Genomic DNA, 115,343 nt, shown 5'->3' on the forward strand with positions numbered 1-115,343 from the left:
GGAGCCAATCACCAGCATGAACACGCCGATGTCAAAAATCAGTGCGCTGGAAGTATGCACATTGCCAACCAGGGGCAGGTGCAGATCCCAGCTTTGGGCCGATAGAAAGGGCTTGTTAAAGGCCCAGACCAGCATGGCGGCCACACCGGCGGTCAACAGACCCAAGCCAATCCAGGTTTGAGGTTGAATCAGTGGGCGGGATTCCATCCACACCACGCCGCTGACCATGTACTGCAAGATAATGCCGGTTGCCATGATCAGGCCTCCCACGAAACCACCACCAGGCAGGTTGTGCCCGCGCAGCAGGAAGTACAAGGCGATCAGCGTAGAGATAGGCAGTAGCAAGCGCAGCAAGACGGCAGGGATCTGCATGATGCCTTCGGGCAGGGCAGTCTTGGGGTCGGGCTCCACAAAGACAGCTTCGCGGCTGTCCTTGACGTTCTGGCGACGGGCCAGCGGCTGGGCAATGGCTTCAATGGGGGGGCGGAAACGACGCAGCAAGGCGAAGACCGTCAAGGCAACAATAGCCAGCACCACGATTTCACCAAAGGTATCAAAGCCACGGAAGTCGACCAGAATCACGTTCACTACGTTGGCCCCGCCGCCCAGAGGCAGCGCTTTCTCGACAAAGAAGGGGGAGATACCGCTGGGGTGAGGGCGCGTCATCATGGCGTAGGCCAGCACAGCAATACCGCAACCGGCCAGAATGGCAATGATCAAATCGCGGCTACGGCGTAGCAGGGCGCGAGCACTCTTGTCCTGATTGCCGGGTATATCACTGACCCGTTGTGGCAACCAGCGCAGGCCCAGCAAAATCAGCACCACGGTGACTACTTCTACGGCCAATTGAGTCAGTGCCAGGTCAGGGGCCGATAGCCAGGCAAAGGTCAGGCTGGTAACCAGACCGGCACCTCCGGATAGCAACAAGGAGGCCGGACGGTGGAACTTAGCTTGACGGGCAGCACCAATCGCGCAGGCAATTCCCACTGCCCACATCAGGACAAAGAATGGGTCAATGGGTGTAGAAATGGTGGATTTGAACCAGTTTCCACGGGCCAGAGGCAGGGAGGCAACGCAGAGTGTTGCCACAATGATCAGCAGCATCTGACGTTGCAGGCGTGGCGAGTACAGTTTGCCTACCGCCCAGTTTGCGGCCACTTCCAGATATTCCATGGCCAGCTCAAAGAAGCGCCTGCCATCGGCACGGGTCAGCAAAGGCGTGCGGCCTTGGCGGTTTTTGTAGAAACGGTTGATGATCAGAACGAAGATCACGCCCATGCCGGTGGCAAGCAGGCTCATGATCAAGGGCAGGTTGAAACCATGCCAGACGGCCAGGTTGTATTGGGGCATTTCAGCGCCCAGAATGGCGTTGGCCGCAGTATGCAGGAAGGGGCCAAACGTCAGGCTAGGAATAATACCGACCAACAAACAGGTCAGCACCAAAATGGCACTGGGGATCAACATGCGGCGAGGCGGCTCATGCGGCTGTCGTGGCAAGTCGGTGGCGACAGGACCAAAGAAGACCTGGGCGATAAAGCGTAGGGAATAGGCCACGCTAAAGGCCCCGGCGATGACCGCCACAACGGGCAGGGCGTACTCCCAGATATTGCCGTTACCGGCCAGAATGGTCTCGGCAAAGAACATTTCTTTGGAGATAAAGCCGTTCAACAGGGGCACGCCGGCCATGGCGGCTGCCGCGACAGTTGCCAGAGTGGCTGTCAAGGGCATGGCGTGGCGCAGACCGGATAGCCGATTCAGGTTACGGGTTCCCGTTTCGTGGTCCACGATACCGGCTGCCATGAACAAGGAAGCCTTGAAGGTGGCATGGTTCATCATGTGAAACAGCGCCGCGACCAGAGCAAGCGGGCTGTTCAGCCCCAGCAGCAAGGTAATCAGACCCAGATGACTAATGGTGGAGTAGGCCAGCACGCCTTTCATATCGCGCTGGAACATGGCTACGTAGGCTCCCAGTGTCAGAGAGCACAGACCGGCGCCACCAATAATGACAGCCCATTCTGTCGTGCCCGACAGTGCAGGCCACAGGCGTGCCAACAGGAATACGCCCGCCTTGACCATGGTGGCCGAGTGTAAATACGCCGACACGGGAGTGGGGGCGGCCATGGCATGGGGTAGCCAGATATGAAAGGGGAACTGGGCACTTTTAGTGAGCGCGCCCAAGGCAATCAGGATCAGCATCCCGGTATACCAAGGGTGGTTGCGAATCTGCTCGCCCGACTCCAATACCACGCTCAGGTCATAGCTGCCAGCGGCCTGGCCCAGCATGAGCACACCTGCCAGTAAACAGAACCCCCCGGTGCCGGTGATGATCAGCGACATACGCGCACCCCGGCGCGCATCCATGCGGTGATACCAGTAGGCGATCAGCATGAAGGAGGAGATGCTCGTCAGCTCCCAGAACACCACCAACTGGATCAGGTTGCCCGACAGCACCACGCCGAGCATCGAACCCATAAAGGCTTGTAGAAAGGAGAAGAAACGTCGGACTGGATCTTGGGCTGACAGGTAATAATGCGCATAAAGGGCAATCAAGGCCCCCATGGCAGTAATGATGACACTGAACAGCCAGGCATAGCCGTCCATGCGCAGCTTGAAGGTCAAGCCATGAGCGGGAATCCAGGAACGGGATGACTCCAACACCTCTCCGCGAGCAATGTCTGGATAGGCGTAGAGAGTCAGTAGGGTGCAGGTAATGGCAACAGCGCCTGCAAGAGATGCTTGGAGTTTGCGAGAGTTCGCGGGCATCAGGGAAGATAGCAAACTACCGATGAACGGCAGTGCTAGGATCACGAGCAAATACATCTGACTCCAACAGGCGGTGATTTAGGCGGCTAGCGCTTAATAATACGATATATGCGGCTAATTTCAGTCCAACTGCGAGAAAAAAAGCGTTTTTTTAGTTCTTGCGGGCTTGATGCAGGTCAAGCGCATACGTGAGGTTTTCTCTCACAATAAATGCTTGACTAGAAGAAACCGGTCTTTTTCAGGAGGCCCCTGTATGCCGCAAACTTTGGAAGCATCGGATACCAGTGCTCCGACCGCGCAAGATATTGAAATCTCAGAAGCCCTGATCCGGCGCTTTGATCGTTCTGGACCACGTTATACCTCCTATCCCACCGCAGACCGTTTTTTTCAGGACTTCCCCGCCCAGCCCTATATTCACGAGCTATCGCGACGGGCCTTGAGCAGCAGCAATCCCCCTTTGTCGGTGTACCTGCATATTCCGTTTTGCCAGTCGCTTTGCTACTTTTGTGCCTGCAATAAAATTATTACGCAGGACCGTAGCAAGAGCGAGCAGTACCTGGATTACCTGCTGCGCGAAATTGACATGGTTACCCAATACATGGATGCGGACAGGCGCACCGAACAATTGCATTTGGGCGGCGGCTCGCCCACGTTCCTGGATAACGAGCAACTGGCTCGTCTGATGGCCAAGCTTAACGAGCAGTTTGCGTTTACGGACGATGCGGAGTTGGGCATCGAAATCGACCCACGTACCTTGGCGCAAGGCACTCTCCAGAACCTGGCGGCTCTGGGCTTTAACCGTACCAGTTTTGGGGTGCAAGACTTTGACCCCAACGTGCAAAAGGCGATTAATCGTATTCAGCCCTTCGAGATGGTCAAACGCGCCATCGAAGAAAGCCGGGCGGCCGGTTTTCAATCCATCAATACGGATCTGATCTACGGTTTGCCTTTGCAGACTCTAGAAAGCTTTGCCATCACGATTGACTCGCTGGTGCAATTGCGTCCAGATCGCATCGCTCTTTATAACTACGCGCACTTGCCCACGCGCTTTAAGGCTCAGCGCCTGATTAACGAAGAAGAATTGCCTGACGCCGACCAGCGTCTGCAACTGTTCCTGATGTCTTCGCAGCGTCTGTTGGACGCCGGCTATGTTTACATTGGTCTGGATCACTTTGCCCTGCCTACCGATGAACTGAATCTGGCCCGTCTGGACGGGAGCTTGCACCGCAACTTTCAGGGTTACACCACCCGTGCAGCCTGTGATCTGGTCTCTTTCGGTGTGTCGTCTATCGGTCAAGTGGGGACCATGCATGTGCAAAATGCCCGCAGCCTGCGCAATTACTACGCCGATATAGATCAGGGGCGTCTACCGATCGAGCGCGGCATTGTGATGCAGCAAGACGATCGCCTGCGGGCGGAAGTGATCATGCATTTGATGTGCAGCATGCCTGTGCCTATTGCGCGTCTGGAAGCGCGTTATGGTATTGATTTTGCTAGCTATTTTTCTTCTGAGCTGCAAGAGCTCCACAGCTATGCCCAAGCCGGCTTGCTGACGGTCGATTCCCAGTCTATCCAGGTGTTGCCCAAAGGTCGCCTGTTTGTGCGCGCCTACAGCATGGTGTTCGACAAATATTTGAGCCAGGAAAGCGGTGCACGCTATTCCCGCCTGATTTAACACAGTGGCCGTCTTTGCAGACGGCCACGATTCTATTGCCCTGTTTCGGGTCCCGACGTGGCCGGCAGGTTCTTGCATCAACCTAAGGTATTAACATCGTGCTAAAGACGGATTTACGTCTCATGTCCCTGAAGGGAAAACTGCTTTTGCCTATTGTTCAAGGCGGCATGGGAGTCGGTATTTCGGCGTCCCGGCTGGCGGGTACAGTGGCCGCATTGGGAGGGCTGGGGACGATCTCCAGCGTGGATTTACGACGCCATCACGAAGATCTCATGGACAGCACCGGGGGAGGTGTCGAAAAAGGCGTAGTCGATGCGGCTAATTTGCAGGCGCTGGACCGTGAAATTCATCGGGCTCGAGAGCGATCAGAGGGAAAGGGCGGGATTGCAGTTAATATCATGAAGGCCGTTTCGCAGTATCCCGAATATGTGCGTCAGTCCTGCGAGAGCGGCGCAGACGCGGTGGTGGTAGGCGCTGGCCTGCCCCTGGATTTGCCTGAACTGGTTCAGGATCACCCCAAAGTTGCCCTGATTCCTATCTTGTCGGATGTACGTGGCGTCACCCTGCTGGTCAAGAAATGGCTGCGTCGCAAGCGTCTGCCAGACGCCGTCGTTCTGGAAAACCCCCGTTATGCCGCAGGTCACCTGGGCGCCGCCGACGATCAGTCCTTGAACAAACCTGAATATGCGTTCCAGCGTGTGCTGGAGGGCTGCCGAGCCTTGTTCCGCGAGCTGGGCCTGGAGGCCGAGCGTATTCCCTTGATCGCCGCAGGCGGGATTCACCGCCCTGAACAACTACGTCAATTAATGGATTGGGGTGCAGACGGTGTGCAAATGGGGACAGCGTTTGCGGTCACTGAAGAAGGTGATGCGCATGAGAACTTCAAGCGCGTCTTGCTGGATGCGGAGCCCAAGGACATCGTGACATTCATGAGTGTGGCCGGCTTGCCCGCTCGCGCGGTTCGTACGCCTTGGCTGGATGCCTATTTGCACAAAGAGCAAAAACTGCAATCGGTGGCGCGTGAGCGTGCTTGCACGGAAGGCTTTGATTGCCTGGCCCATTGTGGTTTGCGCGATGGTGTGCAGCGTCATGGTCAGTTTTGCATTGACCGTCAGCTAGCCTACGCCTTGAAAGGGGATGTGGAGCGTGGTCTGTTCTTTCGCAGCTCCGAAGCCCTGCCTTTTGGCAAGGCGATGAAGTCGGTGCGCGAGCTGATGGACTATATGTTGAATGGCCGTAGTAAAACGCCTGGGGTGGTTCCTGCTGGCTAAAATGAGCAGTATGACGAGGGGGCGGGTTAATGACCCGTCGCTTTGTCACACTTCGTCAGCTTGCTCACTGCGTCCAGCTTATCTGAGCTATTCAAAGAGCGATCTTGACAAGAGCCAAAGCATCGACAGGGTTTTAGCCCTTGATTTCACGTATCAGGCCTTGCTCACCGCCATCGATCGTATGTACCGCTTCATGTCGTTGCGTTTCCAGCGCCAGGCGTCGCGCAATTTCATAGCATTCTTCAATATGCTGGTTGCCCACTTTACGCAGCACGACAAAGCTGATGGATGCCGAGATGGCACTACCAATCAAGGGGACATATTTGGCGCCGTATTTGCCGGCCAGTTTTTTGGCCCCCAGGCGCACCAGAATATTGATGACACGGTCCGTTGTCAGAACCCGTCCCACCATGCCCAGCCCCATGCTGGTTCCACCGACGACTACCAGTTTTTTAAGCTCCGGGCTTAGGGCGTCCACATCGTTGGCGGTCAGCCCAAAGCGGGCATTGATGATGGGAATGACCTTCATCAAAATAGCCACATCTGCGCCCACATCCACACCGGGGATGGGGACCACGGCAGCAGCCGCTGATAGCAGGGCGCGTCGACTGATTAATTGGCGACATTCTTCGCGGGTTTTATCCAGTTCCTGCAGTGTCATCGAGCTCATGTGTCTGTCCTGAAATCAAGGCGGAGGGATCTGTGCAAGCCTTAACACATATGGGGCGGGTAGGCCGGGTTTCCAGTAAGGGGTGGCGAAATTGTGCTTCTAATCGTAGTTGATATCGCCTGTTTTAGGAAAAAAAGCGGGGTATTGGTCGCATATGAAATTTTTACTTTCAAATGCCATCAGAGTTTGCCTTAAGTGAGATTGCAGGCTTTTAAATCAGCGTGTCTTTTTTTGTTGCACTTGGTGGTGTTCTTTATGTCCTTTTGAGGTCTCTCATTCATGCTCAGAGGCGCTGATTTCCATTAAACTGGCGCCGAAAATAGCATATTCCATAGGGGAAGAACGATGCATCGCCAGTCTTTGCTGGGTTTGGTGTTCTTGCTGAGCGTCAGTAGCGCTCAAGCCATTACGATAAGCAGTTTTTCGCCTCAGGGGGCGACATCAGATTTAAGGGACGTCAAAGTTACTTTTGCCAAACCCGCTGTCCATTTTGGGGATTCGCAATTACCTGCGCCCGTGCTGGTGCAGTGTGATGATCCCGCTGTGGTTGGCCAGGGCCGCTGGCTCGATTCCCGTCGTTGGATTTATGAGTTTGACGAGCGCCCAGGGCCAGGGTTGAGTTGTACGGCGGTCGTGTCCAAAAGCTTTCGCAGCATCAACAATGAAGCGATCAGCGGGCCGGCTCAGTATCGTTTTAATTCTGGCGGTGCCATTTTGGAAAGCAACCGCCCGTATTACAACATTATTGATGAAGACCAGGTTTTTCTATTCAGTTTCAATGCGCCTGTTAATACCGGCTCTTTAATCAAGAACGGCTATTGCCGGGTAGAGGGTATTGGCGAGCGCATTGGCCTGAAAGCGGTTGAAGGTGCCCAGCGAGATGCGATGGTTCGCTCTGAGTTCTATGTGGATGAGGTAGACGAGCGTTACCAAGCCGTGCAGTGTGCGCGGCCCTTACCAGCCGATGCCGCCGTGTCGGTGGTGCTGGAGCCGGGCATCATGACCCAGATCGAAAATCGCAAGGGTGTCCCTAATACGGATCGTTACACCTACGATTTCAATGTGCGTCCTGAATTTACGGCCTCGCTCTCTTGCATGCGAGAGCGCGCCGAAGCACCTTGCACGCCAGTTGGCAGCTTCGGTGTTCAGTTCTCCGCGCCCGTCGCGTACGAGTACTTGAGCCAGATCCGTTTGGAAGCGGGCCAACAAGTTTGGGAGCCTGTGTCTGATAGTGATGAGGCATGGCAGGATCGTGGCCCCAGCCAATACCTGCGTTTCCAGGGCCCTTTCCCTGAAAACGCTAAGCTGACGGTCAAAATTCCGGACGGCCTGACTGACGACGCTGGCCGCAGTCTTAAGAACCCGCAGGTTCTGAGTAATGGGATGAGCACCACAACGTATCCGCCGCTGGTGAAGTTTGCCGTGGAGCCTTTTGGGATTGTGGAGCGTTTCGGCCATGCCGATCGCGAGGGTTCGGATGATTCTGATCCCCCGGCCATTGGCTTGAGCCTGCGTAATGTCGAGCCGGATCTCACGACTGAGCAAATGCTGGTGTCGGCCGGTCAGGTGGGGGCCTTGGCCGTAAAGGATGATAGAGAGGTCCTGGCCTGGTATTCCCGTCTGCGTCAGCTGGATTATTCCTGGAGGGTCAGTGCGGAACGACTGCGTGACATTATGGGTGGCGATTTCCATATTACCGCTCCGATTGATCAGTACGGTCAACTGGACCTACGTGCTCAGCCTTTGCTGGTCGGCAAAGAGGTCAAGAAGCTGGACCTGCCTGGCATGGATCAAAAAGATGAACGTCCTTTTGAGCTAATTGGTGTGCCGCTCAAAGAGCCAGGTTTTCATGTGCTGGAAGTCGCTTCCCCACGTTTGGGCGCGTCTTTGCTGGAATCGGCAGGCACCATGTACGTGCGCAGCTCTGTGCTGGTGACTAATCTGGGTGTACACATCAAGAAAGGGGGGGACGACTTGCTGGTTTGGGTGACCACCTTGGATGATGCCAAGGTGGTGCCGGGCGCCAAGATCCGTGTCATGAACTGCCGTGGCGAGGAACTGGTGCAGGGCGAGACGGACAAAGACGGGATGTTCCACCATCCGCAGTCAGTGGGCAGCGCCGACTACTGCCAGGAAACAGGTCTTTCCGGCTTGTTTGTGACAGCGCGCATCGACAAAAACAACCCCATGGCACGCGGTAAAGCTGATTTCAGCTTCGCCTTGAGCGAGTGGAATTCGGGTATCGAGCCCTGGCGCTTTAATGTCCCCTACAACTGGGGCGGTCGCGACGACCCTGTGGCCCACACCGTCATGGATCGCAGCCTGTTTCGTGCTGGTGAAGTGGTGCACATGAAGCACTACGTGCGCGAACGCGTACGTGACGGTTTCAAGGCTCCCGATCGTTATCCCGAGGCGATGATTGTCGAGCACGATGGCAGCGGCAAGCGAATTGAGTTGCCTTTGAAGTGGCAAAAGACCGCCGCTGGCAGTGTATTTGCTTTGAATGACTGGAAGATCCCCAAGGATGCCGAGCTGGGTGTTTACCGTTTGCGTACCGAAGGTGAAAACCAGTACTTCAATTTTGGCGAGTTCCGCGTTGAACAGTTCAAGTTGCCTGTTTTGGGCGGCAGCATCAAGTTGGGTGATGGCCAGGATCGTCCTTATCTGGTTAGCCCCAAACAGATGCAGGCGGATTTGCAACTGCACTATCTGTCAGGTGGTCCTGCGGACTTCTTACCAGTGCAGTTGTCGGCGGTGGTGCGTACCCAGTCGCCTTCATTTAGCGCGTATGACGACTATAGCTTTGCTCCTCCCCAGACGGTTGAACAATCTGACGCCTCGAACGCGCGCGTTTTTCTGAACAAGCAGCGCTTCCAGTTGGATGCTCAAGGAGGTTTGCGTGCCAAGCTGGATGATCTGCCTGTGGTGGATCGACCTTCCGAATTTCTGGTGGAAGCGACCTTTGCCGATCCTAACGGTGAAATTCAGACCCTGACCCAAACGGTGTCTGTATGGCCTGCCGATGTAGTGGCTGGTCTGCGTGCGGGTAGCTGGTTGGCCGCCGGTTCGTCCACCAAGCTCTCGGCCATTGCGGTGAGCCCTGACGGCAAGCCTCTGAAAAACGTGCCCGTGCGGATTGAAGCTGCCAATGTGCAGCGCTTCTCGATTCGCAAGCGCATGGTGGGTGGCTTCTACAGCTACGACAATCAGGAGCAGCGCGAAGACCTGGGCACGATCTGCGAGGGCCGCAGTGACGATCAAGGCCTGGTGCAGTGTGATGTGAAACTGGACAAGGGCGGTCAGGTCGAGCTGCGTGCGATTGCGCGTGATGGCGAAGGCCGTGAGTCGGTCTCCGCCAGCAGTGTTTGGGTCAGCGGTTCGGGCGATATGTGGTTTGGTGGTCAGAACGATGACCGTATCGACGTGATTCCTGCGAAAAAGACCTGGGCTCCTGGCGAGACAGCCGAGTTTCAGGTGCGCATGCCTTTTCGCGAAGCCACGGCCCTGGTGTCAGTGGAGCGTGAAGGAGTCTTGCAGGCTCAAGTGGTTCAGTTGGAGGGCGATAGCCCGAACGTCAGTGTAGAGATCAAGCCTGAGTGGGGGCCGAACGTCTATGTGTCTGTGCTGGTGCTGCGTGGCCGACTGCGTGAAGTGCCTTGGTACTCCTTCTTTAGCTGGGGTTGGAGTCAGCCTTTGAACTGGTACAAGGCCTACTCGGAAGGCGGTGGCGAATTTGTGGCCCCGACGACCACCGTGGACTTGTCCAAGCCTAGCTATCGTTTTGGTTTGGCCAGCATTGAAGTCGGCAGCCAGCAAGATGCGCTGGATGTGAAAGTGACGACAGACCGCAGTCAGTACGCGATTCGCGAACAGGCCAAAGTTGATATTCAGGTTCTGAAGTCCGATGGCACACCGGCAGCCGGTGCGTCTGTGGCCTTGGCCGCGGTGGATCAGGCCCTGCTGGAGCTGAGCCCGAACAATAGCTGGAACTTGCTTAACGCCATGCGCGCCTTGCGTGGCTACAACGTGCAGACCGCCACGGCGCAGTCTGAAATCGTGGGGCGTCGTCATTATGGTCGCAAGGCCGTAGCGGCCGGTGGTGGCGGTGGCAAAAGCCCCACTCGCGAGCTGCTGGATACCTTGCTGCTGTGGAACGGTAATGTGGAGCTGGACGCACAGGGTCGCGCAACGGTGACTGTCCCGCTGAAAGACTCCCTGACCCAGTACCGCATCGTGGCTGTGGCTGATCTGGCGGGTGATCGCTTTGGTAGCGGTTCGGCCCAGATCGTCACCACGCAAGACCTGCAAATCATTTCCGGTTTGCCTGCCATTGCCCGTGAAGGCGATGACTATCAGGCCCAGGTGACGCTGCGTAATAGCAGCCCACGTGCCATGACCGTGAAAGTGCAGGCGAAGTACCGTGGTAAAGGCTTGCCATCGGCAGAGTTGCCTGAGCAAACCGTTGAGCTGGCTTCCGGCTCGGCCAAAGTGCTTGTTTGGCCTATGTCGGTTCCACTGTCCAGTGGATCGGCCGATTCGCACCAAATGGAGTGGACGGTTGATGCACAGGAAGTTCAGCAGTCCGGTGTCACGGGCAAAGCAGCCAAAGACAGCCTGACAATTAAGCAGGAGGTCTTTACTGCCACCCCCATCACCGTTCAGCAGGGAACACTGGTTGCTGTGGGTATTGATGCCCCCCTGAACATGTCGGTGCAGGCACCGGCTGGTGCCTTGAAGAACGAGCAAGGGGTGGTTCAAGGAGGGCTGCAGATGCTGTTCCGCTCTTCTTTGGGCGGCGGTATGGAAGGGGTGCGTGCCTGGTTTGAACGCTATCCTTACAGTTGCTTTGAGCAGCAAGCCTCGCGCTTCATGGGCCTGCGTTCCGAACAGGCTTGGGCTGGTCTGATGCAGCGCATGCCTTCGTATATGGACCAGAATGGTTTGCTGCGTTACTTCCCAAGCAACTACGGTTGGGGCAGTCGTGTGCTGACCAGCTACATCCTGGATATCAGCTATATTGCCGAATCCATTGGCTTGAACTTCTCCATTCCGGATGGCTTGCGCAACGAGATGCTGCAGGGCCTGGAGAACGTGGTCAATGGTCGAATCCCGACTATGCAAACGGTGTCTCGTCAAGAGCGCGATATCGAGGTAATTCGTGCTGCGGCTGTGTTGGCCAAGTACGACCGCGCTCGCGTCAATATGCTGGATTCGGTGGAGCTGAACCTGCAAAGCTGGCCAACCGAAATTCTGCTGGCCTGGGTTGATCTGACTCAGCGTTTGCCAGGCATCAAAAAAGCCGAGCAGACGCGTAAAGAAGCCATGGGTCTGATTCAGGCACGCCTGATCAGTCGTGGTACCCGTCTGGTCTTTGGTGAGGATGCGCTTAACGGCAGCCCATGGGCCATGACCAGCCGTGTGACCAACCAGGCTCGCCTGATGTTGCTGGCCAATCAGATGCCGGACTGGACCGAGGATATGCCTCGCCTGGCCCAAGGTCTGTTGGCAGAACAGCAACGGGGTGCATGGCGCATGACCACTGAAAACCTTCTGGGTAGCTTGGCCATTGAGCAGTTCAGCCGTCATCATGAACAGCAACCTAGCGGCCAGTCCATGGTGATTCTGGGCTCGGAAACGGCCCAAGTGGTGGACTGGGACATGCTCAAGCCTGACGGCCAGGGTGTGCGTTCCGCCAAGATTGACGTGCCTTGGCGGGGTGATCAGGTCGATAACCTGAGCGTTGAGCAAATGGGCGAAGGCAAGGCCTGGATCGACGTCCGTTCCCTGGCGGCGGTGCCTGTGACCAAACCTATCTCTGCTGGCTTGAGCCTGGAGCGTCATATTGAGGCTGTGGAGCAGGCCAAGCCTGGCGTGTGGAGTCGTGGCGACATCATGCGCGTGAAGATCAAGGTCAAGGCCCAAGGTCAGGCAAGCTGGGTCGTTGTGTCTGATCCAGTTCCTGCCGGAGCCACGATCTTGGGCAGTGGCCTGGGTCGCGACTCTGCCATGGCAACAGCCGGTGAAGAACAATCCGGCCAGTGGCCCAGCTTCGTCGAGCGTCGCTTTGATGGTTACCGTGCTTACTACGAGCGCTTTGAAGAAGGCACGACCGAGGTCAGCTATACGGTGCGTTTGAACACTGTGGGCCAGTTTGTGTTGCCAGCCAGTCGTGCTGAGGCCCTGTACGAGCCTGATGTATTTGCCGTCTGGCCTAACGAGCAAGTTCTGGAAGTTGTGGATGCACCCGTCAAGTAAAGCAGGACTGCTGGTGCTGGGACTGGCCCTGTGGGCCAGTCCTGGGCAGGCTACCCCCAGCTACGAGGACGTTCGGCAAGCGTACCGCTCTTCCGATGTACAGGTTCTGGATCGCCAGGGCCAGCTTATCCAACGAGTTCGTCTGGACTTTCATCAACGACGCGGCGACTGGGTCGCGCTGGAGCAAATTTCTCCGGCTTTGCAAATGGCGGTCCTGATGTCTGAGGACCGCCGTTTTGAGTCTCATGGTGGGGTGGATTGGTTATCCGTCGGCTCTGCGGCCTGGGATGGTCTGTTTGCCGGACGGAGTCGCGGTGCCTCGACCATTACCATGCAGCTAGCCGGTCTGATGGACCAGGATCTGCTTGGTGGTCGTGGTGGGCGCTCGGTCTGGCAAAAGCTGGATCAGGTGGTGGCGGCCCAATCGTTGGAAGATACCTGGAGCAAACCCGAAATTTTGGAAACCTATCTGAATCAGGTGGCTTTCCGGGGTGAGCTGATCGGGGTGGATGCGATGGCGCGCACCCTGTTTCAAAAGCAGGCCGCAGCATTGGACGTGCGTGAGTCGGCCATTGCCGCTGTGTTGTTGCGCGGCCCGAATGCCTCGGCCTTGACGGTTGAACGCCGGGCGTGTTTGACCTTGCAGGAAATGGGGCGCGCCGAGCAATGTCGAGCGTTGAGTAATCTGGTGCCGGTGGCTTTGCGCCGGGCCGGACAAGCCCCCTTGGGGCAGGCTCAACGGGCGCCGCATTTTGCCCGTTGGGTCTTGGATCAGAATCCGCAAATCAAAGCGGGTGATAGTGTCCACACAAGCTTGGACACGCGATTGCAAATGCAGGTGCAGGCCAGTATGCGGCGACACTTGCTCGATCTCAGTACCGCGCGTGTGCAGGATGCTGCCGTTGTGGTGCTGGACAATCACAGCGGGCAGGTTCTGGCCTACGTCGGTTCCAGTGGTGACCTGTCCGAGGCGGCCGAGGTGGATCATGCTCGCGCTTTGCGGCAGGCCGGCTCTACGCTCAAGCCTTTTCTGTATGAGATGGCGATTGAAAAGCGACTGTTGACAGCGGCGTCTTTGCTGGAGGATTCCCCGCTGAATTTGTCCACCGGTAATGGCCTGTATATCCCGCAAAACTATGACAAGCAGTTTGTGGGTTGGGTCAGTGCGCGCAATGCCCTGGCCTCTTCGTTGAATATCCCCGCTGTGCGGGTGTTGACCATGCTGGGGCCTGCCAATCTGGTGGATCGCTTGCGTGCGTTAGGCATGAATCTGCGCCAGGATGGTGATTTCTATGGGTATAGCTTGGCCTTGGGCAGTGCGGATGTCAGCTTGTTGGAGTTGACCAATGCCTACCGTGCTCTGGCCAATTTAGGCCAGACTCAAGCCGTGCAAACACGTATGGACCAGCAAAGCGCTGCCTTTCATCCTGTGATGGATGCAGGCGCTAGCTGGATTGTGGGCGACATATTGTCGGACCGTCAGGCGCGGGTGCTGACCTTTGGTTTGGACAGTGCCTTGAGTACACCGTTTTGGAGTGCGGTTAAAACCGGAACCAGTAAAGATATGCGTGATAACTGGGCCCTGGGGTGGACAGAGCACTTTACCGTCGGTGTTTGGGTGGGAAATAGTGCCGGTCAAAGTATGCAAGATGTATCAGGCGTTAGCGGTGCGGCACCGATCTGGCACGAGGTGATTTCGATCCTGCAGCAGCGTCGCCCCGGCCGCCAAACGGCTATGCCTGCTCAGGTGCAGAGGCGGCAGATTGAGTTTTTGCCTGCCATGGAACCTAGCCGTGAGGAATTTTTTGTCGAAGGCACGCAGACTGATCGCGTGATGTTAAGTGATGTGGAACAGGCCTATGCTGGCCCGGCCCGTATTCGCGAGCCAGTCAATGGCACTATTTTCGCGCTGGATCCGGATATTCCACCACAAAACCAGCAACTGCGATTGCTGGCCCAAGGACAGATTACCGAGCCCTTGGTGTGGTGGGTGCAGGGAGTAGAAGCGGGGAAGGGGGCACAGTTGCGAATTCCGCTGGTGCCTGGAACGCTGCGAATTGAATTGAAAACGGAACACGGTCGCTTAATGGATGAAGTCAGCGTACAAATTAGAGGTGCACAAATGACAAGCTTTAACAAAGATTAACCGCTTGCACTTTTACATGGCTGATACACTGCTATCCTTATTGATTCTTCGTAAAGAGAGAGGGAAACTTCATTATGATGACTTTACGCGCGCTCGCTCGAATTTTGGCTCCTGTTGGCTTGGTCGCACTGGCCGCTTGTCAGACCGTTCAAGAAAAACCGAGCGATACCGCTGGTGCTTCCAGCACCGCAACGCAAACAACTCCCTCCACGCCAGCAACTGGCGCTCAGCAGCCTCAAGCACAGGCAGGTGCCCAGCAGCAAGCCGCACCGGTACAGATTTTCCTGGCTGACACGCAGGAGCAAGCGGGTTGGGCTCGCGTCGATGTCCAGCCCAATGGTGTTCTATTTGTGAATCCGCGTGCCGTGGTGGTACGTCAGGATCTGGTTGGCGTACAGGCCGGTACTAACGACAGCAAGGAAGGCTTGTTGGCGTTGGATTTAACGCCAGAGGCGGCTCAACGTTTGCTGCAAGTGACCACTCAGTTCCCCAAAAAGCGCTTGGCGTTGGTCGTGGGTGACACGATGTTGGCTGCTCCCGCTTACGGTTCGCCCGTTAAAGATGGCCGCCTGATTTTCATGGTGGGCACTGAAGCTAACGCCTTGGCTGCTGCGCGTGCCATTGCCGGTCAAGAAGCGACACAAACCAACGGCAAGAAGTAAGCCCTGCTTACGACCTTAATGCCACCCTGGTCTTGGGTTCATCCATGCCTGGCTTGTTGAAAAATGCGGTGGGTGTCCACACCCACCCCTCTTGTTAAAAACAGGAAAGTCGGTATGGTGACCCCGCCCAGCAGTTTTACTTTTTATATCCTTTCTTTTCGGGTTCTGATCAGCCTTCATGGGGCCGCGCTCTTATTCATCATGTTGATGGGCACTGGAGCGATCGGATCCGTTTTTGTCCCCGCTTTTTTACGTCTGCCCCTGTTCGTCTTTCTGATGGGGCTGGTCTCGGCGTTTCTGGCCTTGTGCTGGAGCCATTGGACCCTGGCGTGGCACAGCTCCAAAGCAGGGCGTCGCTGGGCCTGGATTCCCGGTTTCTGTTCGGCCTTCTTTCTGGCCTTGAGCCTGGCGCTTTTTGTGATCGGCGTCTGGGGCACCTTGGGCCTGGCTGATTTTGCCTACCAGCATAGCGAGTGGCTTACCTCCGGTCAGTAAGATTACAAGGGCCTCATGGCGCCCAATGATGATCAGGCCGCACCTTCTACCACGCCGTATCGGCAGCATCCCTAATTGTTGTCTTGCTTTGCTCCGTGCGCGTAGCGAGTAGCGGCTCTGAGCGGCTGCGTAGATTGTCGTTGTATTTTCTGCAGTGGGTTCAATTCTTTCTCGCTTTTTGATCAATTGCAGTCTTAAAATATACGCATTGCGTATGTTTTAGAAGCGAGAGCTGATATGGCCGTCTCCCAACAAGTTTTTTTGCGTGATGCAATGCGTCGCCTGAACCTGACTCGTGACGTTTTTGCGGCACGTATTGGGGTCAAGCGCCGTGCATTGGATACCTGGCTGCTGCCTGAAGGCTCTTTGGAGTCGCGGGCCATGCCTGAAGTGGTGCAGCGTTTTGTCACGGAAATCGTGGAAAACGAAGCATTGCTGAGCAAATATGCGCAAAGCGCACAGTCCGGTCCCTTGCGTGATCGCATTGCCACCGGCGGCAAACATCAGCTCTTGTCCGTAGATCAGTTCACCCGTGAAACCGTGGAAGAGCTGTGCAGCCTGGCCGACATCATGCAGCCTATCGCCCGCCGTCAAAAAGTATCGCGCGTGCTGGAAGGTGCTGTGCTGGGTAACCTGTTTTTTGAAGCCTCCACCCGTACTCGCGTCAGCTTCGGCTCGGCCTTTTGCCGCCTGGGTGGTTCGGTATGTGACACCACCGGCTTTACCTTTTCCTCCATGGCCAAAGGCGAGTCCATTTACGACACCAGCCGCGTCATGAGCGGCTATGTGGATGCCATGGTGATCCGTCACCCTGAGCAAGGCTCGGTCGCGGAATTTGCACGTGCCACCAATATTCCTGTGGTGAACGGTGGTGATGGTGCGGGCGAACACCCCAGCCAGGCCTTGCTGGATCTGTACACCATCAGTACGGAGTTTTCGCGTCTGGGCAAGTTGCTGGATGGCGCACATATCGCTCTGGTAGGGGATCTGAAATATGGCCGTACCGTGCACTCCCTGATCAAGCTGCTGGGCATGTACCGTGGCCTGAAATTCACCCTGATTTCGCCCCCCGGCCTGGAAATGCCTGAACACATTGTGGAGCAGGTTGCCAAGCAAGGTAAGCATGTCATTGAACAGACCAGTTCCTTGGAAAAAGGTCTGCCCGGCGTGGATGTGATTTACGCCACGCGAGTGCAAAAAGAGCGTTTTGAAGAAGGGCAGGATGGCAGCTTTACGGCTGACTTCCAGGTTAACAAAGCCATTATCGACCGCTGCTGCGGCCCTGATGTGATTGTGATGCACCCACTGCCACGCGATAGCCGCGAAGGTGCCCATGATCTAAGTGTGGACCTGAACCACGACCCGCGCCTGGCTATCTTCCGTCAGGCTGACAACGGTATTCCCGTACGTATGGCGATCTTTGCTGTGCTGCTGGGTGTGGAGACGCTGGTGCAGCATTCCATGCGTGATGTGACCTGGGACCCGCCATCGCACGTCGGTCCTGATGATGCGGTTTTCCATGGCATGTACTAAGTTGAGTAGATGCTAGCGCTAATCCTGCGCCAGCATTAAAAAAACCGGGGCTCTGAATCAGAGCCCCGGTTTTTGTCTTTTATCACAGCGCTTTTAAAATCGGCTGGGTGAGCAGATTGATAGCGGTGACATGCCACGCTGAATCGTCGCTTGCAGGCGAAAATTCAGCCCAGAAAATCCATTTTTATTTGGATGTAGGCATGGCAAATTCTGCACCCTTGGAGATGCTCTCAGGCCAGCGTTGCATGATGGATTTCTGGCGTGTGTAAAAGCGCACGCCTTCTTCACCGTAGGCGTGCATGTCGCCAAACAGGCTCTTTTTCCAGCCACCAAAACCGTGCCAGGCCATAGGGACAGGAATAGGGACGTTGATACCGACCATACCCACGTGGATACGGCGGCCAAATTCACGGGCCACGTTCCCGTCACTGGTAAAGCAAGCGACACCGTTGCCGAACTGGTGCTTGTTGATCAGCTCAATGGCACTGGCCAGGTCCGGTACGCGTACGCAGCACAGCACAGGGCCAAAGATTTCATCCTGATAGACGCTCATGTCGGGAGTGACGTGATCGAATAATGTGCCGCCCATCCAGAAGCCGTCCTTGCAGCCTTCACCGGCTTTGGCACCGTCAAAGTTACGACCGTCTACCAGCAGTTTGGCGCCTTCTTGTACACCTTTGTCGATGCAGCTGCTGATACGCTCGCGTGCTTGCGCAGTCACGATGGGACCCATTTCTGCCGCCGCATTGGTGCCGTTCAGAATCTTCAGGCTGCGCGTACGTTCTTCCAGCGCTGGCAAGATGCGCTCGGCAGAGTCACCCACCAGTACAGCGACCGAGATGGCCATGCAACGCTCGCCTGCCGAACCGTAGGCGGCACCGATCAGGGCGTCCACGGTCAGGTCGATGTCGGCGTCAGGCATGACGACCAGGTGGTTCTTGGCGCCACCCAGTGCCTGGACGCGCTTGCCGCCGATGGCGCCCATTTCATAAATACGGTTGGCAATTGGGGTGGAGCCCACAAAGGATACGGCTTGCACGTCCTGATGATTGACCAGGGCCTCAACCGCGTCTTTATCGCCTTGCACCACGTTGAACACACCATCGGGCAGGCCAGCCTGCTTCAGCAGCTCGGCAATAAACAGGCTGGGGCTGGGGTCGATAGGGCTGGGTTTGAGCACAAAGGTGTTGCCCGCAGCAATCGCTACAGGGAACATCCACATGGGCACCATGACCGGAAAGTTGAAAGGGGTGATACCCGCGACCACCCCCAGGGGCTGGCGCATGGTCCAGTTGTCGATATTGGTGCTGACCTGTTCGGTGAAATCGCCTTTGAGCAGTTGAGGAATGCCGCAAGCAAACTCCACAATTTCAATGCCGCGAGTGACTTCGCCCATTGCATCGGACAGAACCTTGCCATGCTCGGCCGTAATCATGGCGGCCAGCTTTTCCTTGTTCTCGTTGAGCAAGGCCAAAAAATTGAACAGGACACGGGCGCGGCGAAGTGGTGGGGTGTCGGCCCAGGCGGGGAAAGCGGCCTGGGCACTGGCCACCGCAGCGTCAATATCTTGCTGGCTACCCAGTCTGACTTTGGCGCTAACCTGGCCGGTGGCCGGGTTGTATACCGGTTGAGTACGGGTACCGGCGCCAGCCTGCTGGCCACCTCCGATGTAGTGAGCAATTTCGGGGGTGTTTAACTCTGTCATGGTGATGCTCCTGCTGGGATGAATTAAAACAAGGGGCGGTAACCTGATTGGGCTGGGCTACCGCCAGCGTACCAGGGACCTAGTGAGACACAGCGGCAATACCAACTGCGGTTTCAGCGCGGACTTGCTGGGCGTCAAACCCATCACGGTCTTGGCTGGCGCGACGGCTGTTGTCCAGTTTTGATACAAAGTAGATCATGAAAAATGCCAAAGGCATGGAAATCAGGGTGGGGAAGTCATACGGGAATACTGCCTCGGAAAAGCCCAGAATGCGTACCCACACGGCTGGAGACAGAATCACCAGGCCCAGCGCCACGAGCAGGCCGCTCAAACCGCCATAGATAACGCCTCGGGTGGTGACACCGCGCCAGTACATGGACATCAGCAAGACCGGGAAGTTAGCCGAGGCGGCAATACTGAAGGCCAGGGCAACCAGGAAAGCCACGTTTTGGCCACGGAACAGCAGGCCCAGAAAAATGGCGACGAACCCAATACCGATTGATGCCAGGCGGTTGACGCGCATGGCTTGCGATGGCGTGACGTCGTCACGGCGGATGACTTTGGCGTACAGATCGTGAGCGACCGCTGATGCTCCTGCCAAGGTCAGGCCACTGACCACGGCCAGAATCGTGGCAAAGGACACGGCGGCCAGCAAACCAAACAGCAGATTGCCGCCCAAGGCCGTTGCCAGATGCATGATAGGCATGTTCGAGCCGCCCAACACCATGCCCCCAACCTTGCCATCCACATAGAACTCGGGGTGGTTGGGCAAGATGGCCATGGCAGCCAGACCCAGAAAGCAGATCACCACAAAGAACACGCCCATCAGCCCGGTTGCCACGAATACCGATTTACGGGCTGCGCGTGCATCAGGTACGGTGAAAAAACGCATCATGATGTGGGGCAGACCTGCAATGCCAAACACCAGGGAAACGGCCAGGGACAGACCCGAGAACGGATCGGCCATCAGCTTCCAGGGGCCCTTCATGGCTTGGCCTGCCTGATGATGATCGGCAGCAGCGCTGACCATGGCAGAAAAGTCAAAGTTGAAATACCACATGGCCAGGGCAGCCATCAAAAAGCCATTACCCATCATCAAAATCGCCTTGATGATCTGTACCCAGGTGGTTGCCACCATGCCGCCCACCACGACGTACACCATCATGAGCAAGCCCACGGCCACCACGGCATAGGTGTAGTCGATGCCAAACAGCAGTTGCACCAGTTGCCCTGCGCCGACCATTTGCACGATCAGGTAAAACAGCACTACCGTCAGCGAGCTGATCGCAGTAAAGATGCGCGTGCTGCGTTCATCCAGCCGGTATGAGACGATGTCGCTCAAGGTGTAGCGGCCCAGGTTGCGCAGGCGCTCGGCAATCAGAAACATGATGATCGGCCAGCCCATGAAGGCGCAAACCGCATACAGCAGCGAGTCAAAGCCGTTGGTAAAAGCCAGGGACGAAATGCCCAGCAAGGTTGCAGCGGACATGTAGTCGCCCACAATGGCCAGGCCATTTTGCGTGCCGGTAATGCCGCCTCCTGCCGTGTAAAAGTCCGAGCTGGAACGTGTGCGCGACGAGGCCCAGTAGGTAATGCCCAGGGTAACCAGGACAAAAGCCGCAAAGATCAGAATGGCTTGTGTATTCATGGGCGTACCTTTGCCAGTACTCGCTCGCACAGCGGGTCAAAGCGGGTGTTGGCGATATGGATATACACGCCGGTTAATAACCAGGACACAAAAATCAGTCCTATTCCGTACACCATGCCACTGTTGACAGCTCCTCCACTGCCCAGCTCATGGGTTAGAACGCCGGGCCAAAAAATGGCCGTTACGATGAGCAGGCCCGTCAGCCCCAGGCAGAGGCCGGCGCAGGCAAATGCCAGACGCCGCCGCTGCGACTTGAGTTGCTCATATTCCTGTAGTCCGGCTAGTTTCCGGCTTAACTCTTGATGCGACAGCATGGTTTTGTCTCCGTATTGTTGTGATTACTGCCCATGTTCGCCTGGCCGATGTTATTTGGTCGGCTTCACTTTATGAGCTTTCTTATTAACAAACTCCCCCAAGCGGTCTTGCACATCTCGCCCGGTTTGTACTACGGCTGCCATCAAGCCCTCGGCAAAGAGGCCATCGGTGGCAGACATATCGGCAATGCGGCTGATCGAGCTGACAATGGCGTAGTTCGACAAGATGGCATTGCCTGCAATGCGCTGGGCCAGTTCCAGGCTCAGCTCATAAGCAGTTTTAGGGTTGGCTTCGTTATTGCATACGTAATGCGCCAAGCCCAATCGTTCTCCCTCCACGGCATCAAGTACGCGGCCTGTCAGCATCAGTTCGATCATGCGGTTGGGGGAGATGATTTTGGCGGTACGCACGGTAGCGCCACCACCGGTAAAGATGCCGCGTGTGCCTTCAGGCAGGGCAAAAAAGGTGCTGCTGTCTGCGACACGAATGTGCGCCGCACTGGCCAGTTCCAGACCACCGCCCACGACGGCGCCCTGCAAGCAGGCGATGACGGGGATGCCACCATGTTCGATCTTGTCGAACGCACGGTGCCAGCTTTGGCAAACGCGCAAAAAATCCACCGCGCCGCGTTCTTTGTCGTGGTGTTCTTTCAGGTCCAGGCCCGCGCAGAAATGGTCGCCTTCTGCCTTCATCAGAATGACCCGGATGTGCTCGGGAATAGTGGAGAAGTACGCATCAATTTCAGCAATGGCATCTTCATCCAGGGCGTTGCGCTTGTGCGCCTTGTTCAGCGTGACAATTCCGATGTTGTCCAACTCGGTGGTCAGCAGGAAAGGGGCGGCCATAAAAAACTCCTTGTGTTACGTAATCGCGAGGGCGGCAGTGCACGTCAGCTGGGATTGGTTTGATCGGCCAGCATTTTTCGCAGCGCCATTTTTTGGATCTTGCCAGTTGCCGTCATGGGCATCTGGTCGATGAAAATTACTTTGTCGGGTACCGACCAGCGGGTGACACGATCCTGATAGCGGCGCAGCATCTGGGTCTCGTCCAGATCAGCCCCTTCGCGTGGCACCACGAACAGCACAGGGCGTTCCCCCCACTTGTCGTCCGCTTGGGCGATGCAGGCTGCCAGCTCGACCAAGGGTTCTTCCATGGCGATGTTCTCGATCTCGATCGAGGAAATCCATTCGCCACCGGACTTGATCACATCTTTACTGCGGTCGGTAATGTAGACGTAGCCATCGGCGTCGATGGCGCCTACGTCACCTGTGCGGAACCAGCCGTTTTCACTGGCCAGATCAGGTTTGCCGTAATAGCGGTCCATGATCCAGTTGCCCTGGATCAGCAGGTGGCCGCTGCTCTTGCCATCGCGTGGCAAGGTATTGCCTTGGTCGTCGACGGTTTTCAGGCGCACGCCGAACAGGGCTCGGCCTTGCGAGGCCAGCACGTGTTGTTTCTGCGCTTCGGGCAGATTGCTGTGCTTGGGGAGCAATTGGCATACCGTGCCCAGCGGCGAGGTTTCCGTCATCCCCCAGGCGTGGCGAACGGTAATGCCGTAGCTGGCCCAGGTGGCAATCATATTGGGGGGGCAAGCCGAGCCGCCAATCAGAATTCGGCTCAAGGTGCTGAACGGTTTGTCAGTCGCTTTGGCGTAGTCCAGCACGGTTTTCCAGATGGTGGGTACACCCGCAGACAGAGTGACACCCGCCTGTTCACATAAGGAATAAATACGTTCACCTTGCAGGTTCGCACCGGGCAGCACCAGCTTGGCGCCGGACAGCAAGCCTGAATACGGCAGGCCCCAGGCGTTGACATGAAACATGGGCACCAAAGGCATGATGGTATCGCTGCTGGCGATGCTCAGGGCATTGGGGTGGGACGAGGCGTAGGCATGCAAGAGCGTGGAGCGGTGGGTATACAGCACGCCTTTGGGCTCACCCGTGGTCCCGGAGGTGTAGCACAGGCCGCTGGCCGTGTTCTCGTCAAACACGGGCCATGTAAAGCCGGTGGTGTCATTGCCCAGCCAGCTTTCGTATTCGTCAGCCAACGGGCCGTGGGCCTGGCTGCCCATGCGCACCCACTGCGTGACGGTGGGGCATTGGCCGCGCAGATAGTTGACCATTTCTTCGAAATGTTCGTCGTAGAACATCACCGTGTCTTGGGCATCATTGATGATGAAGGCAATTTGCTCGTACGTCAGACGGGGATTGACGGTGTGACAGATCAGACCGATGCCCGAGGTGGCGTAGTAAATTTCCAGGTGGCGGTAGGTATTCCATGCCAAAGTCGCCACGCGCTCGCCGGGCTGCAGACCTGCACGGTGCAGTCCCAGGGCCAGATCCTGAACTCGGTGGGCAAATTCAAGATAGCGGTAGCGATGTAGCTCGCCATTATCCAAAGCGGTAACAATTTCCTGCTCAGGGTTATTCTCTAGGGCGTGGGTGAGAATTGAACTGATGAGCAAGGGCATGTGCATCATATTTCCAGTGCCTAACATGGTGATGTCTCCTTGTATTATGTGTGTCAGCATAGGATGGTTTAGCACCTTACCCAATAGCGAATACTGACGCCGAGTATGCAAAAAGTGACAATCTTAGAGGGGATGACAAAATGAATGGTGCACCCGGCGCGCTTCCCGTGCCTATCGATGCCGCACGTACTGCCACGGTGGCGCTGGATCTGGTGCAAGACTGGTTTCACAGCCTGCGCACCAGTTATTCGGAAGAGGTTCTGGATCAGTGCTTGAAGCAGGCGGGCATTGTGAAGGGCTTTATTGATCGGCCCGGTGCCCGGCTGACGCGGGATCAGTTAGTGCGCTTGTATCAGGAAAGCGCCAAGAAAACAGGTGATGAAATGATGGGTTTTTGGACACGTCCGATTCGTTCAGGGGCCTTGAAGTACATTGTGCGCACCGTGCGAGATGCGCCTTCCATCAATGTGGCCTTGTATCGTTTTACCCAGTTTTGGAATCTGCTGCTGGACGATTTCAGCTTGAACCTGATCCGCACTGACAAGGAGTTAGGCATTGAATTGGTGCCGCGTTATTCCACGGCCGTTGTACATCGCTTCGGTCATGCGCTCATGTTGAAATTCACGCACGGCATTGTCTCCTGGCTGGTGGGACGTGAAGTGCCGGTGCAACAGGTTGCGTTTGCATTTGCTCGACCGGCCTTTGCGGCGGACTATTCTGTATTGTTTCCCGCTTCAGTCTGTTTTGATGTGCCCTGTTCGCATATTTTGTTTCAGGTGGAGTTGGGGCAGGTGCGCCCGCAACGAACGCAGGTCGAGGCACGGGCCTTTTTGGAGCGCGCCCCGCGTGACTGGATTTTTACCTCCTATCGCGAACACGCCTTACGCCTGAAGGTACGGGAAATTCTGCATGCCGACTTGGGCCATACCCTAGAGGATGTGTCGGGAAAACTGCACATGTCCGCACGCACCTTGATCCGCAGGCTGCAAGAAGAGGGCCTGTCGTTTCAGGGGATCAAGGATGAATTGCGCCGAGACTTGGCAATTTTCAAATTGCTGCGCAAAGATATGTCGCTGGCTGAAATTGCTTATGCATTGAAGTTCAGTTCGCCAGCGACCTTTCACCGGGCCTTTCGCCATTGGACGGGAATGACGCCTGGTGTGTATCGCGCCGCCCAACAGGAACTGACCTGAAGGGCGGTTCCTGTTGGGCTATGTGGACGGGCTTTACTTGCGTTCGCCGCCCAGCACTTCGACCAGATCGCTGATCATCTTGGCCAGCTCGGAGGTCATCAAGGTCATGTCGGCATCAAAAATTTCGTCATCGTTGACGGCCGTCACGTCTTGTTTTTCAGTCAGGATATCCAGCGGGGCCACGCGTTTGACGTCCAGCGCGTCGGTCAGCACAAAGCTGATGCGATCCGCCCAGGTCATGGCCAAACGGGTGCACTGCTTGCCAGCCTCCACGTGCTTGCGCACTTCGGCTATATCCGCGCTTTGCTTGACGTAGCGCACGGCAGCACCGCTGTCGCCAGTAGAGCGCAACTCGGTGTCCTGGTCGACGGTGAAGTTGGCCAGTTGCTCTTCATCCACCAGCCAGGAGGTCATGGCTGCAGCGGGCGATTGCTCGGTGTACAGGGGCTGCACGGGGAAGGGCTCTATGCTCTTGGCCAGCAGTCCCAGCACTTCGTCGCTCTTGGCGGTGGCAGCGGCATCGATAGCCAGCCAGTGGTTGCGGGTGTCGATCCACACACGGGTGTCGCGTGAGACGGCGAAGGCGCGAGGCATCAAGTCCACAATGACTTGTTCCTTGATTTCCTTCATTTGCTTTCGGCCGGGTTTGTAGCCTTGTTGCTCTTCGATATCACGAGCCTTTTCACGAGCGACTTGATTGATCACGGTGGTGGGCAGCAGCTTCTTTTCGGCACGCAAAGCGATCAGGTACTGGCCGTTGACTTCATGTACCAGGGCATTGTTCTCGCGGGGGCTGACCCAGCCCAGGCTCAACGGCTCCTGGCTGGAGCCAGGGGTGAAGCTGTGTTTGGACAGAGCTTCTTCCAGCTCTTGGGCGGAACATACCCAGTCGGGGGAGAGACGATAGATGCGTAGATTCTTAAACCACATGGATACGAAGATAATTAAACAGATAAAGGAAGCGGGCACCATGCCCGAGGCAATGTTCGATTGTACGCGCAGATCTTCTTGTGTCGCCCGGCCATTTACGGACCCTTGCATTTGCCTGAGAGGGGGCGCGCAATGGCAGGCGAAAAGCGTTCTGATGCAGGGCGTTGCTAACGATTTATGTCGTTGTGGCGGGTTTCCCGCACAAAGGGAGCGCCAATTGCAACGGTTACCAGACAGATCAAGATCGGATACCACAAACCATCATATATATTGCCGGTGACGGCAATGATGGCAAAGGACAGGGTGGGTAAAAATCCCCCGAACCAGCCGTTGCCGATGTGATAGGGCAGGCTCATGGACGTGTAGCGGATGCGAATCGGGAACATTTCCACCAGCATGGCCGCGATAGGGCCATAGACCGCCGTGACCAGACCCACCAGGTACGTCAGCAGGAGCACCAGCATGACTTTATTGGTCTGGGCCGGATCAGCACCGTTCGGGTAGCCATACTGGCGCATGGTCTGGGTCAGTTCATTTTTTAGTTCTTGCGAGTGGCGAGCAAAATCGGCTCGGCTCAGATCCCCGCCTTCAAAGCCGTCAATAACATGATCGCCAATACGCACCTGGGCCACCTGGCCGGGTGAGCCCGTGACGTTGTTGTAGCTGACAGCGTGGCTGGCCATATAGGACTTCACGATATCGCAAGAGCTGGTGAAGGTATGGCTGCCCACCGGATTGAATTGGAAAGAACAACTGGCCGGGTCGGTGATGACCGTCACGGGGGCGTTGCGCTGCGCCTGGACCAAAGCGGGATTGGCAAAATAGGCCAGGCCCTGGAAGGCCGGGTAATAGGTCAGGGCAGCGAGCAAGCAGCCCGTCAGGATGATGGGTTTGCGCCCGATTTGATCTGAGAGCCAGCCAAAAAAGATAAACAGCGGAGTGGCCAGTAACAGAGAAATCACCATCAAGGTTTGCGCCAGGGTGGGGTGCAAACCCAGCATGTGGGTGATGAAAAACAAGGCGTAAAACTGCCCCGTGTACCACACCACGCCTTGGCCTGCGGTCAGCCCAAACAAGGCCAGCAAGGCAATACGCAGATTCGCCCAACGGCCAAAAGACTCGGTAATAGGCGAGGTCGATAGCGTGCCTTCTTCCTTGATGTGCTGAAAGGCCGGGGACTCTTTTAGATTCATCCGTATCCACACGGAGATGGCCAGCAACAGAACGGAAATCAGAAATGGAATGCGCCAGCCCCACACGACAAAAGCGTCTTCGCCGACCAGGCTGCGTATGCCCATGATGACCAGCAGGGACAGCAGCAAACCGACTGACGCGGTGGTCTGAATCCAGCTAGTGTAAAAGCCGCGTCGGTGCTGGGGTGCGTATTCAGCCACATAGGTGGCGGCACCGCCATATTCGCCGCCCATGGCCAGCCCCTGCAGCAGGCGCAGAACGATCAGCATGATGGGGGCGGCAATTCCGATGGCCTCATAGCTGGGCAGCACACCCACCAGAAAGGTGGACAGACCCATGAGCAAGATGGTGATCAGAAAGGTGTACTTACGGCCCACACGGTCGCCGATTCGACCAAAGAGCAGGGCGCCAAAAGGGCGCACTGCAAAACCGGCGGCAAAGGCCAGTAAGGCGAAGATGAAGCCGGCCGTCGGGTTCACGGCGGAAAAGAAGTGTTGCGCCAGAATGGCGGCCATGGAGCCGTAGAGGTAAAAGTCGTACCACTCGAACATGGTGCCCAGGGCGGAGGCAAAAATAACTTTGCGGCCTTGGCTATCCAGTTTGTTCTTGGTTTTCGGAAGGGCAGCACTGGTGATTGTCTGGGGCATGGGTTCAGGCTCTCCAAGGCAAAGACAGTGGGAAACTGACTCGCAAGCGCAGGCCACTTTCCTGGCCCCCAGTCAGTGGCATAAAGTCGATAGAGGCGCCGTGAATCTCGGCGATTTCCCGCACAATGGCCAGCCCCAGACCACTACCGTCCGCCTGGTTGCCCATGATGCGATAAAAACGATCAAAAATCCGTGCTTGATGTTCAGTGGGAATGCCGGGTCCGTTGTCCTCAATTTCCAGCCACGCTTTGCCTGGGGCCTGGCCGGTACGCATGGTGACCCACCCGCCCTTCGGGGTGTAGATCAGGGCGTTGTCCAGCAGATTGTTGATCAGTTCATCGAGCAGGACCGGATCGGCTTGCAAAAGGATGGCTTTGGTATGGTTTTCCAGGCCCAGGTCCAGTCCAAGCTCTAGGGCATCGGGTACACGTTGGCCTACGTGCAATTCGGTTAGCGTATTCAGGTCCAGGGTTTGCTGGGTGGAGGCGTACAGGGTGTCGCTGCTCTCGGCGCGGGCCAAGGCCAGCATTTGGGTAACCAGACGCGTGGCGCGGTCGGTGCCGCGTACCAGTTGTTGCAGGCTGGCTTCGGTCTGCTTTGGGTCACGTTCGCGCAAGGCCAGTTCGGCCTGGGTGCGTATCCCGGCAAGCGGAGTTTTCAGTTGATGAGCAGCATTGGCGACAAACTGGCGTTGAGTTGCTGAAAACTGTGCTTGCTGGGCCAGTAGCCCATTCATGGCATCAATCAGTGGCACGATTTCGGCAGGCGCTTGTTCCTGATCCACGGGTGACAAATCGCCCGGCGCACGGGCGCGCAAGCGCGCTTGCAGCAGGTTCAGCGGCTCCAGGCCATGAGTGAGTCCCAGGCCCGCCAGCATGGCTGCCAGCGGCACCAGAATAAATTGCGGTGTCAGCATCCCGATCAGAATTTCTCTGTGTAGAACCGCTCTATGTTCATTGGTTTCGGCGGCAACCGCCAGAAAGGGCGTGTTGTTCTTGTCCTTGCCGCCCCAGACATAGGCCAGTCGCAGACTTTGATCGTTCAGAGTGACGTCTCGGTAGCGCAGCAAGTCGGTGTCGTAGCTCCAGCTATCGGGAACCGGCAAACTGGCATTCCCAGCGAGCGGCTGGCCATTGGCATCGCGGATTTGCCATAACGTGGGTGTCGGGCTTTCCTGCCGCAAAATCGTCTGCGCGCCATGTGACAAATGAATGGCTTGGCTCAGGTCCTGACGGCTGATTTCTACTCGCAGCAAGTCCAGGTGATCGCGCAAGGTGCGGTCATAGGGTGAGTTGGCAATGTGCTGGGCGATGAAATAAGTAATGACAATGCCCACTGTCCACAGCAAGAACAAAGGCCCGAAAATCCAGATCATGATCTTGTGGATGAGCGGGCGCGGAGCCACGCGCTTGTCTTTTGCGCGTGCGTCGGTATTTTTTGGGGGCGGGCTGGCGTGCTGCATGGACGATCCCTTAGGCTGGAGCGTCTTCTCGCAGTTTTTCTGGTTCCAGACAGTATCCCAAACCCCGCACAGTCAGGATGCGTACACCACTAGGCTCCAACTTCTTGCGCAGGCGGTGGATGTAGACCTCGATGGCATTCGGGGTGACTTCCTCGCCCCACTCGCAGAGCAGGTCCACAAACTGGTTCTTGCTGATCATGCGACCGCTGCGCGACAGGAAAATCTCCAGCAAACTGGTTTCGCGTGCCGACAGCTCCAAAGGCTGATTATCTATATAAGCCATACGCCCTTTCAGATCGAAGCTCAGCCGTTTGTGATGCAGCAAAGCGCTGCTGGTGCCCGTGCTGCGACGCGTCAAGGCACGTACACGGGCTTCGAGCTCGGTCAGGGCAAAGGGTTTGGACATATAGTCGTCCGCGCCCAGGTCCAGACCGCGTACGCGCTGTTCTACGGTGTCGCTGGCGGTCAGAATCAGAACGGGCAAGGTGTCCTGGCGCTGGCGGATTGACTGCAGCACCGACAGGCCGTTTTTTTTGGGCAGATCCAGATCCAGGATCAGAAGGTCGAAGCTTTGCAGCTGCAAGGCGGAGTCTGCGCTATCGCCATCGTGCACGACATCGACTGCATAGCCTTCGTAGCGTAAGGAACGAGAAAGTCCATCCGCGAGAATACTGTCGTCTTCGGCTATGAGTATGCGCATGACCCTACACAAACAAATGATTGAATGGCTGTTCGGCATTGTTGCATAAGCTCGACAGGCCGGTCAGTAGGGGATAACGATGGCGCTTGGTGAATATATTTGAATATCTGTGTATATATACAGTATAATTTGATGCAATAATTAGGTTTGATTTTTAATTGCCGTGCCCGTCCGTTGGGGCGCCATTCCACAGTCAAGGATTTTTCATGGACGATAAAAACAGTAAAGCAGTGGCCTCGGAACGTTCCAAAGCGCTGGCCGCCGCTCTGTCGCAAATCGAAAAGCAGTTCGGCAAGGGCTCGATCATGCGTTATGGCGACGACAACGTCGAGCATGACATCCAGGTGGTCTCTACGGGTTCGCTGGGTCTGGACATTGCTTTGGGCGTCGGTGGCCTGCCACGCGGTCGAGTTATTGAGATTTACGGCCCGGAATCCTCGGGTAAAACCACGTTGACTCTGCAAGTCATTGCAGAAATGCAAAAACTTAAAGGCACGTGTGCCTTTATTGATGCCGAGCACGCGCTGGATGTGCAGTACGCGCAAAAGCTGGGCGTGAACCTGGGTGATCTGCTGATCTCTCAGCCCGATACCGGCGAACAGGCCCTGGAGATTACTGAAGCCCTGGTGCGTTCGGGTTCGGTTGACCTGATCGTTATCGACTCAGTGGCGGCCCTGACTCCCAAGGCTGAAATCGAAGGCGATATGGGCGATTCCCTGCCCGGTCTGCAAGCCCGCCTGATGAGCCAGGCCTTGCGTAAATTGACGGCAACCATCAAGCGCGCCAATTGTATGGTGATCTTCATTAACCAGATTCGCATGAAGATTGGTGTCATGTTCGGCAACCCTGAAACCACCACGGGTGGTAACGCACTGAAGTTTTATTCTTCCGTGCGTCTGGACATTCGCCGTATCGGTTCCATTAAACGTGGCGACGAAATGGTGGGTAACGAAACCCGAGTCAAAGTGGTCAAGAACAAAGTTGCACCGCCTTTCAAGCAAACCGAATTTGACATCATGTACGGCAGCGGTATTTCTCGTGAAGGCGAGATTATCGATCTGGGTGTGCAAACGGGCGTGGTCGATAAGGCGGGCGCTTGGTACAGCTACGACGGCAACCGCATTGGCCAAGGTAAGGACAATGTGCGTGAATTCCTGAAAGAGCGCCCCGAACTGGCCCGTGAAATCGAAAATAAAGTGCGTGAAAAATTGGGCGTTGTCTTGATGGGCGCCGCAACCAGCCGCCCAGTTACGGCCCCTGTGGTTGATCCGGCCCAGGGAGAAGTCTGATTTTCCCCCCAGAGTTCGATGATGAACCCTTTGAGACAGACCCGGAAGAAATCCGGGAACGTAAACAAGCTCAAAGGGAGCGCATTGCTGCGCTTTCTGCCCGACCCACACGGGCGGGCAGAAATGTAGAAAATCGTTCGGGTGATACTGCGCCGGCTACGGAAAATAAAGCCTCGTCCAAACGGCCGGGGCTGTCTCTTAAAGCCAGAGCCTTGAATTTTTTATCCCGACGCGAATACTCGCGCCTGGAATTGGGCCGCCGACTGGCCCCTCATGCAGAAAGTGCTGAAGAAGTGGAAGCCTTGCTCGACGCCTTGGTCGAGCAGAAATGGCTGTCCAACGAGCGCTTTGCGCATAGTGTCGTGAACCGCCGTGCCTCGCGTGTGGGCACCCGGGTCATTCTGCAAGAACTGCGCCAGCATGGCGTGGATGTAGAGCAGACCGAGATCATCAAAGAAGAATTGATGGCGACCGAGCTGGAACGGGCTAAGCAAGTGTGGGGCAAGAAATTCAGTGCGCCACCAGATGATCCTCGCAGTTACGCCAAACAATATCGCTTCATGGCCAGCCGCGGCTTCTCGGGTCGTATCTTGCAGCAAATATTGGGTGATTGGGAAGACGATCCGGCTTGAGTGCGCCCCTTCATCGGCAATGCTTTGCGGCACCTCTAGGCTGTATGCTGCGGCCATAAAAAACGTACGTTGCCCAAGTGTGGAGTACGCTCGTTAATACGTCCCCTTTATCTATATAGCGGTTCAGGTGTTTTGCTATGCCACCGTTAAATAGTTCAAGGTTGCGCGGCCACAATGCCTTGTAGGCTTTTGAAGCAGGTCTCGCGTGCTTGCGCCAAAAAGGCCTGTACATAATCCGCCTGTAAGTCCTCGCTGCGCACTGCGGCGTAAAGCGTACGCCAGATACCGTGCTCGCCCAAACGGCAGGTACGAATCGAAGCCGGGTTCAGAAACTCCGTCAAAGCCCAGTTCGGCAAAGCCGTCACGCCGCGTTGGCTGGCAACCAGTTGCACGATCATGGGCGTCAGTTCGGCCTGTCGAACAGCGGCAGGCTCCACATCGGCTGGTGTCAGGAACTGCGTGAAAATATCCAGACGATTGCGTTCTACCGGGTAGGTAATCAGGACTTGATCCGTCAGTTGGAAAGGCTCTACATAGCGGTACTGTGACAAAGGATGTTGGTTGGATACGGCCAGCACCAATTCGTAGCGAAACAGGGGCTCGTAGTGGACGGCGGGATTGTCCTGTGGGTCCGACGTAATCACCACATCCAAATCCCCTCGCATCAAGGCGGGCAAGGGCGCAAAAGAAAACGCCGCACTCAAGTCCAGCGTGACATCAGGCCATTGCTGCCTGAATGCGTCCAGCGCGGGCATCAACCATTGAAAGCAGGAATGGCAATCAATCGCCACATGCAGGCGCCCCGTACGTCCGGCGGCAAGCCGTTGCAGATCACGTTCGGTAGCACGTACACGCGGCAAGATGTCATCGGCCAGAACCAGGATGCGTAAGGCAGCCGTGGTCAGGCGGGCAGGGCGGGTACGCCGGTTCAGTAATTGCACTTGAAGTCGCACCTCCAGATCTCGCAGTTGGTGCGAGAGGGCGGACTGTGTGACATGTAGACGCTCGGCGGCTTCCTGCAAGCTGCCGCTGTCACGAATGGCGGTTAGGGTCTCGAGATGACGAATTTCAAGCATGTTGAGAGAAACTCATAATTAGCATGGTTTATTTGATTTTTTTTCAAGTAATTATACAGGCACAATAGTTTTCGAGCGCCTGATGCGGGCCGCTTATTTCTAATTTATGGGTTTACTATGACTGTTATTCATAATCTGGGTTTTCCCCGTATGGGGATACAACGCGAATTAAAGCGCGCTTTGGAAGCCTATTGGGCCAGCCAGGTAAGCCAGCAAGAGCTCTTGGATACAGGCAAGGCCTTGCGTGCTCGGCATTGGGATTTGCAAAGCAAGGCAGGCCTGGACACCGTGCCTGTGGGTGATTTTGCCTGGTATGACCAGATTTTGGAGTGGAGCACCTTGCTGGGAGCGGTTCCCGCCCGGTTCGGCCAGGCTGAAAATGCCCCCGTGTCTTTGGATACTTTGTTTCGCATGGCGCGTGGCCGTGCGCCCAGCGGTAGGGCTGTCGCCGCTTGTGAAATGACCAAATGGTTCAATACGAATTACCACTACATCGTCCCCGAGCTCGCACCAGGTCAAGGTTTTCGGATAGCCCGTGAGTTCTTGTTTGAGCAGATTGAGGAGGCCAAGGCTCTGGGGTACAAGGTCAAGCCCGTGATTCCTGGTCCCTTGACGTGGTTGTGGCTGGGTAAGGGAGATGCGTATGAGGGCTTGGCCGATGTGGGCAAGCTCGCTTTGCTGGACGCCTTGTTACCAGTTTATGAGCAAGTGCTGGCTCGTTTCAAAGCCCAGGGTGTGGAATGGGTACAGATTGATGAACCTGTTCTGGTTCTGGATTTGCCTCAAGAGTGGCAGGACGCCTTCCGTTGTGTCTATCAAAGCCTGAACCAATCCGGTTTGAAGCTGCTGCTGGCGACCTATTTTGATGATCTGCACGAAAATGTCACGGTCTTGAAAGACTTGCCCATTGCGGGCGTGCATGTGGACGCTGTGTGCGCACCGGCTGCTTTACAGGCGGTGCAAGCGGTATTGGGGCAAGACCAGGTGCTGTCTGCCGGCGTCATCTCGGGGCGCGATATTTGGCGTACTGATCTGGAAAAAACACTTCAAACTCTGGAACCCTTGAAAGCGGCCTTGGGTGAGCGACTGTGGATAGCACCCTCCTGCTCACTTTTGCATGTGCCCGTGGACGTACAGAGTGAAACAGGCCTGGATGCTGAACTAAAGAGCTGGCTATCCTTTGCGGTGCAGAAACTTGATGAACTCAAGCTGTTGCAAGGGTTGCTGGATGGTACCTTGGATGAAGCGGGGCAGCAGGCGGTTCAAGCTCAACAAGCTGCTTTGAAAACGCGCCGTGAGTCCAAGCGTACGCACAATCCTGCGGTACAAGCCCAGATGGCCAAAATTAACCAGTTCAAGCGTCAACGAACTCCATTTGCTCAACGTATTGAAGCTCAGCGCAACAAGCTGAATTTGCCCGCCTATCCCACCACCACTATTGGTTCCTTCCCTCAGACCACTGAAATTCGTACGGCTCGACGCGATTGGCGTGGCGGTGCGCTCAGTGATGCGGCTTATGAAAAAGCCATGCAGGCTGAAATCGAGCAAGTCATCCGTTTTCAGGAACGCGTTGGGCTGGATGTTTTGGTGCATGGCGAGGCCGAGCGCAACGATATGGTGGAGTATTTTGGGGAGTTGTTGGGTGGTTTTGCTTTTACGCAAAATGGTTGGGTGCAAAGCTACGGTTCGCGTTGCGTCAAGCCGCCAATTATCTTTGGTGATGTGTTGCGGCTGGCACCGATGAGCGTGGCTTGGTCCTCTTATGCCCAGTCTTTGACCGAGCGTCCCGTCAAAGGCATGCTGACCGGCCCGGTGACGATGTTGCAGTGGTCCTTTGTTCGTGACGATCAGCCGCGCGCCGATACCTGCCGTCAATTGGCGTTAGCCCTGCGCGATGAGGTCTTGGATCTGGAGCAGGCGGGTATTCGTGTCATCCAGCTCGATGAGCCGGCCTTTCGTGAAGGTTTGCCGCTACGTCATGGGGATTGGCAGGCGTATCTGGACTGGGCAGTGGATTGCTTTCGCCTGTCCACCAGCGCCGTGTCCGACGAAACCCAGATCCATACCCATATGTGCTATTCGGAGTTCAACGACATTATGCCGTCCATTGCCGATATGGACGCAGATGTGATTACGATCGAAACCTCACGCTCCAACATGCTCTTGTTGGATGCCTTCGAGAGCTTTGAGTATCCCAACCACATCGGCCCGGGTGTTTACGACATTCACTCGCCTAATGTGCCTGACAAGGGCTGGATGGTCCGATTGCTGGGGGAGGCCGCCAAGCGCCTGCCTGCCGACCGTTTGTGGGTGAATCCGGATTGCGGTTTGAAGACGCGGGGCTGGGCTGAAACGGCAGCTTCCTTGCAGGCCATGGTGGATGCGGCCAAAGCATTGCGGGCGGCTGCCTGATTTAGTGCAGGCATGAAATAAACCGACTGAATGGAATGTCAGGCCAGCGCACGTCCCACCTTGTTGCCGGATTTTCCTAGCATGAAAAAGCGACCTCCCGCCGGGCGGTCGTTTTTTTCATGCAAATTTGGTATACCGTAGTATCGACGCCGCGTAGACCCTGTGTTTGGCCCGCTTTGGATGTGCTTGCTGATTATGTAAGTGGCTGATACGGAACATACGAGGTGCGTTATACTTGATCGGTTTCAATCTTGCCGCCTCGTCCATATCAATGCCTTTGCCCCCGCCGTCCATTGCCCGTGAACCAATGCATACCCGTACCATCACGGTACAGTCGTTTGCACGGGAAGATGGCCTCTGGGATCTGGAGGCCTCGCTGCTGGATGTGAAGTCCTACGACTTTCCCATACGCAATGGCCAAACCCACAAGGCAGGCGATCCTGTGCATTTAATGCATCTGCGTATCACCATCGATAGCAGCTTCGAGATTGTGGATGCGGTGGCGGTCTACGATGCGGCCCCTTATCAGGACAACTGCTCGTCCATTTCGCACGCCTACCGGAAATTGGTAGGCCTGAATTTGCTCAAGCAGTTTCGTCAGGGTGTCAAAGAGCGCTTTGGGCGCTCGGCTGGCTGTACGCACATGAGCGAGTTGGCTCAGGTTTTGCCAACTACTGCGGTACAGACCATGGCCGGGCGACGTCGCAGCAGTGGAGAATCAGAAATCTATCGCACCGATAAGCAGCCTTTCCACCTGGATGGCTGTCATGCCTTGCGTTTGAGCGGTCCCGTGGTTGAGGAGTTTTATCCCATCTGGTATCGACCCAAAGTCACCGACGGGATGGACTAGTTTTTTGTTTTAGTCAGGTCTCGGGCTCTGGCCTGGAGTTCCTGCCTTCTTTTTTTATTGTGTTTTTAGACTGACAGGTATCACATGAAAATTCACGAATATCAGGGCAAAGCACTGCTTAAGCAGTTTGGCGTTGCCGTGCCACGCGGAATTCCTGCCTTCTCCGTCGATGAAGCGGTTGCAGCTGCGCAGGAGCTGGGTGGCTCTGTGTGGGTTGTCAAAGCCCAGATTCACGCCGGTGGCCGTGGCAAGGGCGGTGGCGTCAAGCTGGCTCGCTCGATTGACGAAGTGCGTCAACTGGCCTCGGAAATCCTGGGCATGCAGCTGATCACTCACCAAACGGGTCCTGAGGGCCAGAAAGTGGGCCGTCTGCTGATCGAGGAAGGCGCGGACATCAAGAAGGAATACTACGTCGGTATCGTTACCGACCGTGCTACCCAGCGCGTGGCCGTGATGGCGTCCAGCGAAGGCGGCATGGAAATTGAAGAAGTGGCCGAGCGTGACCCCGACGCCATTCTGAAAGAATTCGTGGACCCTGCCGTTGGCCTGACCGACGAGCAAGCTACCAAGCTGGCTCGCGGTATCGGCGTTCCTGACGCTTCCATCGAGAAAGCCGTTGCTGAATTCCAGAAGCTGTACAAGTGCTACACCGAAACCGACGCTGAACTGGCCGAGATCAACCCTCTGATCCTGACCGGCTCGGGCGACATCATCGCTTTGGACGCCAAGTTCAACTTTGATGGCAACGCCTTGTTCCGTCACCCCGATATCGTGGCTTTCCGTGACCTGGCTGAAGAAGATCCTGCTGAAGTTGAAGCCAGCAAATACGATCTGGCCTACATCCAGTTGGACGGCAATATCGGCTGCCTGGTGAACGGCGCTGGTCTGGCTATGGCAACCATGGACACCATCAAGCTGTTTGGCGGCGAGCCTGCCAACTTCCTGGACGTGGGCGGTGGCGCTACGGCCGAAAAAGTGACCGAAGCCTTCAAGATCATGTTGGCCAACAAGGGCGTCAAAGCCATTCTGGTTAACATCTTCGGCGGCATCATGCGCTGCGACGTGATCGCTGAAGGCGTGATCGCTGCGTGCAAGGCCGTCAACCTGAACGTGCCTCTGGTGGTACGCATGAAGGGTACCAACGAAGAGCTGGGCAAGAAAATGCTGGCCGATTCCGGTCTGCCCATCATCAGTGCTGACACCATGGCCGAAGCGGCGACTGCTGTTGTCGCTGCCGCCAAGTAAGAAAAGGTTGAGGATTAGCAAATGTCGATTCTGATCAATAAAGACACCAAAGTCATCACGCAAGGGATCACCGGCAAGACCGGCCAGTTCCACACCCGCATGTGCCGTGAATACGGTAATGGCATGGAAGCCTTTGTGGCTGGCGTGAACCCCAAGCGTGCTGGTGAGGATTTCGAAGGTGTACCTATCTACGCCTCCGTGTCCGACGCCAAGGCTGAAACTGGCGCGACCGTGTCGGTTATTTACGTTCCACCCGCAGGCGCTGCTGCTGCCATCTGGGAAGCTGTCGAAGCGGACCTGGACCTGGTTATCTGCATTACCGAAGGCATCCCTGTTCGCGACATGCTGGAAGTTCGCAACCGCATGCGCGCTGAAAACCGCAAAACCTTGCTGCTGGGCCCGAACTGCCCCGGTCTGATCACTCCTGACGAGCTGAAGATCGGTATCATGCCCGGCCACATTCACCGCAAGGGCCGCATCGGTGTGGTCAGCCGCTCCGGCACGCTGACATACGAAGCCGTTGCACAAGTAACCGAACTGGGCCTGGGTCAATCCTCGGCTGTGGGTATCGGTGGCGACCCAATCAACGGTCTGAAGCACATCGACGTACTGAAGATGTTCAACGACGATCCTGATACCGATGCCGTTATCATGATTGGCGAGATCGGCGGTCCAGACGAAGTCAACGCGGCTTTGTGGGCTAAAGACAATATGACCAAGCCCGTTGTTGGCTTCATCGCTGGTGTGACAGCGCCTCCCGGAAAACGTATGGGTCACGCTGGTGCCCTGATCTCCGGCGGTGCCGATACGGCCGATGCCAAGCTGGAAGTGATGGAAGCCTGCGGTATTCGTACCACTCGTAACCCATCCGAAATGGGTAAGCTGCTCAAGGCAGTGCTGTAAATAGTCGTACCAGGGCCCGCTTCGGCGGGCTCGTTGTCTGGCTGCTTTAGGCAGCCGGGCAAGATTGGCCAGCCGGTTTCGTCAAGAAAAACACCACAACCGGGCGCATTCCTTCCCGAATCTGGCCAGCCTGATCATGCTCAAACGAATCAAGTAAGAAAAAGCCCCCATCTTGCATAGGCTAGGATTAGCTTGCTGCGTTAAGGGGCGTTGTTGTCTTGGAACGGCCTGGCTACAAAAAAAGAAAAGTTGTCCAGCGTCTGGGAAGAGGGCTCACGTTTAGCGACACGGGAACGAAATGATTGAATTTCTCCAAACCCTGCATTGGGGTTCACTGTTTCAAATTGTACTGATTGATATTCTGCTCGGTGGTGACAATGCGGTTGTGATTGCGCTTGCCTGCCGCAACCTGCCTCAGCAGCAGCGCATGCAAGGCATTTTGTGGGGCACTGTAGGCGCGATTATTCTGCGGGTCATCCTGATCTTCTTTGCGCTGACCTTGCTGGACCTGCCCTTGTTGAAAGTGGTGGGCGGTCTTTTGCTCATGTGGATCGGCATCAAGCTGTTGATGCCCGACGATGATGCGCACGGCAATATCCAAGGGGGCGGCACGATCTGGGCCGCCGTTAAAACCATTATCATCGCCGACTTTGTGATGAGCCTGGATAACGTGATTGCCATTGCCGGTGCAGCGCAAAACGCGCATCTGGACCACCAGTTGGGCTATGTGATCTTTGGTTTATTGCTCAGTGTCCCCATTATTGTCTGGGGCAGCACTCTGGTCCTGAAATTGATCGACCGTTTCCCTATCGTGGTGACCCTGGGTGGCGCTTTGTTAGGCTGGATTGCAGGCGGTATGCTGGTCACAGACAGGATTGTGGAAAATCAATTTGGCGTGCAGCCTCAGCCTGTTAAACTCGGAGTCGAGATTGTTTGTGCCTTATTAGTGGTGGCGCTGGGCAAGTGGCTGGCGCACCGTAAAGGTTCTACCAAGGAAGCATAATTCTATGGCAATTTTTAAATCCTCTGACGCCAAAGGTCAGGAAAGCGGTCTGTCGCTGCTACAAGGCTTAGGTATCCTGGCCATTATCGGTATTGTTGCTGCCGCTATCGTGCGCTACTTCGCTGCGTGATTGTTGTGGCTTCTACTCCTCAGGAATTGGTGATTGCCACTCGTGCCAGTCAACTGGCCTTGTGGCAAGCCAAGCATGTACGCGACCGTTTGCAGCAGCTGTACCCGCAATGCAAGGTGTCCTTGCTCGAAATGACGACCCGTGGCGATCAGATTCTGGACCGTACGTTGTCCAAGGTGGGCGGCAAGGGTTTGTTTGTCAAAGAGCTGGAAACCGCCTTGCTGGATGGCCGTGCCCATCTGGCGGTGCACTCTTTGAAAGATGTGCCAGTGGTATTGCCCGAGTCCTTTGATCTGCCCATCATCATGGAACGGGACGACCCACGCGATGCTTTTGTTTCCAATACTTATGCCAATCTTGCGGCTTTACCTGCTGGTGCCATCGTAGGGACTTCCAGCTTGCGTCGTGAGTCTCAGATTCGTGAACGCTACCCGCACCTGGACATCCGTCCGTTGCGTGGCAATGTCCAGACACGTTTGTCCAAGCTGGATCGTGGCGATTACGACGCCATCATTCTGGCTTCGGCTGGTTTGCGCCGTCTGGAGTTAGCCGAACGTATCCGCGATTACATTTCGATTGAAGACAGCTTGCCGGCGGCCGGACAGGGGGCTTTGGGCATCGAGATCCTGAAAACCCGTACCGATGTGGCCTACTGGCTGGCGCCTTTGGCTCATTCCACCAGCCATGTGTGTGCGCTGGCCGAACGGGCTGTATCGCGCGCCTTGGGCGGTTCCTGTCAGGTGCCTTTGGCCGCTTATGCCACGCTGGATGGTGACGAACTGAATCTAAGCGGCCTGGTGGCCGAGCCTGATGGTTCCACGGTTTACCGTGCCCAGATCAGTGGTGCAGCTAAAGATGCGGAAGAGCTGGGTCTGTCTCTGGCGGACGACCTGAAGCAGCAAGGTGCCCAAGCCATTCTGGATCGCTTGCTTACGGAACTACCCGTAGAAGGTGAGTAAAGCGGCATGAACCTGCCCTGTGTCTTGCTGACCCGCCCTGCGGGACGGAATGAAACCCTGTCGGCTGCCCTGGCTGTGCAGGGTTTTTCTTCCTTGGTCTTACCTGCCTTGAGCCTACAGGCTCAAAACCTGTCTGAGGAACAATGGCAAGACCCCAACGATTTTGATCTGGTGCTCTTTGTGAGCAGCAGTGCCGTTAATTTCTATTTTGCGGCCTTGCAGGCGCGTGGCCGGAGCTGGCCTAACAACGTATTGCTGGCCGCTGTTGGTTTGGCCACCGCCACCCGCCTACGCACCCAGCCGGGCGTGTGTTCAGAAGCTGTACTACACCCTGAAAGTGCTGACTCTTTGCAGGATTCAGAGGCCCTGTGGACGGTGCTGGAGCCTCGGCTCGTGCAACTTGAGCGGGTGCTGATTGTGCGTGGCCATAATGGCCGTGAGTGGTTGGGGCAACAACTGGAGAAACGCGGTATTCAGGTTCAGCGTCTGGCCATTTACCAGCGTAGTCCTGCTCAGTGGAGCGTGGAGCAGGGGCGTCAAATTCGTGCCAGTTTGCAGGCGGGCCGTCTGGCCGTGTTGCTTAGCAGCTCTCAAAGTGCCGATGCGGTATTTGCTAATGTCCAAAGCCTGGGTTTGATGGACGTTTGGGCGCGATGCGCCTATGTGGTCATTCATCCGCGTATTGAGGAACATTTACAGTCCTTATTGCGGCAGGCTGGAATCACAGCGCCACCAATGGTAAAAAGGTGTACGCCAGACGATGATGACATTGTCGCTGCCTTGATGGCGGTGCTCTCGCGCGATTAGCCTTACACGGATTACAATCTTGCCATGAACGATAAAACAGAGAACGCATCCGCAAGCGAACCGGAGACTCCGATTTCCAGCCCAGCCAGTACACCGGCTTCTCGTCCGTACTCCGATCCTAAAGAAAGCACCACCACGCCTGAACAGCGTAAAAGTGGTGCAGGTCCGGCTTATGCCTTGACGGCTGTTGTTGTGGTGCTGGCTGCTGCCGGTCTTTGGTACCAGAATTCATTGCTGGAAAAGCACAAGGCCGAGCTGCAGGCCCAACTGGCAACCAATATCAACACCACGGAGCAGGCGCGCCAAACCGCGCAGCAGGCGCTGGCATTGGCACAGCGTCAATCTGACAAGCTCGCCCAGTTGGAGAAATCCTTTAACGATTCCACCGAACAGTTTCATGATCTGAGTCAAGCCTTCCAGACCATGACAGACAGCGGCTCGGAATTGGTTCTGCTAAATGATATCGATCACTTGGCCACGATTGCGCAGCAACAACTGATGCTCGGTGGCAATGTAGCCAACGCCATCGTTTCTCTGGAAGCCGCCCAGGCGCAGTTGGCGCGTGCTAATCGTGTCGGTCTGGCCTCCTTGCAACAAACCCTGAATGGCGATCTGGAACGCCTTCGAGCGGCAGCCACAGTGGATGTGGCCTCTTTGTCCCGCCAACTGGACACCTTGTCGCGCTACGTATCGGAAGCTCCTTTGCTGGTGCCCGATGATGTTGCCGGCGGTGCGAACACCGAAGCCCTGGACTTGTCGTCCGAGTCGGTTGCGTCTGCCGAGTTGCCTGCGGATGCCCCTTGGTGGGAACGCAGCTGGAATACGGTGCAGCAGTGGGGAAGTAGTGCGTGGCGCTCTGTCAGCCACGATCTGGGGCAGTTTGTCTCCATTCGTCGTGTAGACGATGCCGCTGCTTTGTTGATGTCGCCCGATCAGGCCGCCCGTCTACGTGAAAATCTGCGTCTGCGCATTATGGCCGCACAGTTGGCCATGATGATGAACCAGTCTGCTGTCTGGCAGACCGAGCTCAATGCGGTGGCGACGGCCCTGGAAAAACGCTTTGATACCCAGTCGAATCAGGTTCAACAAGCCTTGCGCCTGACCCGTCAATTGCAAGACACTCGCATCGGTGCGCGTTTGCCTACCGTGAATAACACCTTGGCAGCCATTGAAAGCCTGCGTCAAGCCCAGGCTGGTCGTAGTCAGAACAACACCGACGACACCACGACGGAGCAGGGCGACACCGGCCCCGTCCCGTCCGACTCTTCTCAATCCACAGAACCAGCCAAGCAGGAGGAGCCTGCTGCTTCTGCTGCTGAGCAGGCTGAGTCTGGCGCTCCCGCTCAAGCCGAGACGGAACAGCCCGCGCAGGCGCAGGGGTAAGGTATGCGTACTTGGTTTTGGACTCTCATCTTATTTGTCGCCGCAGTTGCCTTGGCCTTGGTCTTGCGTGAACATGCTGGTAACGTCTACTTGGTGACACCGCATTATCTGGCGCGTGCGTCGCTGACCTACGTGGTTTTGTGTACGCTCGGTCTATTCATCGTCCTGTATGTGCTGTTGCGCCTGCTGGCGTGGTTCAGCGATGGCCCGGAGCGTTTTCGCCTGTGGCGCGGCCGCCGTGCTCAACGCCGCGATCAAACCTTGCTGGAAACCGGCTGGATCAGCATTCTCGAAGGCCGTTACGAACAGGCCGAGAAAGACATGATGAAGCTGATGAGCAAAACCCGCTCGCAGACCAGCAAAGTCGTGGCAGGTTTGGCAGCGGCACGTGCGGCACATTATCAAGGTCAGATTGCCCAACGTGATGAAGCTTTGGCGGCCGCTCGTGCCGCTGCGGGCGATGATGTGCGTTTGAAAGAAGCCAGTGCCGTCGCCTCGGCCGAGCTGTACCTGGATCAGAACCGTACAGAAGAAGCCATCGAGCTATTGCAGGGTTTGCAGGACGCCAGTTCGCGCCATCTGCATGCCACTCGCTTGCTATTGCGCGCCTATCGTCAACAAGGCAATGCCGAACGCGTGTATGAATTGACCCGTTTGCTGGTGCGTCGCAGTGGCATCGAGCGGCAAGAGGCGCTCAATCATATTGAATTTGCTGCCGCCGCTCGTTTGCGCGCGGGCGGTGTTGAACAGTTCAAGGCCTTGTGGTCGGACCTGAAATCCGAAGAGAAAGTCTTGCCCGGCATAGCGCTGGAAGCCGCCCTGATTCAAGAGCGTGAAGGTAATTACGAAGAGGCCGGCCGTATTTTGGAACCGGCCATTGCGGCTAGTTTCGACAGCCGTCTTCTGGAAGCCTACGCCCAGTGCCCACCTGAATATGTGGGCCGTCGTTTGGCCAAGGCCGAAGAGTGGTTGCGTAGCCAGCCCAACAATCCGGTCTTGCTATCCACCTTGGGCCACCTTTGCCTGACCAGCCAACTGTGGGGGCAGGGCGAGCACTACCTGCTGCGCAGCCTGAAAATCCAGGGTGATCTACGCAATCACGCCTTGCTGGGGAACTTGTACGACAGCCTGGGTCGCCACGATGAAGCCGTTTCTTACTGGCGTAAGGCGGCTTCCATGGCCGGTACTTTGCCGATTCTGGCGGTCAGCACGGCCTTGCCAGCGGCTGATACGCGTCATGACCCCAGTCATACTGATGCGGATAGTTTGCCATCGCAAAATGACGATGATCTGCCGCGTTACACCTATGCCGCCAGCGTCGTGGCCGAGGATCTGCCTGATCAAGGTCGTCCCTTGCCTGTCGTGGCCGAACCCGTGCCTCCTGCAGCTTCGCCTTCGCAAGATAGCGTGAGTTCCTCTTCGGATCTGGATGATTACTTTGATACGGCTCCCATTCCTGGGGTCGATCTCTCTCAAACTTCGGACCGTCCTCGACGCTCCAATGATTAATCTCTTTTATTTTTAAAGGTTTGCACGAATGAGCCTCGCCCAAGTACCTGCTGGCAAAAAACTGCCTGACGAGATCAACGTAGTCATCGAAATCCCCATGAACTCGGACCCCGTCAAATATGAAGTTGACGAGAACGGCGTGGTTTTTGTGGATCGCTTCATGCTGACCGCCATGCACTACCCTTGCAACTACGGCTACGTTCCGCAAACCATTTCGGACGATGGCGACCCGGTTGACGTGCTGGTGATCGCTCCTTTCCCCATCCAGATCGGTGCCGTGATCCCTTGCCGTCCTATTGGCGTGCTGCACATGGACGACGAGGCAGGTGGCGATGCCAAACTGCTGGCTGTGCCTACCGACAAGCTGTACCCCCTGTACCGCAACGTGAAATCGCCTGAAGACCTGCAGCCTGAAGAGCTGGAGCGCATCAAGCACTTTTTCGAGCACTACAAAGACATCGAAAAAGGCAAATGGGTCAAGGTCAAGGGCTGGGAAGGTATCGAAGCTGCCAAGAAAGAACTGGTAGACGGTGCCAAGCGTTTTGCTGACGGCCAGGCAAAATGAGCACGGTTATCCCCGCGCCGGCAATGGCGGCATTGAACGTACAGGGCAGTGAGCAGGTTTTTCCTGTGCGCCGCATTTATTGCGTCGGCCGCAATTACGTCGAGCACGCACAGGAAATGGGTTTTACCGGTCGAGAAGATCCTTTCTTCTTTTGCAAACCGGCGGACTCCATTTTGAATGTGCTGCCCGGCCAAGTCTGCGACATGCCGTACCCCTCTCGCACCCAGGATCTGCACCACGAGATCGAACTCGTCGTTGCCTTGTCCCAGGGCGGGCGTGATCTTACGGTCGAGCAGGCTGCTGAATGTGTGTGGGGATACGCGGTGGGTCTGGACATGACCCGCCGAGATTTGCAGACGCAAGCCAAAAAAGCCGGTCGTCCTTGGGAAGTGGGCAAAGCTTTTGACCATTCCGCACCGACCGGCCCTCTGGTGCCACGCAGCCGTATTGGTGAGCTATCCCAAGGTGCGATCACCCTGGACGTCAACGGCGAGCGTCGTCAGACCGGCGATTTGAACCAGCTGATTTGGAATGTGGCTGAGTCCATCGCTTATCTGTCGGGTCTGTTCGAGCTGGTCCCTGGTGACATTATCTTCACTGGAACCCCAGCCGGTGTCGGCTCGGTGGAACGAGGCGATGTGATGCACGGGGCGATCGACGGTCTGGGCAGCATAGACGTGCGTCTGGTCTGACCCAAGTCTGACTAGCTAGTCATAAACCCGTCTGGAGAGCAGTCTCCAGACGGGTTTTTTATTGGTGCTGCTTGTGTTGCTCATGAGGCAGGGCGGGGATGGTGCCACAGGCTGGATGGAGGCTGTTTGACTGTCTGCCTTGGCTGATCAAGGGATGCCAAGCTTAGTGTAGGGTTGGCTGCGCCATAAACTGTGCAATAGCAATGATGATGCTGATACTCCCCACGATATCCAGATTTTTGCTTGTTCAGATCAAACCATAATAACAATAATGAGAATCGTTGTTATTATTATGTCCGTCTTGTCTATTTACCCCATGCTGTTTTATGTCGCGTTTTTCGTCCTCACGTAAAACTTGGCTCGTGCATTACCACGAGCTGGTCAAGACGTGGACGCGGCGTTCATCAAACAGCGTTGATGGGGAAGATGTGGCCCACGATGCGATTGCTGGAATGCTGGAGCAAGATGCAGCCCGGATTAGTAATCCCAGGGCTTATTTGCACCGCAGTGCGGCCAATAGTCTGATACAGCGACAAAAGCGGGAGCAGCCCGCTTTAACGATTCCCTTGCAAGATCTGAGCGAACAGGATCACCCCGTGGTATCGGGCGCCGAGGAGGCGGCCTATTGCGGGCAGCTTTCGGAAGCCTTGTTAGCGGCCCTGGGTGAATTGCCACCTGTCTGTCAGCAGGTGTTTTCCTGCCACAGGCTGGAAGGCTGGACGGTGCCCGAGATCGCCAGTCATTTAGGTTTGTCTGTTAGTTCGGTAGAAAAGTACCTGACCCGCAGCATGCGTCATTTGCAGCTTAAGTTGCAGCAGTTTTCCTCTTAATATAGCGATGCACGCCATGAGCACTATTCTGTCTTCACCCGCATTGCTACAGGAATTAACCGGCGAGCTATCGTAGCGACTATGAGCGTATCCCATTCACTTCCTATTCCTGATGATCCCCATGACGCCGCTGCGTTCTGGTTTGCGCGCGTGCGAGGTGGCTTGATGCAGGAGGGGGATCAGACGCTGCTTGAGCAATGGTTGGAACAGGCCCCGCGTCATGCGCAGGCCTATCAGGACATGGAAGCCATGTGGTCGATTGCGCAGGCAACACCGGATGCCGCTTTCAAGGCACGCTTGGCACAGAACACTCGCCCTCGGGCACCGCAATGGGGGCGCAGAGCGTTTATCGCAGGTTTGGGAAGTGCCTGTGCGGCGGCCGCGGGAGTCGCTGTTCTGGGGCCGCAGCGTTGGCTGGAAAGTGAGCAGTATGCCCAGCGTTATATCAGCCGCAAGGGTGAACGTCTTGAGCAGACCTTGCCGGATGGATCGCTGATCAGTCTGAATACTGACAGCGCGGTGCACGTTTCCTTCTATCAGTCCGAGCGCCGTGTCGTGCTGGAAAAAGGGGAGGCTTTCTTCCAGGTACGCTCCGAGGTCGCTCGGCCTTTTAATGTCGATGCGGGCCGGGCGGTGATACGGGTGACGGGCACTCGTTTTAACGTGCGACGAGACACGGACACGGTTGATGTGGCGGTTGAATCCGGTTCGGTGCGCGTACAGAGCGGACCCTGGTGGAACAGCGCCTATTACGACTTGGTGGGTCAGCAAGGACTGCGATTGGGAAGTGGCCGTTTTGCGACTGTGCAATCAAGAAATATCGAGCAGATGCTGGCTTGGCGGCAGGGGAAGGCGATTTTTGATGCCGAGCCATTGGAACATATCGTGGCTGAGCTCAATCGCTACAAGGAGCCAGGCATCGTGCTGCACAGCCCTTCATTGCGTGGGCTGCGAGTGACAGGTGTCTTCAATGTGAATGACCCCCAGGCTTTTCTGGAAGTCCTGCCCTCATTGGCACCCGTGGTGATTGTGCAAGGGCCGGATGGCCGATGGGGTATTGCGGCTCGTTAGACCTCATATCCTCTGAAAGATACAATTTCTTTCAATTTAAGAACGAGAATCGTTACGGGGTTTGCTCCTGATTGACTCTTATGAGGGAAGGGACAGTTTTGTGTCCCTGATTGCCTTTGGCCAAAGGGCTTGTCGCTTTGTGCGTCGCTTTCCTTATAACGAGTACTACGGTGTATCCACAGAACACAAATAAACGATGGCTTCTTTTTGCCTTGCGTCCGGTCCAGGGTGTCGGGCTCAGCGTATTGGCACTGGCCTTGTCGCTCAGCCCGCTGGAGCCAGTGATCGCGCAGGATGTGCCTGCCTTGTCTATTTCCATTCCTGCTCAGTCCCTGAATCAGGCTCTGCTTGAGTTGGGCCAGCAGGCAGATATTCAAATCTATTATTTGCCCGATACCGTCAGTGGCTTGCAGGCAGCGCCCGTTAGCGGGCGCATGACGCCGCAACAGGCCTTGCAAAGTTTGTTGAAGGGGACAGGTGTGCAGGCCAGTTGGAAGGGGCGGACGGTTTCCTTGACCCGCCCCAGTCGCGATGACACCACCCAATTGGCTCCGATCACGGTCACGGCCAATACGGGCCTGGCCACAGAAGGGAGCGGTTCCTATGTCGCGATGGGGCCGTCGACATCGGCCAGCGGACTGGAGCTCTCGCTGCGTGAAACACCGCAGTCGATGACCGTCATTACGCATCAAAAAATCGAGGACAAGAATTACCGTGCTCTGGATGAGTCCCTGCGTGATGCGCCGGGGATTGTGGCCGTCCAAGGGAATGGCGATTCGCGCTGGGAGTATCTGGCGCGTGGTCACAGCATTTCCAATATTCAGTACGACGGTATCACGACGTCCACTCAAAGCTATTCGCGCGATATTCTGGCCGATGATGATTTGGCCATGTATGACCGGGTGGAGATTGTGCGGGGGGCCACGGGCTTGCTGGAAGGGTCTGGCAACCCGTCGGCATCCGTGAATCTGATCCGCAAAAGACCGACTTCGACACCTCAGTATTCGGCCCGCGTGACGGCCTCATCATGGGAGAACGCGCGTGGCGTGGTGGATCTGTCCAATGCGCTCAATGAGTCCGGCACTGTGCGTGGCCGTGCGGTCATTGTGGCCGGAGGTGGCAAACTTTACCGGGACTACAACCGCCAGAAGGAACAACTGTTCTATGGTGTGGTGGACGTGGACCTTACGCCCGCCACCACCCTGAGCCTGGGTTTGTCACGGCAGCGGCAACATAACGACGGTTATAGCTGGGGAGGATTTCCGACCCGTGCAGATGGCTCGTTTTACGACTTGTCGCCTCATGATTTTCTGGGCAGCGACTGGGAGTATCTGGATCGCCGTCAGACAACGCTGTATGCAGACCTGGAGCATCGGTTTGACAACGGTTGGGTCCTGAAAGCCCTGACTCGCGCGGCGTGGGCCGAGTCCGATTACGTTGCGAGCTACCCCTGGTATACCGGCGGCGCACTGCGCAAATTTACTCAAAGCGTGGATATGCGTGACAAGCATTACGCGTTCAACGTCAATGCAAATGGTCCCTTGACGCTGTTCGGGCGTGATCATGATTTTTCTATCGGGATCAATGCCAACAAGGAAAATGAGCGGGTGGATGGCAGTTCCGCCGCCAACATTCCGCTTGATCCGGAGAACTGGAGTCCCACCTCGCAGGCCAAGCCGACCTTTGGTCTGAATCCCTACTATGTAGATGAGAACAAGGAAGAACTGGGACTCTATGCCTCTGCACGCTTTGATATCGCGGACCCATTGAAACTCATACTGGGTGGTCGTGTGAGCTGGTTCAAGTCCAAGTCGCAATACTATAAAACGGACTATTCGGCGGATGCCGAGTTTGTGCCCTATGTCGGCCTGGTTTATGACTTGAATGACACCTATTCGGTCTATGCAAGCCACACCGGTATTTTCAAGCCGCAAAGTTATTACGACATTAATGGCTCCTTGCTGGACCCGGTCAAGGGGACGAATAATGAGCTGGGCCTGAAGGGCGAGTTTCTGGACAAGCGCCTGAATGCATCGATCGCGCTGTTTCAGCTGGAGCAATTGAATCTACCCACGCAGGTAGCCGGTGTGACCTACTGCAATCCCGCTGTGCTGTATTGCTATGAGGCGGCAGAGAAGGTGCGTACGCGTGGCGTGGAACTTGAGGTGGCCGGTGCCGTGACCGATCGCTGGAACGTCAGTGCAGGCTATACCTACGCACGCTCTGAATATGCTTCGGGAACCAGAAAGGGTGAGTTGTATAACGAACGAAGCAGTCCAGAAAATATGGTGAAAATTTTCAGTACATACCGACTGGGTGGCGCCTTGGATGGCCTGACCCTGGGTGGCGGCGTGCGCTGGCAAAGCAAGGTGTTCTACAAGGGGGCAAATTTCCGTATCGAGCAGCCTGGCTACGCCATTGTGGATCTCTTGGCCAGATACGACTTCAACCGCAATACATCCGTGCAGTTGAATATCGATAACCTGAGCAACAAGCAGTACTACTCAAAGATCGGCTCCAGCATCAGCACCGGCAATTACCTGGGCAAACCTCGCCAGGTCTTGCTGACGGTCAGTCAGCGGTTCTGAGTTTGCATCTGTCATTTTTCCTGGCCGTTTCCGCCAGGGGTGTTTTTAAAAAGGTTTGTATGTCCAAGAAATTTACTTATTTAACGCGCAGCAAGCGTTCCGTTCTTGCAGCCGCGCTGCCCTTGTTTTTGCTGACTGGCGCGTCTCATGCGGCACCCACGCCAGTAGCGGCGACTGCTGCCGTATCTACTCCGGTGTCAGAGGCCGTCCTGCAACGGGAAGTTGCGCCGGGCATTTACGAGCTGGTGTACAGCCCGGCCTCCAAGGCCGTGTTTGTGGCGAGTACGGAGGAATTCACCAGCAAGGGAGGCGGCTCGATTTATCAGCTTGATCCAGTCAGCCTGGCCGTACGGAAAAAGATTGATCTGCCATTCAAGCCATTTGCTCTGACCTTGGATGCGCGTACCAACACGCTCTATGCCGGTCATACCCGGGATGGCGCTGTTTCAGCTGTTGATGCTTCAACGGGTACGCTCAAGGGAACCTTGCATCATGGCGTCAAAGATGCCAAGGGCGAGCCGGTGCATACACGCCAGATCGTGGTGGATGAAGCTGCCAATCAGGTCATCGTCAGTGGTGTGACAGATCTTGGTTTTATCTGGGTTATTGACGGCAAGACCTTCTCGACAAACCGTATTCTGCGCGACCTTGAAGCGCCCACGGCAGGTTTGACCCTGGATGCAGCGAACCATAAATTGCTGGCCAGTGGCACGGCGGCCTATGCAGTGTTCGACACGCAAAGTTGGGAACTGGTTGGTGAAAACCGCATCGCGGAGAAGCTGTCGCCTAGCGATATCAGGCGACGTTTTCTGGTCAATACGGCCTTGGATAGCAAGAGTGAACGCTTGTTTGCCAATCAACTGAATAATAGTGAAGGCACCTTGGTGTTTGACCTGAAAACGGGTGCCATTCTGCACAAAATCCCCACGGGATACATGCCGGTGGGGATACGCTATAACCCGATTCGCAATGAAGTGTATGTAGCCAGCCGAGGCAGTGGAACGCTGAGTGTCATCGACGCTAGCAGCTATGCCATCAAACAGACTATTACGCTGCCAGTGCATCCCAACACGATTTCTGTGACGCCTGACGGTCAGCAGCTTTATGTCAGTGTAAAGCGGCCATTTGCAAAAAAAGGGGAGCCGGAGCCTGTTGATCAGGTGGCTCGTATTGACCTGCAAGCTTTGTGACGCTGACAGTGCCAAGTGTTATATGAAGTAGCCGCATAGACCGTAGCCGGACAAGCCCATCCGGCTCGGCTTTTGCGAATATTCTGGCTCGCTGACAAGGGGCAGACTGTGAACTGACTTTTGGGAGATTCCAATGAGACAGTTCATCAGGCGGCAGCGCGGCCAGGGTATGGTCGAGTATTTAATTATTGTGGCTTTGGTCGCTGTGGCGGCCATTGCGGTGTACCAGTCCTTTGGTCAGGTGATTCGCAACCAGACTGCGGCCATGGCCAAGGAGTTGGCGGGTGAGGATGGCTCCGAGCAGACACAACAAGCGCAATCAGCCGCTTCTGCTGCGGCCGCTCAAGGCAGCGCCAAGAGCCTGAAATCTTTTACGGGCAATGCGCAATGAGGCAGCCCGACTATCCACAAGAGGGGGCGGCGCTGGCCTGGGGGCTGATCGCGCTGGCGCTCCTGTCTATCGCCTGGGGCGGCTACTTTCATGTGAACCAGATTGCCGAGCAGCAAGGGCGCTTGTCCTTGGTGCTGGATGCGGCGGCCTATGGTGCCGCCACCGAGCAGGCGCGTACCTTGAATCTGCTGTCTTATATCAACCGGGCGCAGTTGGGGCATCAACTGGCTTTGGGGCATTTATTGACCTTGGCAACGTGGGACAGGGCGGCGCAGACCCAGTCCGGGCAAGCGCGTCGGGCGAATCCACCTGCGCATTTAGTCGCCATGATGTTTGGCCCTGCTCATGGCCTGGCGTATACCCAGGCGCGTTCTGCCGGGGACAATCAGCAGGCCTTGGAACAGGCTTTTCAAGCCCATCAGCGTTTGATTCATCAAGTTCTGGCGCAGGCCCAACAGCAGTTGGTAGCGGGTTTGCCGCAGCGCCGACAGGCCATTATTCAGGCGACCTTGGATGGCAGCTTGCCAGACTGGCCCGCCCAAGCAATTCGCTGGCAGCTTGAGAAGGACGATTGGCCGCAGTTCCTGTCACCACAATCCGGGCAAACACAGTGGCAGCCGGGTTTGACGCATTTGGTGTCCTTGTATGGCTTTCTGGCCCCTCGGGATTACGAGGCTCGCTCTTATCCCGGTGTGGATCGGCGTTGTCCCTTGTGGCGGCATCGTTTGCGTCGCGCAGGTCGTACCGAATTTGATCGTTCGGGTCGCTGGCATTCCAACGATACGCAATCCATGCATATGGTGCGTTCCAACCGTTGGATAGGCTGTTATTTCCGGGAATATGCCATGGCGTGGGCCTTGCAAACACCTGCGCATGCGTCCGGGATTGATGCACCGGATGACTTTTCTGGGCAGAGCTTCTGGAAGTGGGCGCTGGAGCAGGGTAATGGCTCTTTGCTATCTGCTCAAGGCAATACGGTGGCGCAATCCTGGGCACGACGCGATGCCAGGCCCTGGAGTCAAAGGCCGTGGGTAGATGGGTACGCTTTGTCAGATTCAGAGCACAGCGCTGGCCCCGATCTGGTGCTGACCTTGCAGGCCCAAGGCCATTTGGGTCAGACCGTTCATACACGGGCGGCGGCTCAATCGTTTTTCTCCTGGCCACCGGATAGCGCAGATTCTGGGGTGAGCCCCAATCCCAGTCTGTTCCTGCCTTTCTGGCAGGCACGGTTGATGGATCCAGGGGGGCGCCAATCATGAGTAAGCGACAAAAAGGGATGGCGCTGATCGAGGCTTGTTTGCTGGGTGTGGTGTTGGGCTTGATGGTGATGGCGGGGCGTTGGCTGATGCAGCAGCAGTATCGCTTGCAGCAAATGCAGCACAGCACGCATTTGAGCCTGTTTATGCATGACGCTCATGGCAAGCCGGTTTCAGTTGGAAGCAGTCCTGCTCACGAGACGGCACCTTCCCGATTTTTGGCATCCCCGATAGCGACAGCCCAGTCCCTGCAATGGGAGCTTTTGAGTCTGCGTAGCGGATTTTGGACGGCACAGTCGCGCGTTTCCATTCCGTGGCCGCGCTGGCTGGAGGCGTCGATGACCAAGACGCGATTGCAGCGTCAATCTCACTTGTGGGCGGCTGCGGGGCAGGCGGCCAGTACACAGCAGACTCGTCAGCGTTTGGAAAACAGTACGACTGCTTGGGGTGAAGCAGTGGGATCGAGCAGACCCGCTGCCAGAGAAACGATACGACATGCAGGGCCTATGGACGCGGCTTGGGGACGAGCGCAAGCTGATGTGGACTGGTTGAGTCGGTGGCAGGACTACGTGCCGGAGCATGGCCCCAAGGAGCAGCCATGAGACAACTGCTTGCCTTGCTCTTGCTGTTTTTGTTGATGTTCAGCCCTGTGCCGGCCAAAACGCAGGCTTTGACGGGGCCTATACAGGATCCCCGAATTCAGTGGGATCAAATGCAGGCGGCACAGACTGCTGTTGGGCCCGTGTATAGCTGGGGGCTGAAAACTAGCCTGGATGCGCAGACCTTGGCTTCTCATCTAGAGCCATTCTGTGGTGTGCATTACGGAGCAATCAGAACGGAGGGGCAATGGGTGTTCCTGCGTGCCAAACAGGGCAAGAACTGCGTTTTGTGGCTGGAGGATATACAAACCCCCGTCTTGTCGGGTTTGTTAAGTGTTTCTGAAAACGCTCAGGCGTTTGCCCCGCCACCTCTTTTGTCTGCAGCACCACCCATTGGCGGTGCTGTCTTGTGGCAGCACGAACAGCCAGGGCAAGTGCAAAGCTGGCTGCTGGTGGCCGAACCTGGATGGCAAGCCGACTTGCGTCGCAAAGATTGGGGAGCGCAGGCGGGTGAGCGTTACTGGCGCAAAGGTCCAGCCGAGCTGGATGTGATGGAACTGGAGCATGAGCAGCAAGATTACTTGCTCTTGATCTGCCGTGCCTGTGAAAAGGAGGTCTCATGATGCGAGCAAAGTTCTTGTGGCTATGTCGTCATCCCAGCGCAGGCTTTGGCCTCTTGGCCTTGTTGGCTGGTTTGATGGCAGCCGGGACCAGTAGTCGTTATCTGGACCGGCAGGAAAAAGCGTTGCGACAGGCGGCGCATCGTGTCCAGTTGGATCGGGTGGTGGCCGCGTCCAGCCTGGTGGCGGGGACCGTGCTGCAAGCGGAGCATCTGGCCGCCCGTGCCTTTCCTGCAGAACTGGTGCCTAGTGATAGTTGGGATGTGGCGCAGTTTGAGAATCTAGTAGGGCAAGTGCTGAGCCAGCCTTTGCGAGCAGGTGACTTGATCAGTAAGGCGCACGTGCAGGAAGTCAGTAGCCCGTTTTCACAGCAACTGTTATCTGGCAGGCGTGCATTGACTGTACCGGTGGATGCGATCAGTTCGGTGTCGGGTTTGATTCGACCGGGAGACTTGATTGATATCTATGTCAGCTTTGATGACAGGCAACGGCGGGTTACGGCGCCGTTGTTGCAGTCTGTTCTTGTTTTGGCAACAGGACAAAAGTCGGGTGAAGGTTCGGCCACGGCCCGATTGGATAAGGATGCCTACAACACCTTGACCTTGGATGTGGGTCCGGACGATGCCTTGAAGTTGCTGGCGGCCAGACAACATGGACGTATCAGTGCCTTGCTGCGCAATCCGGATGATCACACGCCCCATCAGGCTGCCGTGCGCGGTGAGCTGGCCGATATTCTGGGGCTGGGGCCGGGTGCAAGGCCCAAACAGCCTGTGCAGGTTTTGTACGGCAACAAACCGGCAGGGCAACTTGGGCAGGCTGAGGTGGAGCGCCTGGGTTGGCTGGATATGCCGGACAGTTTTTCTGTGGGGCAGCACCATGAATAGAAATCGCTATGGGCCCAGGTGGGCAGTTGTGAGCTTGTTGTTCGGAGCCCTGTTTGGCGCAAGCCTGCAAAGTCAGGCTCAGGGCTTGGGGCTGCAAGTGGGTGAGTTGATGGTGCTGTCCGAGACACAGGTTGAGCGGGTAGCGGTGGGGGACGGCGACATTGTTCACGCCGTCACTACAGAATCGGGCGAGCTTATTTTGTTTGCGCGCAAGACCGGGAGCACTGTGGTGCAAGTGTGGTCCCATTCCGGGCAAAGTCAGTCCTACCACGTTGAGGTGTCACCCGAAAACCAGAGGCAAACCTTAGCGGAGCTACGAAGTTTGCTAGAGCGCATTCCCGAGCTACGTGTCAGCGAATTGGGCGGAAAGCTGGTGCTGGAAGGAGAGGGCTTAAGCGATCAGGACAAGCAACGCATTCAGGCGTTAAGCCAGGAGCACCCTCAATTACTGGATTTTACGCAGCAGGACGGTTGGGAGCCAATGGTCTTGTTGGACGTTCAGGTGGTCGAGGTGCCGCGCAACAGCCTGCGGGAGCTGGGCGTGCGCTGGGATGGCAGCTCACAGGGTGGTTTGAGTATGGGAGGTGCCTGGGATGCGGCCACCCATCAGTTTTTGGATAGGCCGGGTGAAGCGGTCCTGCCTTTGGCATTCCCTGCCAAGCAGGGGGCGGCGTTCTTTGGCGTTGGCGCCTTGATGTCTGCTCGCGTTCAAGCCATGGCGCAGGAAGGGCATGCGGTGGTTCTGGCGCAGCCGCAGCTTCTGGCGCGTAGTGGTTCGCAAGCCGAGTTTCTGGCTGGGGGCGAGCTGCCTTACACCACCACGGATGACAAGGGAAACAGCAAGACCAGCTTCAAGCCTTATGGTGTATCTCTGCGTATCGTGCCGAGGGTCGAGCGTGGTGGCTTGGTGCGCTCGCAGATTGAGGTCGAAGTCAGCTCTGTGGATGCCAGCTTGTCCCAACCTGCCGGGCCGTCGTTGAAAACCCGACGAGCTTCAACCGAGTTCAACGTGCGTTCCGGGCAGACCTTGGTGCTGGCAGGATTTATTTCACGTGAAGAGTCCCGGCATGTGGATCGCTTGCCGGGGCTGGCCAGTTTGCCAGTGCTGGGTGCCTTGTTTCGTTCCGAACGCTTTGCCCGGCAGGAGACGGAACTGGCGGTCTTTGTGACCCCGACATTGGTGGCGGCAGAACATCCGGATTTGTTGGCTCGGCAGGCGAATGCTGCCCAGTGGCTGGACCAGACTTTTCCTGACGCTCCACGCTTGAACACGCCTGTGCGCGTCACTTCAAAGGGGGCAGGACAAGGAGCCTGGTCGCAATGGGCAGAACCCGATAGTGAGGTGTTTCGTGTTGAACCTTGAGCTTGAGTCAGAGTTGGGGGCGACACGTCTTTGTGCGGTCAGTTTGCCGGCCTTGATAGGGCGTGACCCTGCCTGTGATGTTGTTCTGCCATCCTGGCGTATCGCACGGCAGCATGCCAGTTTGTTGCAGCGAGCAGGGGCAGTGTACATCCAGGATCATGGCTCTTTGACAGGGGTGCAGCTAAACGGCAAACGGGTTTATGACGACGGGCCCTTGCGCCTGGGCGATGTGCTGGTGTTGGGTGGGTTCAAGCTGCGGATTACGGGCTTTGGGCAGGAGGTTCCATCACGAAGTGATGTGGCTGTTTCGAGCTTGAAGAGTCCATTGGTAGCCCCGGAACAACCGTCTTTTGTATTGGAGGAGCCGCGACTGACCGCACAAGGCGAGCAAGGCTTTTTCACTCCTGGGCAAGCAGATCTCCCAGTATCCGACAGTGAGCTATTCAGGCAAGAGCAGCAACGCTTGCATCAAGCCTTGTTGAGTGCTTTGGAGCTGGAGCGTCGGGACTTGTCTCGCGTAAGCGACAAGCAGCTGGAGCAGGAAGCCTTTGATTGTCTAGGTCGCTTGATCCAGGCCCAATGTGCTGTCCCCAAGCATGAACAGGCCAGACTGCAGGCCAGTGTCTGCGCTGAGGCGGTGGGTTTGGGACCTTTGGAGGCCTTGCTGGCAGATACCTCGGTCTCGGAGATCATGGTCAACCATTACGACCGAGTTTTTGTCGAGCAGGCGGGGCGGCTCCAAGCCCATCCTCTGGTGTTCAGCAGTGAGTCGGCCTTGCGGGCGATTATTGACCGCATCCTGGCTCCCTTGGGTAGACGGCTGGATATCAGCTCGCCCGCAGTGGATGGACGATTGGCCGATGGCTCGCGTTTCCATGCGGTACTGTCGCCCATTGCGGTCAAGGGTACCTGCGTGACCATACGCAAATTTCCCAAACGACGCCTGGGGCTGGAGGATCTGTTGCAGACGGGTAGTTTGTCGCCGGAGATGGCCTATTTTCTGCAACAGGCGGTGCAGCGGCGCTGCAATATTCTGGTCTCAGGCGGAACGGGTACAGGTAAAACCACCTTGCTGAATGTGCTCAGCACCTGCATCGATTCGGGAGAGCGAATCGTGACCTTGGAAGATGCAGCCGAGTTGCAGTTACAGCACAGTAATTGGGTGGCTTTGGAGTCACGGCCTGCGAATGCAGAAGGTCAGGGGCAGGTGGATATACGGAGCCTGTTGCGACAATCCTTACGCATGCGGCCAGACCGGATTGTGGTCGGAGAGTGTCGGGGGGCGGAGGCCTTTGATATGTTGTCCGCCATGAATACAGGCCATGAAGGATCGATGGGGACCTTGCATGCGAACACCCCACGTGATGCTTTGTCGCGCCTGGAGGGTATGGTCTTGATGGCGGGCCTGGATTTGCCTTTGCTGGTCGTGCGGGAGCATATCGCGCGGGCGCTGCACATTATTGTGCAACTGAGCCGTTTGCCCGATGGCAAGCGTTTAGTTCACGAGATTGTGGAAGTAACCGGTATAGAAGCGCAGCGTATTCAATTGCAGACTCTGTACAGTTACCGCCCGGAGTTTGGTTTTACGGCCAGCGGCTTGAGGTCTGAATATGTCTCCCCATCAGAGGGGCAAGCATGAAATTGCTCAGTATTTTGTTGATTGTCTTGGCTACCACCGCTTTGGCTTATGTGTTGCTGCGTTCAGGGCAGCGTCTCGCTAAGCGCTATAGACAGCAACTTCTTAAACAGTCCGAGCAGAGCTTGCAGTCGCATTTTGTGTTCGTACGCAGCCAGTATCTTGCTTTTGTGGCCTGGGCTGGTTTGCCTCTGATCTTTCTGGCCGCATGGTGGCTGATACCGTCGTTTTGGCTGGCAGCGTTGGTGACCTTGTTGGCTGCGGTAACGCCTTTAGTGGTTCTGCGCTGGATGGGACGGCGTCGCCTGGAGACGCTACGACGACAACTGCCGGACTTTGTGCTGTCTTTGGCCTTGAGTCTGCAAGCAGGCTTGGCTTTGCAAGCGGCCTTGCAGCAGTTGGCTCAATCTTTGCCTGCGCCCTTAGGGCAAGAGTTGCGTTTGCTCTTGCGTCAGCAGCGCCTGGGTGCGAGTGCCAAGGACTCGTATCAGGAGCTCGTGGAGCGAGTGCCGGTGTCAGAACTGGCCATGCTGGTCAGTGCCTTGCAGATGGGCCAGAGTACGGGGGCGGGGTTAGGGGAACGCTTGAAGATACTGGCGCAAACCATTCGGGCACGTTTGACTATCGAGGACAAGATTGTTGCCTTGACCGCTCAGGCCCGTTTGCAGGCGCGAATCATGTTCTGCTTGCCGGGTTTTGTGGCGGGAGCTTTATACCTTCTGGATGCCACAGCATTTGAGCAAGCCTGGTTCAACACATTGGGCGTTTGGGTGGCGGGAGCGCTCGTAGCCATGCTGCTGATGGGGTTGTGGTGGATGCAAGTGATTCTGCGAGGGGAGGGGTGAGTATGCTCGCAATGATCTGGATACTCTCTGCCCTGAGTGCGGCCTTGTTCCTGATCGCATTGTTGTGGGCGTGGCGCGGTCGTTATCTGCTTTTGCTGCAAGGTGGCAGCAGTTTGGGGCAGGCGGCTTGGCAGGCGTGGGAGGCACCGTTTTCCAGAGTTCTGAGTCTCTGCCTATCCCTGCCTTTTGTACATGAGTGGCCGGAGCGATTGTGGGGTTCGTATGCCCAGGAGGTACGGGGCTTTTTAAGCAAACGTGTGGCTTTGACTGGACTGCTCACAAGCCTTGTTAGTGCTTTCTTGTTGACTCAGGGGGCTTCATTGATGGAGCTTGCAGGGCTGACTGTGATTGGTTTTTTCCTGAGCGTATTACAAGCTATCTCACGGGGAAGAAAACTGCAGCGTCAGCATCATTCCCGTTGCCGCCGGGATTTGCCCTTCTTTCTGGATCTGCTGGTGCTGGCTGTCGAGTCTGGGCTGGGCTTGCAGCAGGCCTGGGCGCGTGCAACGCAGGCCCTACCGCAAGGCAGTTTGCTGATCAGCTTGAACAAGGTACAGGGCGAGGTTCGGGCAGGACGACGCTTGCCACAAGCGATGCGCAATGTGGCTTTGAGCTTCAGGCAGGCCGAGCTGGAGGAGTTGGCCTTGTCTTTGGAGCTGGCGCAGGACACGGGATTGTCCTTGGCCTTGTTGCTACGCTCTCAAGCAGAAAAGCTGCGTAGTCATTTGCACCTGGAAGCCGAGCAAAGAGCCCTCAAGCTACCCGTTTATTTGCTGGCCCCTTTGGTCGTGTGTATTTTCCCCTGCACATTCTTGGTGATTGCGATGAGCCTGCTCGGCCCGTGGCTGGCAGGGGGAGGCTAGGGGATGTCCATATCAGTATTGATCAAACAGCCGCTGCAACAGACACAGCGACGAGGCCTGTATTTATTTGATGCCCATACTTTCTGGGCCCGTTGGCGCGGCTGGAAGGCACTGCCACAGAACAAGGGTTTCGCAACCGCCGTGTGGCTGCGACCGTGCAGAGCGGTTCATTTATGGGGAATGCGTCAGGCTCTGGATATCTGCTTTCTGGATGAAAGTGATCAGCCTTTGAGGTTTTGTCCGGCAGTATCGCCAGGAGCAGTACGGTGGCATAGAAAGGCCAGATCGGTCCTGGAAGCGCCGCTTGGTTATCTGTCAGGGCCGGAGCAGTTTGCGCCCTGGGCCGCCGCCCTGCAGAAAATACGTCAAACAGGGGGCGGGGTATGGTTGGACTGGGCTTAGCCTTGCTCAGTATCGCGCATCGGATCACCAAATACGCTGCGGTAAGCCGGGTAGAAGCTGGCGTACAGGATGGCGGCCATGGTCAGGTTGATAGGTGTCAGCACCATGGTGGCTGTGCCTGGGCTCAAACCGGCCCCCAGCAACAGCCCGCCCAGGGTTTGGATGGCGAAGAAGGCCGCCGCCCAGCACAGGCCGTACAGCAGGAAGGCGGCTTTGTTGCGCCAGCAAGCCACCATGGAAAAGAACAAGGCTTGCTTGACCGGGATGGCATGCCAGCCTACCAGAGCCGGAGCGTGCCAGAACAGGGCGGACAGGCCCAGGTACAGCACGAAGAACAAAATAATAGGCTTGCGAAAGGCCGCCATGACTTCCTGTGGAGTGGCATCGCTATTGTCCATCAATTGCGATAGCTCATTCACAAAGGGGAAGGTCGCCACAAAGCCCACGACCAGGCAGGCCAGCAGATAAATGAGGCCCAGCTTGATCAGGCGGTTGCGTACAGGAGCGGGTTTCAAGGGCTCGGTCCACATGCCCAGGCGGATGACCTCCCCCTGATGAATGCGGCGACAGGCATTCTGAATAATGAAGGTCATGGTCGGGACCAGCACGATCAGCACCATTTGGCCTACGATGGGAAAGATATTGCTTAGGTTGATCAGGATAGAGGTGATCAGGCTCCAGAAAAACAGAGCGGCTGGTTGCAGCTTGAACAAGCGCATTCCTTCCTGAATCCAGTACCACCCGTAAAGAAAGGGGAGCTTGGCTGCTTGCATATCAGTATCCGTATTTATCGAGGGAGCGCCGGTACAGCATGGTCGCGACGCTGACGCAACACACGCTCAAAGTGCCGTGGGTCGTGCGGCTTGAGGGTTTGAGCGGGGCGAGGTAGATAAAAGTCGTACAGGCGCGAGATCCAGAAGCGCAGCGCGGCAGCTTGAATCAATATCGGCCAGGCGCTGTGCTCTGCTTCAGTAAAGGGGCGTACCTGGGCGTAGGACTCCAGCCAGGCCTGGGCTTTTTCCTGGTTCAAGGCACCGCTCAGACGGTCGATGCACCAGTCGTTAACAGCCACAGCCACGTCAAACAGCCAGGTGTCGCAACCGGCAAAGTAAAAGTCGATGATGCCGCCCATCTGGGGCGCGTCCGAGGTGCCTGCAAACAGCACGTTGTCGCGGAACAGGTCGCAGTGGGCCGGGCCTTGCGGCAAGGAGCGATAGGTATCGCTATCGGCAAAGTTGCTTTGTTCTTGTAGAACGGTCTGTATCAGTTCGGACTGGCTGGCATCCAGGAAGGGAAGGACTTGGGGTACGGTGCTTTTCCACCAGCTCAAGCCACGCAGATTGGGCTGTTCCAGGGGGAAGTCCTGAGCGGCCAAGTGGGCCTGGGCCTGGGTGCGGGCGATCTGCCGGCAGTGTTCCACCGTAGGCTCGGGCTCGTAGCCGCCACGCAAGCGTGTCACAATCGAGCAAGGTTTGCCGTGCATGACACAGATGCGTTTACCATCGCGGCGTGTCATCGGTTCTGGCACCGGAACGCCCTTGGCCGCCAGATGGTGCATCAGCTCGATGTAAAAAGGCAACTGTTCCAGCGTCAGGACTTCAAATAAAGTCAGAACGTACTCGCCCTGGGTTGTGCTCAGAAAGTAATTGGTGTTTTCAATGCCGGCGGTAATGCCTCGTAAGGACACAAACTCACCAAGTGTGTAGTGTTCCAGTAGTTCACGGGCATCAAGTTCGCTGACGGAAGTAAAAACAGCCATGCTTTCAGTAAGGGTCCGGTTGTTGGCGCACTATTAGGCGCGCGAGTAGGTCAAACGGCCGATTTTAGACTAGTGCGCCGGTTTTTTGGGGCCTTGCGACGATTTACCGCGCTTTATCTTCATCCTGTGGTCGGCTGAAACCATTAAAATGGGTGTTTTCCCTTTTTACCAAGCCTGCTATCAGGCTCTTTGCTCCCTGTTTATGACTAATTTTGTGATGCCGGACAGCCAGATGTGGCGTTTGAGTGTGGCGCCCATGATTGACGTGACTGACCGCCACAGCCGCTTTTTTCATCGACTGCTGGCGCCGCGCGCCTTGCTGTTTACGGAAATGATCACCACCGGCGCGTTGACGCACGGCGATCAGGCGCGCCATCTGGATTTTGATCAGGCCGAGCATCCGGTGGCCTTGCAACTGGGTGGCAGCGATCGGGACGCCTTGGTCACCAGTGCCCTGGCCGGTGAAAAGTGGGGCTATGACGAAATTAATCTGAACTGCGGCTGTCCCTCGGAGCGAGTACAAAAAGGCGCTTTTGGTGCCTGTTTGATGAACGAGCCGCAATTGGTGGCTGACTGTGTGAAAGCCATGCAGGACGCGGTGTCTGTACCTGTTACCGTCAAGCACAGGCTGGGGCTGGATTACAACGAGTCCTATGATTTTGTGCGAGATTTTGTGGGGACGCTGTTCGAGGCCGGTTGTCGTGTCTTTACGGTGCATGCCCGCAATGCGGTTTTGAAAGGCTTGTCGCCCAAGGACAACCGGGAGATTCCACCTTTGCGTTATGACATGGCCATGCAACTGAAAAAGGACTTTTCTGATGCACGGTTCATCTTGAATGGCGGCATTCAGGAGCCTGATCAAGCGGTCGCGTTGGAAGAACAGTTCGATGGTGTGATGCTGGGCCGGGCCGCCTGGCATACGCCTGCGATATTAAGTGAGATTCATCGTCGCCTGTGGCCCGAGGATGTACTGCTGGATGAAGATTCGGTCGTCGAACAGATGATTGCGTATGCGCGGCATCATGTTCAGGCCGGTGTTCCGTTGCGCATTGTGATCAAGAGCATGCTGGGCTGGCCGCACGGCAAGAAGGGCGCACGCCAGTGGCGTCGTACCTTGTCGGATCACACCTGGCTGGCCAAAAACGACCCAGGCCTGCTTGCGCAGGCCTGGGAGCAATTGCAGCGCCGACAGTAAAGGCGGCTGGGCTCGGTGGATCAGGGCGCGCTGGCCTGCTCGGAATCGGTAGGCCAGTCGCGTATATAGGCTTTGAGCATATTGTTCTCGAACTGTTGGGCGTGAACAATGGCGCGCGCCATATCAAAGAAGGAAATAACCCCCATCAGCACCGGGCCATCCATTACGGGCATGTAGCGTGCATGGTTGTTCAGCATCAGACGCTGCACTTCGTCGGCGCTGGTGTTGGGGGTCACACTGACGGGGGCGTCATCCATGATGCTGCGCACGGTAAACCCCTGGGCTTTATTACCCTGGGCGTGCCAGTGGCGAATGATCTCGCGAAAGGTCAACATACCCACCAACTGACCATGTTCCATGATCACCAGCGAACCAATATCCAGCTCGCTCATGCTCTGTACCGCTTTTTCGACGGTCATTTCGGGGGTGCCTGTATAAAGCGTGTCTCCCTTGACACGCAGGATTTCACTGACTTTTAGCATACTGGGTCTCCTGACCGGGATCGGCGTTTAGTATGGCTGGTTGTCCTGTCAGAATGCCTTGCGGCGACTCAAACAGTTCTTCCAGATTGGATAGTCGCTGATCGAAAAACTGAGAAAGATAATTGAATACATATTCTAGCGGACCCTCGTGAGTATGGGCGCGGTCCAGCAAAAATGCGTTGGTCAGTTGTTTCAGGCTGACTTGACGCAAATCACAACTGAGCACCCATTGCTCGTCACTGTCTTGCTGGGTGTCAGCAATCAGCCCCATGGATTTGAGCTTGCACAATATGACGTACAGCTCGTCCGGGTCGCGTTCCAGCTTGTGGCTGAGTTCACGTACGCTAAGCCCTTGCTGGTTCTGGCGGGTCAGCCACAACTGATAGAGCAGGTTGACGGCATCGGTAAAAGCGATGCCGGGCACATTGGTCTTGACCCAGTTACGTCCACGCCAATCGGGCAAAATTGCCACCATGGAAGCGCCTAGCAAGACGATCAGCCAGGAGATATAAATCCACAGCAGGAAGATCGGCAGGATGGCAAAGGCACCGTAAATAATCGTGTAGGTGGGAAAGCGAGTCAGGTAAAAGGCAAAGCCGGCTTTCATCAACTCCAGCAAGGCGGCAGTGACCACCCCGCCGATCAGGGCATCACGCCACCACACGCGGCGGTTGGGCACATACATAAACAGCGCCGTCAGACCCAGGGTCGTAAACAGGAAAGGCACATAGGCCAGAGCAAAGGAGACAATGCCAGACAGGTTGCCGATATAGCCCATGGACTCCCGCGCCAGAATGGTGGTGGCCCACAGGCTGGCACCGGTCAGAATCGGACCTAGCGAGATAATGGCCCAGTACACCAGCAGGCGCTGGCCCAGGGGGCGCTGCGTATGAACTTGGAAAATATTGTTGAAGGTCTCGTCAATGGTCATGATCAGCATGATGGACGTGACAATCAGGAACAAGCTACCTACTGCCGTCAGGCCGGAGGCTTTGGCAGCAAATTGGTTCAGATACAGCATGATGTTCTCTGATACCACCTCGGGCATCAGATTGCGGGTCAAGAACCCTTCCAGAGCACTTTCAAATTCCTGAAACAGGGGGAAAGCGGTGAACAAGGCCAGCACCACCGTCAACATGGGCACAATGGCCAAAATGGTGGTGTAGGTCAGGCTGGAGGCCACCTTCATCAGATCTTTTTCGGCCACCCGTTTGATGGCAAAGCGCGCCACACTTAAAAAATGGTGCTTGGCAGTGGGGGCGGGCGCGGGCTCCTGCCGCAAAGCAGGGTCGATGTTTTCTGGATTCAAGTCTGTTTGTTCAGCTTGCTCAGAGGACATAGGAAAGTTCTCGTCGTTTTTCATAGCGGTTTGATGCGGCGGACGCTGCTTTTCGACAGGGTTCAGGTGATAATAACAGCATGCATGAACCTTTAAACCCCATACTTCATCGAGTGGCGGCCCTGGCTTTGGTCGCCTTGATTGCTTTGTGCCTGGCCTGGGAGCTTCATTTTGCGCCCTTGAAACCCGGCGGCTCCTGGCTGGTGCTGAAAGTGATTCCTTTGGTGCTGCCGCTGCGCAGCGTGCTCAAGGGCAATTTGTATACCCTGCAATGGACGTCCATGATGATTCTGCTGTATTTCGCAGAAGGGGTCATGCGTGCCTGGTCTGACCCGGTGGCGGATGTGTTGCCCTGGGCGATGGCAGAAATTGTCTTATCGCTGATTTATTATTTCTGCGCCATTTTCTATCTTTGGCCAGCCAAGAAAGCGGCCAAGCAGCGTAGCAAGGCCGAAAAAGCCGAGGCTGCCAAAGCCGCCAAATCGGCCTAAGGGGGTCTGTATGTCCAGCTTGTTCGATGGCCTGGCCATCAGTCACCATTTTGCCGATCTGCCATCGGCTTTCCATACGGCGGTTCCGCCGCAACCCTTGGCCAATGCCCGCTTGCTGCATGTCAATAAAGAATTGGCGGCGCAACTGGGCCTGGATGTTTCCCGTTTGGGTGAGCAGGAGTTCCTGGATGTGGTCAGTGGCCAGGCTCCCTTGCCCGGTGGCCTGACGGTGTCGGCTGTATACAGTGGTCATCAGTTCGGTGTCTGGGCTGGGCAATTGGGCGATGGCCGCGCACATTTGCTGGGGCAAATCGACACGCCCACGGGCCCGCAGGAATTGCAGTTGAAGGGCGCCGGTAAAACCCCGTACTCCCGTATGGGCGATGGCCGTGCCGTGCTGCGTTCCAGTGTGCGCGAATATCTGGCCAGTGAAGCCATGGCCGGTTTGGGTATTGCCACCAGCCGGGCCTTGGCCCTGGTGACCTCGGATACGCCTGTGTACCGGGAGACCGTGGAAACGGGCGCGATTGTGACCCGTGTTGCCCCCAGCTTTGTACGGTTTGGCTCGTTCGAGCATTGGGCTAATGACGCCACGCGTGTGCGTGAGTTGCTGGACTACGTATTGCGAGAGTTTTATCCGGAACTGCTGCTCGAAGGCGATTCGGAGCAAGAGCGCGTCTGCCGTTTCTTGCAGGCAGTCACGCACCGCAGCGCCCAGATGGTGGCCGACTGGCAAACCGTCGGTTTTTGTCACGGCGTCATGAATACCGACAATATGTCCATTCTGGGCCTGACCATTGACTACGGCCCGTACGGATTCATGGATCAATTCCGCGTGAATCACGTCTGCAATCATAGCGACAACCAAGGCCGTTATGCCTGGAACGCGCAGCCTGCGGTTGTGCATTGGAACTTGTACCGCCTGGCCAGCGCCTTGATGGTGCTGGAGCCAGATGTTGAAACGGTCAAAGCGCATCTGCAAACCTTTGAAGCCAGTTTTCTGAATCGCTATCACGCCAACTTGCAGGCCAAGTTCGGCCTGCGTACCTGGCAGGCTGATGATGCCCAACTGGTCGATGATTGGTGGCGCTTACTGCATAACAGCGGGGCGGATTTCACCTTGTCCTTCCGTGCTCTGGCACAGGCCAGCAAGGCGCCCGAGGCTTTCCTGAGCCTGTTTGAAGGTTCTGAAGATCAGGCTCAGGCTTGGTGGCAAGCCTATAGCCAACGTCTGACACTGGACGGCTCTGACACGCCAGAGCAGCGCGAGGCTATGAATCGCGTCAATCCCTTGTATGTGCTGCGTAACCACTTGGCCGAGCAGGCCATTCAGGCCGCTGCCAAGGACGATGCCAGCGAAATCGATACCTTGCTGATGTTGCTGCGCGATCCCTACACCGAGCGGGCCGGCTTTGAGGCTTATACCATGCCGCCACCTGAGGGCAGTGCGGAGCTGGCAGTCAGCTGCTCTTCCTAAAAAAACCCGGTGCGATGCAGAACATGTCCGGATTCGGGAACAATGCCATAATCGTGCCTGTCTTTTATTTCCCCCCCTTTCTTTGCGTTCACTCTCTCTATGTCCGGCAATACTCTAGGTAAAAGTTTCCGCGTCACGAATTACGGCGAATCTCATGGTCCAGCGATTGGCGCAGTGATTGATGGCTGCCCTCCGGGCCTGGAGCTGTCTGAACAGGATATTCAGTTTGAACTGGATCGCCGCCGTCCTGGCACCTCGCGCCACGTGACTCAGCGCCGCGAGCCTGATCAGGTGGAAATCCTGTCCGGCATTTACGAAGGCCGTACAACGGGCACGCCCATTAGCCTGCTGATTCGTAATTCCGATGCACGCAGTAAGGATTACGGCAATTTGCTGGACACCTTTCGCCCCGGACACGCCGATTACACCTACTGGAAGAAGTTCGAGAACCGTGACCCGCGCGGCGGTGGTCGTTCCTCGGCCCGTCTGACTGCACCTACCGTCGCAGCCGGTGCGATTGCCAAGAAATGGCTAGCCGAGCACGTTGGCGTAAAGATTCGCGGCTATATGAGCCAACTGGGTCCTATCGCGATTCCTTTTAAAAGCTGGGATGTGGTCGAGCAAAACCCTTTTTACGCGCCGGATCTGGACGTGGTGCCGCAGCTGGAAGCCTATATGGATGAGCTGCGCAAAGAAGGTGAATCCATTGGCGCCCGTATTGAAGTGGTGGCCGAAGGCGTACCTGCCGGTTGGGGCGAGCCTATTTACGACCGTCTGGATGCCGATATCGCCCACGCCATGATGGGGTTGAATGCCGTCAAAGGTGTGTCCATTGGCGCTGGCTTTGATTGCATCACGCAAAAAGGCTCGGAGCACGGTGACGCGCTGTATCCGGACGGTTTCAAGACCAATCAGGCCGGTGGTGTGCTGGGCGGTATTTCGTCCGGGCAAGCCGTGACGGTTTCCCTGGCGATCAAGCCGACCGCCAGCATTCGCACCCTGCGTCCTTCTGTGAACCGTGCGGGCGAAGCGGTCGAGGTGCAGACACTGGGTCGCCACGATCCTTGTGTGGGCATTCGTGCTACACCGATTGCCGAAGCCCTGTTGGCGATTGTGCTGATGGATCATTGCCTGCGTCATCGCTCGCAGTGCGGTGTCTGAGCCTGAGGGTTTGCGCAGGGGCCTAGCACTTCATCTTCTTGTCAGATTTGTTTTTTGGAGCTGAGCATGAAAGGTATGGCGACAGGAAAACGCTTTTTGGCAGCCGGTTTGATACTGGCCATGACGGGCTGCGCCTCGGTGCAGACCACGCAAAGCGGGGCGGTGGGGGTTGAGCGTAAACAGTTCATTTCCAATCTGGTGTCCGAAGCCGAGCTGAATCAGGTGGCCGCCCAGAATTATGCTCAGGTGCTGTCTCAGGCGCGGCAGAAAAAGGCGTTGGATACGAACGCGTCCCAGACTCGTCGGGTCAAAACCATTGCCCAACGTCTGATTGGCCAAGTCGGTGTTTTCCGGGCGGACGCCCGCTCCTGGAACTGGGAAGTTCACGTCATCAATGAGGACGAGGTTAATGCCTGGTGCATGCCGGGTGGCAAGATGGCGGTTTTCAGTGGTTTGATCAAACGGATTCAACCCACGGACGCGGAACTGGCAGCCGTCATTGGCCATGAAATGGCCCACGCCTTGCGCGAGCATTCGCGTGAGCAGGTTTCTCAGAAAATGGCGACCTCCTTTGGCTTGACTGTCCTGTCCGCCCTGACCGGCGTGCAAGCGGTGAATGATCTGGGCGGTACGCTTAGCGAAGTGATGTTTGAGTTGCCCAATAGCCGCACCCATGAGTCCGAAGCGGATTTGATTGGTGTTGAGCTGGCTGCGCGAGCAGGCTACGACCCGCGTGCGGCAGTGACTTTGTGGCAGAAGATGGGAGCCTTGGAGCAGGGTAGAAGTCAGCCGGAATTTTTGTCTACCCATCCGGCTTCTTCAACCCGGATTGCAGATTTACAGGCAATCTCGGAGCGGGTCATGCCTTTGTATCAGCAGGCGGCTAAGCCGTGAAAGGCTGATTTTTTGAAGTCGAATTTGAAATGAAGAATGCCCTTGATGAGGCTTTTTTGAGGATTGCCAAGCGTCGCTCTCATCATGGAGCGGGAACAGATGTCCCCGTATAGACTCCGGATAGATTTAAGCAGGCTTACTTTATTCCGTATCGATTATCTTGCAAAAATTGGGCTGACCTTAGGTTTTTGCAGTGCAGGCCTGCCCTTGGCCGACGGTCCTTGACACGTGCGCTCGCAGAAGCTGCCGCCGGCCTTGCGGACCCAGGGCTTACCGCTCGCAACGGTGCGGGACAGGGGCATTGTTTAATATAGGAAACCCTGGTTTTATCAACCAGTTGGCCTATTTACCTGATTGCTTCCCATCCTCAAAATGCACCCATGAGATCGCGCCATCGTACCTTTCTGTATGGTTTTTTGATCTGGCTCGGCCTGTCCTTGGCCGGTGCCACCGTGTTGACGCGCGCTGAACTGGCGCGGCAACAGGAGGCGTTCACGGTGCAAAGCAATATTGCCTACCGGCTGCTGGGTCAGCGTCTTGCCCAGCATGACGCCATTTTGCAGATGCTGGCTCTGTTGCAGCCGCCTGTGCAGCGCATTGAACGTCTGGGAGCGCTGGAAGCCATGTTTCCCCAGGTCATGGCGATCTATCGCGAAGAGAGCGATATCGCGTGGGCCAATCCTCAGTGGCAGCAGGCGCAGTTGCAGTCCTTGAAGACCGAGCGTGCCGTATTGACGGACGTGCGACTGGCACAGGGGCGGTATGTCCTGCTGGCGGCGGCGCACCCGGCCAGCTTTGCCGTGCTGCTGGACTTGAATGCCGCCATCGCCTGGGACGAATGGCCTTTCCGGCGTAATGGCAGCCCGGTGCGCGTGGTGCTGGAGTGGCAGGATCAACAATGGGTGATCAGTCCGGGGTTGGACCATGCCGGGCCTGTGGTGTTTCAGTCTGGCAAGACCTTGGCCTCCCCCAGCCAGCGTTTTCAATTGCACACGCGTCGTGTCGTGAGCTATGCCGACCTGCCTTGGGGGCAAGTGGCGCTGTTCGCGCTGGCCAGCGCCTTGCTGGTGGCGCTGATCATCTATGTGCGCAAGCAACGTGAGCAGACCTTGCGCGCGCAGGAGCTGCTGCGTATCGGGCAGGTGGGCCGCTTGAATTCGCTCGGCGAAATGGCCGCGGGTCTGGCGCATGAATTGAACCAGCCTTTGACCTCCGTATTGGCTAATACCCAAGCCAGTCTGCGCCTGCTGCAGGAAGACCCCCCCGACCTGGAGCCTGCGCGTGAGGCCATGGCACATTCGGTGGAGCAGATCAGGCGGGCGGCCAGCGTGCTGACGCGTCTGCGGCACAGCCTGCGTGAAAGCGGGCTGGCTGATCAGTGCTACCCGTTGTCCTTGACCCAGGTGCTGGAGGAGTCTGTGCACTTGCTGATGCCGGAGTTGGAACGGCATGGCATTACCCTGGAGAAACGTCTTCCTCCACATGATGTCGATGTGGTCGGCGAGCCCGTGGCGCTGGGACAGATAATTCATAATCTGCTCAATAATGCCGTATCCGCCTTGGGCGCCGCCCAGATCAGTCATCCGCGTATCTGGATCGAGGTGCTGCCGCGACAAGGGCGCGTGGTCTTGACCGTGCGTGACAACGGCCCGGGAATCGACCCGCAGCATCTGGATCGCGTGTTCGAGCCCTTTTTTACGACGCGCTCCGACGGCCTGGGCCTGGGCTTGAGCCTGAGTGAGTCCCTGGCTCAGGCCATGGGCGGTGGTTTGACAGCGTTCAACGATCCCATGGGAGGGGCCGTGTTTGCGCTGGAACTGCAACGAGTGGACGAAGAATCATCATGAACCCGACCGAAAATGGCCCCAGCTTATCGCCCTTGATCCATCTGCTGGACGATGACGCCGCCGTGCGTCAAAGTCTGGCCTTGCTGATCGGCACGGTAGGGCTGCGGGTGCAGACCTGGGCGGATCCGCAGCAGTTTCTGGAGTCTTTCGATCGGCAGTCTATCGGGGCCTTGATTCTTGATGTGCGCATGCCTGGCATCAGCGGACTGACCTTGCTCGATACTTTGGTCGAACAAGGCGTGGACCAGCCCATCATTCTGTTGACCGGGCACGGCACGGTAGACATGTGCAGGCGCGCCTTCAAGGTGGGCGCCGTCGAGTTCCTGGAAAAACCGGTCGGTGACGATGTTCTGCTGGACGCGGTACAGCAAGCTGTGCGCCAGCACGTGCGCCGCCGTGAGCGCCTTGCGGCCGATCAATGGGCGCGTGAGCGCTACACCAGCTTGTCCGAACGCGAACGCGAGGTGCTGGCGCTGATTGTCGAGGGCCTGACCAATAAGGAGATAGGTCGGGCGCTGTCGCTGTCGCCCCGTACGGTTGAAACGCATCGCGCCAACCTGTTTGCCAAACTGCAGGTCGATAACCTGGCCCAACTGATTCGGTATTACGCCAGCTTGGTGAGTGCCTCTCCGTAAAACTACGTAGAGGCGAGGGTAAGCGTCCGAATAGTCCCGTGCGGGCGGCGCAAGTATAGTTTTTCCATGCCGACAATGGTGTCGGAACTGATAAATGGAGATTACTGCTATGTTGCGCTCTTCCCTTCTGATGGCTTTGTTGTTCGCCGCTGGTGCCGCCCAGGCCCAGGGTGTGCTGACCGAAAAAAACATCTCCCTGGATCTGGCTAATCGTCTGGCTGCCGAAACCGTCAAGCAATGTTCGGCCAAAGGCTACAACGTAGCGGCGGCTGTGGTTGACCGTGCCGGCGTGCTGCGTGCGTTCCAACGCGCTGATCAGGCCGGTTCGCATACGGTCAATGCCAGTATCGACAAGGCCTATACGTCCGCTTCGGCCCGTAGCTTGACCAGTGCCATGCTGGAGGGTTCGCAGAAAAATGCTGGCGCCGCCAATCTGGGTGATATCCAGGGTTTTTTGCTGCTGGGCGGCGGCGTGCCGGTCAAGGTCGGCAATGACACGATAGGCGCCATCGGCGTGGGCGGTGCGCCTGGCGGCCACCTGGACGAAGCGTGCGCTGTAGCGGCCCTGGAAACCCTGAAGGCCGATCTGAAGTAAACGCATTCCTGCAGACTGGGGAGCCGCCCCTGAATTGACCCCCGAAGCTTGGACATTACTCCAACTTTCGGGGGTTATGACATGGCGAAGTACGACGAGCGGTTCAAGCTCGACGTAGTGCAGCGATATTTATCGGGCACCGATGGACTGAAGCGGGTTGTGGCGTAGGTATCTTGCTTCTTGCCGTTGCAGAATCATTCCTCGCGTTTACCTGCGCATGCTGATGGCGAGACGATTGAAGGCGCTCATCAAGGCAATCGCAAAAGTCAGGTCTGAGATCTCTGCCTCACTGAAATGGGCTTTTAATGGCTCGAAGTGCTCGTCCGCGGCATGGGTGTGGGCGATATCCACCACCGATTCCGTCCATTCCAGGGCCGCACGTTCGCGTTCGTTAAAGTGCGTGCTAACGCGCCAGCCTGCCAGGCTGTCTATCTTGGCATTGGCCACGCCCGAGCTGCGTAGGGATGAGGCGTGCATCTCCAGGCAGAAGGAGCAGCCATTGATTTGTGAAATTCGCAGGTTCACCAGCTCAATCAGCTCTTTACCTAGGCTGCTTTTGTCCAATGCCAGCTTCGTTTGCAGCAGACCTTGATAGGCTTTGGGAGACAGGGTGTCGTAGGGAAGGCGAAGTGTACTCATGGCGTATCCAATCGAAAGTAAGACAAGGGGGGAGCAAGCTACCGTTCTTTAGCGATGCTTGATTCTTCCGGTTTTTAGCAGCCTGCTTATTCCTCCAGGCCACGTGCTTTACTGACCGATTATGCATGAGTAATGCCCTAGTCATTGATGACTGGAAATCAGTAAATATCAGTTGTGCCCCGGTGACCGGATGCCGGCCGTGCGCTGTCGGGCCAGTAGGGCCTTCGATCATGTTGAGATTGCTAGGCTTTTTCTTTATTTGGCTATCCTGGTAGTTCTAATACTAGGATAGTGAATGTCCTTGTCCCAGTTACTGCGCCTGTCATAATAAGAAAAAATTTATATGCAGCCTGCTCTGTGCGGGTTGTCGTCTTAACTGAATCGCGAGAGCGCAATGGCAAAAACTTTATACGATAAGTTGTTCGACGAACACGTCGTGCATCAGGACGCGGATGGCACCTGTTTGATCTACATTGATCGCCACTTGCTGCATGAAGTGACCAGCCCCCAAGCCTTTGAAGGTCTGACACTGGCTGGCCGCAAGCCGTGGCGCATCAGTGCCAACCTGGCTGTGGCGGACCACAACGTTCCCACCACTTCCCGCCAGAACGGCATTACAGATCCGATCTCGCGCCTGCAGGTTGATACCCTGGACGCCAACTGTGAAGAGTTCGGTATTACCGAGTTCCGCATGAACGACGTGCGTCAGGGCATTGTGCACATTGTTGGCCCCGAGCAGGGCGCCACCTTGCCCGGCATGACGGTGGTTTGTGGTGACTCCCACACCAGCACGCACGGAGCCGTGGGCGCTTTGGCTTTTGGTATCGGCACATCGGAAGTGGAGCACACGCTGGCCACCCAGACTCTGCTGATGAAGAAAAGCAAAAGCATGCTGATCCAGGTGGACGGCACGCTGCCTTTTGGCTGTACCGCCAAAGACCTGATCTTGTATGTGATCGGTCAGATCGGGACGGCCGGTGGTACAGGCTATGCCATTGAGTTCGGCGGCTCGGCGATTCGCGCCTTGTCCATGGAGGGCCGCATGACCGTGTGCAATATGGCGATTGAAGCCGGTGCGCGTTCGGGCATGGTGGCGGTGGACGAACAGACCATTCAGTACCTGCGTGGCCGTCCTTACTCGCCCAAAGGCGTGTTGTGGGATCAAGCCGTGGCCTACTGGAACACCTTGCATACCGATGAAGGCGCCGAATTTGACCGCGTGATCCGTATCGACGCCAGTCAGATCACCCCTCAGTTGACCTGGGGCACGTCACCGGAAATGGTGTTGCCTATCGACAGCCGCGTACCGGATCCAGACAAGGAAAAGGACGACGTTGCCCGCAACGGCATGGAACGCGCCCTGGAATACATGGGCCTGACGCCCAATATGCCTTTGACCGATATTCGCATTGATCGCGTATTCATTGGCTCCTGTACCAATGCCCGGATTGAAGACTTGCGTGCGGCCGCCAGCGTAGCCAAGGGTCGTAAAGTGGCTTCCAACGTCAAGCAAGCCATGATTGTTCCTGGCTCCGGTCTGGTGAAACGTCAGGCCGAGCAAGAAGGTCTGGACAAGATTTTCCTGAATGCCGGTTTTGAATGGCGTGAGCCCGGCTGCTCCATGTGCCTGGCCATGAACGCCGACCGTCTGGAACCTGGCGAGCGTTGCGCTTCGACCTCCAACCGTAACTTTGAAGGACGTCAGGGGCAGGGTGGTCGTACCCACCTGGTCAGCCCAGCCATGGCGGCTGCCGCCGCTATTGCTGGCCATTTTGTCGACGTGCGTTCGTTCAACTGAGGAAATCCACACCATGCAAGCATTTACTACTCATGAAGGTCTGGTCGCTCCCTTGGATCGGGAGAATGTGGATACGGACTTGATCATCCCCAAGCAGTTCCTCAAATCCATCAAGCGCACCGGCTTTGGCCCCAACTTGTTTGACGAACTGCGCTATCTGGACCACGGTGAACCCGGCATGGATAATTCCCGCCGTCCGCTGAACCCGGATTTTGTGCTGAACCAGGACCGCTACCAGGGCGCTTCTGTGCTGTTGGCGCGTAAGAACTTTGGCTGTGGCTCCAGCCGCGAGCACGCACCCTGGGCGCTGATGCAATATGGTTTTCGCGCCATCATTGCGCCGTCTTTCGCCGATATTTTCTTTAACAACAGCTTCAAGAACGGCTTGCTGCCTATTGTCCTGAACGAGCTGGATGTTGCCCGACTGTTCGATGAGGTCAAAGCTTTTCCCGGCTACAAGCTGCGTATTGATCTGGCCGAGCAGCGCGTCATCACACCTGAAGGTCGGGAGTTGCCATTCACCATTGATGCCTCGCGCAAGCACAGCCTCTTGAATGGCCTGGATGAAATTGGTCTGACCTTACAGAAAGCGGACATGATCCGTCAGTACGAGGCCGAGCGTCTGGCCCGCCACCCTTGGTTGGTCGGCCAACCTTGAACATGGGTGCCGGCCTTGTAGAAGCCTCGCTGTTGCGGCCTGCCTATGGCGGCCAAGATGCTTCGGTCGTCGGGCCGGCGCTCTTCACTCTTACTCTCTAATTTTTACGTCCTACTCATCATGACTCATAAAATCGCAGTATTGCCCGGTGACGGCATCGGTCCCGAGATTACCGAACAGGCTCAGCGCGTACTGGGCGCTCTGGGCATGGATCTGGAAATGACCGTGGCTCCGGTGGGCGGCGCCGCTTACGACCTGCACGGCCATCCTCTGCCACCTGAAACACTGAGCCTGGCCCAACGCTCCGACGCCGTGTTGTTCGGGGCTGTGGGTGATTGGAAATACGATTCGCTGGAGCGCCACCTGCGTCCCGAGCAAGCTATTTTGGGCCTGCGTCGTGCCATGGGCCTGTTCGCCAATCTGCGTCCCGCCATTCTGTACCCGCAACTGGCTAACGCCTCCACCCTGAAACCAGAAGTCGTATCCGGTCTGGATATCCTGATCGTGCGTGAACTGACGGGCGATATCTACTTCGGTCAGCCGCGCGGTGTGCGTACCGTGGAAGAGGGCAACTTTGCTGGCGAGCGTCAGGGTTTTGACACCATGCACTATGCCGAAAGCGAAGTGCGCCGTATTGCCCACGTGGGTTTCCAGGCCGCACAAAAACGTCAAAAGCGTTTGTGCAGCGTGGACAAGTCCAATGTGCTGGAAACATCCCAGTTCTGGCGCGACATCATGATTGATGTGGCCCGTGAGTATCCGGACGTGGAATTGAGCCACATGTACGTGGACAATGCCGCCATGCAATTGGTGCGCGCACCAAAAGAATTCGACGTGATTGTCACAGGCAACCTGTTTGGCGATATCCTATCGGATGAAGCGGCCATGTTGACAGGCTCCATCGGCATGTTGCCCTCGGCATCTCTGAACGCATCCCAGCAAGGTTTGTACGAACCCAGCCATGGCTCGGCACCCGATATCGCCGGTCAGGACAAAGCCAATCCTTTGGCCACCATTTTGTCCGCTGCCATGTTGCTGCGCTACTCGCTCAATGCAGAAGACCAGGCCAAACGTATCGAAGCAGCGGTTGCCAGCGTGCTCGAACAAGGTTTGCGTACCGGCGACATCTACGAAGACGGTTGTCAATTGCTGAGCACCAGTGCTATGGGGGATGCAGTGCTCAAGGCTTTGCGATAGTATCTTCTATCGTTTTATTTTTTTATATATCCAGGTGGTACTACTATGACTCAAGCGGTAGGTTTGGTCGGCTGGCGTGGGATGGTGGGCTCCGTGCTCATGCAGCGCATGCGCGACGAAGGCGATTTTTCCCTTTTTCAGCCGGTGTTTTTCTCGACTAGCAATGCTGGCGGCGCAGCTCCCTCGTGGGCTGACGGCGCTGGCCCTTTGCAGGACGCCCACGATATTGACGCTTTGAAAAAGCTGCCCATTATTGTGACCGCCCAGGGTGGAGATTACACAAGCCAGATCTACCCCAAGCTGCGTGCCGCCGGCTGGAATGGTTTGTGGATTGACGCGGCCAGCACGCTGCGCATGGATGAAAACTCCGTGATTGTGCTGGACCCGATCAATCGTCCTGTGATTGATGCGGCGCTGGCCAACGGTGGCAAGCAATTCATCGGCGGTAACTGTACGGTCAGCTGCATGCTGATGGGTCTGGGCGGTCTGTTTAACCAGAATCTGGTTGAGTGGATGACCAGCATGACGTATCAGGCGGCGTCGGGCGGTGGTGCACAGCACATGCGCGAACTGCTGACTCAGTTCGGTCTGATCAATCAGTCCGTCTCCAGCCTGCTGGACGATCCTGCATCGGCCATTCTGGATATCGACCGTGGTGTCTTGCAGACACAGCGCGATTCCAATCTGCCGCAGAAAAACTTCGGCGTTCCGCTGGGCGGCAGTCTGATCCCCTGGATCGACTCTGACCTGGGCAATGGCATGACGCGTGAAGAGTGGAAAGGCGGCGTGGAAACCAACAAGATCCTGGGCCGTGGTGCGCAGGACAAGCATATTCCTATCGACGGTCTGTGCGTGCGTATCGGTGCCATGCGTTGCCACAGCCAGGCTCTGACCATCAAGCTGACTCGTGATGTACCGCTGGACGAGATCACCGATATCCTGGCTGAAGGTTCCAAGTGGGCCAAAGTCATTCCTAACGAGCGTCAAGCCACGGTAGATTCGCTGACTCCGGTTGCCGTGACTGGCACGCTGGATATCCCTGTGGGGCGTCTGCGCAAGCTGAACATGGGTCCCGAGTACCTGAGCGCCTTCACGGTTGGCGACCAGTTGCTGTGGGGCGCAGCTGAACCGCTGCGCCGCATGTTGCGTATTGCTTTGGGCGAGCTCTAATCATGGTTGGCCGCCTTCATCCCGTACGTACGCTGGGTTCGGCCCTGCTAGTGGCCGGGATGCTGGCGGCCGCACCGGTTTGCGCTTTGGAGATTGGCCATAGTCGTTTGGTGTCGGCTCCCAATCAGGTTTTCAAGCTGGATGTGGGTATTCGACAGATCAGTCCGGAAGAAAGCCTGTCTCTGAAAGTGGCACCTGCTCCCTTGTCGGTCTGGCAGCAGGCTGGCTTGACCCCTCCGGTTGATCTGAATTCCCTGAAGACCGTGATCGAGCGTGACGAGCAAGGGCAAGTACGACGCATTCGGCTCTCTTCCGAGCAGATGTTCTCCGGTTCTGTGGCCGATGTGCTCTTGCAGATTCAAAGTGATAGCGGACAGTTCCTGCATCAGGTCAGCGTGCTGGCTCCGGCTCCGGTGGCTGTCAAAGCGGTGACTCAAACACAGGCAGGCCATCAGGCGCCGGTGTCTGTGCAGGTTTCCGGTTCGACCACTCCATCCAATGTGAAGGCACAAAGCGCGGTACGCGTGAAATCCGGCGATACCTTGCATGCCTTGGCGCGTCGCCATGCCGTGGATGGTGTCAGTGCCTATCAGTGGATGATGGCGGTTCATAAGCAGAATCCGAATGCGTTCATCAAGCAGAATATGCACCGCCTAAAGGCGGGCCAAACCTTACAGATTCCCGATGTGGCGGCGATGTTGTCCATAGACGATGCTCAAGCTCGTCGCCTCTATGTCGATCAGGCCCAAGCGTTGCGCTCTGCGGCGCAGGAGGGCCAGGATCAGGCTGATGCCTCCCAGGGTGTGGCGCAAACGGGTTCAGGCGAGCCGGGAGCTCAGGCGCAAGGCCAGGATCGTTTGCTCTTGTCGGCAGGGACGCAAGCCCGTGACGCCAAGCAGCAATTGCAGCATCAACTGCGCGAGACGGGCGACCGTGTCTCGCAACTGGAAGAGAATGTCTCCACCCTGGGCCGTGCCTTGCAGTCCCAAGGCGAGGCCGCTAAAGATTTAATCCTGGATTCGGCGCAAGAGCTGGGTCTGGGGGATGCCGGTAGCGATGCTGCTACGGGCAACACGCATTCTGGCGCTTCGGGCGCCGCTTCTTCTGCCGCCGTGGCAGGAGCGATTTCCGCACCATCTGAGCCCGAGCAGGGCAAGATGGCCGGTGCAGTTAACAAGGCAAAAAAGACCGTGTCCTGGATTCAAGAACATATGTTGGCCGTGATGGCCGTAGTACTGGCGTTAATTGTGGTCCTGGTGACCTGGGTGTTGCGCCGTGCCAATACCGAAAATCGCCATGGCGATGACTCGCCCGCACCCGTTAGCGAAGCGATGGTTCGGGAAAAACTGGAAAAAATCAATCTGGACCTGGATCAGCCGCCTTCGGACGAGCCTCCCGTTCGTCAGTAAGGCAAACCCACCATGAGACGTATTGCATTGGGTGTCTGCTATGAAGGGACGCCCTGGCTGGGTTGGCAAAGTCAGGCCGGTGGCAACACCGTTCAAGATGTTCTGGAGCAGGCACTGCGCCGTTTTACGGCCCAGCCTGTCTCTACGATCTGCGCCGGTCGCACCGACACCGGCGTTCATGCCCTCAATCAAGTAGTTCATCTGGACACGGCTGCCGAGCGCAGCCTGGAGTCGTGGGTGCGCGGCTTGAACGCCTTGCTGCCGAATTCCATTGCCGTGCAATGGGCACGCGAAGTGCCGGATGAATTTCATGCACGCTTCTCGGCCCAAGGTCGTCACTACGTGTATCTGCTGCGTCAGCACCGGGTGCGTTCCCCCTTATTGCATGGCCGAGTGGCCTGGGTTTTTCGTCCTTTGGACCTGGCCCTGATGCAAGAGGCCGCCCGGCATCTGGTGGGCGAGCACGACTTCAGTGCATTTCGTTCCTCGCAATGTCAGGCGGCCAGCCCGGTGCGTACCATGTCGCACATTCATATCGAGCAGCAGGGCGATTTTTTCCTGTTCCGTTTCAGCGCCAATGCTTTTTTGCATCACATGATTCGCAACCTGATGGGTATGCTGATTTATATCGGCCAAGGCCGACAGCCGCCAGATTGGGTTTTGCATTTATTGGCGCAGCGCGATCGCCGCTTATCGGCTCCGACGTTCGATGCCAGTGGTCTGTATCTGGCCGGGGTAGATTACCCCCAGCAGTTTGATATTCCTACCCGCAATCCCTACGATTTGCTCTATGAATTAAGTGGCTTGCGATTTGCTGAAACGGTCTCAGAAAAATCATGATTTAGCCCGTGTCTAAAGGGTTTATCCCCGGTATTCGAACCGGCTTCACATGCTTGAATCGTATAAAATGTGAAGCCATTTTGTTTCTTACATTCTTATCTGTATAAGGCCGACCACCTTCGAGCATGAGCCACAAGCGAATCCAGAAGGCGACCATATCCTGAGCAAGGCCATGAAATTTTTCTTACGATTGTCTAGTTTGATCGACCGTCTGAATACGGTCGTTGGTAAGTCCGTGACCTGGCTAACCCTGATCGTGGTGTTGGTCAGTGCTATTAACGCCATCGTTCGCAAGGTGTATGGCATCAGCTCCAATCAGTGGCTGGAATTGCAGTGGTATTTGTTCGGTGCCATTTTCTTGCTGGCGGCCGGTTATACCTTCTTTGTGAATGAACATGTACGGGTGGATGCGTTAGCGGAACGTTTTCCGCCGCGTGTTCAGGTCTGGATCGATATTATTGGCGTGATCTTTTTCCTTCTGCCCGCAACCTTGCTGATTTTTTGGCTCTCTATTCCGTTTTTTGAGCAGTCCTATGTGCTGAACGAGCAGTCCTCCAATACGGGTGGGCTGGTGCGTTGGCCTGTCAAGTTACTGATCCCCATTGGTTTTGCCTTATTGGCTTTGGCCGGTGTGTCCCACCTGATCAAATGCATAGGCTTTTTGCGCGGTGTCTGTCCCAACCCCTTATTAAGGAATGGTGGGCTGAGCGCAGAAGAAGAACTTGCCCAGGAAATTCGTCAGATTGCCCAGGCAAACGAAGCAACAACCTCTGTTTCTAAGGGCCAGTAACAATGGAATTTCTGGTTGATAATCTGGCTCCGATCATGTTCTTTAACCTGATCGTGTTTTTGCTATTGGGTTTTCCCGTTACCTTCACCTTGTCGGCAATCGGGATTTTATATGGTCTGGTCGCCATTGAACTGGACATGATGCAGCCGGCCTTATTCCAGGCCTTGCCTCAACGGGTATTTGGTATTGTCGAGAACGATACCTTGCTGGCGGTTCCCTTCTTTACCTTAATGGGGCTGATCTTAGAGCGCTCAGGGATGGCGGAGGATCTGCTCGATACCATTGGTCAGCTATTTGGTCCTTTGCGTGGTGGTCTGGCCATTGCCGTGGTGCTGGTCGGTGCCATGTTGGCTGCTACGACGGGTGTGGTGTCGGCCTCCGTGATCTCCATGGGCTTGATCTCTTTGCCCATCATGTTGCGCTATGGCTATGACCGCAAGTTAGCCACAGGGGTGATTGCAGCCTCGGGCACGCTGTCGCAAATCATCCCGCCTTCCATCGTACTGATTATTCTGGCTGACCAACTGGGGCGCTCCATCGGTGATATGTACCGAGGTGCCATGCTGCCCGGTCTGCTGTTGGTGGCGACCTATGTTCTGTACATTGTGGTGATGTCCTACATCAAGCCCAAGTCGGCTCCTGCCTTGCCGCCTGAGGCCCGTGTGTATGTGGAGCCTAATGGCAGCCGTGGTTTGACCTCGCTGATCGTCTTGAGCATTGTGGCATCGGCCGTGGCCTACTTTGGTTCGCAGCACTATTTTGCCACTCACCCCAATATCCCCATGGACGAGCACATCGTCGTGCTGATGCTGTTGTGGGGGGTAACGGCCTGGGTGATCGCGCTGATCAACAAGTTGCTCAAGCTGAACATGCTGTCCAAAATCGCCGAGCGCGTGATTTTCGTGATGGTGCCACCGCTGTTCCTGATCTTCCTGGTGTTGGGCACCATCTTTATTGGTGTGGCTACCCCCACCGAGGGCGGGGCGATGGGGGCGGTGGGGGCCATCATCATGGCCGTTACGCGTGGCCGCTTATCCTGGAAGCTGCTGCGTCAGGCCATGGAATCGACGACCCGCCTATCGTGCTTTGTGGTCTTCATTCTGGTGGGTTCGACCGTCTTTAGTCTGAGCTTTCGCGGCATCAATGGTGACCTGTGGGTCGAGCACCTCTTGATCGACATGCCCGGTGGGGAATGGGGCTTCCTGATCATTGTCAGTATTCTGACCTTCCTGCTGGCTTTCTTTCTCGACTTTTTCGAGCTGGCCTTTATTATTGTGCCGCTGCTCGGGCCAATTGCTGACAAGATGGGCATTGACCTGATCTGGTTCGGTGTTTTGTTGGCGGTCAATATGCAGACCTCCTTCATGCACCCGCCTTTTGGCTTCGCGTTGTTTTTCCTGCGCTCGGTGGCCCCCAAAGATGACTATACCGACAAGGTGACGGGCGAGCGTATCAAGCGTGTGTCGACGACTGATATTTATTGGGGCTCAGTGCCGTTTATTATCATTCAATTGTTGATGGTGGCTGCTGTTTTGACCTTCCCCGGCTTAGTCACACATTACAAGCATGGCGAAGTTTTGCTGGATGATTCACAAATTCAGTTCGGTACAGAATCGACCTATGGTTCTGACAGCTATGGATTTGGAATGGATGATGCCGCCAGCAGTTTCCAGTAAGGACGCGTTATGATTCACACGGGGGCATCTGGCCCCCGTTTTTTATTCGAGGATGTGCGATGTTCAGCCGTACCCGAGTCAAGATTTGTGGCTTTACCCGAGCGCAGGATATCGATGCTGCCGTGCAGTTGGGCGCAGATGCAGTGGGGTTTGTTTTCTACCCGAAAAGTGCTCGCATGTTAAGCACGGAGCACGCTGTCTCCTTGCGCGCCCGTGTGCCGGCGTTTGTGCAGGTGGTCAGCCTGTTCGTGAATGCCTCCGAGAACGTTGTGCGGGAAATTCTGGAACAGGTACAACCCGATTTGCTGCAATTTCACGGTGAAGAAAGCCCGCAAGAGTGCCGGCGCTACGCACATCCCTATATCAAGGCTTTTCGGGTGGGCGCGCCCGGTCTGGATACAGTGGACGGTTTGCTGGAACAGTGCCTGAATTATCGCGATGCACGCGCCTGGTTGATGGATGGTTATCACGATGCCTACGGTGGTACCGGCACGGCCTTTGATCCCGAACTGATTCAAGGTTTGCAAGCACGTCTGCAAGACCAGGATGGCCTTCCTCCCTTGGTTCTGGCCGGAGGGATGCGTATTGACAATGTGGCTGAGCGAGTGGCCTTGCACCGCCCGTATGCCATCGATGTCAGCAGTGGGGTAGAGTTGGAACCCGGTATCAAGTGCCACACGAAAATGGGTCAATTCATGCAGATCTTGGGCAAGGCCTCCTGACTCAGGGAATCTTTTAGCCGCGCCGCTGTCTGTCTTTATTGCCCCGACCCGCTTATGGCGGGTCTCTTTTTACTTGGTCTTGTCAGGATTGATGTTTATGCAAAGCATACAGCTCGGCCCCTTTACCTTTGCCACCTCTTTGTTTGCTTTTATGGTCGCGGCATTACTGGGGTTGTTTCTGGCCGCCTGGCTGGATAGACGCAGGCAGACCCGGGCCGAATCGGTCTTGTGGCGGGCGATTATTTTGGGCGTGCTGGTTGGACGTTTGGGCTTTCTGATTCAGCAGTGGGAGTTCTACCAAAGCGAGCCATTGCACTGGCTGGATCTGCGTGACGGTGGCCTGATGATCCCTGCCGCTGTGACGGCAGGCTGGTTTTATGTGCTGTGGCGTGTGCTGCGTGATAAGGCGATGCTGCCAGCCGTGTCCGGCGGCCTGGCCGTGGGTGTAGCCGCTTTTTCTTTGATCATGGTGGCAGTCGGCCGAGGCGGTGTAGAGCCGACCATGCCATTGCCCGAAATAGACCTGATCCCCATGCAGGCTGATTTCAGCGCGCCGCAGAGCCTGGATCAATATCAGGGGAAGGTGACGGTCGTCAATCTGTGGGCCAGTTGGTGTCCTCCTTGTCGTCGAGAAATGCCGGCTTTCAAGCAGGTGCAGTCCAGCCGTTCGGATGTCAATATTGTGTTTGCGAATCAGGGTGAGGAACTGGGTGAAATCCAGAAGTACCTGATGGACGAGAACCTGGAGCTGGGCAATATGTGGCGTGACCCACAAATGAAACTGGGCCAGGCCGTACGTAGCCGAGGCTTGCCAACCACCTTGTTCCTGGACGAGCAGGGCCGTTTGGTGGATGTGCGGGCAGGGGAGTTATCGGCAGCAACCTTGAACGACAAGATCAATAAGTTGAAGTGAGCAGTTTGGATGTAGCGTTGTTTGGCGCGTGTTGAGCAGGGCGTTGGAGCAGTAGCGTGCTTCAGCGCTCTTTTTGTTTGGATGGAAAATACAAGTTTATGGAGACGCTTGTTAGGAATGATTTACTTGTTAATTGTTTGCTAGTTTGGTTTTTAATTATTTTTATAAAATTATCTAACTTTTTTAATTAATCTATTAGTTAGGCGTAGTGCTGGATGTTGATTGTTTAATTCAATCGGTAAATAGTACCTCCTTAAGAATGTAAATTAGTATTTGCTGCTACTATGTGCCGAGGTTTCTCATCTGTTTATAAGGGTTTAGCCATGAATTTGACAGATAAAGGCACGAAAACCGCCAAACTCTCAGCGCCCGATAGAATCATTTATGCAGACAGATATCTTATTCATGGTCCGGATGATATTACGGCATATATGAAAGGCGTTTGCTATGACGCCGCAGCGTATATGCGTTATTTGTATAACGCCAAAATTAGTTATGAACAATTAACGTCCATATCTGCCCAGAACTGGCTGCCTTTATTTAATTTTTCAAAAGGTAGGAAGTGGGATGGGCAAAGCTCTTTGCCCGGAGGCAAGGCTATTGGATTCTGTCGAGTCGCAGGCATGCAGTTCTTCCATGCCGCCATTGCGGTGGGTGGAACGGAGATCAGAGCGATTAATGGCGGTCTGCTGGGGACAGGGTGGCTGCATCCTGTTGATTTGCGCAAGGTGCTGAATCAAAAGAATCCTGATGGCTCATTCAGGTACGATGGCACCACTATTTTTGTGTACATTTCGGATCTATAAATAAGCTCAAACCAGCCCTTGAAAAGGCGTTCGTAAACTGCCTATCAAGCTGCCTTGATGAACTATTCAACGTACCGGTTGGGGTTTTGCTTCCAGCCAGTAAAATGGCCCGGTTTCCAAGAAACCAGGCCATATTCATTTGTCCTTCCGATCAGGCACGTTGCAGTTGTGCTTTTTCATTTGGTGTTTCTGGACGCTGCGCATATTTATTCGCAATGAATGCACAAGCCATCAATTGAATCTGGTGGAAGATCATGATGGGCAGCAGAGCTGGGCCAATCGCAGCACCGGTAAACAGGACCTGGGCCATGGGCACGCCGGTTGCCAGACTTTTCTTGGAGCCACCGAAGACAATCGCAATTTCGTCTTCTTTATTAAAACCCAGTTTACGAGCCAGCCAAGTGGTCAGGAACAGGATGATGGCCAGCAAGACCAGGCAGACCACAGCCAGAATAGCCAGAGACTTGGGCGGTACGGTCTGCCACAGTCCACCAATGACCGAGGCGCTGAAAGCGGTGTAGACCACGAGCAAGATCGAGGACTGATCGACGCTGCGCAGCCATTTGCGGTTGCGATCCATCCATTTGCCAATCAGGGGGCGCATCAGGTGGCCGACGACAAAGGGCAGCAACAACTGCAGGCTGATCTTTTTGATGGCATCCAAGGTCGAGGCGGCCGAGCCACCATCAGCATCCAGCAAGAGCTTGAGCAACACTGGCGTGAGCACAATACCGATCAGGCTGGAGGCTGATGCGCTACAAATGGCAGCAGGTACGTTGCCACGAGCAATGGAGGTAAAGGCAATGGCCGATTGCACGGTGCCAGGCAGGGCACACATGTACAGAATGCCCACAAACAAAGGCATGCCCAGCAATGGCAGCAAGATGGGCTTGGACAGCAGACCCAGCAGCGGAAATATGACAAACGTGCAGCCAAAGACCAGCAAGTGCAAACGCCAGTGGGTTGCTCCGGCAATGATGGCTTCGCGGGACAGCTTGGCGCCGTGCATGAAGAACAGTAGGGCAATGGCCAGACCAGTGATCACATCGAAGATCACCGCACCTTGGCCGTAGGCGGGAAAGAAACTTGCCAGTGCCACCACGCTGATCAGAATCAGGGTGAAGTTGTCAAAAAGCAGTCGTAGTTGAGAGAGCATGGATTTGTTAGAGGCTTGAAAGGCTTGTGTTATGAAAGGCCTCACTGTACCGTAGACTTTTTTGGGGGTTTATCGCTAAACGGATATGGATTATCGACAAACGGACATTCTGATGCCGGCGGAGCCAATTCCAGCGAGTTTGCAGCAGTTGCGCTACCTGCCCAGGCCGTTGTATGGCCAGGAGCGTACCTTGCCCAATCAAGCTATTGCTCGTCCTCATCGACATCCCTGGGTGCAGTTTTCCTATGCTCTGACTGGGGTGATCGAGGTGCGCACGGCCAGCGGTCGTTTCATGGCGCCGCCTCAGCAGGCGGTATGGGTGCCTGCAGGCGTTGAGCATGGGGTGCGTAGCTCGCCCGATGCTCAGATTCGTAGTCTTTATATTGATGTCAGTGCCTTGCCTGAAGCACCAACGGCGTGTCGCGTGGTGATCGTAGACCGTTTGTTGCGCGAGCTGATTCGCGAGTTCAGCCTTTTGCCTGTGTTGTATGAGCGAGAGGGGGCACAGGGGCGCCTGGTGCAGGTCTTGCTGGATCGTTTGCTGGCTGCACCTGAAAGCGGCCTGATTCTGCCCTGGCCTTCGGACCCGCGCCTCTTGCAGGTGTGTGAGCAATTGCAGGCCCACCCATCGGGCGACTGGAGTTTGCAGGATCTGGCAGGGCAACAGGGTTTGTCAGAAAAAACCTTGAGCCGTTTGTTTCGCCAGCAAACGGGGTTGACGTTTCGGGTCTGGCGTCAACGCTTGCGTGTCATGAGTGCCTTGCCTCTTTTGGAGCGACATGAAAGGGTGACTGATGTCGCCCTGGCATGCGGCTACGACAGCATGTCGGCCTTTGTAGCGGCTTTTCGGGATTTGATGGGTCAAACCCCTGGCGAATTTTTCCGTCGTCCACTGGGGCCGCTGGACGAGTAAATCTGCACAAAATGGCACAGCAGACGACGGGCGTCAGGCGTGTCCTGAATGGGGTCTGCCAGGGTTTTCGGGTCTATGCCCTGGGCTCGCCAGGACTCAGCCTTTCGCAGCACGCAGTATCGCAGCAGGCCGGCAAAAAACTCAGGGTGAAACTGGATTGACCACTGCGCGGGGCCGTACCGCAGGATTTGATAGGGGTCGTGGGCGGAACTGCCCAGCACTTGCACATGGTCCGGCAAACTCAGCACACTTTGCTGGTGCGTGAGCAGGGCAGGGAACTGCATGGGCAGATGGGTCAGCAACTCATGCTCGTGCGCCTGCTCGGACAGGTGAATGGGTAGATAGCCCACCTCGGCCCCCAGAGGATGGTAATCCACACGTCCGCCCAAGGCGTGAGCCATTAATTGATGACCGTAGCAAATACCCAGCAAAGGCATGGGGGTCTGATAGCGCTCCCGAATCCAGGCGGCCAGATTTTCGCTCCAGTCCGGCTCGTCAGTGACCATGCTCCAGGAACCGCTGATCACGACAGGGTCCGGGCAGTCTGCTGCGGGCAGGGCCTTGTCCTGATGGACTCGCCAAGTGTGGACATTCACCTCCAGAGCTTGCAAGGCACGTTTGAACCAGGCGTTCTGATTCCCGAAACGTTGCTCCACATCCGGTGGAGGGGAGCCGGCTTGCAGAAAATGCACGTCTATCATGTCTGTCCCCGCAGCAGGCCCCAGGTGGCCATGCCCAGACCCAGCATCAGCAAGGAGCCGACGACATGGATGGCGATGCCGCCCAAGGCCCAGATATAACGCTGTTGCATCATCAGGGTCATGATTTCGGCAGAGAAGGTAGAGAAGGTCGTCAGGCCGCCCAGGAAACCTGTCATGATGAACATGCGCCAGCCTTCGTGGCCCAGCCCCAATCCGCTGAAATAGGCCATCGCAATGCCCATCAAATAGCTGCCAAGCAAGTTAGCCAGCAAAGTACCGGGGGGCAGCGTAGGGAACAGGACATTGAGACCTTGGCTCAGGAGCCACCGCAGCAGTGCGCCCAGTGCACCTCCGGCGGCAATATACAGCATGGCTACGGGCATGAAGCACCTTCGGGTAGGGGGCAAACTGTCAGCGAGCAGTCAGCCGGTCGCGATATATACCTTAGATAGCGTGTTATTATGCGCCTCTATAGCTGAAAAGGCGACCTTGCCCAAAGCGCTGTAGCCAGCTAATGTATGAGCGCAATTATCAGACGGACCGCCGTGGATTTCGGTTAGCCCGCCCTTTTTTTGGAGACTTTGTGGTGAGTATTTACGATCAGGATTTGCCCCAGACAGACGCCAATTATCGTGTTTTGTCGCCGCTGGATTTCATCGAGCGCAGTGCTTTTGTCTACCCTGACTACCCGGCTCTGGTTTACGGGCCCGCCCAAAACGGCATCAAGATGAACTGGTCGCAGCTTTATGCTCGCACCCGTCAGCTAGGTAGTGCCTTGTCCAAGGCAGGGATAGGCAAGGGCGACACCGTGGCTGTGATGTTGCCCAATACTCCGCCCATGGTTCAGGCTCACTTTGGCGTGCCGATGTGCGGCGCCGTGTTAAACACCTTGAATACCCGTCTGGATGCCAGCACCATCGCTTATATGCTCGATCACGGCGAAGCGCGTGCGGTTCTGGTGGATAGCGAATTTGCCGCCGTCATGAAAGAAGCCCTGAGCCTGCGCGAAAGCAAAGAGCCCATTCTGGTTATTGACGTCGTGGACACTTATTTTGACACTGGCGCAGAGCGCATCGGCTCGCAAACCTATGAAGAGTTTGTTGACGGAGGTGACCCGGATTACGAATGGCAATTGCCCGCCAACGAGTGGGATGCAATTGCCCTGAACTACACCAGCGGTACTACCGGCAAGCCCAAAGGCGTGGTCTATCACCACCGTGGCGCGTATCTGGGGGCCTTGTCCAACGTCTTGGAATGGGACATGCCCAAGCATGCGGTCTATCTGTGGACCCTGCCCATGTTCCATTGCAATGGTTGGACTTTCCCTTGGGTGATCGCGGCTCGTGCTGGCGTGAACGTCTGTTTGCGCAAGGTGGAAGCTCAGGCCATGGTGGACAATATGGTCGATTATGGCGTTACCCACTACTGTGGTGCGCCCATTGTGCATTCCTTGCTGGTCAACTCCGACGAAGCCTTGAAGTCCCGCCTGCCCAAGGGTGTGTCGGCCATGGTGGCAGGCGCTGCACCTCCAGCCACCATGATCGAAGGCATGGAGCGTATGGGTTTTGTACTGACCCACGTTTATGGCCTGACTGAAACCTATGGTCCAGCCTCGGTCTGTGCACAACATGCTCCCTGGAATGAACTGGGCATTCAGGAACGTGCGCAGCGCAATGCCCGCCAAGGCGTGCGCTATCACCTGCAAGGGGCAGTGCAGGTTCTGGATCCACAGACCATGCAGCCTGTACCTGCAGATGGTCAGACCATGGGCGAGATCATGTTCCGTGGCAACATCACCATGAAGGGCTACCTGAAAAATCCCGAAGCCACTCAGGAGTCCTTGGGAGCAGGCTGGTTTCATACTGGCGATCTGGCAGTGTGCGAACCCGACGGCTATGTGCGCATCAAGGATCGCAGCAAGGACATCATCATTTCCGGGGGCGAGAATATTTCCTCCATCGAGATTGAAGACGTCATGTATCGGCATCCGGCCGTGCAGGCGGCCGCTGTCGTCGCTCAGCCTGATGAACGGTGGGGCGAAGCGCCTCATGTCTACGTGGAACTGCGTCCCGGTGCGGAAGTCACCGTGGAAGAACTGCGCGCGCATTGCCGTCAGTACTTGGCTGGCTTTAAAATACCGCGACATTTCAGCTTTATAGAGTTGCCCAAAACGGCAACAGGTAAAATACAGAAATTCGCGCTGCGTCAGCAGGCCAAGCAAGCCGCTTCGGACTAAGACCAGCGTTTTCTAAAAAGCACACAGGTCGCTTTATGCGGCCTGTCTGCACTTAAGGAACAGGACGGTTAGGAATGCCATCTTTTGACGTTGTATCCGAGGTCAATACCCACGAGTTGCGTAACGCAGTCGAACAAGCCAGCCGCGAGTTGGCTACCCGTTTTGACTTCAAAGGTACGGATGCCAAATTTGAACTTGAAGACGAGAACACCATTTTGCAGTCGGCTCCCAGCGTGTTTCAACTGGAGCAAATGATGCAGATTTTGCGTGGTCGTATTGCAGCCCGTGGTATTGATGTGCGTTGCCTGGATACGGAAAAAGTGCTGGAAAACGTGGCCGGTGCCCGTCAGAAAGTGAAAGTGCGCCAGGGGCTGGATCAGCCTACGTCCAAGAAGCTGATTGCCGCCATCAAGAACGCCAAGCTGAAAGTGGATACGCAGATTCAAGGTGAGAAACTGCGTGTGACTGGCAAAAAACGGGACGACTTGCAGGCTGCCATCGCGTTGCTTAAACAGACCGAGGTGGATTTGCCTTTGCAGTACGATAACTTCCGCGATTAACAAAGTAAAATGGCACGGTGGTGGTAGTAGGCCGCTGTGTAGTAGGTATGACTTTACAGATTGAATTAATGCGTTTGCACGATCTGGACCAGGTGCTGGAGGTTCAGGCTGATGTGTATGACGCGGATATTCTGGAAGACCGCAGCTTTTATCAGAACCGCCTGGAACTGGCGCCGGAGAGCTGCTGGGTGGCACGCGATGCCGACGATCAATTGCAAGGGTATTTGGTGTCCTATCCCTGGGCGGGGCTGTTGCCGCCGTCCCTGGGGGATGCCTTGAAAAGCTTGCCTGCGCCTGCAGACCAATGGTTTATTCACGATTGCGCCGTGATGCGCCGAGCACAAGGCCGTGGTGTGGCCGGGGCCTTGTTGCAGGCCGGTCGTCGCTACGCCTGGCAGCGTGGTCTGAGTCGTTGCAGCCTCGTGTCTTTAGGACCGGCAGTAGGGTATTGGCAGCGTCTTGGCTATAAGCCCATTGAAGGTGTTCCTGCTCCCGTGCTGGAAGCAAAGTTGCGTCAGTATGGCGATCAGGCCAGTTTCATGGACTGTCTGATTGTCTAAAAAATGGCCGGAATATTCCGGCCATTTTTTATTTCAGGGCGCTGTGATAAGAGCGTGTGGTGTATTGATTCTGTTTAATGAGATTGCACGTTTTTTTATCAGGACGGCAGCCAGAAAATGGGAAAATACACGAATGATTGCCCCCCGATCACACAGAAAGATGTTTATAGCAATCTGCTGAGACTGCGTACTATCAAGCTGGCACCAATCAATATCAAGGTAGCAAAGGTGATGTGGCGTACTGCGTTCACGCTGATAGGGGGCGGAAAGCGTTGTGTGAGGAGGGTGACCAAGGCCACGCAAGGGACGGCTAATAAGGTGGTGGTCAGCGTAGCTTTCGGAAAGCCGATAGTAATGAGCTCGTACAGACTGCGGGAAAAGGCAGTACATGCAAAAATCAGCAGCAGCATATTGCGAGTGACGGTCAAGCTGATGGGTTGCCTGTACAAGTGAAAAATAATGGGTGGCCCAGGAATACCAAATAAGCCCCCACATAGCCCAGAAATAAAGCCTACGGAGAAGAAAGATCGTAGGCGGGATATCTTTTTCTGTTGGCGGGGGCGTAAGGCAAAGGTGATGCCGCCATAGCTAATCACGCAGCCCAGCAGGAGCTCCAAAATACTGGTGGCCTGGGTATTTAGGAAATTTAATAGCACGACACCCAGTATGCTGGCGGGGATGACACCCAATAGGGTGGTATTTGCCAAACGCCAGTCTATATGGTGCAGGTGTCGAGGTAAGGCGACACCGCTATTGACCAGGCTTACCAGGCTGACTACTGAGGCAATAAATGGCATGTCAGTCAGCCCTGCAGCACTGTTGATCCCTATAACAATCATCGCCAGACCAAAACCTGTGACGGTTTGAAAATAGGTGCCGATAGCAATAATGAGCAGTAAAAGCAGTGTGGAGGTCCAGCTCATGATGTGGACAGCGCTTGCAAACAGGTGATAGCGATGACAGCGTAAATATCGTCACTGCTGCAGCCTCGGGAAAGGTCGTTGGCAGGTTTTCGTAAACCTTGTAGCAGGGGGCCAATAGCGGTCAGTTGGCCCAGACGTTCAGCGGCCTTGTAAGCTATGTTGCCTGCCTCAAGGTTGGGGAAAATTAATACGTTCGCCAGTCCCTTCACATGTGAATCAGGTAGTTTGCGCGCCGCAATAGCAGGTACTAAAGCGGCATCCAACTGTATGTCTTCATCAATGGCTAAATCAGGGCAACGTTGCTTAACCAACTGTGCGGCCTTGATAACCTTATCGACGGCGGGGTGGTTCGCGCTTCCGGCAGTAGAGAAAGACAGCATGGCGACACGCGGTTCCGTCTGCAGCAAGGCTCGGGAAGACTGAGCAGCCGCTTGGGCAATACAAGCCAGTTGTTCGGCAGTAGGGTCAACCACTAAACCGCAGTCACTAAAAATCATTCCTCCTTGAAAGGGGTGGTGGGCTTGGCACATCAGCATCAAGAAAAAGCTGGACACCAGCTCTGCCCCAGGTGCTTTCCCGATTAACTGCAAGGCACAACGAACCACATCGGCAGTGCTATATACAGCCCCAGCAACAGAACCACCGGCAACACCGCTATGCACCAGCATGTTGGCAAAACATAAGGGGTCTTGTATTTGAGTCGCGGCATCTTCGGCGCTCATGCCTTTGGGAGCCCGCAGGGCTAACAACTGTGTCTCCAGGCAGGCCCGCAAGGTGGAGTCACGAGGATCTTCGATGCGCAGGCCCTTCAGTGAAATCGCATGTTGTTGAGCGCAAGTCTCAATAGCGACGCGAGACCCCACGACAATAATCTGAGCGACGCCGTCGGTTTGGGCGCGTTGCGCGGCGCTTAACACTCTAGGGTCATCGGCCTCGCACAATACGATGGTGGCAGGTTGACGACGTGCCGCCTCAATGATGTTGTCCAGTAAGCGCACTCTATACCTCTTCTTGATTATTGAGATTAATTGTTCTGTTTAATGAGATATATAGCAGATTTTTTGGGTTTGCAACAAGATTCAAGTATTTTTTGCTATACAATGGCCTGTAAAGAGTCTAAAAAATGAGTCCTGTATATGACTGAAAAACAAGCAAAAGTACGTGAGTCAAAAGTAAAGAACGCTGGCGATACACCCACTATGCGTTTGTTCAGCATCTTGGAACTCATTGCCAGTCAGGATCGTATGTTTGCTCTGCAGGATGTGGTCGATGCGATTGAGCTGCCCAAACCAACCGTGCATCGTATGTTGCAGCAACTGGAAGGGGCCGGTATGTTGGCCCGCGATACGGATGGCAGGCATTACTGTGTGGGCGGACGTTTACGTCGCCTGGCTGAAGATTTACTGCTCAACGACACGAAATACGGTGCCAGGCGGGCGGTGCTGCGCAATTTGGGTAACGAGCTAGGTGAAAGCTGTAACTTGACGGCACTGTCTGGTGGTGAGGTGCTCTATCTGGACAGGGTTGAAACCGAGGCGCCTTTGCGCTTTTATTTACGCCCCGGATCACGAGTGCCTATCCATTGCTCTGCCAGCGGTAAAGTGCTGTTGGCACAAATGAGTCCTGCACAACGTCGCCGTTTGTTGGCCGAGATTTCCTTGGAAAGCTATACCAAAAACACCATCACCACCTTGGATGAGCTGGAAAAAGAGTTGGCGCTGGTTAAGGAATGTGGCTATGCCTTCGACAACGAAGAGTTTTTGCCTGGTTTGTTTTGTGTGGCGGTATTGGTGCCTCGCGCTGATGGCGGGCGCTCCAATATGGCGGTTGCCATGCAAGCACCTGTGATGCGCATGACACCCGATAAGGCGCTGTTGTGTTTGCCCGCATTAAAACGGGCGGCTACCGCTTTGGCTAAGATTGAGACCCAGGGCCACAGCGAGTAGGGCGTAGGCTACGCACAAAGTCATCCAGAAAGTGGTTATCCAGGCCGTGCTCAAAATCTGCAATCAGCGTATTCGTATAGAGCCGACTTAGATCCAGACCTATGCCTATACCCCACACCTCTATGCCTTGTTGGCTTGCCTGTGCCAACACCTGTAGCAGGTGATTTTCCAAATAATGTTCGTGGTTGCCGAGCTTGGTCGCACTGTCCATCGGACAGCCATCCGATAGCACATAGAGAATCCTGCGTTCGCTTTGTTGTGACAGCAATCGTCGGCATGCCCATTGCACGGCTTCGCCATCAATGCCTTCACGGTAATAGTCCAGTTTCATCAGTGCGGTGATGTCTCGGTTTGCTCGTTTCCAAGGTGTGTGTGCCGACTTGAAAATACGATGGCTGACTTCATTTAATCGGCCCGGATTGGCAGGGCGTTGCCGTGCCATCCAGCGCTTAAACGGCTTGCCGCCATTCCATGCATGCGTCGAGAAACCCAGCACCTCTGTTTGGGCACCGGCTTGTTCCAAAGTGCGGCTAAGCATGTCCACCATTAGCGTTACCGTTTCGGCATGGTGTTTCATTGAACCTGAGCAATCTACCAGGAAGCTGATACTGCATGGTGTATGGGCGGCCAGCATCGCTTGTCTGAACAGACGACGCTCGTTGGGGTTGCTCACCAGTTGACTTAGCCGTGCACCATCAATGTACCCATCTTCTTGATCGTTCTCCCAGCGCGGGTTGCTATATACCGTCAAGGCACGCCGGAGGCGTTGTACCAGCAGGTTCAGGTGCACGTGCTGGTGGGCAATACGCTGATTAATCTGCTCCCTATAGGCGTTGAGCAACTCGGGACGTATGAGTTCGGCCAGCTGCTCTTCTTTGTCATATTGCTCGTCGTACACCTGATACTGTTCTTGCGTATGCTGAGACGGCGGCTCGGTATTGCTGATAGTGTGTGCAATTGACGCCACTCCGTCCCCATCAAAATCCAGCAGTAACGAAAAATCATCCCACTCGGGTTCATTTTCCGGATCGTTTGCACAGGCAGGCTGTGCTTGGCGCATCGCTTCCACTTCTTGCTGCACCAGTGCAGCTACCTGTAGTGCGTAGGTGGCGTATGTGGTCTGGTCATTACGGTGCTTGCGTAATTGATACAGCAACGGGCCCAGCTCCGGCGTTAAGCCAGCACGGGTGCTTTCAATGAAATCCTCGGTTTCTGCATAGACGGGCAGTGCATTCAAACGGCTCCAACACATCTGTGCCACGGTATAGAGCCAAATGCCTAACTCACTTTCCGTGTGGCGGGCGTGGTAGTAACCTGCCGACCAAAAATAGAAACGTTGCTGCAAATTATGGCGCATGCCGGGCATAGAGCTTGGGGCTAAAGATTCGGTGCGCAGCGCCTCCAGCCAATCAAAAATTAATCGGGATACGGCGGTCGAGGGCATCAGTTGCTGATGCAGGCTGCTGCGGGTATGCAGTAAACGCAAGGCGAGGCTATCGCTCACGCCCCGCATGCTTTGTAGGGTTTCTATTTTATGTAAATGCAGGTGAGGAGCCAAAGCGACCAAGGGGCGATTGGCTTTGAAAAAAAGTTGCTGTCGTATGTGTACGTGTGCATCGTCGGCCAAGGTGCGTGTCACCATGGCGCTTAGTTCACGTATGCGGCGTTGCTCACGCAGATCAGGCTTGGCTGGGGTGCTCATGCGGTGTTCCTGGGTCAGGCGGTTGCGTCGCTGGGTACCAGCTCTTCGTTAAAGCAGCGTTGATACAGCTCCTTTACCAGGTTTTGTTCACTTTCATCGCATTTGTTGAAGAAAGAGACGACAAAAGCACGGCGCTTGTCGTGAAAGAGGGTGCAGTTCTCCGCCCAGGTAATTACGGTGCGCGGTGACATTAGCGTGGATAAATCGCCCACAGAGAATGCTTGTCGGGTCAGGTTGGCTAGCGCCACCATGGCTTGTATATCGTGCTTGCCCTGCTCGGTATTTTTACTGGGCACGCGTCCCAAAACAATGGCTTCTTCTTGGGCGGCAGGCAGATAATTCAGGGTGCTGACAATGTTCCAACGATCCAGTTGGGCATGGTTCAGGCTATGAGTACCTCTATATAAGCCAGTCTGATCGCCTAGGCCCAAGGTGTTGGTCGTGGCAAAAATACGGAAGTAGGGGTGAGGGTGCAAAACACGGTTTTGATCCAGCAGGGTAAAGCGGCCATCTTGTTCCAGTATCTGTTGAATCACGAACATTACATCGGGTCTGCCTGCATCGTACTCGTCCAGTATCAAGGCCATCGGGCGTTGCATTGCCCAAGGAATAACCCCCTCCTGAAAGCGTGTGACTTGCAGCCCGTCTTGAATGGTAATGGTGTCTTTACCTACTAAATCTAAGCGGCTGATATGACCGTCCAGGTTCACGCGTATACACGGCCAATTCAGTCTGGCGGCCACTTGTTCTATGTGTGTGGATTTCCCTGTGCCGTGTCTGCCTTGTATGAGGACGCGTCGGTTGTGAGCGAAGCCGGCAAGCAATGACAAGGTGACCTCAGGATCAAAACGGTACGCCTTATCAAGAGCAGGGACGTACTCTGAGCGTTCACTGAAAGCCGGTACATGCAATGCGCTTTTTATACCAAATTCCGTATTTACTGAAACGGTATGTTCGGGTATCTCTGTTTTTTGCGACATCTTTACTCCTTTAGCTCAGACTTAGGGTTTCCATCTATTTATACACAATTTATGGTACTAAATATATCGAATATCGAGATTATTAGCTATTTTCTGATTGACAGCCTATTTTTTTCTCGATAAGGTGATCAAAAGATCTCGAATAATAAGATTTTTGATAGATATGGTGTGCCAGACACTGACTTTGTATATCAATGGAGACTAGGTGATGAGCCAGGTAGCAGATAACCGTAAACCGGTAAGCGGATTAACAAAAATGACCCCGTCAGAGGCGTTTGTAGAGACCATGGTGTCCTACGGCGTGAAGGATATGTTTGGGATTATGGGGTCCGCTTTTATGGACGCCATGGATATTTTTGCTCCAGCAGGGATCCGTTTGATTCCTGTTGTGCATGAGCAGGGGGCGGCGCACATGGCTGATGGTTATGCCCGCGTATCCGGTAAACATGGTGTGGTGATCGGCCAGAACGGCCCTGGCATTAGTAATTGCGTGACCGGCATTGCAGCCGCTTACTGGGCGCATAGCCCCGTGGTGATTGTGACGCCAGAAGCAGGTACCAATACGATGGGGCTGGGTGGCTTCCAGGAATGTAATCAGCTGCCCATGTTCCAGGAGTTCACCAAGTATCAAGGGCATGTCACCAATCCTGCTCGTATGGCCGAATACACCAGCTTGTGTTTCGAGCGTGCGATGACAGAAATGGGGCCCACCCAATTGAATATTCCACGTGACTACTTCTACGGTGAAGTGACATGTGAGATCCCTGCACCTCGCAAACTGGATCGTGGTCACGGCGGTGAAAAGGCACTGGAAGAAGCTCTGGAATTGCTGTCCAAGGCTAAATTCCCAGTCATTATTTCTGGCGGCGGGGTGGTCATGAGCGATGCTGTCGAGGAATGCAAAGCCTTGGCCGAGCGCTTGGGAGCACCCGTTGTAAATAGCTATCAGCACAATGATTCGTTCCCTGCCAGCCATCCACTGTGGTGCGGTCCTTTGGGTTATCAAGGTTCGAAAGCAGGTATGAAGCTGATCTCGCAAGCTGATGTGGTGATTGCCCTGGGCACGCGATTGGGACCATTCGGCACCTTGCCTCAGTACGGTATTGATTACTGGCCTACAAACGCCAAGATCATCCAGATCGATGCCGACCACAAAATGCTGGGTTTGGTGAAAAAAATCTCCGTTGGTATTTGCGGTGATGCCAAGGCTGTAGCCAAAGAATTGCTGGCTCGTGTGAATGCACAGGAGCTGGCAAGCGATGCAACGAAAGACGAACGTGCAGCGACCATTGCTGCAGAGAAAGCAACATGGGAAGCGGAGCTGGATTCGTGGACACATGAAACCGACCCATACAGCTTGGACATGATTGCTGAAAACGCCAAAGAGAAAACCTTTACTGGCGGAGAGTACCTGCACCCGCGTCAAGTATTGCGTGAGCTGGAAAAAGCCATGCCTGACGACGTGATGGTGTCTACCGATATTGGGAACATCAACTCTGTGGCTCATAGTTACCTGCGCTTTGAAAAACCACGCAGCTTTTTTGCACCGATGAGCTTTGGTAATTGTGGTTACGCTTTGCCAACCATTATTGGTGCCAAAACAGCTGCGCCCGAGCGTCCCGCCGTGTCGTATGCCGGTGATGGCGCATGGGGCATGAGCATGATGGAAATCATGACAGCAGTGCGTCATGAAATTCCAGTGACGGCGGTGGTTTTCCATAACCGACAGTGGGGTGCCGAGAAGAAGAATCAGGTGGAGTTCTACAACCGCCGCTTTGTCGCCGGTGAACTGGACAATGCCTCGTTTGCAGACATTGCCAAAGCCATGGGGGCGGAGGGTATAGTCGTGGACCGTTTGGAGGATGTGGGTCCTGCATTCAAACGCGCGATTGACATGCAGATGAAGGAGGGGAAAACCTGCGTGTTGGAAATCATGTGTACCCGGGAACTGGGCGATCCGTTCCGTCGTGATGCACTGAAGCGTCCTGTGCGTTTGCTGGAAAAATATAAAGACTACGTCTAATTTTTTCAGATTGAGTGGTGCCTGGAGGGGTTGCTTTGCCCCTCCTGTTGAGGTCAACAAAAGAACAGGCTGTTTTATGGAAGATGCACTCGTTATAGCAGGCCGCTCATACCAATCCAGACTGCTGGTAGGCACTGGCAAATACAAGGACTTTGTTGAAACCCGTGAAGCTGTTGAGCAGAGCGGGGCAGAGATTGTCACGGTTGCCATCCGCCGTACCAATATCGGTCAGGAGGCGGGTGAGCCCAGTTTGCTGGACTACGTTTCTCCGCAGGACTACACCTATTTACCTAACACGGCAGGTTGCTTCAGTGCCGACGATGCAGTACGCACACTGCGCCTGGCGCGTGAGCTGCTCGATGGCCACTCCTTGGCAAAACTGGAAATTTTTGGGAGTGAGAAAAACTTGTATCCCAATATGCCTGAAACCTTGAAGGCCGCGCAAACGCTGGTTAAAGACGGTTTTGATGTGATGGTGTATTGCTCTGACGACCCGATACAAGCTCGTATGCTGGAAGACATGGGGTGTGTAGCCATCATGCCACTGGCCTCCATTATCGGCTCGGGCATGGGTATCTTGAATCCATGGAATATACGTCTGATCCTGGACCAAATAAATGTACCTGTGCTGTTGGATGCCGGGGTGGGAACGGCTTCAGATGCCACCATCGCCATGGAACTGGGGTGTGATGCGGTGCTGATGAACTCTGCCATTTCCTACGCACAAGATCCCATTCGTATGGCACGAGCCATGCGCAGGGCCGTGCAGGCGGGACGCGATGCGTTTTTAGCCGGACGCATGCCCAAGAAACATTATCTGGCCGAAGCCTCATCGCCTACGACAGGGCTCATACATAGCAATGCACGGCCGGTAGTGCAATAACGACGATAACTGGAAGGAGCACAAGAAAATGAATCAAAAATTAGAACTATTGAAAGCGTACACCCAAGCTTGGAATGACCATGACCTTGACGCCATCATGAGCATGATGACCAACGATTGTGTGTTCTACGCGATCGCGGGTAATGAGGTTGTAGGCACGACTCATCAGGGCCATGAGAAAGTACGCGTGGCCTTTGAGTCTGCCTGGAAGAACTTCCCGGATGCTGCATGGTTAGATGGTGACTTCTACATGTTGGATGCTAACCATGCCGTGTCTACGTCTCGCTTTAAAGGCACAGACTTGAATGGCGGCAAACATGAAGCACTGATGGTGGATTTGTTCACTTTTGAGGGTGACAAAATTGCCATTAAAAATGCCTTCCGCAAGAATCGTCCCCCAGTGACCAGCGGGGAATAATATGCTCCAGGAAACGTCAAAACAGACTGCGGCTGAGACGTTAGGGCAAGCGACACCCGCTAGACGTGCTTATGACCCAGCTTATGATCCACTCGCGACACATAGCAACCCTGGAGAAGGTACGGAATATGCGCCTACGTATTGGATAGGCACGGCGGGAGAACCTCCCGAAGATGATGGCCCCATTACCCACGATATCGAAGTGGATGTGGCCATCATCGGTTCCGGTTTCACCGGTTTGACCACAGCCATTTTTCTGGCACAAGAACACGGCATCAAAGCAACAGTGCTGGAAGCTAACCGCAGCGCCTGGGGTTGCAGTACCCGTAACGGGGGGCAGGCGCAGTGTGCGTCAGGTCGCCTAAAACGTTCGCAATGGATTCAGCGTTGGGGGTTGGATACTGCTCTCAAAATGCACCGTGAGTGCGTAGAGGGCATGGAAAACTTTAAAGAGCTGATCAAAGACATAGACTGTGATCCGCAACCGGGTGGCCATTTGTATATTGCTCACCGCGAACGGCTCATGCCCGTACTGGAAAAAGAAGCGGCGCTGCTACGAGACACCTTTCAGTACGACGCCCGTATTCTTGGTGCAGATACGGTACGTAATGAGTGGGTGAATGACCGTGAGGCTCATGGGGCGATGCATGAGCCTGAAGGTATTGGGATACACGCTGGCAAATTGGCTTTTGGGTATTTAAAAAAGGCGCGTGCTTTGGGCGCTACCGTCCACCCCTCCAGCCCCGTGCAGAGTTGGAAAACGCGTAATGGCTACCACTACTTGCAAACACCGGGTGGTGTTGTGAAAGCCAAAGCCGTTGGCGTGGCTACCGGTGGCTATACCTCGAATGGTTTGCATGCAGAGCTCAAAAATCGCTTGTTGCCGATTTTGTCCAACTCTCTGGTGACCCGTCCCCTGACGCCCGCTGAGATTGAAGCCTGCCATTTCTATACGCATCAAGTACTGACTGATACCCGAGTGCTACGTAATTACTACCGCCTGCTGCCCGACAATCGTTTGCAGATAGGCAGCCGCAGTGCGATTACGGGTAAAGATGCCCCACAACGCAAGTACCAAGATCTGTTGGTAGGAGCAATGGAGCGCAAGTTTCCAGAGCTAAAAGGCATTGAAATTGCGTATTCCTGGTGGGGCTGGGTGGATGTCAGTCACGATATGATGCCGCGCATTGTACAGCCTGACCCACAACACACTATTTATTACGCGATGGGGTATGGCGGTAATGGCGTGATGTACTCATCCCAGGCAGGTCGACGCATGGCGCAATGGATTGCAGGTAAAGGCCAGGAGCTGGATCTGCCTATTTTCCAAGATAGATTGCCATTTCCGAATGTCAGGGAAATGGTGGAGTCAGAGTTTTTTGCTCCGTTCAGACGATTTGGCCAGCGTTTCTTGTATCGCTGGTATCACTTGAAAGATGAGGCGCTGTAAGGACTGAAATCCCCAGGCATTGGAAAAAGGAGTCTGGTGCCTGGTTTTGCTGTAGTGACACATACACCTCTGGAAAAAGAGGGAGGAGACTTGGATGACACTCAAAAAATGGCTCACAGGTTCTGTCTGGGTAGCAAGTTTGTTGTTGGCAACGACAGCAAGTGCCGCCACCTTCAAGGTGGCGATTGGTGATGCAGCAGGCGGAACTCAATATGAACTGGGCAAAGTATTTGCCGAGCAGTTAAAAGAAAAAAGTGGTGGTAGTGTGACCGCAGATTTGTTCCCAAACAGTCAGTTGGGCGATGAACAAGATACGATTAATGACGCCGCGATGGGCCTGCTGGATTTCTCGATTCTAGCGATCAACAACATCACTCCGTTCTCGCCCAGTGTGGCTGTGCTCACAATGCCTTACGTGATCCAAAGTCTGGAAGACGCAAGAACCTTGACGCAAGGTGATGTTGGCAAAGAACTTACCGAAAAGACGATTCGTGATGCGGGTGTGCGTATTGTCGGTTGGTCGTATTCCGGCTTTAGGGTTCTGACTAATTCCAAACGTCCTGTACGCAGCCTGGATGACCTGAAAGGCTTGATCATTCGTGTACCCAAAAATGAGCTGATGATCGCTTTCTATAATGCCTTGGGTGTAAACCCGACACCAATGGCGTGGAATGAAACCTTCACCGCATTGCAGCAAGGTGTGGTCGACGGTCAGGACAATCCTTACATCACTATTTCTGCCATGAAGTTTGATGAAGTGCAGAAGTACATTACTCCGATTCGTTACCTGTTCTCGTTAGAACCATTGGTAATGAGCGAGCAAGTATTCCAGGCGCAAACTCCTGAGGTCCAGGCGTGGATTCTGGAAGCAGGGCAAGCTGCTACTGAGTACAGCTACGAATATATCCAGGTCACGGAAGACAACATCAAGCAAGAGTTGCAAGCAGCGGGTATGGAAATCGTAGAGCTTGCCAACAACGAGCAGGACTGGATTGACGCAGCCACCACCAAAGTGTGGCCTGCATTTTATGACTCGATTGGCGGTAAAGAGCGCTTGGGTGCTGTTTTGGCCACGCTGAATCGTTAAACCCTATTTCTCATCAAATCGTGAATTGCTGCAGATACCTGCCGTGGGCCGGTATCTGTCTTGATGCTGCCCGATATACGCCCCAATCAGGTGAAAGCGGGATGTTGGAGACAGGTATGACGATCAAAAGAGTAGCGCTACACATAGTCGACCACATAGAAGAATACATTTGTGCTTTCTTGCTTGGCGCCTTTGTGCTTCTGTTATTTGTACAGATTATTTTGCGGCAGTTTTTTGCGTACAGTATTCCGTGGGGTGAAGAAGTAGCAACCTATATGTTTGTATGGTTTGCCTATCTAGGGGCTGTCGTAGCCGCCAAAATGTCAGCACATAATCGAGTGACTTTTCAGTTCAGGTTCTTTCCGCCCATTGTAAAGAAAGTGACAGAGTCTATTGCTGATTTGCTTTGGGTGGCCTTTAACTTGTATTTCACCTGGCTGAGTTACGAATTTGTGTTTAATCGCATGAATTTGTTTTGGAGGTCGCAGACAACTGGTATTCCCATGAAGTATTTCTTCATGGTGTTGCCAGTTGCCTTTTTACTGATGTCTCTACGTATTTTGTGGAATAACTATTTGATCTGGTTTAAGCATGTAGAGCTGGTAGACCCTGAAAGTCAAGAATTAGAAGCAATCAAGCGCCAGGGGGCTGAAGCCCGCGATAGCGTGGTGGAAGGAGCCTAATCCATGGAGCAGTCTATTGTCGGGTTATTGTTTGGTGGGTTTTTTGTACTGTTGCTGCTAGGCGCGCCTATTACGGTGTCGCTGGCCGGCGCCGCCATGTTTTCATTTTTGGCCCTGGGGAAAAACCCCATCTCTTTTGTTCAAATAGCCTTTACCTCAGTTGGAAGCTTTCCTTTGATGGCATTGCCTGCCTTTATTTTGGCAGGTGCGTTGATGGAAGCAGGCGGGATCTCGCGACGTTTAGTTGATATTGCAGAAACAATGGCGGGGCCAGTTACAGGTGGCTTGGGTATGGCAACCGTTCTGGCTTGCCTGTTCTTTGGAGCTATTTCGGGTTCTGGCCCTGCCACCACTGCGGCTGTCGGGATGTTGATGATTCCGGCAATGACGCAGCGTAACTACGACTTGAGCTATGCCTCAGCATTAACGGCATCATCAGGCGGTTTGGGAATTATTATTCCACCCTCTATTCCTATGGTGATTTTTGGTATCTCGGCCTTGGGATTACGGCCACCCGCAGAAGCTATCGCTTTGCATGGTCAATTTTCTACGGTTTCCATTTCCAAATTATTTATTGCCGGCGTGGTTCCAGGGATAATCATGGCATCTAGCATACTTGTAATGAACTACGCCATTTCACGTAAGTCCGGATATAAAGGTATTGGTTCGGGGTGGTGTTTTTCGGATTTGAAAAAATCCGTGCGCCGTGGCATATGGTCTATTTTCGCGCCGGTCTTTATCTTGGGCGGAATTTATGCGGGCTTCTTTACCCCTACAGAATCAGCCGTCGTGGCTATTGTCTATACCTTGTTCGTAGGTGTTTGCATTCATCGGGAAATGAGCTGGATAAAATTATTCAATTCTTTGCGAACCACGACCTGGATTACGGGTCGCGTTTTGTTGATTTTATTTGCAGCAACCGTATTTGGCCGCTTGCTGGTCGAGCAGCGTATTCCTGCCTTGATTGCTGAGTCCTTGATCGGCTGGACAGACAATATGTATTTGATCTGGACCATCCTGATTGTCTTCTTGCTGTTCGTGGGCATGTTCATGGAAACACTGGCTGCCATCATGATTTTGGTGCCCGTGTTACTGCCAGTGACGTATATGTTGGGGGTAGACCCTACGCACGTTGGGATTGTGGTGATTTGTACCTTGTCTGTGGGTTTTATTACACCGCCATTAGGAGAAAACCTGTTTGTGGCATCGGGCATAGGGGGAGCGACCGTAGAACAAGTCGTAGTCAAAGCATTGCCATTTATTCTGGTGTTGGTAGTGGCTGTCTTCATCATCGCTTTCACCCCTGGTCTATCACTATGGTTACCTGGATTAATGGGGTATTGAGATGAGTATTGTGAATAACTTTCTGGCTGCGGTAGTGGTCGGGGCGTCGCTAACGTACGCGAGTGGCGTACAGGCTGGCGCGCCCGGTGTGGCGCAGGCAACAGGCTTGCTGCCTACCACGATTGGAGCGCAACAACAGCGAGCGCATCAATTATTGGACAAGGCGATAGCGCACATACGCCAGAACGGCCCCCAAGCGGTGAATGATTTCACACACGATCCGGCCTTTATTGACCGTGATTTATACGTATATAGCGTGAGTCTTGCGGGCCAGATGTTGTCTAGCGGTGGCTGGTCGGCGGGCTTGATAGGGCAGAACGTATTGAGTGAAACGGACGATGCCGGGCAGCCTTTTTTTAGCCAGATGTTAGCGTTGGCGAAACAAAATCAGTCCGGGAGTATTGAGTACTACTGGTTTAATCCTAATGAAGGCAAGCATGAAGTCAAAATTACGTATTTTGAGGTCGTGGATGGGATGGTGATTGCCGTCGGGTTTTTCCCTGGCTACCCAACCGAGGAACAGGCCAAGCAAATGCTGGAGCGGGCGATGAGCGAATACTTTGCTGATCCTGTAGCCGCGCTACGTAAATTCCGTAATAAACAGGGCGAGTTTAGACGCCAGGATCAATATGTGTTTGTACTGGACAAAGCGCAGCGCAAGGTGGTGCTGAATCCTGTATTCGCGGAGAATAACGATGTCTCGGTGGATGATATTACCGATGTGCAAGGCCAGCATTTTCTACGGGAAATGTTGGAGCATGCCTCACCTAACACGATCCAATCTATTGATTACTGGTGGCTAAGCTCCGAAACACGCCAAGTGGAGCACAGACGGGCGTTTTATCAACAGATGGGGGAGATGGTGATCGCTGTGGGCACTACTGTGTTTCCTGAATCCCCCCCTTGATAAAAGACTTTGTTCCAACCTTGCCGGCCTTTTCAGGCCGGTTTTTTTATGTGTGATCGCGAGAGAGGTCAAGGCCGCAACCGGTATCCCGTCTTGAAAATCCAGGCAGCCACGCCCAGAAACACGCTTAAAAACAGCAGTGTCATCCCCAGGCTCAGCCACACATTCACATCGGCCAGATCAAAAAAGCTCCAGCGAAAGCCGCTGATCAGGTACAGCACTGGATTCAGCAAGGTCAGCTTTTGCCAGAATTCGGGCAGCATGTCGATAGAGTAGAAAGTGCCGCCCAGAAAGGTAAGGGGGGTCAGAATCAGCATGGGCACAAACTGTAGTTTTTCAAAATTGTCGGCCCAGATGCCAATAATGAAACCCAGCAGGCTGAAGGTCAGGGCGGTCAGTGCCAGAAAGCACAGCATCCAGACGGGGTGGGCAATCTCGTAAGGGACAAACAAGCGCGCCGTAATCAGGATGATGGCCGCCAGAAACAACGACTTGGTGGCTGCTGCACCCACAAAGGCCAGGGTCACTTCAAAGTGGGAAATGGGCGCTGACAGAATCTCGTAGATATTGCGGGTAAAGCGTGGAAAGTAAATCCCGAAGGCGGCGTTGGAGACGCTATGCGTCAGCACTGACAGCATGGTCAGCCCAGGCACAATAAATGCGCCGTAGGGCACACCGCCAATTTCATTGAAGCGATGGCCGATGGCAGCGCCGAACACCACAAAATACAAGGCGGTAGAAATCACGGGTGCCACAATGCTTTGTAGCAGTGTGCGACGGGTGCGCGACATTTCGTAGCGGTAAATAGCCAGAATGGCGTACCAATTCATGATTGTGCCCCTACAAACTCAACGTAAATATCTTCCAGACTGCGTTCACGGGTATGGATGTCGGTAATGTTCAGCCCTGCTTGGCCGATAGCCGCCAGCAAGCTGCTCAAATCGTGTTCCTGGTCGCGGTTGTTCAAGGGGTAGAGCAGACTCATGCCGTCCGCGGAGGTCTGTAGGCCCAGTGAACCCAGCGAGGCGGGTAGGGCGCTGAGCGGCTCAGCCAAAGTCAAACTTAGGGTTTTGCCGCCCAGGCGGCGCATCAGATTATGTTTGGTCTCGACCAGTTGCAGTGAGCCTTTATTGATAAAGCCAATGCGGTCCGCCATTTCCTGGGCTTCTTCGATGTAGTGGGTGGTCAAAATAATGGTGACCCCTTGATCGCGCAATCGCTTGACCAAGGCCCACATGCCTTGGCGCAAGGCCACGTCCACACCGGCGGTCGGTTCATCGAGAAACAGGATTTCAGGTTCGTGAGAAAGCGCTTTGGCAATCAGCACGCGGCGCTTCATGCCGCCCGAGAGCGTAATCAAGGGGCTGTCTTTTTTATCCCACAAGGACAAGTCTTTCAGAATCTGTTCAATCAGGGCCGGATTGGCGGCTTTGCCAAACAGGCCACGACTGAAACTGACGGTATTCCAGACGGTCTCGAAGGAGTCGGCGCTCAGCTCTTGTGGCACTAAGCCAATTTTCTGGCGGGCGCGCTTGTAGTCGGTGACATTGTCTGCCCCATCTACCAGGACGGTGCCGCTGCTGCGATTGACCAGCCCGCAGATAATGCTGATCAAGGTGGTTTTGCCTGCGCCGTTGGCACCGAGCAAGGCAAAGATTTCGCCTCGCCAGATATCCAGGTCTAAAGCGTGCAGGGCTTGATGCCCGTTTGCGTATTGTTTGCTCAGGCCTCGAACACGCAAAATAGCGTGAGAATCAGGAGTGTTCTGCATAGACAGTAAAATGACCCTTTTGCTGTGCCGACAGGGTTTGAATAACGCAATGGATGTGACAATGCCAACTAGCTTACCACCGCAAACAGACAGTGACGTTTTGAGTGATGCTCAGGCGATGGCTTTAGCCCTGGAACAGGCTCAACTGGCAGCCAGCATCGGCGAAGTGCCGGTCGGTGCCGTACTATTGGATGCGGATGGCAGGCTGTTGTCTGTGGGCTCCAATCGCACGGTCTGTGATCACGATCCCACTCAGCATGCCGAGATCGTGGCCCTGCGTGCCGCAACGCGTAAGGTCGGTAATTACCGCCTGCCCGGAGCCAGTTTGTTTGTGACTCTGGAGCCTTGCATGATGTGTCTGGGAGCCTTGCTGCATGCGCGTCTGTCACGCGTGGTGTGGGCGGCAGCCGATCCGAAGACCGGGGTGTGTGGCAGCGTGGAGTCCTTGCACTTGCATCCCACTCTGAATCACCACACCCGTGTTTCGGGCGGTTTGATGTCCGAGGAGGCGGCCCAGGCCTTACGGGATTTTTTCCGCGAGCGACGGGAACAAAAGAAGTTGCAAAAGCAGGCTCAAACAGTCCAATCGCCGCTGGATGGCACCCCGTAGTCTCGCTAAAATATCAGCACTTTATTATCAAGGTTCATCATGAGCAGCCCCGAGCACGACCACCATCACCATTACCACGAACATGGCCAATGCCATTGTGGGCAGCAGGACAGTTCGGGCATTTACCTGTTTTCGCCCTCTGGCCAGATCCTTGAACCCAAGCGTTTGGAGCTGGCAAGCCAGCGTTTGAACCAGTTGGGCTTTGCCGTGGACATAGATCCGGACGCCTTGGCGGTACACGAACGCTTTGCCGGTACGGACGCCCAGCGCCTGGCCGCTGTACAGCGGGCCTTGCAGCAGCCCCAGCCCATTGTGATGGCGACACGCGGCGGCTATGGTTTGAGCCGCATTCTGGGCCAGATCGACTGGCGCGCGGTGGCCGATAGCGGCAAACGTTTTGTGGGCATGTCGGATTTCACGGCCTTCAATCTGGCCTTGCTGGCGCAAACAGGGGCCATCAGCTACACCGGCCCCACGGCGATTGCCGATTTCGGCGGCGATGAAACCGATGAGCTGACCACCGAGCTGTTTGGCGAGTTGATGCGTGGCGAGTTGGAGCTGTTTAGTTTTGAGTCCGAGGATTCGGATGCTGTCGATGGCCATGGCATTTTGTGGGGCGGCAATCTGGCCCTGGTCTGCTCTTTGCTGGGCACACCTTATTTTCCCAATATTGACGGCGGCATCTTGTTTCTGGAAGACGTGGGCGAAGCCCCGTATCGGGTCGAGCGCATGTTGACGCAACTTTGGCATGCTGGCGTTCTGAATCGCCAAATGGCGGTGGTGTTGGGCCGTTTCACGGCCTACAAAACGGGCGCTTCGGATAATGGTTTCGATATGGATTCGGTGGTGCGCTGGTTGCGTGAAACCGTCAAGGTTCCAGTCGTAACGGGCCTGCCGTATGGGCATGTGGAGGTCAAAGTCAGCCTGCCTGTTGGCAAGGAAGTGGGCCTGGCCACCGAGGATGGCATGGCTTATCTGGTCCTGGATGAGCACGAACACTAACGGATTTCGCGCCTGCTTGATACACTACTGGGTTGAACTCAACCTTTTTCAAAGTACGTTTACGTGATCTCCACCGCTAATTTAACGATCCAGTTTGGTGCCAAGCCTTTATTTGAAAACGTCAGTGTCAAACTGGGCGGAGGCAACCGCTATGGCCTGATTGGTGCCAACGGGTCGGGCAAGTCTACCTTCATGAAAATCATTGGCGGCGACCTGGAGCCAAGCGGGGGTAATGTATCGCTGGACCCGGGCGTGCGCCTGGGCAAGCTGCGTCAGGACCAGTTTGCTTACGAAGACAAACGTGTGCTGGATGTGGTGTTGATGGGCCACACCGAAATGTGGAGCACCATGCAAGAGCGTGATGCCATCTACGATAATCCAGAGGCCACGGAAGAAGACTACATGAAGGCCGCCGAGCTGGAGGCCCGTTTTGCCGAGTACGACGGCTACACCGCCGAGAGCCGTGCCGGTGAACTGCTGATGGGTCTGGAAATTCCGGTCGAACAGCACCAGTTGCCCATGAGCGAAATTGCTCCGGGCTGGAAGCTGCGTGTGCTGCTGGCACAGGCCCTGTTCTCCAATCCAGATGTCCTGCTGCTGGACGAGCCGACCAACAACCTGGATATCAATACCATTCGTTGGTTGGAAGATGTGCTCAACAGTTACCAGAGCACCATGATCATCATCAGTCACGATCGTCACTTCCTGAACCAGGTTTGCACCCACATGGCCGATTTGGACTACGGCGAGCTGCGTGTCTACCCCGGCAATTACGACGATTACATGCTGGCTTCCGTGCAGTCGCGCGAACGCGTGTTGGCGGCCAACTCCAAGGCCAAAGAGCGCATTGGCGAGCTGCAGGACTTTGTGCGCCGTTTTGCCGCCAACAAGTCCAAGTCCCGTCAGGCGACGTCGCGTCTGAAGCAGATTGGTCGCTTGAAAGCAGACACTATCGAAGTCAAACCTTCTTCGCGTCAGAATCCGTTTATTCGCTTTGAACAGAAAAAAGTCCTGCATCGTCTGGCCGTCACCATCGAAGGGCTGAGCAAATCCTACGATCATCCCGTTATCAAGAACTTCTCGGCCATGATTGATGCGGGCGAGAAAATTGCGATTGTGGGGGCGAACGGTGTGGGTAAGACGACCTTGCTGCGTTTGCTGGCTGGTGATCTGGCTCCCGACAGCGGTTCGGTCGTCTGGTCCGAAAACGCCGATATCGGCTACATGGCTCAGGACGTATCGGACGAATTCGACACCGAAGACAATGTGTTTGACTGGATCAGCCAGTTCCGTCAGGCGGGCGACGACGATCAGTCTCTGCGTTCTGTGCTGGGTCGCATGCTGTTCTCGGCCGATGACATCATCAAGCCTGTAAAGGTGTTGTCCGGTGGCGAGAAAAACCGCATGACCTTCTCGCGTCTGATGCTGGGCCGGCATAACGTCATGTTGCTGGACGAGCCCACCAACCACTTGGACATGGAGTCGATCGAGTCCTTACAGATGGCCCTGGAAAAGTTTGAAGGCACCCTGATTTTCGTGTCCCATGACCGTGAGTTCGTATCCGGTGTGGCAACCCGCATTATCGAAGTGATGCCTGAAGGCCGTCTGGTTGATTACCGTGGTGGCTACGAAGACTACCTGGCCAGCCGCGAACAGGACTGAGGCTAGCGGTGGCCGTCTTTACCCTGCGTGAGCCCACCAGCTTTGAGCAGGACATCAAAAAAAGCCGTTTTCTGGCACTGGCTGCACCAGTAGACAGTGCCAGCCAGGCCTTGGCCTTCTTCCAGGCCAAGGCTGTGCCCGATGCTACGCATAACTGTTGGGCTTACAAGATCGGGGCTGAATACCGCTTTAACGACGACGGCGAGCCTGGCGGTACGGCCGGGCGCCCCATTTTGCAAGCCATAGAAGGGCAAGATTGCGACCGTGTCGCGGTGCTGGTCATTCGCTGGTTTGGGGGCGTCAAGCTGGGAACGGGCGGCCTGGTGCGTGCCTACGGCGGCGTGGCCGCTCAATGTTTGCGTCTTGCTGACAAGCAGGAACTGATTCCCATGGCCGCCTTGCGCTGCCGCTGCTCCTTCGCCGACTTGGCTTTGATTCAATCCCGTTTCGATAGTTTTGGCGTTCAGGTTCAGGACGAGCAATTCGACGCTGAAGGCGTGCAGTGGGTATTGAATCTGCCAGTCGAGCATAAGACGGAGTTCCAGCAGTCCTTTATCAATATGACGCGTGGCCAGGGCGAATGTGAGCCCCTGGAGCAAACGTAGGCTATCCTCCGTTCAGCAAGCCGGGTCGCAATGAGCTTGTTCTTGCCATCTGTATTGATGGGGCCTTTTTGGACGAAAAGGTATCTTTTCCAGACGATTGTCCCTTCGCGCTGTCCGGGCCGTGGCCATACTAAACACTTCTGATTCCTTCTAAGTCTGCATCCAGCCTGCGGGTATGATCGGGTTTAGTCAGCATTGTGGGTATATGTCATGTCCTACGAGATCCATGCCAGCCAGTGGCTCAATACGAGCGCGCCATTAAGCCTGTCATCCTTGCGTGGCCGCGTTGTGGTGGTCACTGCCTTTCAGATGCTTTGTCCGGGCTGTGTCATCAACAGCCTGCCGCAAGCCAAGAAACTCGATACCCTGTTCTCGCGCGATGATTTGCGCATTATTGGCCTGCATAGCGTGTTCGAGCATCATGCGGTGATGGGCCCGGCAGCCTTGCAAGCCTTCGCCCATGAGTATCGCTTGAATTTTCCTATTGCCATTGATCAGCCCTCAGACAGCGGCCCCTTGCCGCGCACCATGAAGGAGTGGGGACTGGGCGGGACGCCATCCACCATTATTTTTGATCGTGATGGCAAGCTGGCTTTGAAGGAATTGGGCCATCTGGATGATTTGCGTCTGGGTGCGTTTGTCGGGCAGTTGATTGCTCGTCGCCCGGCCCAGGAAAATAAGAAAGAGGGGATGATGGAAAAGGAAGGCTCGTCCTCTTGCGGGCCTACGTGTACCTATTAGGTGTTTTGCTGAAAAGGGTTTGTCATGAAGATTGCCGTGTTTGATACCTACGTCGTGCGTCCTGACGGGCGGCGTATGCACTTTGATATTTTGGTCAGCGATGAGGCCAAGGATATGGACAAGGTCCTGAGTTATGGTCGGCGTTATCTCGAGGCCAAAGGGGTGAGTGTGGAAAGTTTCACCTCGCGAGAGTGTCGTTTTTGCCATACGGAAATGGCTTCCGCGCCGGTCGAGAATGAAATCAAACGTAGCGGTTTTGCGATTCTTGAATTGGAAAACTGCGAATAAAGCAGACTCAGGCATAAAAAAACGCCAGACAAGTTGTCTGGCGTTTTTTGTGGAACTGGGCCGATTAAGCCTGGTCAGGCTGCTGATTTTGCTGAGCAGCAATTTCAGCATGGACTTTTTCCATGTCGACAGCCTGGACTTGCTCGATCAGGTCGTCCAGTTGGGCAGCGGATAGGGCACCGGCTTGCGAGAACAGCAGAACGCGTTCACGGAATACCATCAAGGTTGGAATGGAGCGGATACGCAGGCCAGCAGCCAGTTCTTGCTCTTCTTCGGTGTTGACCTTGGCAAAGGTCACGTCGGGGTGCTTGGCCGCTGCCGCGTCAAAGACAGGGGCGAATTGGCGGCATGGACCGCACCAGGGAGCCCAGAAGTCGATGATCAGGGGTTTGCCGTCTTCTACTGCTGCCTGGAATGTTTCTTCGTTCAGTTCGACGATGCTCATGGGGGAGCCTCCGCAATAAAAAAGCGGCTGATGGTGTTCAGCCGCTTCGTTAAACATGTGATCAGTGTACTCGTTTTCCAGACAGCCCTAAAGCGCCAAACGAGTTTAAAGCATGCTTTTTCATTCCGTAGCGATGGCGTATTTGATCACGAACAAGATGGCCACAATCAGCGTGGCCAGGTGAATACTGCGCCAGCGGCCGGTTGTCAGTTTCAGGATGACGTAGCTGATAAATCCAAAGGCCAGACCGTTGGCAATCGAGTAAGTGAAGGGCATGGAAAAGGCAGCCAGAGCAGCAGGGACAGCCTCGGTCATGTCTTCCCACTCCACTTCAGTAATTTCACGCATCATCAGGCACGCCACGTACAGCAAGGCGGGGGCGGTGGCGTAGTTGGGCACGGTAGCCGCCAGGGGCGAGAAGAACAGGGCCAGCAGAAACAGCACGCCGATAGTCAGGGCAGTCAGACCGGTACGGCCGCCGGCTTGCACGCCCGAGGCGCTTTCCACGTAGGCGGTGGTACTGCTGGTGCCTAACATCGAGCCGGCCACAATGGCGGTGCTGTCGGCTAAAAGGGCGCGACCCAAGCGATTGGGTTTGCCTTCCTCGATCAGACGGGCACGTTTGGCAACGCCGATCATGGTGCCAGTGGCGTCAAACACTTCAACCAGTACCAGAACCAGAATTACGTGGACAAAGCCGGTGTGCAGAGCACCCATGATGTCCAGTTGCATAAACGTGGGCATCAGAGAGGGCGGGGCGGAGACTACGCCACCGAACTCGCTATGACCGGTCAGCATAGATAAAACGGTCACGGCCAGAATGCCGATCAGAATTGCACCACGTATTTTCAGCGCATCCAGGGCGGCAATAATGAAGAAACCTAAAATGGCATACAGTGCGGCTGGTTGGGTCAGGTCACCCAATGTAATTTTGGTGTCGGGGTGAGCGACCACAATGCCCGAGTTCATCAAGGCAATCAGGCCCAGGAACATACCAATACCGGCGGCAATCGCGCTTTGCAAGGATTTGGGAATGCCCCGAATCAGCCAGGATCGGATGCCAGTCACCGTCAGGATCAGGAAGATTACGCCGGAAATAAAGACCGCGCCCAGTGCTTGTTGCCAGGTATAGCCCAGGGAGGCGACCACAGTGAAGGCAAAAAAAGCGTTCAGACCCATACCCGGCGCCATGCCGATAGGCCAGTTGGCCACAAAGGCCATGATGAAGGTGCCCAAAGCGGCGGCCAAGCAGGTAGCGACAAAAATAGCGTTGCGATCCATGCCTGTGGAGGACAGGATGTCTGGATTCACAAAAATAATATAGGACATGGTCAGGAAGGTGGTAATACCTGCCAGGACCTCGGTACGAACGTTGGTGCCATGCTCAGAGAGTTTGAAGAGACGTTCAAACATGGGCAGCCTCCTTGTGATTATTAGGCGATCGGAGCTTGAGATTATCGATGCGGGATTTTAACCACGAGTGTGCCACGGCGTCGCCCCCCTTTGTCGCGATGTATCGGCACAACCCCGACACTATCCGCTGATTGTCTTGAGGGGATAAATTCCTATTTTCCCCAATACAGCAGGCTAAAATAAGTCCTATGAATATTCTTGGATTTGAAAGTTCCTGCGATGAAACCGGCGTGGCGCTGGTCAGCACGGAACAGGGCTTGTTGGCCCATGCCTTGCACAGCCAGATTGCCATGCACCGTGAATACGGTGGGGTGGTGCCTGAACTGGCCTCTCGCGATCATATCCGCCGTGTCCTGCCTTTGACACGTCAGGTGCTGGCTTCTTGCCATATGCAGCTCGATCAGGTCGATGCCATTGCCTATACCGCCGGTCCTGGCCTGGCCGGGGCCCTGCTGGTGGGGGCCAGCGTGGCGCAGTCGATTGCCTGGTCGCTGAAGAAACCGACCATTGCCATCCATCACCTGGAAGGCCATTTGCTCTCGCCTTTGTTGGCTGAGCCGCGTCCGGACTTTCCTTTTGTGGCTTTGCTGGTCTCGGGTGGTCATACCCAACTGATGCGCGTGGATGGCGTGGGTCAGTACGAATTGCTGGGTGAAACGCTCGACGATGCGGCGGGCGAAGCCTTTGATAAAAGCGCCAAGCTGATGGGCCTGGGCTATCCCGGCGGCCCGGCCCTGTCGCGTCTGGCTGAACAGGGAGACCCCAGCGTCTACGAGTTGCCGCGTCCCATGATGCATAGCAAGGATCTGGATTTCAGCTTTAGTGGTTTGAAAACTGCCGTGCTGACGCGCCTGCGCAAGCTGGAAGCGCAAGAGGGCGGGATGACTGAACAGCAACGCGCTGATCTGGCCGCCGCGACCGAGGCCGCGATTGTGGATGTGTTGGCCGCCAAGGCCGTCAAAGCCTTGAAGCAAACCGGCTTGAAACGTTTGGTGGTTGCCGGTGGTGTGGGCGCCAACCGCCACTTGCGGGCGTATCTACAAAAAGCCGTGGCGCGTTTGAAGGGCGAGGTGTTTTTTCCACCGCTGGAGTTCTGTACCGATAACGGTGCCATGATTGCTTTTGCGGCGGCCATGCGGGTCAAACACGGTTTGGCGACGTTAGATGATAGTCAGCATGGCTTTGCCATTCGGCCTCGCTGGGATCTGGCCTGTGTAAATCAGCCCGTCTCCCCGCCAGAGCGTTAGCATTTATTTTTTCTTGGAACCGATCTTGCTTTCTTTGCCTGTCAGCAGACGGCGAATGTTCTCTTGGTGACGCCACAGCAAGAAAGCACTGATCAGGATCAGGGCGGTGGCAATGGACGCATTCATGGGCCAGACCACCTTGGCACCGAGTAGGTAAAACAAGGGAGCGAACACGGCACTGATAATGGCGGCCAGTGAGGAGTAACGGCTGACATAGGCAATAATCAGCCAGGTGGCTGCGGTAGCCAGAGCCAGCCAGGGCAGCAGGGCCAGGATGACACCCAGCGCGGTTGCCACGCCTTTGCCGCCTTTGAAGCCCAGAAAGACCGGGTATAAGTGACCTAAAAAGGCAAAAAAGGCGCTGACGCCCAGTAACGTGGGTGCCCAGCCCCAGTTGCTGATGGCCTGTTGGGTCAGAAAGACAGCCAGCCAGCCTTTGAAGGCATCGCCCAACAAGGTCAGAATGGCTGCTTTTTTATTGCCGCTACGTAGTACATTAGTGGCTCCCGGATTTTTCGAACCAAAGGTGCGAGGGTCTTGCAAGCCCATGATCTTGCTGACGATTACGGCAAACGGCAAAGACCCCAGCAAGTAGGATAAAAGGGCGACAAGCGGTACAGCGACAGCAAAAGAAACGGCGTTCATGAGGATTGAGCTCCACAATTATTGTTGCGCGGATTCTACCGGCCTTGCAGCAAAATACCAAAGGCAGCGGGTACAATTTGCTGCCCCTGTTAGATTTTTAACGGAAAAGTAAGCATGCGTATTCTGGTCTCCAACGATGATGGCTATACAGCAGCCGGTATCGAGGCGTTGTATGAAGCTTTGCAAGGGCTGGGCGAGCTAACTGTCATTGCACCTGAGACC

The 115,343-nt window shown here is 55.5% G+C and carries 104 protein-coding genes (1 of these 104 running past the window's edge); 75 read left to right on the forward strand and 29 right to left on the reverse strand.

Annotated features, from left to right (window positions below; all coding sequences use genetic code 11):
* Window positions 1-2,820 (reverse strand): monovalent cation/H+ antiporter subunit A (locus AB7E06_RS04120; RefSeq protein ID WP_427955267.1); only part of this gene is annotated, 2,820 nt, incomplete at its 3' end.
* A gap of 196 nt (window positions 2,821-3,016) precedes the next feature.
* Here AB7E06_RS04120 and hemN point away from each other — a divergent pair.
* Both hemN and AB7E06_RS04130 read left to right on the forward strand, forming a co-directional pair.
* Entirely contained in the window at window positions 3,017-4,438 is a 1,422-nt protein-coding gene (gene hemN / locus AB7E06_RS04125) for an oxygen-independent coproporphyrinogen III oxidase (RefSeq protein ID WP_108727600.1), read from the forward strand.
* A 122-nt stretch (window positions 4,439-4,560) separates the two neighbouring features.
* A complete protein-coding gene (locus tag AB7E06_RS04130) occupies window positions 4,561-5,709 on the forward strand; it encodes an NAD(P)H-dependent flavin oxidoreductase (RefSeq protein WP_427955271.1) in 1,149 nt (382 codons plus the stop codon).
* A gap of 133 nt (window positions 5,710-5,842) precedes the next feature.
* Here the strand turns inward: AB7E06_RS04130 and AB7E06_RS04135 are convergent, their stop codons facing one another.
* A complete protein-coding gene (locus AB7E06_RS04135; protein ID WP_427955274.1) occupies window positions 5,843-6,379 on the reverse strand; it encodes a hypothetical protein in 537 nt (178 codons plus the stop codon).
* Between the two features lie 345 nt (window positions 6,380-6,724).
* Here AB7E06_RS04135 and AB7E06_RS04140 point away from each other — a divergent pair, with 345 nt between their 5' ends.
* From AB7E06_RS04140 to AB7E06_RS04160, 5 genes are all read left to right on the forward strand, one after another.
* A complete protein-coding gene (locus AB7E06_RS04140; RefSeq protein WP_427955277.1) occupies window positions 6,725-12,634 on the forward strand; it encodes an alpha-2-macroglobulin family protein in 5,910 nt (1,969 codons plus the stop codon).
* Window positions 12,618-14,780, forward strand: a complete 2,163-nt coding sequence (gene pbpC / locus AB7E06_RS04145; protein WP_427955279.1) for a penicillin-binding protein 1C — start codon at window positions 12,618-12,620, stop codon at window positions 14,778-14,780. Before AB7E06_RS04140 ends, pbpC begins: the two co-directional genes overlap by 17 nt.
* A gap of 74 nt (window positions 14,781-14,854) precedes the next feature.
* Complete coding sequence (locus AB7E06_RS04150; protein WP_094196973.1) at window positions 14,855-15,442, forward strand: hypothetical protein; 588 nt, start codon at window positions 14,855-14,857, stop codon at window positions 15,440-15,442.
* Between the two features lie 114 nt (window positions 15,443-15,556).
* Entirely contained in the window at window positions 15,557-15,937 is a 381-nt protein-coding gene (locus AB7E06_RS04155; protein ID WP_094196972.1) for a hypothetical protein, read from the forward strand.
* 237 nt (window positions 15,938-16,174) lie between these two features.
* Complete coding sequence (locus tag AB7E06_RS04160) at window positions 16,175-17,470, forward strand: aspartate carbamoyltransferase (protein ID WP_094196971.1); 1,296 nt, start codon at window positions 16,175-16,177, stop codon at window positions 17,468-17,470.
* 184 nt (window positions 17,471-17,654) lie between these two features.
* Here the strand turns inward: AB7E06_RS04160 and AB7E06_RS04165 are convergent, their stop codons facing one another.
* From AB7E06_RS04165 to AB7E06_RS04185, 5 genes are all read right to left on the reverse strand, one after another.
* Entirely contained in the window at window positions 17,655-19,175 is a 1,521-nt protein-coding gene (locus AB7E06_RS04165) for a CoA-acylating methylmalonate-semialdehyde dehydrogenase (protein WP_376913100.1), read from the reverse strand.
* 79 nt (window positions 19,176-19,254) lie between these two features.
* Window positions 19,255-20,823 carry a cation/acetate symporter ActP gene (gene actP / locus AB7E06_RS04170; protein WP_094196969.1) on the reverse strand — a complete coding sequence of 523 codons (1,569 nt, stop codon included), beginning with the start codon at window positions 20,821-20,823 and terminating at the stop codon, window positions 19,255-19,257.
* Window positions 20,820-21,137 (reverse strand): DUF485 domain-containing protein, encoded by a 318-nt coding sequence (locus AB7E06_RS04175; RefSeq protein WP_094196968.1) that lies wholly within the window; start codon window positions 21,135-21,137, stop codon window positions 20,820-20,822. Before AB7E06_RS04175 ends, actP begins: the two co-directional genes overlap by 4 nt.
* Window positions 21,138-21,188: 51 nt before the next feature.
* On the reverse strand, window positions 21,189-21,983 hold the full coding sequence (locus AB7E06_RS04180; protein WP_121739040.1) for a crotonase/enoyl-CoA hydratase family protein: 795 nt from the start codon (window positions 21,981-21,983) through the stop codon (window positions 21,189-21,191).
* Between the two features lie 44 nt (window positions 21,984-22,027).
* Complete coding sequence (locus AB7E06_RS04185) at window positions 22,028-23,635, reverse strand: long-chain-fatty-acid--CoA ligase (protein WP_108727596.1); 1,608 nt, start codon at window positions 23,633-23,635, stop codon at window positions 22,028-22,030.
* 113 nt (window positions 23,636-23,748) lie between these two features.
* On the opposite strand from AB7E06_RS04185, the gene AB7E06_RS04190 reads away from it, so the two are divergent.
* Window positions 23,749-24,801 (forward strand): helix-turn-helix domain-containing protein, encoded by a 1,053-nt coding sequence (locus AB7E06_RS04190; protein ID WP_427955288.1) that lies wholly within the window; start codon window positions 23,749-23,751, stop codon window positions 24,799-24,801.
* Between the two features lie 33 nt (window positions 24,802-24,834).
* Here AB7E06_RS04190 and AB7E06_RS04195 read toward each other — a convergent pair whose 3' ends face one another.
* The 4 genes from AB7E06_RS04195 to AB7E06_RS04210 form a co-directional block, all read right to left on the reverse strand.
* A complete protein-coding gene (locus AB7E06_RS04195; protein ID WP_108728719.1) occupies window positions 24,835-25,731 on the reverse strand; it encodes a recombination-associated protein RdgC in 897 nt (298 codons plus the stop codon).
* 167 nt (window positions 25,732-25,898) lie between these two features.
* Entirely contained in the window at window positions 25,899-27,572 is a 1,674-nt protein-coding gene (locus AB7E06_RS04200) for an MFS transporter (RefSeq protein WP_094196965.1), read from the reverse strand.
* Between the two features lie 4 nt (window positions 27,573-27,576).
* Entirely contained in the window at window positions 27,577-29,034 is a 1,458-nt protein-coding gene (locus AB7E06_RS04205) for a sensor histidine kinase (protein ID WP_230017898.1), read from the reverse strand.
* A 10-nt stretch (window positions 29,035-29,044) separates the two neighbouring features.
* A complete protein-coding gene (locus tag AB7E06_RS04210) occupies window positions 29,045-29,734 on the reverse strand; it encodes a response regulator transcription factor (RefSeq protein ID WP_094196964.1) in 690 nt (229 codons plus the stop codon).
* Between the two features lie 206 nt (window positions 29,735-29,940).
* Between AB7E06_RS04210 and recA the strand changes: the two genes are divergently transcribed.
* Entirely contained in the window at window positions 29,941-31,023 is a 1,083-nt protein-coding gene (recA, locus tag AB7E06_RS04215; protein ID WP_230017900.1) for a recombinase RecA, read from the forward strand.
* 83 nt (window positions 31,024-31,106) lie between these two features.
* A complete protein-coding gene (recX, locus tag AB7E06_RS04220; RefSeq protein ID WP_257790051.1) occupies window positions 31,107-31,655 on the forward strand; it encodes a recombination regulator RecX in 549 nt (182 codons plus the stop codon).
* Between the two features lie 155 nt (window positions 31,656-31,810).
* Here the strand turns inward: recX and AB7E06_RS04225 are convergent, their stop codons facing one another.
* Complete coding sequence (locus tag AB7E06_RS04225) at window positions 31,811-32,731, reverse strand: LysR family transcriptional regulator (protein ID WP_121739037.1); 921 nt, start codon at window positions 32,729-32,731, stop codon at window positions 31,811-31,813.
* Between the two features lie 117 nt (window positions 32,732-32,848).
* Between AB7E06_RS04225 and metE the strand changes: the two genes are divergently transcribed.
* From metE to AB7E06_RS04350, 25 genes are all read left to right on the forward strand, one after another.
* A complete protein-coding gene (gene metE / locus AB7E06_RS04230; RefSeq protein WP_427955295.1) occupies window positions 32,849-35,143 on the forward strand; it encodes a 5-methyltetrahydropteroyltriglutamate--homocysteine S-methyltransferase in 2,295 nt (764 codons plus the stop codon).
* A 271-nt stretch (window positions 35,144-35,414) separates the two neighbouring features.
* On the forward strand, window positions 35,415-35,993 hold the full coding sequence (locus tag AB7E06_RS04235; protein ID WP_230017903.1) for a DUF2889 domain-containing protein: 579 nt from the start codon (window positions 35,415-35,417) through the stop codon (window positions 35,991-35,993).
* Window positions 35,994-36,077: 84 nt separating this feature from the next.
* Window positions 36,078-37,238 (forward strand): ADP-forming succinate--CoA ligase subunit beta, encoded by a 1,161-nt coding sequence (gene sucC, locus AB7E06_RS04240; protein WP_094196960.1) that lies wholly within the window; start codon window positions 36,078-36,080, stop codon window positions 37,236-37,238.
* Window positions 37,239-37,259: 21 nt separating this feature from the next.
* Window positions 37,260-38,141, forward strand: a complete 882-nt coding sequence (gene sucD / locus AB7E06_RS04245; protein WP_094196959.1) for a succinate--CoA ligase subunit alpha — start codon at window positions 37,260-37,262, stop codon at window positions 38,139-38,141.
* A gap of 298 nt (window positions 38,142-38,439) precedes the next feature.
* Window positions 38,440-39,144, forward strand: coding sequence for a TerC family protein (locus tag AB7E06_RS04250; protein ID WP_346548356.1), 705 nt, complete (start codon window positions 38,440-38,442; stop codon window positions 39,142-39,144).
* Window positions 39,145-39,148: 4 nt separating this feature from the next.
* Window positions 39,149-39,274, forward strand: a complete 126-nt coding sequence (locus AB7E06_RS04255) for a hypothetical protein (protein ID WP_003799533.1) — start codon at window positions 39,149-39,151, stop codon at window positions 39,272-39,274.
* A complete protein-coding gene (hemC, locus tag AB7E06_RS04260) occupies window positions 39,271-40,233 on the forward strand; it encodes a hydroxymethylbilane synthase (RefSeq protein WP_427955303.1) in 963 nt (320 codons plus the stop codon). Before AB7E06_RS04255 ends, hemC begins: the two co-directional genes overlap by 4 nt.
* A gap of 6 nt (window positions 40,234-40,239) precedes the next feature.
* Window positions 40,240-41,040 (forward strand): uroporphyrinogen-III synthase, encoded by an 801-nt coding sequence (locus AB7E06_RS04265; RefSeq protein ID WP_427955306.1) that lies wholly within the window; start codon window positions 40,240-40,242, stop codon window positions 41,038-41,040.
* Between the two features lie 24 nt (window positions 41,041-41,064).
* Window positions 41,065-42,423, forward strand: coding sequence for a uroporphyrinogen-III C-methyltransferase (locus AB7E06_RS04270; RefSeq protein WP_427955309.1), 1,359 nt, complete (start codon window positions 41,065-41,067; stop codon window positions 42,421-42,423).
* A 3-nt stretch (window positions 42,424-42,426) separates the two neighbouring features.
* The gene (locus AB7E06_RS04275; protein ID WP_346548359.1) at window positions 42,427-43,932 is read left to right on the forward strand and encodes a heme biosynthesis HemY N-terminal domain-containing protein; all 1,506 of its coding nucleotides are present in this window, start codon (window positions 42,427-42,429) and stop codon (window positions 43,930-43,932) included.
* Between the two features lie 28 nt (window positions 43,933-43,960).
* Window positions 43,961-44,497: an inorganic diphosphatase gene (gene ppa, locus AB7E06_RS04280; protein ID WP_094196953.1), complete on the forward strand. Its 537-nt coding sequence runs from the start codon at window positions 43,961-43,963 to the stop codon at window positions 44,495-44,497.
* Window positions 44,494-45,189, forward strand: a complete 696-nt coding sequence (locus AB7E06_RS04285) for a fumarylacetoacetate hydrolase family protein (RefSeq protein ID WP_094196952.1) — start codon at window positions 44,494-44,496, stop codon at window positions 45,187-45,189. Before ppa ends, AB7E06_RS04285 begins: the two co-directional genes overlap by 4 nt.
* Window positions 45,190-45,515: 326 nt before the next feature.
* On the forward strand, window positions 45,516-46,019 hold the full coding sequence (locus AB7E06_RS04290; RefSeq protein ID WP_427955313.1) for a sigma-70 family RNA polymerase sigma factor: 504 nt from the start codon (window positions 45,516-45,518) through the stop codon (window positions 46,017-46,019).
* Window positions 46,020-46,100: 81 nt separating this feature from the next.
* Window positions 46,101-47,090 carry a FecR family protein gene (locus AB7E06_RS04295; protein WP_108727588.1) on the forward strand — a complete coding sequence of 330 codons (990 nt, stop codon included), beginning with the start codon at window positions 46,101-46,103 and terminating at the stop codon, window positions 47,088-47,090.
* A gap of 212 nt (window positions 47,091-47,302) precedes the next feature.
* Window positions 47,303-49,678, forward strand: a complete 2,376-nt coding sequence (locus AB7E06_RS04300; protein WP_427955317.1) for a TonB-dependent siderophore receptor — start codon at window positions 47,303-47,305, stop codon at window positions 49,676-49,678.
* Window positions 49,679-49,737: 59 nt separating this feature from the next.
* Window positions 49,738-50,868 carry a YncE family protein gene (locus tag AB7E06_RS04305; RefSeq protein WP_230017907.1) on the forward strand — a complete coding sequence of 377 codons (1,131 nt, stop codon included), beginning with the start codon at window positions 49,738-49,740 and terminating at the stop codon, window positions 50,866-50,868.
* A gap of 133 nt (window positions 50,869-51,001) precedes the next feature.
* Window positions 51,002-51,259, forward strand: coding sequence for a hypothetical protein (locus AB7E06_RS04310; RefSeq protein WP_009462197.1), 258 nt, complete (start codon window positions 51,002-51,004; stop codon window positions 51,257-51,259).
* Window positions 51,256-52,518: a hypothetical protein gene (locus AB7E06_RS04315; protein WP_094196948.1), complete on the forward strand. Its 1,263-nt coding sequence runs from the start codon at window positions 51,256-51,258 to the stop codon at window positions 52,516-52,518. The genes AB7E06_RS04310 and AB7E06_RS04315 overlap by 4 nt, the downstream gene beginning before the upstream one ends.
* Entirely contained in the window at window positions 52,515-53,117 is a 603-nt protein-coding gene (locus AB7E06_RS04320) for a pilus assembly protein TadE (protein WP_427955323.1), read from the forward strand. The genes AB7E06_RS04315 and AB7E06_RS04320 overlap by 4 nt, the downstream gene beginning before the upstream one ends.
* Window positions 53,114-53,737, forward strand: coding sequence for a hypothetical protein (locus AB7E06_RS04325; protein WP_121739024.1), 624 nt, complete (start codon window positions 53,114-53,116; stop codon window positions 53,735-53,737). The genes AB7E06_RS04320 and AB7E06_RS04325 overlap by 4 nt, the downstream gene beginning before the upstream one ends.
* Complete coding sequence (gene cpaB, locus AB7E06_RS04330) at window positions 53,734-54,618, forward strand: Flp pilus assembly protein CpaB (protein ID WP_427955326.1); 885 nt, start codon at window positions 53,734-53,736, stop codon at window positions 54,616-54,618. The genes AB7E06_RS04325 and cpaB overlap by 4 nt, the downstream gene beginning before the upstream one ends.
* Entirely contained in the window at window positions 54,611-55,981 is a 1,371-nt protein-coding gene (locus AB7E06_RS04335) for a type II and III secretion system protein family protein (RefSeq protein WP_427955329.1), read from the forward strand. The genes cpaB and AB7E06_RS04335 overlap by 8 nt, the downstream gene beginning before the upstream one ends.
* The gene (locus tag AB7E06_RS04340) at window positions 55,971-57,620 is read left to right on the forward strand and encodes an ATPase, T2SS/T4P/T4SS family (RefSeq protein WP_427955332.1); all 1,650 of its coding nucleotides are present in this window, start codon (window positions 55,971-55,973) and stop codon (window positions 57,618-57,620) included. Before AB7E06_RS04335 ends, AB7E06_RS04340 begins: the two co-directional genes overlap by 11 nt.
* Window positions 57,617-58,462, forward strand: a complete 846-nt coding sequence (locus AB7E06_RS04345; RefSeq protein WP_427955335.1) for a type II secretion system F family protein — start codon at window positions 57,617-57,619, stop codon at window positions 58,460-58,462. Before AB7E06_RS04340 ends, AB7E06_RS04345 begins: the two co-directional genes overlap by 4 nt.
* Window positions 58,463-58,464: 2 nt before the next feature.
* Window positions 58,465-59,325: a type II secretion system F family protein gene (locus AB7E06_RS04350; RefSeq protein WP_230017925.1), complete on the forward strand. Its 861-nt coding sequence runs from the start codon at window positions 58,465-58,467 to the stop codon at window positions 59,323-59,325.
* Window positions 59,326-59,723: 398 nt separating this feature from the next.
* Here AB7E06_RS04350 and AB7E06_RS04355 read toward each other — a convergent pair whose 3' ends face one another.
* Together AB7E06_RS04355 and AB7E06_RS04360 are read right to left on the reverse strand one after the other, a co-directional pair.
* Window positions 59,724-60,500, reverse strand: coding sequence for a BPSS1780 family membrane protein (locus AB7E06_RS04355; RefSeq protein WP_230017928.1), 777 nt, complete (start codon window positions 60,498-60,500; stop codon window positions 59,724-59,726).
* Window positions 60,501-60,514: 14 nt separating this feature from the next.
* Window positions 60,515-61,486 carry a homoserine kinase gene (locus AB7E06_RS04360; protein ID WP_094196940.1) on the reverse strand — a complete coding sequence of 324 codons (972 nt, stop codon included), beginning with the start codon at window positions 61,484-61,486 and terminating at the stop codon, window positions 60,515-60,517.
* 202 nt (window positions 61,487-61,688) lie between these two features.
* Between AB7E06_RS04360 and dusA the strand changes: the two genes are divergently transcribed.
* Entirely contained in the window at window positions 61,689-62,681 is a 993-nt protein-coding gene (dusA, locus tag AB7E06_RS04365) for a tRNA dihydrouridine(20/20a) synthase DusA (RefSeq protein WP_230017932.1), read from the forward strand.
* A gap of 20 nt (window positions 62,682-62,701) precedes the next feature.
* Here the strand turns inward: dusA and AB7E06_RS04370 are convergent, their stop codons facing one another.
* Both AB7E06_RS04370 and AB7E06_RS04375 read right to left on the reverse strand, forming a co-directional pair.
* Window positions 62,702-63,163 (reverse strand): CBS domain-containing protein, encoded by a 462-nt coding sequence (locus tag AB7E06_RS04370; protein ID WP_094196939.1) that lies wholly within the window; start codon window positions 63,161-63,163, stop codon window positions 62,702-62,704.
* Window positions 63,147-64,502: a YihY family inner membrane protein gene (locus tag AB7E06_RS04375; RefSeq protein WP_230017934.1), complete on the reverse strand. Its 1,356-nt coding sequence runs from the start codon at window positions 64,500-64,502 to the stop codon at window positions 63,147-63,149. Before AB7E06_RS04375 ends, AB7E06_RS04370 begins: the two co-directional genes overlap by 17 nt.
* Window positions 64,503-64,582: 80 nt before the next feature.
* On the opposite strand from AB7E06_RS04375, the gene AB7E06_RS04380 reads away from it, so the two are divergent.
* The 7 genes from AB7E06_RS04380 to AB7E06_RS04410 all read left to right on the forward strand — a co-directional run bounded on the left by AB7E06_RS04380 (window position 64,583) and on the right by AB7E06_RS04410 (window position 71,602).
* Window positions 64,583-64,993, forward strand: a complete 411-nt coding sequence (locus AB7E06_RS04380) for a DUF2069 domain-containing protein (RefSeq protein ID WP_094196937.1) — start codon at window positions 64,583-64,585, stop codon at window positions 64,991-64,993.
* A 10-nt stretch (window positions 64,994-65,003) separates the two neighbouring features.
* The gene (locus AB7E06_RS04385) at window positions 65,004-66,470 is read left to right on the forward strand and encodes a protein adenylyltransferase SelO (protein ID WP_427955343.1); all 1,467 of its coding nucleotides are present in this window, start codon (window positions 65,004-65,006) and stop codon (window positions 66,468-66,470) included.
* Between the two features lie 99 nt (window positions 66,471-66,569).
* Window positions 66,570-67,631: a chorismate synthase gene (gene aroC, locus AB7E06_RS04390; protein ID WP_094196935.1), complete on the forward strand. Its 1,062-nt coding sequence runs from the start codon at window positions 66,570-66,572 to the stop codon at window positions 67,629-67,631.
* Between the two features lie 66 nt (window positions 67,632-67,697).
* Window positions 67,698-68,525, forward strand: coding sequence for a M48 family metallopeptidase (locus AB7E06_RS04395; protein WP_094196934.1), 828 nt, complete (start codon window positions 67,698-67,700; stop codon window positions 68,523-68,525).
* A 380-nt stretch (window positions 68,526-68,905) separates the two neighbouring features.
* Complete coding sequence (locus tag AB7E06_RS04400) at window positions 68,906-70,372, forward strand: sensor histidine kinase (RefSeq protein WP_108727576.1); 1,467 nt, start codon at window positions 68,906-68,908, stop codon at window positions 70,370-70,372.
* Window positions 70,369-71,007: a response regulator transcription factor gene (locus AB7E06_RS04405; protein WP_427955348.1), complete on the forward strand. Its 639-nt coding sequence runs from the start codon at window positions 70,369-70,371 to the stop codon at window positions 71,005-71,007. Before AB7E06_RS04400 ends, AB7E06_RS04405 begins: the two co-directional genes overlap by 4 nt.
* 94 nt (window positions 71,008-71,101) lie before the next feature.
* A complete protein-coding gene (locus AB7E06_RS04410) occupies window positions 71,102-71,602 on the forward strand; it encodes a GlcG/HbpS family heme-binding protein (protein ID WP_238988658.1) in 501 nt (166 codons plus the stop codon).
* A 207-nt stretch (window positions 71,603-71,809) separates the two neighbouring features.
* Here the strand turns inward: AB7E06_RS04410 and AB7E06_RS04415 are convergent, their stop codons facing one another.
* The gene (locus tag AB7E06_RS04415; RefSeq protein WP_108727574.1) at window positions 71,810-72,241 is read right to left on the reverse strand and encodes a carboxymuconolactone decarboxylase family protein; all 432 of its coding nucleotides are present in this window, start codon (window positions 72,239-72,241) and stop codon (window positions 71,810-71,812) included.
* Between the two features lie 394 nt (window positions 72,242-72,635).
* Between AB7E06_RS04415 and leuC the strand changes: the two genes are divergently transcribed.
* The 11 genes from leuC (at window position 72,636) to AB7E06_RS04470 (ending at window position 84,220) form a co-directional block, all read left to right on the forward strand.
* Complete coding sequence (gene leuC, locus AB7E06_RS04420; RefSeq protein WP_094196930.1) at window positions 72,636-74,039, forward strand: 3-isopropylmalate dehydratase large subunit; 1,404 nt, start codon at window positions 72,636-72,638, stop codon at window positions 74,037-74,039.
* A 13-nt stretch (window positions 74,040-74,052) separates the two neighbouring features.
* A complete protein-coding gene (gene leuD, locus AB7E06_RS04425; RefSeq protein WP_230017937.1) occupies window positions 74,053-74,697 on the forward strand; it encodes a 3-isopropylmalate dehydratase small subunit in 645 nt (214 codons plus the stop codon).
* A 120-nt stretch (window positions 74,698-74,817) separates the two neighbouring features.
* Entirely contained in the window at window positions 74,818-75,894 is a 1,077-nt protein-coding gene (gene leuB / locus AB7E06_RS04430) for a 3-isopropylmalate dehydrogenase (RefSeq protein ID WP_094196928.1), read from the forward strand.
* Between the two features lie 45 nt (window positions 75,895-75,939).
* Window positions 75,940-77,064, forward strand: a complete 1,125-nt coding sequence (gene asd, locus AB7E06_RS04435; protein WP_427955353.1) for an aspartate-semialdehyde dehydrogenase — start codon at window positions 75,940-75,942, stop codon at window positions 77,062-77,064.
* 2 nt (window positions 77,065-77,066) lie between these two features.
* On the forward strand, window positions 77,067-78,473 hold the full coding sequence (locus AB7E06_RS04440; RefSeq protein ID WP_346548385.1) for a FimV/HubP family polar landmark protein: 1,407 nt from the start codon (window positions 77,067-77,069) through the stop codon (window positions 78,471-78,473).
* Window positions 78,474-78,485: 12 nt separating this feature from the next.
* The gene (gene truA, locus AB7E06_RS04445; protein WP_427955357.1) at window positions 78,486-79,313 is read left to right on the forward strand and encodes a tRNA pseudouridine(38-40) synthase TruA; all 828 of its coding nucleotides are present in this window, start codon (window positions 78,486-78,488) and stop codon (window positions 79,311-79,313) included.
* Between the two features lie 172 nt (window positions 79,314-79,485).
* Entirely contained in the window at window positions 79,486-80,103 is a 618-nt protein-coding gene (locus AB7E06_RS04450; protein WP_094196924.1) for a TRAP transporter small permease subunit, read from the forward strand.
* A gap of 2 nt (window positions 80,104-80,105) precedes the next feature.
* A complete protein-coding gene (locus AB7E06_RS04455; RefSeq protein ID WP_094196923.1) occupies window positions 80,106-81,779 on the forward strand; it encodes a TRAP transporter large permease in 1,674 nt (557 codons plus the stop codon).
* Between the two features lie 59 nt (window positions 81,780-81,838).
* Entirely contained in the window at window positions 81,839-82,501 is a 663-nt protein-coding gene (locus tag AB7E06_RS04460; protein ID WP_094196922.1) for a phosphoribosylanthranilate isomerase, read from the forward strand.
* A gap of 97 nt (window positions 82,502-82,598) precedes the next feature.
* On the forward strand, window positions 82,599-83,414 hold the full coding sequence (locus AB7E06_RS04465) for a TlpA disulfide reductase family protein (protein ID WP_094196921.1): 816 nt from the start codon (window positions 82,599-82,601) through the stop codon (window positions 83,412-83,414).
* Between the two features lie 323 nt (window positions 83,415-83,737).
* On the forward strand, window positions 83,738-84,220 hold the full coding sequence (locus AB7E06_RS04470; RefSeq protein WP_427955363.1) for a type 6 secretion system effector deamidase TecA: 483 nt from the start codon (window positions 83,738-83,740) through the stop codon (window positions 84,218-84,220).
* A gap of 151 nt (window positions 84,221-84,371) precedes the next feature.
* Here the strand turns inward: AB7E06_RS04470 and AB7E06_RS04475 are convergent, their stop codons facing one another.
* The gene (locus tag AB7E06_RS04475; RefSeq protein ID WP_094196920.1) at window positions 84,372-85,376 is read right to left on the reverse strand and encodes a bile acid:sodium symporter family protein; all 1,005 of its coding nucleotides are present in this window, start codon (window positions 85,374-85,376) and stop codon (window positions 84,372-84,374) included.
* Window positions 85,377-85,461: 85 nt separating this feature from the next.
* On the opposite strand from AB7E06_RS04475, the gene AB7E06_RS04480 reads away from it, so the two are divergent.
* A complete protein-coding gene (locus AB7E06_RS04480) occupies window positions 85,462-86,289 on the forward strand; it encodes an AraC family transcriptional regulator (protein ID WP_094196919.1) in 828 nt (275 codons plus the stop codon).
* Here AB7E06_RS04480 and AB7E06_RS04485 read toward each other — a convergent pair.
* Together AB7E06_RS04485 and crcB are read right to left on the reverse strand one after the other, a co-directional pair.
* The gene (locus AB7E06_RS04485) at window positions 86,238-86,990 is read right to left on the reverse strand and encodes a glutamine amidotransferase (protein ID WP_427955368.1); all 753 of its coding nucleotides are present in this window, start codon (window positions 86,988-86,990) and stop codon (window positions 86,238-86,240) included. The two genes, AB7E06_RS04480 and AB7E06_RS04485, sit on opposite strands and share 52 nt — an antisense overlap.
* On the reverse strand, window positions 86,987-87,373 hold the full coding sequence (gene crcB / locus AB7E06_RS04490; protein WP_108727567.1) for a fluoride efflux transporter CrcB: 387 nt from the start codon (window positions 87,371-87,373) through the stop codon (window positions 86,987-86,989). Before crcB ends, AB7E06_RS04485 begins: the two co-directional genes overlap by 4 nt.
* 200 nt (window positions 87,374-87,573) lie before the next feature.
* On the opposite strand from crcB, the gene AB7E06_RS04495 reads away from it, so the two are divergent.
* From AB7E06_RS04495 to AB7E06_RS04505, 3 genes are all read left to right on the forward strand, one after another.
* The gene (locus tag AB7E06_RS04495; RefSeq protein ID WP_094198364.1) at window positions 87,574-89,226 is read left to right on the forward strand and encodes an acyl-CoA synthetase; all 1,653 of its coding nucleotides are present in this window, start codon (window positions 87,574-87,576) and stop codon (window positions 89,224-89,226) included.
* Window positions 89,227-89,300: 74 nt separating this feature from the next.
* Complete coding sequence (locus tag AB7E06_RS04500; RefSeq protein WP_094196916.1) at window positions 89,301-89,786, forward strand: YajQ family cyclic di-GMP-binding protein; 486 nt, start codon at window positions 89,301-89,303, stop codon at window positions 89,784-89,786.
* Between the two features lie 47 nt (window positions 89,787-89,833).
* Entirely contained in the window at window positions 89,834-90,346 is a 513-nt protein-coding gene (locus AB7E06_RS04505) for a GNAT family N-acetyltransferase (protein ID WP_427955373.1), read from the forward strand.
* A 164-nt stretch (window positions 90,347-90,510) separates the two neighbouring features.
* On the opposite strand, the gene AB7E06_RS04510 is transcribed toward AB7E06_RS04505, so the two are convergent.
* Window positions 90,511-91,269, reverse strand: a complete 759-nt coding sequence (locus AB7E06_RS04510) for a sulfite exporter TauE/SafE family protein (RefSeq protein WP_230017946.1) — start codon at window positions 91,267-91,269, stop codon at window positions 90,511-90,513.
* Complete coding sequence (pta, locus tag AB7E06_RS04515) at window positions 91,266-92,267, reverse strand: phosphate acetyltransferase (RefSeq protein ID WP_427955377.1); 1,002 nt, start codon at window positions 92,265-92,267, stop codon at window positions 91,266-91,268. The genes AB7E06_RS04510 and pta overlap by 4 nt, the downstream gene beginning before the upstream one ends.
* Window positions 92,268-92,405: 138 nt before the next feature.
* On the opposite strand from pta, the gene AB7E06_RS04520 reads away from it, so the two are divergent.
* Entirely contained in the window at window positions 92,406-93,215 is an 810-nt protein-coding gene (locus tag AB7E06_RS04520; protein WP_094196913.1) for an IclR family transcriptional regulator, read from the forward strand.
* Here AB7E06_RS04520 and AB7E06_RS04525 read toward each other — a convergent pair.
* Window positions 93,184-94,917 carry a cobaltochelatase CobT-related protein gene (locus tag AB7E06_RS04525; RefSeq protein ID WP_427955381.1) on the reverse strand — a complete coding sequence of 578 codons (1,734 nt, stop codon included), beginning with the start codon at window positions 94,915-94,917 and terminating at the stop codon, window positions 93,184-93,186. The genes AB7E06_RS04520 and AB7E06_RS04525 overlap by 32 nt on opposite strands.
* Window positions 94,918-94,931: 14 nt before the next feature.
* Window positions 94,932-95,897 carry an AAA family ATPase gene (locus AB7E06_RS04530; RefSeq protein WP_094196911.1) on the reverse strand — a complete coding sequence of 322 codons (966 nt, stop codon included), beginning with the start codon at window positions 95,895-95,897 and terminating at the stop codon, window positions 94,932-94,934.
* A 208-nt stretch (window positions 95,898-96,105) separates the two neighbouring features.
* Between AB7E06_RS04530 and xsc the strand changes: the two genes are divergently transcribed.
* From xsc to AB7E06_RS04570, 8 genes are all read left to right on the forward strand, one after another.
* Complete coding sequence (gene xsc / locus AB7E06_RS04535; RefSeq protein WP_427955384.1) at window positions 96,106-97,920, forward strand: sulfoacetaldehyde acetyltransferase; 1,815 nt, start codon at window positions 96,106-96,108, stop codon at window positions 97,918-97,920.
* A gap of 76 nt (window positions 97,921-97,996) precedes the next feature.
* On the forward strand, window positions 97,997-98,803 hold the full coding sequence (locus AB7E06_RS04540) for a thiazole synthase (protein ID WP_094196909.1): 807 nt from the start codon (window positions 97,997-97,999) through the stop codon (window positions 98,801-98,803).
* A gap of 28 nt (window positions 98,804-98,831) precedes the next feature.
* Entirely contained in the window at window positions 98,832-99,221 is a 390-nt protein-coding gene (locus AB7E06_RS04545; RefSeq protein WP_108727562.1) for a nuclear transport factor 2 family protein, read from the forward strand.
* Between the two features lies 1 nt (window position 99,222).
* The gene (locus tag AB7E06_RS04550; RefSeq protein WP_094196907.1) at window positions 99,223-100,671 is read left to right on the forward strand and encodes an NAD(P)/FAD-dependent oxidoreductase; all 1,449 of its coding nucleotides are present in this window, start codon (window positions 99,223-99,225) and stop codon (window positions 100,669-100,671) included.
* Window positions 100,672-100,765: 94 nt separating this feature from the next.
* Complete coding sequence (locus tag AB7E06_RS04555; RefSeq protein WP_427955388.1) at window positions 100,766-101,758, forward strand: TRAP transporter substrate-binding protein; 993 nt, start codon at window positions 100,766-100,768, stop codon at window positions 101,756-101,758.
* A 116-nt stretch (window positions 101,759-101,874) separates the two neighbouring features.
* A complete protein-coding gene (locus tag AB7E06_RS04560) occupies window positions 101,875-102,441 on the forward strand; it encodes a TRAP transporter small permease (RefSeq protein ID WP_094196905.1) in 567 nt (188 codons plus the stop codon).
* 3 nt (window positions 102,442-102,444) lie between these two features.
* A complete protein-coding gene (locus tag AB7E06_RS04565; RefSeq protein ID WP_108727561.1) occupies window positions 102,445-103,785 on the forward strand; it encodes a TRAP transporter large permease in 1,341 nt (446 codons plus the stop codon).
* A gap of 10 nt (window positions 103,786-103,795) precedes the next feature.
* Window positions 103,796-104,692: a cache domain-containing protein gene (locus AB7E06_RS04570; RefSeq protein WP_427955393.1), complete on the forward strand. Its 897-nt coding sequence runs from the start codon at window positions 103,796-103,798 to the stop codon at window positions 104,690-104,692.
* 68 nt (window positions 104,693-104,760) lie between these two features.
* Here the strand turns inward: AB7E06_RS04570 and AB7E06_RS04575 are convergent, their stop codons facing one another.
* Window positions 104,761-105,522 carry an ABC transporter permease gene (locus AB7E06_RS04575; RefSeq protein ID WP_094196902.1) on the reverse strand — a complete coding sequence of 254 codons (762 nt, stop codon included), beginning with the start codon at window positions 105,520-105,522 and terminating at the stop codon, window positions 104,761-104,763.
* A complete protein-coding gene (locus AB7E06_RS04580; RefSeq protein ID WP_094196901.1) occupies window positions 105,519-106,463 on the reverse strand; it encodes an ABC transporter ATP-binding protein in 945 nt (314 codons plus the stop codon). Before AB7E06_RS04580 ends, AB7E06_RS04575 begins: the two co-directional genes overlap by 4 nt.
* Before the next feature lie 61 nt (window positions 106,464-106,524).
* Between AB7E06_RS04580 and tadA the strand changes: the two genes are divergently transcribed.
* From tadA to AB7E06_RS04610, 6 genes are all read left to right on the forward strand, one after another.
* Entirely contained in the window at window positions 106,525-107,073 is a 549-nt protein-coding gene (gene tadA, locus AB7E06_RS04585) for a tRNA adenosine(34) deaminase TadA (RefSeq protein WP_166727010.1), read from the forward strand.
* Window positions 107,074-107,112: 39 nt separating this feature from the next.
* A complete protein-coding gene (locus tag AB7E06_RS04590; protein WP_427955399.1) occupies window positions 107,113-108,075 on the forward strand; it encodes an LD-carboxypeptidase in 963 nt (320 codons plus the stop codon).
* A gap of 63 nt (window positions 108,076-108,138) precedes the next feature.
* Window positions 108,139-109,737, forward strand: a complete 1,599-nt coding sequence (locus AB7E06_RS04595) for an ABC-F family ATPase (RefSeq protein ID WP_094196899.1) — start codon at window positions 108,139-108,141, stop codon at window positions 109,735-109,737.
* Between the two features lie 8 nt (window positions 109,738-109,745).
* Window positions 109,746-110,342, forward strand: coding sequence for an IMPACT family protein (locus AB7E06_RS04600; RefSeq protein WP_094196898.1), 597 nt, complete (start codon window positions 109,746-109,748; stop codon window positions 110,340-110,342).
* Window positions 110,343-110,552: 210 nt separating this feature from the next.
* Window positions 110,553-111,083: a peroxiredoxin family protein gene (locus tag AB7E06_RS04605; protein WP_427955403.1), complete on the forward strand. Its 531-nt coding sequence runs from the start codon at window positions 110,553-110,555 to the stop codon at window positions 111,081-111,083.
* A 24-nt stretch (window positions 111,084-111,107) separates the two neighbouring features.
* Window positions 111,108-111,371 (forward strand): DUF2024 family protein, encoded by a 264-nt coding sequence (locus tag AB7E06_RS04610; protein ID WP_094196896.1) that lies wholly within the window; start codon window positions 111,108-111,110, stop codon window positions 111,369-111,371.
* 64 nt (window positions 111,372-111,435) lie between these two features.
* Here the strand turns inward: AB7E06_RS04610 and trxA are convergent, their stop codons facing one another.
* Together trxA and AB7E06_RS04620 are read right to left on the reverse strand one after the other, a co-directional pair.
* Entirely contained in the window at window positions 111,436-111,816 is a 381-nt protein-coding gene (trxA, locus tag AB7E06_RS04615; RefSeq protein ID WP_094196895.1) for a thioredoxin, read from the reverse strand.
* Window positions 111,817-111,936: 120 nt separating this feature from the next.
* Complete coding sequence (locus AB7E06_RS04620; protein ID WP_094196894.1) at window positions 111,937-113,229, reverse strand: NCS2 family permease; 1,293 nt, start codon at window positions 113,227-113,229, stop codon at window positions 111,937-111,939.
* Window positions 113,230-113,417: 188 nt separating this feature from the next.
* Between AB7E06_RS04620 and tsaD the strand changes: the two genes are divergently transcribed.
* Window positions 113,418-114,476: a tRNA (adenosine(37)-N6)-threonylcarbamoyltransferase complex transferase subunit TsaD gene (gene tsaD, locus AB7E06_RS04625; protein ID WP_094196893.1), complete on the forward strand. Its 1,059-nt coding sequence runs from the start codon at window positions 113,418-113,420 to the stop codon at window positions 114,474-114,476.
* A 3-nt stretch (window positions 114,477-114,479) separates the two neighbouring features.
* On the opposite strand, the gene plsY is transcribed toward tsaD, so the two are convergent.
* Window positions 114,480-115,121 carry a glycerol-3-phosphate 1-O-acyltransferase PlsY gene (gene plsY / locus AB7E06_RS04630; protein WP_427955409.1) on the reverse strand — a complete coding sequence of 214 codons (642 nt, stop codon included), beginning with the start codon at window positions 115,119-115,121 and terminating at the stop codon, window positions 114,480-114,482.
* Window positions 115,122-115,235: 114 nt separating this feature from the next.
* Here plsY and surE point away from each other — a divergent pair, with 114 nt between their 5' ends.
* Window positions 115,236-115,343 carry the beginning of a 5'/3'-nucleotidase SurE gene (gene surE / locus AB7E06_RS04635; protein WP_230017959.1) on the forward strand. It continues 633 nt past the right edge of the window, so only the first 108 of its 741 coding nucleotides appear in the window; the start codon lies at window positions 115,236-115,238; its stop codon lies beyond the right edge, outside the window.

This window comes from Alcaligenes sp. (assembly GCF_050255915.1).
GTDB classification, from domain to species: domain Bacteria; phylum Pseudomonadota; class Gammaproteobacteria; order Burkholderiales; family Burkholderiaceae_B; genus Alcaligenes; species Alcaligenes aquatilis.

Excerpts from the sequence above, each read along its gene's own strand:
- AB7E06_RS04620 (WP_094196894.1), bottom strand. The coding sequence starts at position 113,229 with ATGTTTGAACGTCTCTTCAAACTCTCTGAGCATGGCACCAACGTTCGT.
- AB7E06_RS04165 (WP_376913100.1), bottom strand. The coding sequence starts at position 19,175 with ATGACAGAGTTAAACACCCCCGAAATTGCTCACTACATCGGAGGTGGC.
- asd (WP_427955353.1), top strand. The coding sequence starts at position 75,940 with ATGACTCAAGCGGTAGGTTTGGTCGGCTGGCGTGGGATGGTGGGCTCC.
- AB7E06_RS04590 (WP_427955399.1), top strand. The coding sequence starts at position 107,113 with ATGAGCAGCCCCGAGCACGACCACCATCACCATTACCACGAACATGGC.
- leuB (WP_094196928.1), top strand. The coding sequence starts at position 74,818 with ATGACTCATAAAATCGCAGTATTGCCCGGTGACGGCATCGGTCCCGAG.
- truA (WP_427955357.1), top strand. The coding sequence starts at position 78,486 with ATGAGACGTATTGCATTGGGTGTCTGCTATGAAGGGACGCCCTGGCTG.
- AB7E06_RS04180 (WP_121739040.1), bottom strand. The coding sequence starts at position 21,983 with ATGGCCGCCCCTTTCCTGCTGACCACCGAGTTGGACAACATCGGAATT.
- tsaD (WP_094196893.1), top strand. The coding sequence starts at position 113,418 with ATGAATATTCTTGGATTTGAAAGTTCCTGCGATGAAACCGGCGTGGCG.
- AB7E06_RS04560 (WP_094196905.1), top strand. The coding sequence starts at position 101,875 with ATGACGATCAAAAGAGTAGCGCTACACATAGTCGACCACATAGAAGAA.
- AB7E06_RS04520 (WP_094196913.1), top strand. The coding sequence starts at position 92,406 with ATGACTGAAAAACAAGCAAAAGTACGTGAGTCAAAAGTAAAGAACGCT.
- crcB (WP_108727567.1), bottom strand. The coding sequence starts at position 87,373 with ATGCCCGTAGCCATGCTGTATATTGCCGCCGGAGGTGCACTGGGCGCA.
- ppa (WP_094196953.1), top strand. The coding sequence starts at position 43,961 with ATGAGCCTCGCCCAAGTACCTGCTGGCAAAAAACTGCCTGACGAGATC.
- AB7E06_RS04370 (WP_094196939.1), bottom strand. The coding sequence starts at position 63,163 with ATGCTAAAAGTCAGTGAAATCCTGCGTGTCAAGGGAGACACGCTTTAT.
- AB7E06_RS04530 (WP_094196911.1), bottom strand. The coding sequence starts at position 95,897 with ATGTCGCAAAAAACAGAGATACCCGAACATACCGTTTCAGTAAATACG.
- AB7E06_RS04325 (WP_121739024.1), top strand. The coding sequence starts at position 53,114 with ATGAGACAACTGCTTGCCTTGCTCTTGCTGTTTTTGTTGATGTTCAGC.
- AB7E06_RS04450 (WP_094196924.1), top strand. The coding sequence starts at position 79,486 with ATGAAATTTTTCTTACGATTGTCTAGTTTGATCGACCGTCTGAATACG.
- AB7E06_RS04265 (WP_427955306.1), top strand. The coding sequence starts at position 40,240 with ATGAACCTGCCCTGTGTCTTGCTGACCCGCCCTGCGGGACGGAATGAA.
- AB7E06_RS04250 (WP_346548356.1), top strand. The coding sequence starts at position 38,440 with ATGATTGAATTTCTCCAAACCCTGCATTGGGGTTCACTGTTTCAAATT.
- AB7E06_RS04135 (WP_427955274.1), bottom strand. The coding sequence starts at position 6,379 with ATGAGCTCGATGACACTGCAGGAACTGGATAAAACCCGCGAAGAATGT.
- leuC (WP_094196930.1), top strand. The coding sequence starts at position 72,636 with ATGGCAAAAACTTTATACGATAAGTTGTTCGACGAACACGTCGTGCAT.
- AB7E06_RS04545 (WP_108727562.1), top strand. The coding sequence starts at position 98,832 with ATGAATCAAAAATTAGAACTATTGAAAGCGTACACCCAAGCTTGGAAT.
- pbpC (WP_427955279.1), top strand. The coding sequence starts at position 12,618 with ATGCACCCGTCAAGTAAAGCAGGACTGCTGGTGCTGGGACTGGCCCTG.
- dusA (WP_230017932.1), top strand. The coding sequence starts at position 61,689 with ATGACTAATTTTGTGATGCCGGACAGCCAGATGTGGCGTTTGAGTGTG.
- AB7E06_RS04360 (WP_094196940.1), bottom strand. The coding sequence starts at position 61,486 with ATGGCTGTTTTTACTTCCGTCAGCGAACTTGATGCCCGTGAACTACTG.
- AB7E06_RS04580 (WP_094196901.1), bottom strand. The coding sequence starts at position 106,463 with ATGCAGAACACTCCTGATTCTCACGCTATTTTGCGTGTTCGAGGCCTG.
- trxA (WP_094196895.1), bottom strand. The coding sequence starts at position 111,816 with ATGAGCATCGTCGAACTGAACGAAGAAACATTCCAGGCAGCAGTAGAA.
- AB7E06_RS04510 (WP_230017946.1), bottom strand. The coding sequence starts at position 91,269 with ATGAGCTGGACCTCCACACTGCTTTTACTGCTCATTATTGCTATCGGC.
- AB7E06_RS04500 (WP_094196916.1), top strand. The coding sequence starts at position 89,301 with ATGCCATCTTTTGACGTTGTATCCGAGGTCAATACCCACGAGTTGCGT.
- AB7E06_RS04505 (WP_427955373.1), top strand. The coding sequence starts at position 89,834 with ATGACTTTACAGATTGAATTAATGCGTTTGCACGATCTGGACCAGGTG.
- AB7E06_RS04350 (WP_230017925.1), top strand. The coding sequence starts at position 58,465 with ATGCTCGCAATGATCTGGATACTCTCTGCCCTGAGTGCGGCCTTGTTC.
- AB7E06_RS04160 (WP_094196971.1), top strand. The coding sequence starts at position 16,175 with ATGGCCGTCTCCCAACAAGTTTTTTTGCGTGATGCAATGCGTCGCCTG.
- AB7E06_RS04475 (WP_094196920.1), bottom strand. The coding sequence starts at position 85,376 with ATGCTCTCTCAACTACGACTGCTTTTTGACAACTTCACCCTGATTCTG.
- AB7E06_RS04555 (WP_427955388.1), top strand. The coding sequence starts at position 100,766 with ATGACACTCAAAAAATGGCTCACAGGTTCTGTCTGGGTAGCAAGTTTG.
- AB7E06_RS04175 (WP_094196968.1), bottom strand. The coding sequence starts at position 21,137 with ATGCTGTCGCATCAAGAGTTAAGCCGGAAACTAGCCGGACTACAGGAA.
- actP (WP_094196969.1), bottom strand. The coding sequence starts at position 20,823 with ATGAATACACAAGCCATTCTGATCTTTGCGGCTTTTGTCCTGGTTACC.
- AB7E06_RS04465 (WP_094196921.1), top strand. The coding sequence starts at position 82,599 with ATGCAAAGCATACAGCTCGGCCCCTTTACCTTTGCCACCTCTTTGTTT.
- cpaB (WP_427955326.1), top strand. The coding sequence starts at position 53,734 with ATGATGCGAGCAAAGTTCTTGTGGCTATGTCGTCATCCCAGCGCAGGC.
- AB7E06_RS04235 (WP_230017903.1), top strand. The coding sequence starts at position 35,415 with ATGCCTTTGCCCCCGCCGTCCATTGCCCGTGAACCAATGCATACCCGT.
- AB7E06_RS04255 (WP_003799533.1), top strand. The coding sequence starts at position 39,149 with ATGGCAATTTTTAAATCCTCTGACGCCAAAGGTCAGGAAAGCGGTCTG.
- hemN (WP_108727600.1), top strand. The coding sequence starts at position 3,017 with ATGCCGCAAACTTTGGAAGCATCGGATACCAGTGCTCCGACCGCGCAA.
- leuD (WP_230017937.1), top strand. The coding sequence starts at position 74,053 with ATGCAAGCATTTACTACTCATGAAGGTCTGGTCGCTCCCTTGGATCGG.
- AB7E06_RS04525 (WP_427955381.1), bottom strand. The coding sequence starts at position 94,917 with ATGAGCACCCCAGCCAAGCCTGATCTGCGTGAGCAACGCCGCATACGT.
- AB7E06_RS04310 (WP_009462197.1), top strand. The coding sequence starts at position 51,002 with ATGAGACAGTTCATCAGGCGGCAGCGCGGCCAGGGTATGGTCGAGTAT.
- AB7E06_RS04440 (WP_346548385.1), top strand. The coding sequence starts at position 77,067 with ATGGTTGGCCGCCTTCATCCCGTACGTACGCTGGGTTCGGCCCTGCTA.
- AB7E06_RS04285 (WP_094196952.1), top strand. The coding sequence starts at position 44,494 with ATGAGCACGGTTATCCCCGCGCCGGCAATGGCGGCATTGAACGTACAG.
- AB7E06_RS04395 (WP_094196934.1), top strand. The coding sequence starts at position 67,698 with ATGAAAGGTATGGCGACAGGAAAACGCTTTTTGGCAGCCGGTTTGATA.
- AB7E06_RS04605 (WP_427955403.1), top strand. The coding sequence starts at position 110,553 with ATGTCCTACGAGATCCATGCCAGCCAGTGGCTCAATACGAGCGCGCCA.
- AB7E06_RS04130 (WP_427955271.1), top strand. The coding sequence starts at position 4,561 with ATGTCCCTGAAGGGAAAACTGCTTTTGCCTATTGTTCAAGGCGGCATG.
- AB7E06_RS04155 (WP_094196972.1), top strand. The coding sequence starts at position 15,557 with ATGGTGACCCCGCCCAGCAGTTTTACTTTTTATATCCTTTCTTTTCGG.
- xsc (WP_427955384.1), top strand. The coding sequence starts at position 96,106 with ATGAGCCAGGTAGCAGATAACCGTAAACCGGTAAGCGGATTAACAAAA.
- AB7E06_RS04470 (WP_427955363.1), top strand. The coding sequence starts at position 83,738 with ATGAATTTGACAGATAAAGGCACGAAAACCGCCAAACTCTCAGCGCCC.
- AB7E06_RS04320 (WP_427955323.1), top strand. The coding sequence starts at position 52,515 with ATGAGTAAGCGACAAAAAGGGATGGCGCTGATCGAGGCTTGTTTGCTG.
- AB7E06_RS04610 (WP_094196896.1), top strand. The coding sequence starts at position 111,108 with ATGAAGATTGCCGTGTTTGATACCTACGTCGTGCGTCCTGACGGGCGG.
- AB7E06_RS04485 (WP_427955368.1), bottom strand. The coding sequence starts at position 86,990 with ATGATAGACGTGCATTTTCTGCAAGCCGGCTCCCCTCCACCGGATGTG.
- AB7E06_RS04380 (WP_094196937.1), top strand. The coding sequence starts at position 64,583 with ATGCATGAACCTTTAAACCCCATACTTCATCGAGTGGCGGCCCTGGCT.
- recA (WP_230017900.1), top strand. The coding sequence starts at position 29,941 with ATGGACGATAAAAACAGTAAAGCAGTGGCCTCGGAACGTTCCAAAGCG.
- AB7E06_RS04225 (WP_121739037.1), bottom strand. The coding sequence starts at position 32,731 with ATGCTTGAAATTCGTCATCTCGAGACCCTAACCGCCATTCGTGACAGC.
- plsY (WP_427955409.1), bottom strand. The coding sequence starts at position 115,121 with ATGAACGCCGTTTCTTTTGCTGTCGCTGTACCGCTTGTCGCCCTTTTA.
- AB7E06_RS04415 (WP_108727574.1), bottom strand. The coding sequence starts at position 72,241 with ATGAGTACACTTCGCCTTCCCTACGACACCCTGTCTCCCAAAGCCTAT.
- AB7E06_RS04295 (WP_108727588.1), top strand. The coding sequence starts at position 46,101 with ATGAGCGTATCCCATTCACTTCCTATTCCTGATGATCCCCATGACGCC.
- AB7E06_RS04385 (WP_427955343.1), top strand. The coding sequence starts at position 65,004 with ATGTCCAGCTTGTTCGATGGCCTGGCCATCAGTCACCATTTTGCCGAT.
- AB7E06_RS04305 (WP_230017907.1), top strand. The coding sequence starts at position 49,738 with ATGTCCAAGAAATTTACTTATTTAACGCGCAGCAAGCGTTCCGTTCTT.
- AB7E06_RS04410 (WP_238988658.1), top strand. The coding sequence starts at position 71,102 with ATGGAGATTACTGCTATGTTGCGCTCTTCCCTTCTGATGGCTTTGTTG.
- AB7E06_RS04195 (WP_108728719.1), bottom strand. The coding sequence starts at position 25,731 with ATGTGGTTTAAGAATCTACGCATCTATCGTCTCTCCCCCGACTGGGTA.
- AB7E06_RS04270 (WP_427955309.1), top strand. The coding sequence starts at position 41,065 with ATGAACGATAAAACAGAGAACGCATCCGCAAGCGAACCGGAGACTCCG.
- AB7E06_RS04405 (WP_427955348.1), top strand. The coding sequence starts at position 70,369 with ATGAACCCGACCGAAAATGGCCCCAGCTTATCGCCCTTGATCCATCTG.
- AB7E06_RS04335 (WP_427955329.1), top strand. The coding sequence starts at position 54,611 with ATGAATAGAAATCGCTATGGGCCCAGGTGGGCAGTTGTGAGCTTGTTG.
- AB7E06_RS04190 (WP_427955288.1), top strand. The coding sequence starts at position 23,749 with ATGAATGGTGCACCCGGCGCGCTTCCCGTGCCTATCGATGCCGCACGT.
- AB7E06_RS04290 (WP_427955313.1), top strand. The coding sequence starts at position 45,516 with ATGTCGCGTTTTTCGTCCTCACGTAAAACTTGGCTCGTGCATTACCAC.
- AB7E06_RS04400 (WP_108727576.1), top strand. The coding sequence starts at position 68,906 with ATGAGATCGCGCCATCGTACCTTTCTGTATGGTTTTTTGATCTGGCTC.
- AB7E06_RS04275 (WP_346548359.1), top strand. The coding sequence starts at position 42,427 with ATGCGTACTTGGTTTTGGACTCTCATCTTATTTGTCGCCGCAGTTGCC.
- AB7E06_RS04315 (WP_094196948.1), top strand. The coding sequence starts at position 51,256 with ATGAGGCAGCCCGACTATCCACAAGAGGGGGCGGCGCTGGCCTGGGGG.
- AB7E06_RS04150 (WP_094196973.1), top strand. The coding sequence starts at position 14,855 with ATGATGACTTTACGCGCGCTCGCTCGAATTTTGGCTCCTGTTGGCTTG.
- AB7E06_RS04565 (WP_108727561.1), top strand. The coding sequence starts at position 102,445 with ATGGAGCAGTCTATTGTCGGGTTATTGTTTGGTGGGTTTTTTGTACTG.
- AB7E06_RS04455 (WP_094196923.1), top strand. The coding sequence starts at position 80,106 with ATGGAATTTCTGGTTGATAATCTGGCTCCGATCATGTTCTTTAACCTG.
- AB7E06_RS04355 (WP_230017928.1), bottom strand. The coding sequence starts at position 60,500 with ATGCAAGCAGCCAAGCTCCCCTTTCTTTACGGGTGGTACTGGATTCAG.
- AB7E06_RS04345 (WP_427955335.1), top strand. The coding sequence starts at position 57,617 with ATGAAATTGCTCAGTATTTTGTTGATTGTCTTGGCTACCACCGCTTTG.
- metE (WP_427955295.1), top strand. The coding sequence starts at position 32,849 with ATGACTGTTATTCATAATCTGGGTTTTCCCCGTATGGGGATACAACGC.
- AB7E06_RS04140 (WP_427955277.1), top strand. The coding sequence starts at position 6,725 with ATGCATCGCCAGTCTTTGCTGGGTTTGGTGTTCTTGCTGAGCGTCAGT.
- AB7E06_RS04375 (WP_230017934.1), bottom strand. The coding sequence starts at position 64,502 with ATGTCCTCTGAGCAAGCTGAACAAACAGACTTGAATCCAGAAAACATC.
- tadA (WP_166727010.1), top strand. The coding sequence starts at position 106,525 with ATGCCAACTAGCTTACCACCGCAAACAGACAGTGACGTTTTGAGTGAT.
- AB7E06_RS04540 (WP_094196909.1), top strand. The coding sequence starts at position 97,997 with ATGGAAGATGCACTCGTTATAGCAGGCCGCTCATACCAATCCAGACTG.
- AB7E06_RS04460 (WP_094196922.1), top strand. The coding sequence starts at position 81,839 with ATGTTCAGCCGTACCCGAGTCAAGATTTGTGGCTTTACCCGAGCGCAG.
- AB7E06_RS04480 (WP_094196919.1), top strand. The coding sequence starts at position 85,462 with ATGGATTATCGACAAACGGACATTCTGATGCCGGCGGAGCCAATTCCA.
- AB7E06_RS04575 (WP_094196902.1), bottom strand. The coding sequence starts at position 105,522 with ATGAATTGGTACGCCATTCTGGCTATTTACCGCTACGAAATGTCGCGC.
- aroC (WP_094196935.1), top strand. The coding sequence starts at position 66,570 with ATGTCCGGCAATACTCTAGGTAAAAGTTTCCGCGTCACGAATTACGGC.
- AB7E06_RS04185 (WP_108727596.1), bottom strand. The coding sequence starts at position 23,635 with ATGTTAGGCACTGGAAATATGATGCACATGCCCTTGCTCATCAGTTCA.
- sucC (WP_094196960.1), top strand. The coding sequence starts at position 36,078 with ATGAAAATTCACGAATATCAGGGCAAAGCACTGCTTAAGCAGTTTGGC.
- AB7E06_RS04550 (WP_094196907.1), top strand. The coding sequence starts at position 99,223 with ATGCTCCAGGAAACGTCAAAACAGACTGCGGCTGAGACGTTAGGGCAA.
- sucD (WP_094196959.1), top strand. The coding sequence starts at position 37,260 with ATGTCGATTCTGATCAATAAAGACACCAAAGTCATCACGCAAGGGATC.
- AB7E06_RS04210 (WP_094196964.1), bottom strand. The coding sequence starts at position 29,734 with ATGCGCATACTCATAGCCGAAGACGACAGTATTCTCGCGGATGGACTT.
- AB7E06_RS04200 (WP_094196965.1), bottom strand. The coding sequence starts at position 27,572 with ATGCCCCAGACAATCACCAGTGCTGCCCTTCCGAAAACCAAGAACAAA.
- AB7E06_RS04205 (WP_230017898.1), bottom strand. The coding sequence starts at position 29,034 with ATGCAGCACGCCAGCCCGCCCCCAAAAAATACCGACGCACGCGCAAAA.